This window comes from Pseudomonas sp. M47T1, assembly GCF_000263855.1.
Lineage (GTDB): Bacteria > Pseudomonadota > Gammaproteobacteria > Pseudomonadales > Pseudomonadaceae > Aquipseudomonas.
In genome coordinates this window covers 1-100745 of sequence record NZ_AJWX01000026.1, presented here as the reverse complement: position 1 = coordinate 100745, position 100745 = coordinate 1, and the positions used below count along the sequence as shown (strand labels likewise).

Below are 100745 nucleotides of genomic sequence, written 5' to 3'. Positions count from 1 at the left end.
TTCGAATGAGGGCGCCAATTGGAGGCGCAAGTGGCGCCGTTTTATAGCAACACCGCAGGCAAGCGCGGACGCCCTGCGATAGGGGTGTTGCGCATGTCGCGCATGTGCGTCGTGCAGCAGTGTTTCGGTTTCTTCGATGAAGGCTGTGAAGATGCCATCTACGACAGCCAGGCCATCTGCGGTTTTGCACAGCGTAGTAGGCACGGCTGCTAACGTGGCGGATGTCACCCAGGGTTATCAGTTGCTGCACGGTGACGAAACCTATGTTTCGGGTGACGCTGGATACACCGGAGCGGACAAGCAACCGGAGCATGCTGAAGGGACGTTATCTAGTCGATTGCAGCACGGCCAAGCAGTTACAGGGAGGTTGAAAAAAACCGGCGTGGAAATGGGGGCGGTGCGAACGGGTTAATTGTTCAGCGTCTCCCTAGGGCGCATGGCATTGGCGCAGGCTCTCAACCATCCCCGGCAGTGCCAGCGCAGCCTGTCGGCAGCCGTTACAGGCTCAACGCCGGCGCCAGCGACTCCCGGGTAATCTCCTTGATCGACTTGGCCCCCGTCAGCACCATTGCCACGCGCATTTCCTTCTCGATCAGCTCCAGCAGATGGGTCACCCCGGCGCCACCGGCTACCGCCAGCGCATAGACAAAAGCGCGCCCCAGCAGTACCGCATCGGCGCCCAGGGCAATCATGCGCACGATATCCAGCCCGGTACGAATGCCCGAGTCGGCCAGGATCGACAACTTGCCCTTCACCGCCTCGGCAATGGCCGGCAACGCCCGGGCGCTGGACAACACGCCGTCGAGCTGGCGGCCGCCGTGGTTGGACACCACGATGCCGTCGGCACCGAAGGCCACGGCGTCGCGGGCGTCCTGCGGGTCCAGGATGCCCTTGATCACCATGGGCCCCTGCCAGTATTCGCGTATCCACTCCAGGTCCTTCCAGGAAATGGACGGGTCGAAGTTGCTGCCCAGCCAGCCGATGTAGTCGGCAAGGCCGGTGGGGTTACCGCGATACGTGGAGATGTTGCCCAGGTCGTGAGGGCGGCCCAGCAGGCCCACGTCCCAGGCCCAGGCCGGGTGCGTGACGGCTTGCAGCATGCGCCGGGCGGCGGCGTTGGGGCCGCTCATGCCCGAGTGGGCGTCGCGGTAGCGCGAGCCCGGCACCGGCATGTCCACGGTGAAAATCAGCGTAGTGACGCCGGCTGCCTTGGCGCGCTCCAAGGCGTTTTTCATGAAGCCGCGGTCCTTGAGCACATACAGCTGGAACCACATGGGCCGGTTGATGGCCGGGGCCACTTCTTCAATGGGGCACACCGACACCGTGGACAAGGTGAACGCAATGCCCTTGGCGGCCGCCGCCCGCGCCGCCTGCACTTCACCCCGGCGGGCGAACATGCCGGCCAGGCCGATAGGCGCCAGGGCCGCAGGCATGGCCAGGGTTTCCCCGAACAGCTGGGTTTCAAGGCTCAACTCGGACATGTTGCGCAGCACGCGCTGGCGCAGGGCAATGTCGGCGAGGTCCGCCACGTTGCGGCGCAATGTGTGCTCGGCGTAGGCGCCGCCGTCGAGGTAGTGGAACAGGAAGGGCGGCAGTTTGCGTTGGGCGGCGGCGCGGTAATCGGTGGAAGCCGAAATAATCATGGAGGGGACTTCTCTCAACGTACAGGAACGGGCCGCCATCGCGGCCGATGGGGGAAGGGTAGTTGAAGATTGCGTTATGGCCAGCGGAGCGCGGCTGCCGGCTAAAAGGCTGTTGATTCATACAGTGGTTGGCGCTACTCTGCATGGAGAACATCTGTACTCCACCACTGGCAAGCCAATGCTCATGACCGACCCCCTCATGGATTTCACCGACCTAGCGCCGTTTCCCTCGCCGCTGGAGCTGCTGGAGCACCAGTGCCTGTTGCTGAGCAACGAACTGGACGAAACCAATGCCGAGCTGCGCGCCTGCCGGCAGCGCATCGCGGCGCTGGTTACCATGCACGGCAGCGACAGCAACGAAATCGCCCGGCTGCGGCGCGAACTGGCGGCCCGGCCCACCGGCACTTGAAATACCCGGCCTGGCTCGACACAATCGCGCCCCGATCCGGCCACCGCAGCCGGGCGTGTGCAGGCAACAGGGGCTGGGCTTGAACGAACAGACATTATCCATGCGTCTCGAACGCGTGGCCGCGCAGGTGCCGCCGGGGGCGCGCCTGGCCGACATCGGCTCCGATCACGGCTACCTGCCGGTGGCATTGCTGCGCCGTGGCGCCATCGCCGTGGCGGTGGCGGGCGAAGTGGCCGCCACGCCCTTCCAGGCAGCGCTACGCACGGTGCGCGAGAATGGCCTGGAGCCGTGGATCACGGTTCGCCTGGCCAATGGCCTGGGCGCCATCGAGCCGGGCGATGGCATCACTGCCGTCAGCCTGTGCGGCATGGGGGGCGAGACGATCCGCGACATTCTCGACAGCGGCAAGGCGCGCCTGAACGGCCGTGAACGCCTGATTCTGCAGCCCAACGGCGGCGAACAGCCGCTGCGTCAGTGGCTGATGGATCATGGCTACCGCATCCTTTTCGAAGAAGTACTGCACGAAAATCGCTTCCACTACGAAATCATCGTCGCCGAGCGTCTCGGGCCGGTGACCTACACCGCGCACGAGCTGTACTTCGGGCCTCTGCAACTGCAGGCCCGCAGCCCGGCGTTCATCAGCAAATGGCAGCGCGTGCTGCACCTCAGGCAGCAGACTCTGGCCCAGTTCGCCAGGTCGCGGCAAGGGGTGCCCGAACACAAGCGGCACGACGTAGCCCAGCAGGTTCGCTGGATCAGTGAGCTGTTGGCCTGAGTGCGTGCGGGGCAACATCCATGTGTTTCTAGACGATTCAACGACAGCGGTACAAGACTTCCAAGCGGAAAAACCGGATAATCGCGGCCATCGTTTTGCTCGTAATTATGGTATTCCCGCATGGAAATCAAGGTCAACTTTCTCGACAACCTCCGGCTTGAGGCCAAGTTTGACGACTTCACCGTGGTGGCCGATCAGCCCATTCGCTATAAAGGCGATGGCTCGGCACCGGGTCCGTTCGATTACTTCCTGGCATCGTCGGCGTTGTGTGCGGCTTACTTCGTAAAGTTGTACTGCACCACGCGCAATATCCCCACCGATAACATTCGCCTGTCGCAGAACAACATCGTTGACCCGGAAAACCGCTATAACCAGATCTTCAAGATCCAGGTAGAGCTGCCTGCGGACATCTGCGCGAAAGACCGCCAGGGCATCCTGCGGTCCATCGACCGTTGCACGGTGAAAAAGGTGGTGCAGGCCGGCCCCGAGTTTGTCATCGAAGAAGTGGACAACCTCGATGCCAATGCCGACGCCTTGCTGATGCTCAACCCGGAGGCGGGCACCCACACCTATGTGGCGGGCAAGGACCTGCCGCTGGAGCAGACCATCGCCAACATGTCGGGCATCCTCGCGGGCCTGGGCATGAAGATTGAAATCGCCTCGTGGCGCAATATCGTGCCCAACGTGTGGTCGCTGCATATTCGCGACGCGCATTCGCCCATGTGCTTCACGAACGGCAAGGGCGCTACCAAGGAAAGCGCCCTGGCGTCGGCACTGGGCGAGTTCATCGAACGGCTCAACTGCAACTTCTTCTACAACGATCAGTTCTGGGGCGAGGACATCGCCAACGCGCCATTCGTGCACTACCCCGACGAGCGCTGGTTCAAGCCGGGCGCCAAGGACGCGCTGCCGCAGGAAATCCTCGACGAGTACTGCCTGGGCATCTACAACGCCGACGGTGAACTGCGTGGCTCACACCTGTACGACACCAACTCCGGCAACACGGAGCGCGGCATCTGTTCGCTGCCGTTCGTGCGTCAGTCGGACGGGCAGGTAGTGTATTTCCCTTCCAACCTGATCGAAAACCTGTACCTGAGCAACGGCATGAGCGCCGGCAACACCCTGGCCGAAGCCCAGGTGCAGTGCCTGTCGGAGATTTTCGAGCGGGCGGTGAAGCGCGAAATCCTCGAAGGCGAACTGGCCCTGCCCGATGTACCCCAGGCAGTGCTGGCAAAATACCCTGGCATCCTGGCCGGTATTCAGGGGCTCGAAGAGCAGGGCTTCCCGGTGCTGGTGAAGGACGCATCGCTGGGCGGCGAGTTCCCGGTGATGTGCGTGACCCTGATGAACCCGCGCACGGGTGGCGTGTTTGCCTCGTTTGGTGCGCATCCACGTTTTGAAGTGGCACTGGAGCGCAGCCTCACCGAGTTGCTGCAGGGGCGCAGTTTCGAAGGCCTGAACGACTTGCCGCAGCCGACGTTTGAAAGCCATGCGGTGACCGAGCCGAACAACTTCGTGGAACACTTCATCGATTCCAGCGGCGTGGTGTCGTGGCGTTTCTTCAGTGCCACGTCCGACTTCGAGTTTGTGGAATGGGACTTCAGCGGCGAGGGCGAAAACGCCAACGCCGACGAAGCTGCGACGCTGTTCGGCCTTCTCGAAGAAATGGGCAAGGAAGTGTACATGGCGGTGTACGAGCACATCGGCGCCACCGCCTGCCGTATCCTGGTACCGGATTATTCCGAGATCTACCCGGTGGAAGACCTGATCTGGGACAACACCAACAAGGCCTTAGCGTTCCGAGCCGACATTCTCAACCTGCACAGCCTGGGCAATGTCAGCCTGAAAATGCTGCTCAAGCGCCTGGAAAACTGCGAGGTGGATGAATACACCACCATCACCACCCTGATCGGCGTCGAGTTCGACGAGAACACGGTGTGGGGCCAGTTGACCGTGCTGGAACTCAAGCTGTTGATCTGCCTGGCGTTGAAGAAGTTCGACGAAGCCAAGGAATGGGTGGAAACCTTCCTGCAGTTCAACGACAACACCGTGGAACGCGGCCTGTTCTACCAGGCCTTGAACGCGGTGCTGGAAGTGCAGTTGGACGATGACCTGGCCTTGGCCGATTACGAGGTCAACTTGCGCCGCATGTTCGGCAACCCGCGCATGGACGCGGTGCTGGGCTCGCTGGACGGCAGCGTGCGCTTCCACGGCCTGACCCCCACCAGCATGAAGCTGGAAGGCCTGGACCGCCACCAGCGGCTGGTCGACAGCTACAAAAAACTGCACGCAGCGCGCGCAGCCTTCAGCCCCCGCAGTTGACACTGAGTCACCTTGTAGCCGCTGCCGTCAGGCTGCGGCTACAGGGACCTGGCGGTTAAATCACCGGCGGCCGCTGCGGGTGCTGACGTCCACCCATACCGCCAGCACCAGGATGCTGCCCTTGACGATCATCTGCCAGTAGCTGTCGACGTCCAGCATGGACATGCCGTTGTCCAGGCTGGTGATCACCAGCGCGCCCAGCAGGGCGCCGTAGACGGTGCCCGAACCGCCGCGCATGGACGTGCCGCCAATGAAGCAGGCGGCAATGGCGTCCAGTTCGCCCATGTTGCCCGCCGACGGCGAGCCCGCCGCCAGGCGAGCGGTGTTAACCAGCCCGGCCAGGGCGCACATCACCCCCATGATGCCGAAAATCCACAGCTTCACGGCCTGCACGTTGATGCCCGACAGGCGCGTGGCTTCCATGTTGCTGCCCACCGAGTAGATGCGCCGGCCAAACACCGTCTGGCTGGTGACGTAGCTGAACACCCCCAGCAAAATCAGCAGTAGCAACACCGGCACGGGAATGCCGTCGTAGCTGTTCAGCGTGTAGACAAACCCGGCCAGCACCGCGCCAATCAGCACCACGCGCAGCGCATCACGAATCATCGGGCGCGCCGCCAGGCCATGCAGCGCACGGTTGCGCCGCTGTTTCCCGGCCAGGAACAGGGTCAGCGCAAACAGCAGCACTCCCAACACCAGCCCTACCGTGGGCGGCAGGTACCCCTGGCCCACGTACACCAACTGTGGCGACACCGGGGCGATGGTGGTGCCGCCGGTCACGCCCAGCAATATTCCGCGAAAGGCCAGCATGCCGCCCAGGCCCACAATAAAGGACGGAATGCGCAGGTAGGCGGTCATGAAGCCGTTGGCCAGGCCGATCACCAACCCGCACACCGCCACCAGGCCCAGGTTCGCCAGCAGCGGCACGTGATAAATCACGTCGAGGATCGCCGCCACGCCACCCAGCAAGCCCAGCAACGAGCCCACCGACAGGTCGATCTCGCCGCTGATGATCACCAGCACCATGCCGCAGGCCAGAATGCCGGTGATGGACATCTGCCGCAGCAGGTTGGACAGGTTGCGCGGTGTGACAAAGCCGCCCTCGGTCTGCCAACTGAAAAACAGCCAGATGATCGCCACGGCAATCACCAGTGCCAACATCTTGTAGCGGGTGAACAGCTGTTTGACCTGATTCATCTACGCGCGCTTCCACTTATTATTGTCGTGTCGTTCGGGGTGCTCAGGGCGGCGGCCAGCACTTGCTCCTGGGTCAGCCCCTGGTTGATGAAGTCGCCGCGCAACTGGCCTTCGCCGATCACCAGCACCCGGTCGGAAACGCCCAGCACTTCGGCCAGCTCCGAGGACACCATGATGATCGACACGCCTTGCACGGCCAGGGCGCTCATCAGCTTGTAGATCTCGTACTTGGCGCCCACGTCCACGCCGCGGGTGGGTTCGTCGAGGATCAGCACCCGCGGCGCGGTCAGCAGCATCTTCGCCAGCACCGCCTTCTGCTGGTTGCCGCCCGACAGGCTGGTGATCGGCAGGAACGGGCTGGCCGTCTTGAGGTGCATGCGCGCAATTTCCTTGTCGATGCTGCCCAGCTCGGCTTCGGCATCGATGCGAGTCATTTTCGAGTAGCTGTCCAGCACCGCCAGAGTGATGTTCTGGCCCACCCCCAGGTCGGGAATGATGCCCTGGCGCTTGCGGTCCTCGGGCACCATGCACAGCCCCGCGCGAATGGACTTGAGCGGTGTGCGCGTGTCGATCGGCTTGCCGTCCAGCCACACTTCGCCTTCATGGCGGCCGGGGTAGGCACCGAACAGCGCCGACACCAGCTCGGTGCGGCCGGCACCCACCAGCCCGGCAATGCCAAGGATCTCGCCGCGCTTGAGCACAAAGGAAATGTCGTCCACGCGTTTGCGCCGGGGGTTGTCGACGTCGTAGCAGGTGACGTGGCGCGCCTCGAAAATCACTTCGCCAATGGCGTGCGGGCTGGTGGGGTAGAGGTTGCTCATTTCCCGGCCGACCATTTGCGTGATGATGCGCGGGATGTCCATGTCGGCCATGGCCGTGGTGGCCACGTGCTTGCCGTCGCGAATCACCGAAATGGTGTCGCACACCGCCGCCACTTCATCCAGCTTGTGGGAGATGTACACACAGGCCACGCCTTTGGCCTTCAGGTCACGCACGATGTGCAACAGCACATCGATTTCCGAACGGGTCAGGGCCGAGGAGGGCTCATCGAGGATCAGCAGCCGCGCCTGTTTGTTCAGCGCCTTGGCGATCTCCACCAGTTGCTGGTAGCCGCCGCCGTACTGCGACACCGGCAGCGATACGTTCATGTCCGGCACCTTGAGCTCACGCATCAAGGCTTCGGCGCGGTGGATCATGGCCGGGTAGTTCATGCGCCCGCCCGGCAGTGTCAGCTCGTGGCCCATGAAGATGTTTTCAGCGACCGACAGGTCGGGCACCAGGGTCAGCTCCTGATGAATGATGACGATGCCGGCGGCCTCGGTTTCACTGATGGAATGGGCCTTGAGCGGTTGGCCGTCCCAGAGGATTTCACCCTGCCAGGTGCCCCAGGGGTAAACCGCCGACAGCACCTTCATCAGCGTTGACTTGCCGGCCCCGTTTTCACCGCACAGGCCCACGCACTCCCCCGGGCGAACCTTGATATCAATGCCGTTTAAGGCGTGCACGCCGCCAAAGCTTTTGACGATGCCGTTCATTTGCAGCAGGTATTGGGACATAACGACAGGCTCGGAAGGGATCTTTGGGTAACGCCACAGGAACCGAAAGGGGGGGCGAACCCCCGTGGCCGCTGCCGCCAGGCTGCACTGGCCCCCCGTACACCGCAGAGGTGCAGCGAGGTTCAAGGCCAGCGCAGGCTGGTGGCAGCGGCTACAGCGTCACAGGCACCACATGTTCACTGCCCGGCAATCTGCGCCTTGGTGTAGAACCCGTCCTTCTCCAGCAGGTCGATGTTGTCCTTGGTCAACGGGGTAGGGGTGAGCAGGATGGTGTCGACCTTCTTGCTGCCGTTGTCGTACTGCGAGGTGTAGGTGGGTTTCTCATTGCGGGCCAGCTCCACCGAGAGTTTGGCCGCTTGCGAGGCAATCAGTTTCAGCGGTTTGTACACGGTCATGGTCTGGGTGCCATCGAGCACGCGCTTCACCGCCGCAAGGTCGGCGTCCTGGCCCGAGATGGGCACCTTGCCGGCCAGCTTCTGCGCGGCCAGGGCCTGGATGGCGCCGCCGGCGGTGGCGTCGTTGGAGGCGACGATGCCATCGATCTTGTTGCTGTTCTTGGTCAGGGCGTTTTCAACGATGCTCAGGGCCTCGGTGGGGTTCCACTCTTTCACCCATTGCTGGCCCACAATCTTGATGTCGCCCTTGTCGATGGCCGGTTGCAGCACCTTCATCTGGCCCTCGCGCAGCACCTTGGCGTTGTTGTCGGTGGGCGCGCCACCCAGCAGGAAGTAGTTGCCCTTCGGTGCCGCCTGCAATACGCCGTTGGCCTGCATCTCGCCGACTTTCTCGTTGTCGAAGGAAATGTAGGCGTCGATGTCGGCATTGAGGATCAGCCGGTCATAGGACACCACCTTGATGCCGGCCTTTTTCGCCTCGGCGACGGCGTTGGTCAGCACCGTGGCGTTGAATGGCACGATGACGATCACGTCCACGCCGCGGGAGATCAGGTTTTCAATCTGCGAGATCTGTTTCTGCTCGTTGGCGTCGGCCGACTGCACATAGACTTTGGCGTCCATTTTTTCCGCCGCCGCCACGAAGTAGTCACGGTCGCGGGCCCAGCGCTCCAGGCGCAGGTCATCGATGGAAAAGCCGATTTTCGGGTGGGCGGCGTCCGCCATCACCGGCAGCGACAGCAAGGCCAGGGCGCTGGCGAGCAGCGTGCGTTTGAATGATTTCATGGTATGCGTCCTTTTATTGTTGTTTGAGACACTGCTGAAAACGTTGAGCTTCAATGCCCCTGCAACTGTAGAGCGTGGTGGCGGGGCGCGAGCAGAGAATTGTCGCGCGAATGTAACCGCGCCCGGCTCAGGGGTAGATAAACCTGTTCACCACGCCTTCCAGCATCTCCTGGCGGCCGCTGACCGCTTGCGGGTCAAGGTTGTTGTTGAAGGCATGCTCGGCCAGTGATGCCAGGCTGAACTCACCGGCCAGCAGCGCCTGGCCGAAGGGCTGCTGCCAGCCAGCGTAGCGCTGGTCCTTGAACTGCTGCAGGCGGTCGTTCTCCACCATGGCGGCGGCGCGCGTCAGGGCCAGGGCCAGTACGTCCATGGCGGCGACGTGGCCGTGGAACAGGTCCAGGTCGTCCACACTTTGGCGGCGCACTTTGGAATCGAAGTTGAACCCGCCGCGCTGGAAGCCGCCGGCCTTGAGGATTTCATAGGTGGCCAGGGTCATTTCCTCGACGCTGTTGGGAAACTGGTCAGTGTCCCAGCCGTTCTGCGGGTCGCCACGGTTGGCGTCGATGCTGCCGAAAATACCCAGGGACACCGCCGTGGCGATCTCGTGATGAAAGCTGTGGCCGGCCAGGGTGGCGTGGTTGGCCTCGATGTTGACCTTGATCTCCTTCTCCAGGCCGTACTGCTGCAAAAAGCCGAACACCGTGGCGCTGTCGTAATCGTATTGGTGCTTGGTGGGTTCTTGGGGCTTGGGTTCTATCAGCAGGTCACCCTTGAAGCCGATGGCGTGCTTGTGCTCCACCACCATGCGCATGAAGCGGCCCAGTTGCTCGCGCTCGCGTTTGAGGTCGGTGTTGAGCAGGGTCTCGTAGCCTTCGCGACCACCCCACAGCACGTAGTTGGACCCCTCCAGGCGTAGGGTGGCGTTCATCGCGCTGCACACCTGTGCGGCGGCCACGGCGAACACTTCCGGGTCGGGATTGCTGGCGGCGCCGGCGGCGAAGCGCGGGTTGCTGAAGCAGTTGGCGGTGCCCCACAGCAGCTTGATGCCAGTCTGTTCCTGATGGCGTTCCAGGTGGTCGACCATCTGCGCGAAGTTATGGCGGTACTCGCGCAACGAGCCGCCTTCGGGGGCCACGTCGGTGTCGTGAAAACTGTAGTAATCGATGCCCAGCTTGGAGAAGAATTCGAAGGCGGCGTCGGCCTTGCCGATGGCCAGTTCCATGGGGTCGCCAGGGTGCTGCCAGGGGCGTTTGAAGCTGCCCACGCCAAACATGTCGGCACCCGGCCAGACAAAGGTATGCCAGTAGCAGGCGGCCATGCGCAGGTGTTCGCGCATGGGCTTGCCGAGAATCAGCTTGTTGGCGTCGTAGTGACGGAAGGCCAGGGGGGAATCACTGTGGGGCCCTTCGTAGCGAATGGTGTCGACGGCGGGAAAGTACGGCATGGACGTGACCTTGTTGTTAGAGGCGGTGCGCTGATACTAGCCAGCGCGGCATGGCCACTTATCATGAAAATCACCAACTCACCGTGCGATTTTGCGTATTGAGCTTCCTGCCGCCGGGGCATAGGCTGTGCTCAGCGACCCACGTCGACCGGCCAGGGAACAACAATGAAAAACCTACCGCCCGCCCACCGCATCGCGCTGTTGTTCAACGGCAGCAAGGTCTATGACCGGGGCATCATCACCGGCATCGGCAATTACCTGAGCAGCACCCGTGCGTCCTGGGACCTGTTCCTGGAAGAGGACTTCCTGTGCCGGCTCAAGGGCATCGAGCGCTGGCAGGGCGACGGCATCATCGCCGACTTCGACGACCCGCTGATTGGTGAGGCGCTGGCCCACAGCAAGCTGCCCGTGGTGGCGGTGGGCGGTTCCTACCAGGACGAGGGCGCCTACCCCCGGCACATTCCCTACGTGGCCACCGACAATGCCGCGCTGATCAAGATGGCCTATGAGCACCTGATCGAGGCGGGGCTTACGCGTTTTGCCTGTTTCAGCCTGCCCCCGGCCCAGGCCAACCGCTGGGCCCAGGAGCGCGAAAAGGCCTTTCAACGGTTGATGCAGCGTGACGGCCTGCACGGCGCGGTATACCGCGGCCTGGGCACCAGCGCGCCGCTGTGGGACAGCGCCGTGGAGCAGTTGATTGCCTGGCTGCACAGCCTGCCCAAGCCCATCGGTATCATCGCCGTGAGTGATGCCCGCGCCCGGCAACTGCTGCAAGCGTGCCTCACCGCCGGCATCGCCGTACCTGGGCAGGTGGCGCTGATTGGCATTGATAACGACCCGCTGACCCGCACCCTGACCCGCGTGCCGTTGAGCTCCGTGATTCAGGGCACGGAAACCATGGGCCGCACCGCCGCGCACTTGCTGCATCAGATGCTGCACGGCATGCCGGCTACGGCGCAGCAGATCCTGGTGCCGCCGGACGCGGTGAACGTTCAGGCGTCCAGCCTGCACCAGCCGCTGGACAACCCCTACGTGATGCAGGCGTTGCACTTCATCCGCCAGTACGCCTGCCAGGGCATCAAGACCGCCCAGGTGGCGGGATACGTGGGGGTGTCGCGCTCATCCCTGGAGTCGCACTTTCGCAAGGTGCGGGGCTGCACGGTGCATGACGAGATCCTGCGCTTCAAACTGGCAGCGGCCGCCAGCCAATTGCAAGGCAGCGACGCGGCGATTGCCGCCGTCGCCGCCCGCTGCGGCTTTACCTCGGCGCAGTACCTGCACACGGTGTTTCGTCGTGAGTTGGGCTGCACGCCGCGCCAGTATCAACAGGGCGCGGGTGCAGTGGCGGCAACGCGTTAGCGCAAGGAAGGCCGGCGGGTGTACCAGCCGTAGAAGGCAATGGCGGCGTAGCACACCGCCGGTACGGCCAGGGAGAACGACAAGCTGCTGAAGTCGGCGACCAGGCCGGTCAGCGGTGGCACGATGGCGCCGCCGACGATGGCGCAGCAAATCAGCCCCGAGCCTTCGGCCGAACGTGGGCCCAGGCCTTCGCAGGCGAGGGCGAACAGGGTGGGGAACATCACCGAGTTGAACAGGCCCACCGCCAGGATCGCCCAGCCGGCCATGGCACCGTGGCTGTTGGCGGCCAGGGTGATCAGCAGTATCGAACAGCCTGCCGCGCAGGCCAGTACCTTGCCCGGTGCGAACTGGCGCAACAGCGCCGCACCAATGAAGCGGCCAACCATGGCGCCACCCCAGTAGTAGGCCACGTGCTTGCCGGCCAGTTCGGCGTTGTAGCCCAAGGTGCTGTCCTGCATCAGGAAGTTGGTCAGCAGGCTGCCGATCGCCACTTCCGCGCCCACGTAGAAGAACAGGCTGGCCGCGCCCAGGGCGAAGCGTGGGCGCTTGAGCAGGCTCAGCGCCGCCAGCGGGTTGCTCGGTGTGGCGTTGATGGTGGCGGGCAGCTGTTTGCGTTGCTGCCACACCACCAGGGCCACCACGATCAACGCCAGGGCGATGCCCATGTAGGTGTGGCTGATGACCTGGGCTTCCTGTGCCAGGAAAGCGGTCAGTGCCGACGGCGACAGGCTGGCCGGGTCCACGGCGTTCAGCGTGCCCAGGATCAGGATCGCGCCCAGGTACGGCGCCACGGTGGTGCCCAGGGAGTTGAAGGCGTGGGCGAAGGTCACGCGGCTATGGGCCGTGGCCGCCGGGCCCAGCAGGTTGATCAGCGGGTTGGCCACCACCTGCACGATGGTCACGCCAATCGCCAGCACGAACAGCGCACCCAGGAAGGCACCGAACAGCCCCACCAGGGTGGCCGGGATAAACAGCAGGCAACCGGCCGACATGGTCAGCAGGCCGATGACCGCTGCCTGCATGTAGCCCACGCGCGCCAGCAGCAGGCCGGCAGGTATCGAGGCAATCACGTAGGCGAGGAAGAACGACGATTGCACCAGCATGGCCTGGGCATAGGTCAGGCTGAACAGGCTCTTGAGTTTCGGGATCAGCACGTCATTGAGGCTGGTGATGCTGCCGAAAATGAAAAACAGGGAAAACACGAAAAAACTCAGTCGCTGAACCTTGCCGGAGGCAAGCGCGTTCAGTTCCGGGTTGGCAGTGGCAGTGCCGTGCATGGGGCTGCTCTCGGTATTAATTATGCTTGGAAGAAAGGACATACGCCGCAGCGAGCGTGCAGTGAACGATCAAGGGGGGATAAGTCATTGTTTCGGCGGGGGATAATACTATTGTGACGGTGAAACTCAACCGCCTTGTGGCACCCTTGGAGCGCGGCCAGCGGGTGACTCACTGGGGCGCAGGCTTGCCAGCGAGATTCGGGGGCCCGAAAAGCTCGCTGCTAAACCAGCGCCCACAAGGTTGATCGCTGCGCGACAGATCATCGGTCAGGCTTGATCTGCCGACAACGGCCCATGATCACCGTAACCAGTTGGTCTTGGCCAGGTTCACCAACTCCTTGGCCCGCCCGTCCAGCACTGCGCGCAGCATGAACAGCCCGAAGCCCTTGACGTTGGCCGCGGTGATCTCCGGCGGGATGATCAGTTCCTGGCGCTCGCTGACCACGTCCACCAGCACCGGGCCGTCGTGAGCGAAGGCCATGGCCAGCGCGCCCTCCAGGTCTTGTGGCTTCTCCACGCGAATGCCCTTGATGCCCATGCTTTGGGCGAAGGCGGCGAAGTCGGGGTTTTTCAGCTCGCAGCCCACGTCGGGGAAGCCGTTGGCCTTCATCTCCATTTCCACGAAGCCCAAGGTACCGTTGTTCAGCACAATCACCTTGACCGGCAGGTTGGCCTGGCTGAGGGTCAGGAAGTCGCCCATCATCATGCTGAAACCCCCGTCGCCGGACATCGACACCACTTGGCGCCCAGGGTAGGTGGCCTGGGCACCGATGGCCTGCAACATGGCATTGGCCATGGAGCCATGGTTGAACGAGCCCACCAGTCGGCGCTTGCCGTTCATTTTCAGGTAGCGCGCCGCCCAGGCGGTGGGCGTGCCCACGTCACAGGTGAAGATGGCGTCGTCGGCGGCCATTTCGCTGACCAGGCGGCTGACGTATTGCGGGTGAATGGTGCTGCTGCCCGGGCCGCTTTCGGCCAGGTTGTCCAGGTCGCGGCGGGCCTTGGCATAATCGGCCAGGGCCTGGTCCAGGTGGGTGTGGTCGGTGTGTTCGGCCAGGCGCGGCAAGAGCTGTTGCAGGGTGTGCTTCACGTCGCCAATCAGGCCCAGGCTCAGGGTGCAGCGGTTGCCCAGCGCCTCGGGTTGCAGGTCCACCTGGGCGATGCGCGTGTGGTCGGGAAAGAACTGGCGGTAAGGAAAGTTGCTGCCCAGTATCAGCAGGGTGTCGCATTCCTTCATGGCCTTGAAGCCCGATGCGAAGCCTATCAGCCCGGTCATGCCCACGTCGTAGGGGTTGTCGAATTCCAGGTGCTCCTTGCCGCGCAGGGCGTGCACGATCGGCGCCTTGAGCTGCCGGGCCAGGGCCACCACTTCGCTGTGGGCACCCGCGCAACCGGCTCCGCACAGCAACGTGATGCGCTTGCCGGTATCGAGGAATTCAGCCAGTTGGTCTATTTGTTGTGGCTGGGGCACTACCACTGCCGGTGCGGGCGCCAGCCAGGGGCTGACGTTGGCGTCCAGCGTTGCCAGCGCCACATCGCCGGGAATCACCACCACGGCCACGCCGCGACGGCTGACGGCCACGCGCATGGCACGCTCCAGTATCTGCGGCAACTGTTCGGGCCGCGATACCAGTTCCACGTAGTGGCTGCAATCTTTGAACAGCGATTCGGGGTGGGTGGCCTGAAAGTAATCGATGCCGATTTCGCTGCTGGGAATGTGCGCGGCGATGGCCAGCACCGGCACGCCGCTGCGGTGGCAGTCGAACAGGCCATTGATCAAGTGCAGGTTGCCCGGGCCGCAACTGCCGGCGCACACCGCCAGCTGGCCCGTCAGGTGCGCCTCGGCACCCGCCGCGAAGGCCCCGGACTCTTCGTTGCGCATGTGCACCCAGTCCAGCCCTCCCAGGCGCCGCAGCGAATCGGTGAAACCGTTGAGTGAGTCGCCAACCACGCCATAGACGCGTTTGACGCCGGCGTGCTTGAGGGTGTTGACCATGAAATCGGCAGCGGTGGGCATGGTGCGCTCCTGGAATCGAATGAAGTTCAGGCGTCTGAGTGCAGTAGCTATCAGGGCGTTCCGCAACGTTTCATTAAGAAAATATCAAGAAACGGGCGGCTGGCTGGCCTCGTCGCCCCGGCGCCGGTGCTCCCACTCGCGAACCGCTTCCATGAACAGCTTCAGCGCCAATGGCGGATGCCGGTTGGCCGGGTAGTAGAAGCACAGGCCGCCCAGGCGTGGGCTCCACTCCGGCAGCAGGTGCACCAGGTGTCCGGCTTGCACGGGCGCTTGGGTGTGGTAGTCGGGGATCCAGGCAATGCCGATCCCTGCCAGCGCGGCTTCCAGCATCAGCGTGGTGTTGCCCAGGGTCATCGGGCCGTGCACGTCCATGACCGCTGCTTCGCCATTGCGCTCCATGTTCCAGTGGTACAGGGCGCCGCTGGCAAAGCGGTAACGGATGCAGCGGTGCGCGTGCAGGTCGTGGGGGGCTTGCGGCGTGCCGTGGCGCGCCAGGTAGTCGGGGGAGGCCACGGCGGCAAAGCGGATGGGCGGGCCAAACGGTACGGCGATCATGTCCCGTGGCACGTCCTCGTGCACACGAATACCGGCGTCGAAACCATCGGCGACAATATCGACGAAGCGCGTATCCACAACAAATTCCACATGGATGTCGGGGTAGGCGGCGAGGAAGTCGGGCAGCACTTCGCGAATGATCGGCCGCGCGCCGGATTCAGCGGCGCTGATTCGCACCGAACCGGAGGGCCGAACGCTGGCGGACACCACCTCGGTGACGGCGCTGTCCAGGTCCGACAGCGCCGGCAGTATGCGCCGCAGCAACTGCTCGCCCACGGCGGTGAGGGCCACCGAGCGGGTGGTGCGGTTGAGCAGGCGCAGGCCCAGGCGTGCCTCCAGGTTGCGCATGGTATGGCTCAAGGCCGACGGCGAAACGCCCAGCCGACCGGCTGCGGCGCGGAAGCTCTTGAGCTCGGCGATGGCGGCAAACGCCGTGAGCTCGGGGAGACCGGCACGTTGCATAGTTGAAAATTCCTCACTACACCGTTCGGTGGGTGCGTAATTGTTGAATGTATAGCATCAAACTAAGCTGGGCTTAAGGCGTGGTCAACGGCTACGCACACTTCATCACCACCTTCAGAGGAAAACTCCATGAGCATCAACGTCACCGGCAAGGTCATTGTCATTACCGGCGCCAGCAGCGGCCTGGGCGATGCCACCGCCCGTCACCTGGCTGCACAGGGCGCCCGCGTGGTGCTGGGCGCGTGGCGCCTGGAGCGTATCGAAGCGGTGGCGGAGGCCATTCGCGCCGACGGCGGCGAGGCGCTGGCGCTGAAAACCGACGTCACCCGCGCCGACCAGGTCAAGGCGCTGGTCAGGTTGGCTGTGGATAGCTTCGGCCGGGTGGACGTGATGATCAACAACGCCGGGCTGATGCCGCATTCGCCACTCGTCCGCCCCACGCGCCAGGAGCTGTGAAGGTGCCGCTGGCAGACTTCCTCGTCAGTGCATCATCGCGGCCGCCGCTGGCGCCGCTACACTTGCCCCTTGAGCCGCGCGCTCAGGAGGCTGTCATGCACCTAGGTTCTCCCTGTTTCGCCGTGTTGGCTGCGGTCCTTGCGCTGGAAAGTGCAGGCGGCGCCTGCGCGGCCCAATTCACCGACGTCAACGCTGCTGCCAGCGGCATCAGCTTTACCTTCAACCAGATGGGGTCGAGGGTATATGGCACGTTCGGCACGTTTGTCGGCACCCTCGATTTCGATACCGCGCACCCCGAGTCGGCACATGCCGGCCTGACCATCGAGCTCAACAGCATCAACGCCGGCAGCGAAGACGCCAACAACGAACTGCAGAAGCCGGCCTGGTTCGACACCACGGCTTACCCACGGGCGAGCTTTGTCTCAACCCGCATCGAAGACCTGGGCAACAACCAATACCAGATCACTGGCGACCTGACCCTCAAGGGCCAGACGCGCCAAGTGGTGGTGCCCGTGCTGCTGAAGGCGGAGGGCGAGATTGGTATTTTCGATGGTGAGTTGATGATCAAGCGCAGTGATTTCGGCATCGGCAAGGGAGAGTGGTCCGACACCATGGTGTCCGATGACATCGCCATCCGCTTCCGCATGGTGGCGCCGCAGCGCTGAACCGCGTGTGCCCGAGTTGACCATGCTCCGCTCCGGATGGTGGCGTAATGCTATCTATTGGGTTATAAAGTCGCGCCTGTGTATCTGCCATGAGACACAGGCTTAACCCCCTGGAAGTTTTGTACGATGACCGGAGCTGTCATGAAATACCTGAATATCTCGGCCGTGATGTTGGCCTCGACCCTGCTGTTTGGTTGCGTGAACACCCGCTCGGTGGTGGATGTGCAAGCCCCCCAAGGCGCCGCTGTGGGCACGGGCCCGAAAGTCGCGATCACGGCGGTTGACGAGCGTTCGTTCGAGGCCAAGCCGCCGTCCGCCGACATCCCGTCCTTGAAGTATGACAAGGACATCAGCGACACCGCCATCACCCAGCGCGCCCTAGGCCGCAAGCGCAACAGCTATGGCATGGCCATGGGTGATGTGTTGCTGCCTGACGGCAAGACCGTTGCGCAACTGGTGGCTAACAGCATCGCCGAAGGCTACCGCAAGGCCGGCTACCAGGTGGTGGACCACGCCGATGCGGGCAGCGATACCCAGGCGGTGAAGGTACACGTTGTGGAGTTCTGGTCGTGGTTCTCGCCGGGCGCGTTCAGCGTGGCGGTCAACAACAAGGCGCACTTGACCCTGGATGCCCAAGGCGCGGCCAAGCCGGTGGAACTGGTGACGAAAAAGCGTGAGTCGATGCAGTTTGTCACCGAGGGGGACTGGAAAGTCATCACCGAGCAGGGCCTGCAAGCCATCACCGAAGCCACCACCCAAGAGTTGTGTGCCAGCACCCAGTGCCCGAAATAATCATCCCCCCTCTCTGTAGCAGTGGCGCAAGCCGCGTCACTGCCGCCACGCGGCAAGACGCAGCCTTCTGCTGCTACAGGCACCGCTATTTATCCCGACACCACCCACCGCGAAGTATCTGAACCACCACGGCGTCCTCTTCGCGGGCAGAGCCCGCTCCCACATGAAGACAGTTGCTGCTGCATCACCCCGATCCCACACAAGACAGTTGCTGCCATAGGTGAACGGTTGCACTTCGTCCACGGTTGCCTACGCTCATCACCACTGCGCAGTACTCACGAGCACAGGTGACTGACCCATGGACTTCAAGATGAGATGGATTTGCACGGCTTCGGTACTCACCGCTTCGCAATGCGTTCTTCCCGCCGTGCAGGCGGAGGATTCGGCGGAACTGGCGAAGAAGGCCCTCAACCCCGTCGCGGCTATGTACAGCCTGCCGGTGCAGTACAACTGGGACCAGAAGCTTGGGCCCACGAATGAGGGAATGCACAGCGTCACCAATATCCAGCCGGTGCTGCCGTTTTCATTGAACGATGACTGGAACCTGATCTCGCGAACCATCCTGCCGGTGATCGACCAACATGGCCTTGCCGACGGTGGGGCGGCCGATAAATCGGGCATTGGCGACATCACCCAGAGCTTTTTCTTTTCGCCGAAAAAACCACCGACAGCGGCTGGATCCTCGGCGTGGGCCCGGCGATCCTGATCCCCACCGCCAGCGACAAATTGCTCGGCAACGAGCAGTGGGGGCTGGGGCCGACGGCGGTGGCGTTGAAGCAGTCCAATGGCTGGACCCGCGGCATCCTCGCCAATCACATCTGGGGGCTGGAAGGCAGCCCGCGCGACGACAAGGACAAGGTCAACCAGACCTTCCTGCAGCCGTTCCTGTCGTATACCACCAGCACCCTGACCACCTATGGGGTGAACACCGAAGCCGACTACGACTGGAATTCCCACCAGTGGTCCCTGCCGATCAACTTCACCGTCACCCAGTTGCTCAAGCTCGGTGGGCAACCCCTGACGGTGCAGGTGGGCCCGCGCTACTGGCTCGACAGCCCCGACGACGGCGCCCAGGGCTGGGGCTTTCGGGCCGCCGTGACGCTGCTGTTTCCCCGTTAGGTTGACGGCCTACTCACGCGCAGAGCCCAAAAACCAGCGATAGTACGGGTTGCTGCCATCCCCGCGCGCCACGTCGCGCATGTCTTTGAACCAGGCCTCACGCTCGCCCTGATAGGCATGCAGGCTGGCCCGGTAGAACTGTTGCAGACGTTGCCGATGTTCACTGACCCGCGCGTTGAAGTCGTCGCTGCTGCCCACCAGCGGCAGCGGGCGCTGCAATGCCAGCAGGGCCGGCAGTGTGCGGGTCAGTTCGTCGGGGCTTACCCAGGGGGCGTATTCGATGCGCGGCCAGTCATCGGTGACTGCCTGCGCCTCGCCGGCAAAGGTGTTCAGGCCATTGCGGTCGGTCAGCCAGGTGGCCAGCAGTGCGGCCGGCGACGCAATGCCCACGGCTTGCAGGGCGTCGCGCACGCCGGGCTGGTTGAAGCGTTCGCTGATGCGCCCCACGTCCAGTTCGATGGGCGACAGAGAGCCGATCAACAGGGTTTCGTGCAGCTCACTGGTCCATAGCGTTGCGTAGGGAAACACGTCGAGGAAGCTGCGCACCAGCGCCCGGCTTTCCTCCAGGTTCTGCGTGGGCAACGGCAGCCACTGGGCCACCAGGCCCTGTTCATTGAGGCGCGAAGCGGCCAGTTGGTAGAAGTCGCGCGAGTACAGGTTCACCACACCGGCGGCCGAGGGCGGTGGCGGCTCAAGGGTGATCAGGTCGTACTGTTGGGCGTTGCCCAGCAGTTCCCGGCGGCCATCGCGCAGACGGATCTCCAGGCCTGGGTCGGTACCGGCATTGAAGTTGCCGGTGAACAGGTGCGCCGCTTGCACCACTGCGGGCAGCAGTTCGGCCACCACCCGGTGTTCCAGCCCCGGGTACTGCGACAGGGCGCCGGCGGTGATGCCGGTGCCCAGGCCGATCACCAGCGCCGAGCGTGGTTCGCCGTTATGGATCAGCAACGGCAGCAGGGCCTGCAAGCGCATGTAGCGCAGCGACGGCATGGCGTCACCGGTGTTCGATACCCCCTGAATATAAAGGCGGTTGAAGCGCCGGCCGCTCTGTCCCTGGGTGACCACGGCCACCGTGCCGCCGCGGCCTTCCTGGTAAAACACCAGGCTGCCTTGCTGGGCGCCGGGCAGCAGTTGCGCCAGCTTGTCGGCGGGCGTCACCGCCGCCAGCACCAGGGCGGCCAGTGCCAGGGTCACCACGCCACGCCAGTGCGCACGGCTGACGCCGGGGCGCTTCCACACGGCGGCCAGGCCGATCAGCCCGGCAGCCACGGCCAGCACCCCAAGGCTGTGCACCAGGCCCAGCCACGGCACCAGCACCAGGCCGCTGAGCAGTACGCCCACGATGCCACCCAGGGTATTGAACGCCAATACCGCGCCTACGCCGTGACCCACCCGGCCGGGCACCACGCACAAGCGCAACGCCAGTGGGAACGCCGCCCCCAGCAACAGCGTGGGCAGCAATACCACCCCCACCGCAGCCACCGCGAAGCGCGCCAGCATGACTTCGGTCATGCTGCCGCCCAAGGCGCGCACCAGGCCCTGGGCGTGGCCTTGCAACGCCACCAGCCAATGCCCCAGCAGGGCGATTTCCAGCAGCGCCAGCAGGCCGGCCGCGGCGATCAGCACGGCGAACAGGCCCCAGGGGTCGCGCACCCGCGCGGCCCGCCGGGCGATCAGGGCGCTGCCCAGTACCAGGCCGGCCAGGTAAGTGCTCAGCACCACGGCAAAGGCAAAGGTGCGGGTGCTCATGAACGGCACGATCGACTGGGTCCAGATCAATTCATAACCCAGCGCCACGCCGCCAGCCAAGGCATACAGCACCAGCGGCAGGCGAGGGCCGCGTGTGGTGCTGGGCGCTGCGGCTGCGGCCGGCTCGCGGCCCGGTGCGCGCACCAGCCCCAGCGCGAGCACCGCCGCCACCAGGTTCAGGGTGGCGGCTGCGGCGGCGCTGCCGCGCATGCCGAACGCGGGAATCAACACGAAAGCACTCACCAGGGTGCCGACGATGGCGCCGGCGGTATTGGCGGCGTATAGGCGGCCGCCGTAATGGGCGGTGTGTTCGGCGCTGGGCGTCAGGGCGTGAATCAGCACCGGCAGGGTACCGCCCATCAGGGTCGCCGGTATCAGTACCAGTGCGAAGGGCAGGGCCCAGGCCAGCAAGCCGACGTTCGCTTGCCAGGCCACGAACCAGGCGGCGGCCGGGGTCAGCAGCCAGGTGGTGGCTATGCCCAGCAAGGCCACCGCCAGCTCCAGCAGCGCATACAACAGCACCGGCCGCAGTTGGCGGTCGGCGAAGCGGCCAAACACATAACTGCCCAGGCCCAGCCCGGCGAAAAAGGCGCTGATACCCGTGGTGATCGCATACACCTCCACGCCCACCACCAGGGATAATTGCTTGATCCACAGCACCTGGTAAATCAGCGCGGCGCAGCCAGACAACAGCAACACCAGGGTGGCGCTGTGAATGCTGTTGAGCGGTACGGCAGTGGCGTGGGGGCGAGCGATAGAGTCGGTTTTCAATGGCGCTTCCTTGTCATCAACAATCGGGCGTCACAGCGGCAACGATAGCGACTAATGCTAGCGCAAAATTTATCGACTACGCTGCGATCTGTGTCCGTCCCCGTGACGTCAAGGAGTCACCCAAATGCGTAGCTCACTGCTCGCTCGCCTGTTGCTCGTGGCCACCCTGGCCTGGCCGTTTCTGGCCTGGAGCGCCGACGTCGCAGAGCCGGTGGATGCGCCGGGCGAACTGAAGGTGGCGAACCGCGTGGTCATGGTCTTTCGTGGCACGTTGCTGGGCGAAGCGCCAGCCACTCGGGCCAAACGCGCCCAGGCGGTAATCAGCGAAGCGTTGGACGAGACGGATGAGCTGGCCGTGACCATCGACCCCATTCAGGACAGTTACCTGGTGCTGCTGGGTGCGCGACGTGCGTTCATCGTATCGCCCAAAGACCTTGACGGTGTGGAGTATGCGTCGGTGCAGCAGGCCGCCGAAGACGCTGCGGCGCGCCTGCGCCAGGTGGTGGATGAAACCGGTGAGGCGCGCAGCGTTAAGGTGATGGTGCACGCCCTGGGCGTCGCCGCTCTGGCCACCCTGGTGTACGTGGCCGCGCTGTGGGCCATGACGCGCGTGCGGCGTTGGCTGCTGGCGCGTTTGCCGGCAGTGATGCACCGCCATACCCAGGCGCTGAAGGTGGGGCGTGTGCAACTGGTGGACGCCAACTTTCTGTACCCCTTGGTCACCCGCGTGTTCGCCCTGTTGCGCTGGGGTATCGTGCTGCTGCTGACCTATGAATGGCTCGGCTTCGTGCTGTCCCGTTTTCCCTACACCCGGCCTTGGGGCGAAAGCCTGAACAAGTACCTGTTCGAGCTTGCCGACTACCTGTTGCAAGGCATGGTGGGGGCGGTGCCGGGCCTGGGCGTGGCGCTGGCGATCTTTTTCATCGCCCGCGGTGTCACGGCCTTCAGCCGTCGGGTGCTGCGGCGCATGTCCACGCCCGGCACCTTCAACTGGCTCAACCATGAAACCCTCAAACCCACCCAGCGCCTGACCTCCCTGGCCATCTGGCTGTTCGCCCTGGCCATGGCCTACCCGTACCTGCCGGGGGCAGGTACCGATGCCTTCAAGGGCCTGTCGGTGCTGATTGGCCTGATGATTTCCCTGGGCGCTACCAGCGTGGTGGGCCAGGCTGCGGCCGGGCTGATCCTGACCTACACGCGCACCCTGCGCCCTGGCGAGTTCGTGCGCATTGGCGAATACGAGGGCACCGTGACCGAGCTGGGCATGTTCACCACGCGTATCCGCACCGGGCTGGGGGAAGTGCTGACACTGCCTAACTCGATGATCACCGGCACGGTGACGAAAAACTATTCGCGGGCGGTGAAGGGCCCCGGCTACGTGGTCGACACCGTGGTCACCATCGGCTACGACACGCCCTGGCGCCAGGTGGAAGGCATGTTGCTGGAAGCGGCCCGGCGCACCCCCGGCGTGCTCGAGGACCCACCGGCGCAGGTGTTCCAGACTGCCCTGTCGGACTTCTACCCCGAGTACCGCCTGGTGGCCCAGGCCATCCCCAGCGAGCCGCGGCCACGCGCCGTGCTGCTGAGCATGTTGCACGCCAACATTCAGGATGTATTCAACGAATACGGCGTGCAGATCATGTCGCCGCATTACCTGGGCGATCCCGAGGCGCAGAAGTGGGTACCGCCGGAGCAATGGTTCACCGCCCCGGCGCAGGCCCCGAAAGACGTCGCCCCCCCTCAATAGAAGGCCGCCCCATGGTTGAGTTTGTGCTTCATGCCCTGCGCACCGACCCCGAAATCGCCGTGTTCCTGGCCATTGCACTGGGCGTGTTCATCGGCCGCATACGCCTGGGCAGCTTTCACCTGGGCTCGGTGGCGGGGGCCCTGCTCATGGGGCTGGTGATTGGCCAGATCGGACTGGAGGTGCCGACGGGGCTCAAGTCGGTGTTTTTCGTGATGTTTATCTATGCGGTGGGGTTCAAGAGCGGCCCGGAGTTTTTTGGCAGCCTTAACCGCGGCACGCTGAAACTGGTGGTGCTCAGTGTGGTGCTGTGCGCCACGGCGCTGGGCTCGATCCTGCTGATGAACGCGCTGTTCCATTTCGACGCAGGCTTCACCGCCGGGCTGGGCGCTGGCGCGCTGACCGACACGGCAATCATGGGCACCGCCACCAGCGCCATCAACCAGTTGGCCGTGGATGCCGCAGCCAAGGCGCAACTCAACAGCCACATGGCGATCGCCTACGCCATCACCTACCTGTTCGGCACCATCGGCCTCATCGTGTTTGTCGGCAGCGTGGCGCCCAAGTTGCTGGGCGTGGACCTGAAGGCCTCGGCCCGGGAGCTGGAACTGGAACTGGGCATTGCCAAGGAAGAAGACGCCTTCACGGTGCCCTATACCCGCATCGTGGTTCGGGCCCATCAGGTGGCAGCCCATGGCCAGGCCGACGGCTTGCGCATCGCTGACTTCGAGGCGCGCCACCCGTCGCTGACGGTGGAGCGCGTGGTGCGTGCCGGGCAGGTCATCGACCGAGACGAGGGGTTGACCCTGCTGGCCGGTGACGTGGTGGGGGTGTACGCCCTGCGCGAGGCGGTGGGCACGTTGACCCAGTGGCTAGGGGCGGAAATCGATCACTCCCAGGCCTTGTCGTTCGCCACCCGCCAGGCCGACATCGTGCTGACGGCGCCAGCGCTGGCCGGCAAGACCCTGGACCAGGTCAAGGCCAGCGTGCAGGGGCAGCAGCGCCTGGGTTGTTTTATCAACGCCATCACTCGCCAGGGCTATGAACTGCCGCTGTTGCCGCACACCGTGTTGCGCCGTGGCGACGTGATCACCCTGACCGGGCGTACTGCCAGCATCGAGGCCCTGGCACACCGGCTGGGGCGCATCCGCGAGCACAGCTACAAAAGCGACATCGCCGTGCACACCCTGGGCATGGTGCTGGGTTCGTTGCTGGGTTTGCTGTCCACCCACATCGGCATGATCCCCGTGGAACTGGGTATTGGCGGCGGCGTGCTGGTCGCCGCCCTGGTGATTGGCTGGTACAACTCTCGCCACCCGGAGATCGGCACCTTGCCGCCGGCCGCGCAATGGGCGTTCTCCGAGTTCGGGCTCACCGCCTTCGGCGCCGTGGTGGGCCTGCTGGCCGGCCCGGCGGCCTTTGCCGCCATGAAAGAGCAAGGCCTGCAATTGCTGGTGTCCGGGGCGGTGGTCACCGTGCTGCCGTCATTGGTGGCGCTGTACGTGGGGCGCTACGTGCTGCGCCTGCACCCGATGATCCTGTTCGGTGCCTTGGCCGGCGCACAGACCGAGGCCGCATCGATGAACAAGATCATCGAACAGTCGGGCAGCAATACCCCGGTGATCGGCTTTACCGTGTGCTACGCGATTTCCAACGTGCTGCTGGCCGTGTGCGGCCCGGTGATTATCTTTGTGGTGGCGGGGTAGGCCATCCCACGCAGGGGCGAGACCTTTTTGGTAACTTTTTGCTGGGTCGGCACACCGCTCAGCCATGTGTCCGGTCTATGCCGGGTGCCGGCCTGATGTTGGGCAAACAGGGAGTCCGGTGGGTTGCGCACCTGTGTAGTCGCAGCCGGTCAGAATCCGCTTTCGCGCATCAGCACCGCCAGCAAATGGGTGGCGCCGTCGGCCAGCAGGCTGCGCTGTTCGCCTTCGATCTTCAAATGGCCGCGGGTTTCGCGCCAGGAAGGCAAGGGTTCGTCGAGCTGGATGCGCACCTGAAACAGTGCCGCGCCCGGCACCAGGGGGTGCTCGGCCGAGGGTGCCGGCACGGGGCCGCCGTAGTGCGAGGAGAGCATGCGGTGGGACAGCTGGCCGGCACGGGTGCTGCTGATCTGCAGCACATGGCCGGTCACGGCGCTGGCCTGGCCGTCGGGGTAGAAACGCACGGCGGCCCCGGCGGTAATGAGGTGCACCCGGTCCTGGGCCACGTAGGCGTCCACTTGCCAGCTGCGCGGGTCTATGAGGGGGCTGGCGCGCCACTGCTCCAGGGTGCTGGACAACTGGTCGACGTTGTCGGCGCTGACGGTGCGGTTGCCAAGGGTGAACTGGCCCGCCGCGCCGTGGGAAATCACCTGGATCGAATCGACCTTGCCCAGTTGTGCCAAGGCGGCGGAAATCACCGCCAAACCGTCTTCGCTGGTGTTCACCACGATGGCCTTGACGTCGCTGGGCAGCTGCGCCAACAGCTGGTCGCGGTTTTCCACGCGGCTGTCGATCACCAGCAGGGCGCGGGTGGCCGAGGGGGCAGGGCTGTGGTCAGTGGCGGCCTTGGCGGGGTCGGTGGTGGTGGCATGGGCCGCATCCGTTGTAGGGGCGTCGACATGATGCTGATCAGTGGCCGCCGTGGCCGCCGCGCCGTCGAACAGAATGCGCGGTTCCAGCGCCAGCGCCTGGCGGTGCGGGCGCAGGTGAGCGGTGGTCGACAAGCGGCCGGTAATGGACATGGTGGCTCCGTCACGACACGTTCAACAGTCGGCTGTGTGTCTGAAAAATTACATATCTAATGTAGAAGCTTTCAAGGAAGTTGCCAGTGATCGCAGGCATCCCGACATCGCAGAGTGGCCGGCAGTGCTAACGGCAGCAGGGCGCGATAGTGCTTATGAAGAAAGCGTCTAGTGGCGGCACGACAAAAAGCTAGTTCGACGGCTAAACCCTTCTACGACCCGCTGGAATATGCTTGGCAATACCAGCATTGGTTCGTTGAAGATGAGGGATGATGATGAAATGCCATCTTTGTTATTCATGGCTGTTAGTCGCCGGCCTGACAGTAACCGCGCAGGCGCAGGAAGACAGCGATGCGCCCGTGCTCAACCCGCAGGTCATCAACAAAGTGATCGACATGGGCACTTACTTGCGCAGTTTGCCAGCGTTCGAAGTACAGGCCCTGGTGACCCGCGACACGGTGCTGGACACCGGGCAAAAGATACAGATTCAAGTACTCGCGCGCCTGCTGGTGGACAGCAAGAAAAGGCTCTACGCCAAGGCTGACGGCGATACCCGCAGCCTTGAATATTATTACAACGGCAAACAGCTCACTCAGTATTCACCGCGCCTGCAGTACTACACCACGGTGGCGGCGCCCAATAACCTGGCCGACACCCTGCATGAGGTGGAACACTATTATGACATTCAGGTGCCGATGGAAGACTTGTTCCTGTTCGGCAGCGACCAGGCACAAATCGATGCGCTGAAAAGTGCGGTCTATGTGGGGCCCTCGAACATCAATGGCCAACGCTGTGATCATCTGGCTTTTCGCCAGGAAAATACCGACTGGCAGTTATGGATCACCCGCAGTGACAAACCGCTGCCGTGCAAGCTGGTGATTACCACCACCGATGACCCCAGCTTTCCGGAATCCAGTGCCACCTATCGCTGGAACCTGCACCCGGTCATCACCCCAAGCATGTTCACCTTTGTACCGCGCAAGGGCGATGTCGCCATTGCGTTGAAAAAAACCAACGAAGGGGCGCAATGATTATGGCCAGGACAGTCGCGCAGATCTCATTGCTTACCGTGCTTAGCGCAACCATGATGGTATTGATACCCGCAGGCCCCGCCGAAGCCTGGTCCCATGCCCGCGGTAACGCCCGGGCGTCCATCAACCGTGCGCCACCGGCCCACGCGCAACGCGCCAGTCATATGGGCGGTGGAGGTTTCGGTGGCCAGGGCGGGGGGGCTCACTTCAATGGCGGTAACCGCGTGAACGCCCCTCACGGCAGCAACAGTAACAACCGCATGGGCAATCACGCGTCCTTCAACAACAGCCACAACACCGTCAACGTCGACAATCACCGCGATGTGCACCTGGACAGCGACGATCATGGCCACGGTCATGATGACCACCACGACAGTCATCACAACGACCACCACGATGATCATTATGACGACCACCACGATCACTACGACTACGACCACTACTACCACCCGGTTGCCACCGCCGCCGCCGTCACGGCAACCGCCGTGGTGACCGCCGCAGTAGTCGGGGCCATTGTGCGGCCGGCGCAATTGCCCAGTAACTGCGTGCAGATCGTGCGCAGTAACATCGCCTACCTGCAATGCGGATCGGCGTGGTACCAGCCACAGTACCAAGGCAGCGAGATCACTTACATCGTGGTCAACGCGCCCTAGGGCTACCACCCAAGAAGCTGCCGTCAGGCTGCGAAGGCGCGCACAGCGTGCCTGCGATCGACATGACACCGATGAAGGTCCTGCGGACCTTATCGCAGCCTGGCGGCAGCGGCGGTGGTTAGCGGTTTACGGCAACGCCTGTTTGGTCTCGTTGCCAGCGTCGCTCAGCCAGCACGAGAACCTGGCTACCGTCCTCGATCAATCGATAGGCTGCGTCGCACACGCTGTTCAGGTCTTGGGTGTCGGCATCCGCCAATCGCATGCACGTCATGCTGTTGAGCAACTCTTTCCCAGTGTTTATGCGCCTCAAGGCGCACGCGATCAGGTCTGGCAGCGAAGCACCAGCATCTAGGTGAAGAACAGGGTCGGCAGGGTCCAACTGAATAAAGTCAGTCATGGTGAATCTCTTTGCAGGATGGATGTTGATCCACCACCCATCGTCGCCAAACGATAGGGTGGCAGCTGTACGCGGGTTGGCGAACCGGTCCATCCCAACCCCGGCAGATCCGAAGATCTCCCGCGCACAGCTGCCATAGCAATACGCCACGGCCCGGTGGGCGTGGTGCAGTCTAGGCGCGCAAGCGCTGGGTGGATGAGGGTCGCCAAACCCTGTCGCCATGTGGGCAACGGCGCGAAGGGTAGCGTTGGGAGGGGGGCTGTGCAAGTCCTGTGTGTCATCATGCTGTACTGTTCATGCCTGAGCGAATGTATTGTCTGAAACGTTGCGGCGCGCGCCTCACGAGCAAGTCTTGGAATGGTTGTCGCGACAGCCGCGCGCTGCCGTTTTACTACCACGGTGACGAAAGCTGAATTGCTGTACGGTGCTACTGCCTTGCCGGATGGGCAACGCAAGCTTTCCCTCTTGGCAGCCATCTCGGGAATCTTCAATGAGGATTTTGCTGGTCGAGTGATGTGTTTTGATGGTGATGCGGCAGACGCTTATGCGCAGATTTGTGCCAATCGAAAGGCTCAGGGCAAACCTATCAGCCAATTTGACGCAATGACCGCTGCGATCGCCAAGTCTCGTGGTGCAAGTCTTGCCACGCGCAATGTGAAAGACTTCGTCGGTTGCGGTATTGAGGTCATTGATCCCTGGGGTATTTAAGCGTTTTCGTCACACCCGTCCAACGCCGTGTTCTGTCGCCAGAGCATGGCGGTCGCTTAGATGGCTGGGGGACCGGGCGGAGCTCGGGACGGGGTTATAGCGGTCATAGTCCCGTTCGAGTCCTTGGCCCTCAAAGCCCATACAACTCGCGATACTCATCCCAGCTCATGCCCGCCATCTCGGCCACTTCCTTGTGCACTTCGATACGCTGTGCCTGAAATTCCTCAGGCGTGGCCGCTGTCAGTTGCAAGGTTAGCTCCCAGGCAAATAACCCCAGGTTCTCGGCCTCCAACTCGAACGCCTCGTGCAGGCGCTCGGCGCGGTATTGGGCGGCGGTCATGCCGGCCGCCTGGGCCAGCAGCGGGTTGAGGTGGTCCAGTTGCTGGCGTACCTCGTCGTGTTCGGCGAGGAAGCGTTCCAGGGCGGCGGGGTGGCGCTGTTCGGGGTCGATCATCTTTTACCTGTCGCTGGGCTGTGGTGGCTTTAGTCTATCAGTGTCGTTACGGGCCAGCGCAGCCTGGCGGCAGCGGGAATCGCGTATTGCTGGTTTTTTTTGCATATTAGGTTATGCATTAAATGAATTTAAATTATTAAAAATCCAGTGTTATGGTTCTAAGAAATACCCTCGGCGACCGTGCGTGCGGACCCGAACACCCCCGTCTTGCCCAGGGAATCTCCATGTCAACGAACACCTTGTCTCGCCGCCATCTGCTGGGCTTGGGCGCTTTTGCCCTGGCCAGCCCGCTGTTGCTGTCGCTACCCCGAAAGGTCTGGGCCGATGAGCACGACCACATGAACATGAGCAGCGTCGAGCCCGGGGGCACCGGTGATTTCATCAAGCTGGACGCGCCACGCAAGCTCAAGCTGGCCATCAACCTCAACGCCGTGTGCCTGGCACCGGTGGTCATCGCCCATGGCGAAGGTTTTTTTACCAAGCACAACCTGGACGTGGAGTTCGTCAACTTCGGCAACTCCACCGAGGTGTTGCTCGAAGCCATCGCCACCGGCAAGGCTGACGCCGGCATCGGCATGGCACTGCGCTGGCTCAAGGCGCTTGAGCAGGGCTTTGACGTCAAGCTCACCGCCGGTACCCATGGCGGTTGCCTGCGTTTGCTGAGCGCCACCAACGGCCCGATCAACAACCTGGCCGACCTCAAGGGCAAGGCCATTGGCGTGACCGACATGGCGGCCCCGGACCGCAACTTCTTCTCCATCCTGCTGAAGAAGCACGGCGTGGACCCGGTGCGCGACGTGGAGTGGAAACTGTACCCGGCCGACCTGTTGAGCACCGCCCTGGACAAGGGCGAAGTGCAGGCCATCAGCGGCAGCGACCCGTTCATGTACCGCCTGATCAAGGGCGGCCAGGCGCGCGAGCTGTCCACCAACCTGGTGGAGGAATACGCCAACCTGTCCTGCTGCGTGGTGGGGGTGACCGGCAAGCTGGTGCGCGAAGACAGGCGCGTGGCAGCGGCCCTGACCCAGGCCATCCTTGAAGCCCACGACTATGCCGTGCAGCACCCGGAGGCTGTGGCCAAGGGCTTCCAGAAGTTTGCGCTCAATACCAGCGAGGCCGAGGTGCAGGCCATCCTGCACGACCACACCCACGGGCACCACGCGGTAGGCGCGGCGCTGGCTACCGAGATCGTCACTTACGTGGACGACCTGAAGACAGTGGAGGTGTTCGATGCCAGCACCAATGCCGTCGAATTTTCCAAGGAGATCACGGCCAATGTCTTCGGTTGAACTGACTCATGTTGCTGAACCCAGCCGAGTGGGTCGCGTGCGTGTCGGCGTGTGGCCTGTGCTGGCGGTGGGCGCTGGGGTGCTCGCGGCGCTGGTCACCCGTTTTTACCCCGACGCCACGCGCCATTGGCCGTTGACCGAGGGCCTGGCCAATGTCGAGTTGGCGCTGGCGGTGATCATGGGCGCGTTGGCGCTGCTGGCCTCACGCTCGCCGGCCCTGGCGCGCCGGGTACGAGAGCTGGCGCCGTGGCTGATCGCCCTGGCGCTGCTGCTGACAGCCTGGGAGCTGTTGACCGCCAAGTTGGCGCTGCTGCCGGTGCCATTCTTCGCACCGCCCCAGGCCTTGCTGAATGTCTACTTCACCGATTGGCCACGGCTGCTGGACAGCCTTTGGCACTCGGCCTTCCTGTTGGGCAGTGGCGTGGGCCTGGGCGCGGTGTTCGGCTTCATCGCCGGGGTGTCGATCGGTTGGTCGCGGGCCATCGGTTATTGGTTGCACCCGGTGCTGCGCATACTGGGGCCGGTGCCGTCGACGGCGCTGTTGCCGCTGTGTTTCTTTCTGTTCCCCAGCAGCTGGAGCGCCAGTGTGTTCCTGATTGCCCTGGCCACCTGGTTCCCGGTCACGGTGTTGACCTGGTCGGGGGTGGCCAGCGTCGACAAGGCCTACTACGACGTGGCGCGCACCTTGGGTGCCAAGCCCGGCTTTCTGATTTTCAAGGTGGCGATCCCGGCGGCCTTGCCCCATGTGTTCGTGGGTCTGTTCATGGGCCTGGGCGCGTCATTCTCGACCCTGGTGGTGGCCGAGATGATGGGCGTCAAATCCGGAATTGGCTGGTACTTGCAATGGGCCCAGGGCTGGGCGGCGTACGCCAATATGTACGCGGCATTGCTGGTGATGGCGCTGGCCTGTTCGGGGCTGATCAGTGCGCTGTTTTATGTTCGTGATCACTTGTTGGCCTGGCAGAAAGGAGCGGTCAAATGGTAGCCCTGCACAAACCCCAGGACGCGGGCCTGGCCTTGCATATCGAAGGGCTCAGCCATGCCTTCCATCTGGACGGCGAGCCGTTGCCAGTATTGGACAACGTCAGCCTGGACGTAGCGCCAGGCGAATTCGTGGCCTTGCTGGGGCCGTCCGGCTGTGGCAAGTCGACGTTGCTGCGGCTGGTGGCGGGGCTGGAGCCGGCCGATCGAGGCACGCTTGAGGGCGACGGCCAGGCCATCACGGCGCCGGACCCGAGCCGCGTAGTGGTGTTCCAGGACCCCACCCTGTATCCCTGGCGGCGGGTGTGGGACAACGTGGCGGTGGGCCTCGAGGCCCAGGGGGTGCTGAAGACCCAGCGGGGCAGGGTGGACGCGGCCTTGGCCAAGGTGCACCTGAGCGAGTTCGCCCGCGCCTGGCCGCGACAGCTATCGGGCGGCATGGCCCAGCGCGTGGCGTTGGCGCGGGCGCTGGTCAATGAGCCGCGGTTGCTGATCCTGGATGAGCCGTTGGGCAAGCTGGATTCGTTGACGCGCATTGCCATGCAGAAGGAGTTGATCGAGTTGTGGCAACGGCAGGGGTATACGGCGTTGCTGGTGACGCACGATGTGGAAGAGGCGCTGCTGCTGGCCAACCGCATCATTGTGTTCAGCGAACGGCCGGCGCGGGTGAAGTCCGAGATTGTGGTGGATCGGGCGTATCCGAGGCGGCGTGATGACCCGTACCTGGTCAACCTGCGTACGCAGATTCTGCAGTCCCTAGGCCTGTAGCCGCTGCCGAAGGCTGCGCTGGCCTGTATGTACGCTGCAGATTTGCGGCGGGGCGCAGGGCCAGCGCCGCCTGGCGGCAGCGCCGGACGTGGATGCTTTGCATACAATGCCTAATCCCCGGGTAGCAGTTCGGGCACGATCTGCGCCTCGCCAGCCGGCTGGCCGGTCACCACCGGGGGCTGGTGCACCCAGCCCATGAACAGTTCATAGCCCACGGCCAGAATCACCGGGCCGATGAACAACCCGATGATGCCGTTGCTGACCATGCCGCCCAGCGCGCCCACCAGCACCACCGGCATGGGCACGGCCACGCCACGGCCCAGCAACAGCGGTTTCAGCACGTTGTCGGCCAGCCCGGCCAGCAGGGTCCAGACCGCGAAAATAATGGTTTCCACACCGCTGCCAAAATGGGCGAACGCGTAGATCACGATGGGGATGGTCAGGATCAACTGCGGCAACTGGATGATGCCCAGCAGCAGGGCGATCAAGGCCAGCACCCCGGCCAGCGGTATGCCCATCACCACGAAACCGATGCCCAGCAACAGCATCTGGATAAAGGCGATGCCCACTACGCCCTGGGCCACTGCGCGGATGGTGGCGGTGCACAGGGTGGCCACCTGGGGGCCGCGCGCGGGGGTGAAGATGCGCGCGGCGATGGCGTTGGCGGTACGCTGGCCGGCGGCGCCGTGGGTCATCACTACCCCGGCGATGAGCAACGCCACGATGAACATCAGGATACCGGCGCCGATGCCGGCGGCCTGGTGCAGGGCAATGGCACTCCAGCCCTTGAGGTGGGGCATGACCTGTTGAATGGCCCAGGTCACGTCCTGGGAGGCGTGCAGCCACACGGTGTAGATCGGCGTGCCGATCAGCGGCCAGTTCTCCACGCTGGCGGGGGGCGCGGGGATGTCCAGTTGGCCGGCCTCGAACGCGGTTACGCCTGACTCCACCGAATGGGCAATGGAGGCCCCCAGCAGGCTCAGGGGGCCGATCAGGCACGCCAGGCCAATGATCACCAGGATGATCGCCGCCGGGCCCTGGCGGTTGCCCAGGCGTGCGGCCAGCCGTTGGTTGAGCGGGTACAGGGTGATCGCCAGAATCAGCGCCCATAGCACCAGGCTCAGGAATGGTTGGAAGATATCAAAGCAAAACAGCGCCAGCAGGGTGATCAGGCCGGCACGAATCAGCACGTCCAGCATTAGTCGTGACACGGTGGCGGGCCCGGTGGGCAAGGTATTCATGGAAGAGCTCCTGCGGATGGCCGATCAGCAAAACGCCCACCCCGGAGGGTGGGCGGTCTAGTGCATCACTGCTTGGACTGGGTCTTCATTTTCTCTTCGATCTGCTTGTCCACGGCTTCGCGCACCTGGTCGATGCTGAAGCTTGCCGGACGCTGGCTAGGCGGGTAATCGACGAAGGTTTGCAGGAACTGCGCCGACTTCATGACCGCCACCTCGGTGAGGTAGACGTTCTTGGTGGTCCAGTCGTAATACTGGTCGGAGACCACGTCGGCACGCTCGTAGGGGTCCATGCGCAGGTTGAAAATTTTCGGTACGCGCAGCACGGTGAAGGGGTTGCTCCACACCGCGAAGCCGCCGGGTGCACGCTGCTCGGCAAACACTGCTTTCCAGTTGCCGTAGCGCATGGCAACCAGTGCGCCGTCATCGTTGAAGTAGTAGAACTCCTTGCGTTCGCTTTTGGGCTGCTGGCCTTCCAGGTAGGGCAGTTGGTTGTAGCCGTCCAGGTGTACCTTGAACGAGGTGCCGCCGGCGGTGGGCGCCCAGCCTTTGAGCAGCTTGTTCGTCACGTCGCCATCACCGGCTGCGGCCAGCAGGGTAGGGAACCAGTCAAGCCCGGAGAATAGCTCGTTGGAGACCTCGCCCGGCTTGATCTTGCCCGGCCAGCGGATCATTGCCGGCACCCGGTACGCGCCTTCCCAGTTGGAGTTTTTCTCATTGCGGAACGGCGTGGTCGCCGCGTCCGGCCAGGAGAACTGGTTCGGCCCGTTGTCGGTGGTGTAGATAACAATGGTGTTATCGGCGATTTTCAGGTCGTCGAGGGTCTTGAGCAGCTTGCCCACGTCGCCGTCATGTTCAACCATGCCGTCGGCGTATTCATTGCCAGCCATGCCGCTCTGGCCGCGCATCGAATCGCGCACGTGAGTGAACAGGTGCATGCGGGTGGTGTTCATCCAGACAAAGAACGGCTTGTCCGCCTTGGCCTGTTTCTCGATGTACGCCTGGGCTGCCGCGGTGGTTTCGTCGTCGATGGTTTCCATGCGCTTGGTGGTCAGCGCGCCGGTGTCTTCGATCTTGCCATCGGCGAAGCTGTGTATCACCCCACGCGGGGTAAAAGTCTTGGTGAAGTCGGTTTCATCCTTGGGCCAGTTTTCCCGTTCCGGTTCTTCTTCGGCGTTCAAGTGGTAGAGGTTACCAAAGAACTCGTCGAAACCATGGTTGGTGGGCAGGTACTCGTCCCGGTCGCCCAAGTGGTTCTTGCCGAATTGGGCCGTGACGTAACCCTGGGACTTGAGCGCCTGGGCAATGGTGATGTCGCGTTTTTGCAGCCCCACCGTGGCGCCTGGCAGGCCTACCTTGGACAGGCCCGTGCGCAATACGGTCTGTCCGGTAATGAACGTGGAGCGCCCGGCGGTGCAGCTGTTCTCCGCGTAGTAGTCGGTGAACATCATGCCTTCCTTGGCGATGCGGTCAATGTTGGGTGTGCGGTAGCCGACCACCCCCTGACCATAGGCGCTGACGTTGGTCTGGCCGATGTCGTCTCCGAATATCACCAGAATGTTGGGCTTTTCGGCTGCTGTGGCGGTTGCCGACAGCGCCATCACAGAGGTCGCCACCAGGGCGAGGCTCGGTAACCACTTGCGTATGCGAGTCATCTGACTTGCTCCTTTTGCTCGGGGTCGTGTGTTTGCGACAAACGTTTACTGCGGTCCTGCATTACGCTTTTGTTATTGCACGAGCTCGGGTTCGGGCGCGTCACCGGGGTAGACGCGCCGCCATTGGGTTGCCATGTCCACCACGGTCCAGCCGCGCTGGTTTGCCTCGTCCAGGGCCTTGTCCAGCTTGCCGATGGAGGAGCTGCGGTCGTAGGCCCACTCGCGCTTGGCGTCGGTGTGGTGGACCAGCCCCATGAATCGCTGGCCAGTACCTGCGGCGGTCCACTGCAGCATCTGCAGGTCACCGTCGGAGTTGCCGAAAGCCAGGATCGGCCGGCGACCTATGATGGCGTCGATGCTCTCCGGCTTGCCGGGGCCATCATCGTTGTGCGCCAGTTTGGCCGTGCGCTGGATCAGCGCATGGCCGTCCTGGTACTGGAAAGCGGTGACAAAGGTGGTGCCGATCACCTGTTCGGGCGGGATGCCGTAGACCCGGTCGGCGAAGGCCCGCATGAACGCGGTGTCGCCGCCGGAGACGATGTAGGTCTTGAAGTCCTGGCTGCGCAGGTAGTCCAGCAACTCCAGCATGGGCTGGTAGATCATCTCGGTGTACGGCTTGCCGGTCTTGGGGTGGCGTGCCTGGCTGAGCCAGGTTTTGGCGGCGTCATCAAAGGCTTCGGTGGTCATGCCGGTGTGGGTGGCGCCGACAATTTTCAGGAGGCCGTTCATGCCTGCGGCGCTCAGGGCCTTGTGGTCGTTTTCCAGCACGGCCTTGAACGGCTGGGTGGTTTTCCATTCCGGGTGCCGGGGGGCGTTGCGCTTGATTTCGTCGAAGGCGAACATCAGCTCGAAATAGGCAGGCTGCTCGCTCCACAGGGTGCCGTCGTTGTCGAACACGGCAATGCGCTCGGGTGGGGGCACGAAGTGCTTGCTGCCGGGGTCGGTCACGGCGTGCACAAACGCCACGATGCTGCTTTTTGCCGGGCCATCGTTCCACGAGGCCAGGGGGGCGTCGGCCAGGGCCATAGCAGGTAGCAGCAGGCCCAACAGCAGGGTCAGCACGAAGCGTTGGCGAGTGGGGGGCATGCGATAGGTCATGGCAGGTCCTTCTCATGAACAGGGTTGAGCGGGCGTAGCGCCGGGGCAGGGGCGCTGCGCTGCTGACGGGTGTCGTTGCGCAGTGCCGTCAAGCCCAGGCGCAGCGCTGGCAACGCCGCCTGGGTGGCGGCGGCGCGGCCGTAGCAAGCGCGCAGCACGGGACGCAGGTCCGGGCTGGCCGCGCCCAGGGCCAGGCCCAGCCGGCTGCGGCGCAGCCACAGGTACAGCGCGCTTAACTGTGGCGGCCGGGCGCTCAGTTGCGCGCCGATGTGCTGCCAGGCGTATTCGGGTGATTGCTGCCAGGCTTGCTGGCGAGCCTGGCGCCGGCGGTGCCAGGCCTGGTATAGCCGACGTGGCAAGGAATGCCCGGCATACGCCAGTAGCATCAGCGCCAGCAACACCCCCAATGCCCACAGCCAGCCACGCGACACATGCACCAGGTTGCCGCGCCCCAGGCGCTTGAGGTCCTCGCGCAGGGAGAACACCGGTTGCCCGGCGCTGCCCGCAGCGGCTTCGAAGGTCACGGCGGGTACCTGCGCGGTGCGCATCTGTTGAGTGCCGGTGTCCCACCAATTGACCCGCACGGCCGGCAATACATGGGTGCCGGCGCGGTCGATGCGGTAGGTCACGGTGTCCACGCGCTGGCCGCCCAGGAAGTCGCCGCGGCCATCGTCCAGGCTAGTCACCTGGGGTGCCTTGGGGTAGCGGCTCAGGCCGGCGACGTCGCCCAGCGCGGGGGCGGGCAGGGTCATGGCCAGCGCGCCGTCGGCCTGCAGGGTCAGCTGACGGGTAATGCTGTCACCCACTTTCAGCGGCGTGATGGAGTTCACCACCTGTTGGCTCAGGCGCATGGCGCTGGCCACCACGGGCGCCACGGCGGGCTGCTGACCGGGAAGCGCCTGGGCGCTGAAGTGCAGGGGTTCGCTTTGCGCGCTCATTGCCTGCACGGCCTGGGCCGGGCTGGCGTGTATGGTCAGCGCGGGCACCTCGAAGGCCTGGGCGCGTTGGGGCGCAATGCGGTAGCGGTAACGCATGCCATTGAAGGACTGGCCGTCGATACGCTCATTCAAGTGTTCGGCCTGCCCGGCCGGCGGCAGCACCAGCGCATTGTCGAGCAAAAGCTGGGGCAGGCTGGGGGCGTCGGTGAACCAGGTGTCGGTGAGGATATCCAGTTGCAGCTCCACCAGGCCGCCGACCATTACCCCGTTGGGCGGCTGCAATCGGGCGTGCACACGCAGTTGCGGCGGTGCAGCCACGGCTGCGGCGCTCAGCAGCCAGGCCAGCAGGGCAAGGGGCGCCAGGCGGGTCATGGCCGGTCCCCCGCCTGGTCCTGCAAGCTGAATTTCTGCTTGAGGAATTTCGCCGGCGAGGTGCTCAGGTTTTGCAGCCACAGGTCGTCGGAGGCCGCCTGCTGGGTCTTGACCTTCTTGCTCTGGCCCTTGCCGGCGGCCTTGTCCATCTTCACTTCGTCGGGCTTGATCTCGGGGGCGTTTTGCTCGGCGCTTTCGGTGTCTTTCTTCAACGCCAGGGCCAGGGCCAGGTTGGCGGATGCCTCGGCAAAGTTCGGCTGGCGTTTCAGTGCTTCGTGGTAGGCGGCAATGGCGGCGTCGAACTTGAAGCGCCGCACGTGGATGTTGCCCACGTAGAACCAGGCCTGGGCGCTGTCGAGCCGGGCGAAGGTGGCCAGCGCCAGGTCGAAGTCGGCGGCCTGGTAGGCGGCAATGCCTTTCCAGTAGGGGTCGACGAACAGCGCGGCGGCCTGGGGGTAGTGCTCATGCTCGAAGGCCCAGCGGCCCTGCTGGTCAGGCGTGAAGAACGCATCCACCAGGGCGTTGGCCTGGGCGGGCGCGGCGGGCCAGCCGATGCCGGTGGCCAGCAGCAGGGCGGCCATCCAGTTCACGCTCCAGCCTTTGCGTACCCCCAGCAGCACCAGGGCCAGCAGAGGCAGGCACCACCAGTAGCCGGTGTCTTTCCAGTGCAGCGCCTGTTGCTGGGCGTTGACCTGGTCGAAGTGCTGCTGGGCATGCAGTTGTACCCAGTCCAGGTCGTCGTTGTTCTGGGTGAGGCTGCCCAGGGGCGCGTCCAGGGCCGAGGCCAGTTGCTTGAGGGCCGCGGGGTCGAAATGGCCCAGGGCTGGCAGGCCGCTGGCGGTCATGCGCGGCTGGCCGCTGGCGTCGCGGATGACACCGTCGTCGCTGCTGCCCACTGCCAGTACCAGCACTTGCAGATCACTGCCTTGCAGGTGCGCGGCCAGGCCAGCATTGGCTCCCGGCTCGGCACCGTCAGTCACCAGCAGCAGGCTGCCTGGTGTCTGGTCAGCGTCAAGCAGGCGCTTGGCCAGGTCAATGACGGCACCGATGTTCTTGCCGGGCTTGTCGATCAGCTCCGTGCCCAGGGCCTGGATGAAGGTGTCCAGCAAGGCCGCGTCACCGGTGGGTGGTAGTACCAGGTGGGCGCTGCCGGCGTAGGCGATCAAGCCGGTACGGGCGCCAGCGCGGCGCTCCACCAGGTCATGCAGGGTGTGCTTGGCAGCTTCCAGGCGCGTGGGCTGGATGTCGCTGGCGTCCATGGACGGTGACAGGTCTACGGCAATGATCAGCGGCGCGCGGTTTTCCACGAAGTCGGGGCGGTCCTGCTCCCAGGTGGGGCCGGCGGCGGCGATAGCGCCGAGGATCAGCGTGGCACTGAGCAGGTGCACCGGGCGCAGGCGCTGGTTGTCCGTGGGGGTGATGAGCAGATGCGCCAGCAGGTGCTCGGCGATGTTGCCGTACAACAGCCGGCGCTGCAGGGCCCGGGTGCGCTGCCACAGCAACGGCAGCAGGGCGCCGAACACGATCACCAGCAGCCACAATGGGCGCAGGAAGTGGACGTCACTGAGGTTGATGTCCATCGTGGCCCTCCTGTCGCTGGCGGGCCACGGCCAGCCGGGGGCGCAGCAGGGCACACAGGTGGTACACCAGCAGCAGCGCCAGGGCCACGCCCAGCGGCCAGTAGAACAGTTCGCGCTGGGGCTGGTGGCTGAGGGTTTTCACCCGGTGCGGGGTCAACTGGTCGAGGGTGCTGTACACCTGGTCCAGGGCGGTGCGGTCTTCGGCGCGGAAAAAGCGCCCGCCGGTGATCTGCGAGATCTGCTCCAGCCCCGGCAGGTTGACCTTGGCTTCACCCGAGGCGTGCGGGTCGCCAATGCCGATGGTATGGATGACCACGCCCTTGCTGGCGGCCATGCGGGCCGCGTGTTCGGGGGTGATGGCACTGCTGGTGTCATTGCCGTCGGTGAGCAGTATCAGCACCTTTTCCGGTTCGTGGGCCTGGTCCAGCAGCTTCAGGCTCACGCCAATGGCATCGCCGATGGCGGTGTTGGGCCCGGCCATGCCGATGCCGGTGTCGTCCAGCAGCAGCGACAGGCTGCGGTGGTCCAGGGTCAGGGGCGCCTGGGGGTAGGCGCCGCTGCCGAACACCACCAGGCCCAGGCGGTCGTCCTTGCGCTTGTCGATGAAGCTGTGCACCACCTGCTTCACGGCACTGAGGCGGTCGGTCTGCTGGCCGCTGGCGTCGGTGAAGTCTTCGGTTTGCATCGACTGGGAGATGTCGATGGCCAGCATCAGGTCGCGTACCGGTTGTTGATGTTCGATGGGCTTTTCCACGAACACCGGGCGTGCCACCGCCAGCAGCACCAATGCCCACACCAGCGCGTTGAGCAGCAGTTGCCAGTGGTTGTGGCGGCTGCCGGTGCCCATGGGCCGGGCACCCACGGCCTTGCTCATGGCCTGGAAGAACGGCACGCGCACCGCGCTGCGGGCTTCGCGGTAGGCGGGCAGGTAGCGGTAGCCCAGCCACGCCAGCGGTAGCAGCACCAGCAACCAGGGGTAGTCAAGCCGCCACATGATGACCCTCCACCCATTGCTGGCAGGTATCGAACAGGGCCAGTCGGCGTTGCGCAGGCAGGGCCTGCAAGGCGGCGTCCGGGGCATAGGCCAGTTGCGCCAGTTGCTGGCTGAAATCGGCGGGCAACGCCTGGGGGCTGTGGTGCTGCAAAAAGCCCTGCCAGGCAGCGGCGCCCAGCCCGGCCACCTGGGCGTTGCCCGAGGGCATGGACAGCGCCACGCGCTTGAGCAGCTCGGGCAGTTCGCGCAGCGCGGCCAGGTCGCTGCTGCGCTGGCGCAGCAGCGCCAGGCGTTGCAGGGCTTCTCGACGATAACGGTCGCGCCGCCAACGGCGGTATTTACGCGCGCTCAGGATCGCCGCGATCATCACCAGGCCGCCCAGCAAGGCCCACCAGCCCCAGGTGTGCGGGGTATAGGGCAGGGGCGCAGGCAAGCCCAGCTCCTGCAATTGGTCGATGCTCGGGATGTTCGGGTTCATGGCCGGGCCCTGGCGGTTTTGCCAAGTTCGGCGCGCAGTTGCGCGGCCGCGTCCATGGCGGTGCTGAAGCTCAGCAAGGGCACCTGGCTGCGGCGCAGCAGCGTGCTGACGTCGTCCAGCCGCCCGCTGAGGAAGTCGCCCAGGGGCTGGTGCACGCGGCGCTGGTTGATCGCCAGTTCCACTTGCAGGTCGCCCTGGGTCACCAGCACCTTGCCGTTGCGGGGCAGGTTGAGGGCCAGTGGGTCGTAGGCCAGCAGGGCAATCACGTCGTTGTGGGCGGTCAGGCGCCGCAGCAGTTGCAGGGTCAACTCGCTGGCACCGGCGAAGTCGCTGACGATGCAGATCAGATGGTCGTGGCCGGCCAGGGCCAGGCAGCGCTGTAGCGCCTTGTCCAGTTGGTTGTCGTTCTGCGCGTCGGGGTTGCTGGCCTGCAACGCCTGGTTCTGTTCCACCATACGGCTGAACAGGGCTTCCACCCGCGCACGGCTGCGCAGCGGCGTCACGCTGTCGATGCGCTGGTCGTTGAACACCAGCCCGCCCACCCGGTCGCCGGCGTGGAACACCATCCACGCCGCCAGCGCGCCCAGCTCTGCGGCCAGTGCGGATTTGAAGCTGCGGTGCGAGCCGAAGAACATCGACATGCGCTGGTCCACCAGGATCAGCGCCGGGCGGTCACGCTCTTCGGTAAAGGTGCGCACCACCGGTTTGCCGGTGCGCATCGAGGCGCGCCAGTCCAGATGGCGCAGGTCGTCACCAGGCTGGTAGCGGCGCAGCTCGTCGAAATTCAGGCCACGGCCGCGCAGGCGTGAGGCATGCGCACCGGCCAGCAGGCTGGCACGTGGCTGGCGCGCCAGGAAACTCAGGCCACGGGCCTTGAATTCCAGCGCCATCAGTTGCGCCAGCGACACGTAGACCAGGCCGTCGGTATTCATGCCGCAATCGCCACGCTGTCCAGCAACCGGTCCAGCACGCGGTCTGCGGTCATGCCGTCGGCCACCGCGTCATAGCTCAGTTGCAGGCGATGGCGCAGCACCGGGTGCACCACCGCGCGCACGTTGTCGGGCGATACGAAGTCCTGGCCCTGCATCCAGGCATGGGCCCGGGCGCAGCGGTCCAGGCCGATGCCCCCGCGCGGGCTGGCGCCCAGGGCGATCCAGCGGCCCAGGTCGGGGTCATAGTCGGCGGGGAGACGGGTAGCGTTGACCAGGTCAATCACGTAGCGGTCGATGGCCGGGGCCACGTGCACGTTGCTGACTTCGCGGCGCGCGGCAAAAATGACCTCCTGGGCCAGCGGCGCCGGGGCGGATGAAGGGTTGCCCTGGGCGATCTCCTCGGCACGCAGCAAGCGCAGCACCTGGCTTTCGTGGTCGGCGCTGGGGTAATCGAGCAGTACCTTCATCAGGAAACGGTCCATCTGCGCTTCGGGCAGGGGGTAGGTGCCTTCCTGTTCGATGGGGTTCTGGGTGGCCACCACGATGAATAACGGCGGCAACGGGTGGCTTTGCCCGGCCACGGTGATTTGCCGTTCTTCCATGGCCTCCAGCAAGGCCGCCTGGACCTTGGCCGGGGCGCGGTTAATCTCGTCGGCCAGGATCAGGTTGCCGAACAGCGGCCCTGGCTGAAAGCGGATTTCGTTCTGGCCCTGCACCTGGTGCAGTACCTCGGCGCCGGTGATGTCGGATGGCAGCAGGTCCGGGGTGAACTGGATACGGCTCATTTTAGCGTCCAGGTGCGTGGCCAGGGCCTTGACCGTGCGGGTCTTGGCCAGGCCCGGCAGGCTTTCGAGCAACAGGTGCCCGTTGGCCAACAGGCCCAGCAGAATCTGGCGAATCACCTGGTCCTGGCCCAGCACGGCTTGGGCAATGCTGGCCTGCAGTGCGTTGAGGTCGTCGAGCGCTGTCATGAAAACTCCTTGTTCAAAAGGGCCCGGCCGGCTAGAAACGCCATACCGCGCCGCCGCCGATCACGTGCAGCATGGCGTTGCGGTATTCGCCGGACACGCTGTCGCCGGAGCGGGTCTTGGTCTGCACATCGTCCATGTCACCCATCCAGATCAGGGTGTAGTTGAGGTGCAGGTCGGTGTTCTCGTCCAGGGCGTAGTTGAGCCCGGTTGCGAAGCGCCACGCCTGGTTCATCGGGTTGTCGACGGTGCGGTCCTTGTCGTCCACGGCCGATGAGTCGTAGGCCACGCCGACGTTCCAGCGCCACTTGGCGTTGATCTGGTTCTGCGCGCCCACGGAGGCGTGGTAGGTGTCGCGGTATTTGCGGTCGACCGTGGTGGAGGTGCCGGCGGCGTTGCTGTCGACTTCCACGCCGATCTTTCCGAACTGGCTCCAGTCCTGCCAGTTGAGGCTGCCCAGCAACGTCCACTGGTCATCGATTTTGTACGAGGCACTGGCCAACACCGTCTGCGGCACGGTCATGTCGACCTTCAACTGATCCACGTCCAGGCGATTGAGCGCCACGTTGAGCAGCGGGTTGGTGATGTGCTTGAGCGTGGGGCTGTCGCGAAACTTGAGGTCGATCTTGCTGGTGTAGGCCAGGCCCAGTTGCACGCGTTCGTTGAGCCGATACAGCAGGCCCAGGTTGTAGCCCACGCCCCAGTCGCCGTCCTTGTACACCAGTTGTCCGTCCGGGGCGTTGCCCAGGCCGAGCACGTTGTTGTTCACCGCCACTTCGGTGCGGTAGTAGCCGTACATGAAGCGCGGCCCGACGCCGATGGACAGGTCATCGGTGAGCTTGTAGGCGTAGGTGGGCTGGAATGACACGCCGACAATGGCCGATTCCTGGGTGAAGTAGCGCCCGGCCCAGTCATCGTCGTAGTCCAGCGCCAGGCCGAAGTTGCCGTACATGCCGAAGGCTATGCTGTTGCGATCGTCCAGTTCGTGGCTGATGAACAGGCTGGTGCCGGGAAAGTAGGGCAGCGGGTTGCCGCCGTTGCCGCCGGAAAACGTGTTGCCGCTGTCGCGTGAATAGGTTATGTCGCCGAGGATAACCTGGGCGTCCATGTTCAGTTGGGTGCCCTTGAGCTGGCTGATGCCTGCGGGGTTGTTCATCAGGATGCTGGGGTCGGTGGCCAGCACCGCGGCGCCGGCGTTGGCCAGCCCGGCCCCTTCCTGGCCCGCTTCATACACCAGAATGCCGCCAGCCCAGGCGGGGCTGGCCAGCAAGGTGGAGCCCAGCAGCGTGCAGCCCAGCACGCCCGGCAGGCCCAGGAGGCGGAAAACAGGAGTCTTGTGGTGGTGTTTGACGGTCATTGGGCATCATCCTTGTGGGTTCGCGTCAGGAAGGGCACTTGCCCGACCCCGAGGCGCTGATCATCAAGGCGATTTTTTCTACGTTGCCCTGCTGGGCCTGCACCAGCTCTTCCACCGAGTCACCCGATGGCGTCTGCAGCACACTTTGGCAACTGACTTGCATACGGGTGTCGTCATCGGCTCGGCCTGTGCGCAGGCGCCACTTGACGTCGATCAGGGCGTAGCGCCCCGGCACCAGGTCAAAGCGCTGAACGTCCACGCGCAATGACGCCCGCCCGGCATTGATGGGGTGCTGGTTCAACTGATCAACCAGCGCGCTTTGCAGCTCATCGGCCAGGCTTGCACCCCACCATTCGGTTTCCAGAATGGCCAGGCCATTGTTGCCCTGGCGCACCACGATCTGCGCGCGGTCGACCTGGGGCGGTACGGTGAACCGTTCAATCACCAGGTTGGCCCCGGGCTGCACAGAGCGGGCCGTGCCACCCAACAGCGGTGTCAGCGTGTGGTAATGCACCGGCGCGCTGCGACAGCCCGCCAACACGGCGCACAGGCACAGCAACGCGGGAGCAAGGGTGGTGCGCAGGCGTTGACTCATGGCTGCTGGTCCTCGTACGGAGCGTTTTTCGGCCGGCCGCGGATCAAGGATTCAGGGTGGCGGCCCAGGTAGTCGGAGAGTTCGCGCAACGAGCGCGAAGTGCGCCCCAGTTCCTTGATGGCCTCGCCCAACTGTTCGCGCTGCGGTGAGTCCTCGGACAGCGCCGAGTTGGCGGTCTTCAGGGTTTTGCTCACGTCCGCCAGGGAGCTCTGGATAGAGGGCAAGGTCTGGGTGCTGAACTGGCCGATGCTGCGCCGCAATTCACTCAGGCTGCCGTCCAGGTTGTTGGCGATGCGGTCCAGGGGCAGCTTGGAGATTTTCTCCACCATGGTTTGCAACTGGGCCTGCAATTGGTCGAGGCTGCCGGGAATGGTCGGCAGCATGATGGGCCGGGCATCGGCGTCGAAGGTGACCTTGTCGGCCTTGGGGTAGAAGTCCAGCGAGATGTACAACTGCCCGGTCAAGACATTGCCGCTGCGGGCCTGGGCGCGCAGGCCGTGCTCGACGAAGCTCTGGAGGATGGCGATGGTGCCGCGCTCGTCGTTGGGGTCGTGCTTGAGCAACTCCAGCATGCGCGTGTGCGCCTGGCCCAGGCTTTGTGGGTAAATGACGATGCCGACGATGATCGGGAAACTCTCGGTCTTCAGGTCGAAATCGAGGTTGACTGACACCACCTTGCCGATTTCCACGCCCTGGAACTCCACTGGGGCATCAACCTTGAGGCCACGCAGCGACTGGTTGAAACGCAGGTTCATGTACTGCGCCTTGCCCGGGGGTGGGGCCAGGGCGGTCTGTTCATCGCCCATCAGTGTGAAACCCTGGCCAGCCTCGGCCGGCGCACTGTCCTGGCCAAACTCCGGTGTGCCGAAGGCAATGCCGCCCACCAGCACCGAGGACAGCGATTCTGTCTTGACCGTGAAGCCGTTGGCGCCAATGCCGATGTCGATGCCGCTGGCGTTCCAGAAGCGCGTGTTGGCGGTGACGAAGGCGTCGTTGGGCGCCTTGACGAACACCTCGATGTCCACGCCCTTGCCGTTGCCCTCCAGGGTGTACGCCACCACCTGGCCCACCGGGATCTTGCGGAAGTACACCGGCGAGCCGATGTCCAGCGAGCCCAGGTCGCGGGTGTGCAGGGTAAAGCGCTTGCCCGGCTCGCCGTAGGTGATGGGCGGCGGCACTTCCAGGCCGATGAAGTCATGGGTCGTTTCGTTCGCGGTGCCGGAGTCGGCGCCGATGAAATCACCTGACAGCAGGGTGTCTACGCCGGAAATGCCGCCCGCGCCGATACGCGGCCGCACCACCCAGAACTTGGCGTCCTTGCGGGTGAAGTTGACCGCGCGCTTGACCAGTTTCACCGTGGCCGTGACGCTTTTTTCGTCCTCGCTCAGCTCCACTGCCGCCACATGGCCGATGACCACATTGCGGTAGCGCACCTCGGTCTTGTCGGCGGTCAGGCCTTCGCCGGTCTTGAAGGTGATGGTGATCACCGGGCCGGCCTGCATGCGGTCGTGGATGACCAGAGAAATGCCTACCAGCAAGGCAATGATCGGCACGATCCATACCAGTGATACGCTCCAGCGTCGCGACGTCTTGACCTCGCCCGAACGTGGGCGGTCCTGCGTGGGCTCAGGGTTCATCCAGGATCTCCGGTGCCGGGGTGTTCTGCCAGATAAGGCGTGGGTCGAAACTCATGGCCGCCAGCATGGTGAAGACCACCACCATGCCGAAGAACAGGATGCCGGCGCGGGGCTCGATGGTGCCCAGCGCCTGGAACTTCACCAGCGAGGCCACCAGCGCCACCACCATCACGTCCAGCATCGACCAGTAGCCAACCAGCTCGACGAAACGGAACAGTTTTGAGCGTTGGCGGCAGGCCCACTGGCTGCGGCGCTGGGCGGTCACCAGCAGCAAAATCAGGGCGCAGAACTTGATGGCGGGCACGCCGATGCTGGCGATGAAAATGATGGAGGCGATGTCCCAGGCGCCGGCGTCCCAGAACTCCAGCACACCGGTGATGATGGTGCTGTCTTCGCCCTGGCCCAGCAGGCTGGTGTTCATCACCGGCAGCAGGTTGGCCGGCACGTAGAAGATCAGCGCCGCGGCCAGGTATGCCCAGGTGCGCGCCAGTGACTCGGGCTTGAGCCGGTGCAGCGCCGCGCCGCAGCGCGGGCAGTGGTGCGGCTGCTCGTGCATGGCGCAGGCCTGCCCACAACCGTGGCACAGGCACAGGTCCAGGTCGGCGGCCTTGGGCTGGCGGCTCACGTCAGTTCCCACAGCAGGCGAATATCCTTGCCCGCGATCTTGATCATCAGCACGCTCAGCGCCGCCAGGGCAGCCAGGCCCATGCCGGGCACCACGTCCAGCAGGCCGGCCAGTTTGATCACCGCCACCAGACTGCCCAACAGGCACACCTCAAGCATGCTCCAGGGGCGCAACGCCTCCAGCGCCCGCATGCACCCGGCAAACGCCGGGCAGCGCATGCCGGCCAGGGCGAAGGAGATCACCCACAGCAGTAAGGCTACTTGCAGCACAGGCGCAATAATGATCGCTACACCGGCCACTAGTGCAATGAAAGTTATAGGCCCTTCGCTCAGTGCGCGCACCGAATCCCACAGAGTTGCGGAGTTGTGCAGGCCTTTCAAGTTGATGCTCATTACCGGGTAGAAGTTGGCGAATGCCAACAGTACGGCCGCCGTCATGCACAGCGCCAAGCGCTGTTGCAGGGTCATGGAAACATGGCGTTGAATAACCGCGCCACAACAGTGGCATATAGCCTTCTGATGCCGGCGTAATAACGCACTGTCGTGAACCGAATCACAATATTCGCAGATAATGAGCGGGCGCGTTCCATCCATGAGATTTCTCGGCTCGGCGGTCATTTAGTTCATGTTGTCGACTGTGAATATAGAAGCGCTTTCGGAATCGGCAAGTGCACGGGCCCGAAATCGGGGGGGCGAACGGCTGCAAAGACTTGGTTATAAATATTATTCCAACTCGCGATACCAGTGGCAAACAAGTGCCTGCAGCCGAGCCCGCGCAGGCTGTCCCGTTGGCTAAATGATCACGGGCAGTGAAAACCGCTCAAATGCTTTTTTTGATAATTCGAAAGTTAGGCTATACCTACCGTGGCTCGCAGGAGCAGCAGTGGAGTGCAGGCAGTAATTATCATCACGTCGGCAAGCCGTCGGGCTTCTTCGGCCCAGGCAGTCGCCAAGGAACACCAAAGGAGCTGCAGAATGAAGTTTTCACTATTGGTTAGCTCGCTATGTATCACCACGGTCGTACTCGCCGGCTGCGCCAGCACGGTAACGCCGCCAGAGGAATATTCAGGCTTTTTAAAAGATTACAGCCGACTGAAAGAAGACAAGACCCCCAGCGGGGCGACGGTGATGCGCTGGATTGATCCGAAGATAAAAGCGTCGAACTACACCAGCATTTATGTGGAGCCGAGCCAGCTTTATCCCGCACCCAAACCCACCGCGCAAATTCCGTTGAGCACGTTGCAGGGCATTACTCACTACTACGACCAGGCCTTGCAGCGCGAACTTGGCAAATCATTGCCATTGGCGAGCGGCCCTGGCCCGGGCGTGCTGGTTGTGCGGCCGGCCATTACCGCGGTCAGCAGCAAAAACGAAGGCTTCCAGCCCTATGAAGTGCTGCCCATTGCCTTGGTAGCCTCGGCGGTAAACACCGCAGCGGGCGGCCGTGACCAGACCACCACCATTGCCACCGAAGTGGCCGTGCTCGATGGCGGCACCAACCAGGTAGTGGCTCAGGTGGTGCGCAAGGGGACTGGCGAAAACCTGGAGAACAGCAAGACCGTGATGACCGCAGCAGACGCCAAGGCGGTGCTCGATGGCTGGGCCGATGATATTCACAAGTCGTTTGACAAGGTGAAGTCGGGGGGGTGATCGATATCGCCCTTGGGCCCGACGCAGCGATCATAAAAAACCCGGCTTTCGCCGGGTTTTTTCATCAGGGGCGTGGGCCGCCTTCGCCTTCGTGATGGTAGTGCTCCGGGCCGTGGCCTGGGCCAGGGCCGCCGTGCATGGGCATCGGGGCCGGGCCGCCGTGGTCGTGGTGATGACCGCCGTGGTCGTGATCCAGCAGGCTGGAAACGGCCACGCCCAACACGCCACCGGCCACGCCGCCGATGACTGCACCCTGGGTGCCGCCTACCTGGTTGCCGACCACTGCGCCGCCAGCGGCGCCGACGACAGCGCCGACCACGTCATTGGCCAGGGCGGCGGTGCTGCACAGGCTCAGGGAAAGTACCAGGGCGGAAAGAATGCGCATTTCATTAACTCATTGAAAAGGGGCGTAATTCTGCGAAGGGGCTGAATGGATAGCAAGCTAATCAAGGTATCCAAATCATTACAAATGCTGGCAACGGCTCAAGCGTGCGCGCTGCCGCGGGTACCGTTCGACGTATCGAGCAAATGGGCGACGAGGATGTTGTTGAGAAAGCGGAACTGATCGTTCAGCCCTACCACTTCATTGCTGAAATGCTGGGTGGCCTGGGGCATCAGCACCGAGTCGAAGCCGTTGTTGGAAATAAGCTGCAGCGGTGCCTTGCGCGACACCACGTCTTGTACGTAATAGTTTTTGCCGAAGCGGGGAAAACTGACATGCAGGGTGACAGGACGGATCATCGGGCAGGCTCCGGGGCAGTGGCAATCATCGACACGGTCGATATCGGCTTGGGCTGAGCTTCGAGCCCGCGCGGGTGAAACTCAAGTGAACGATTTTGCATGTGCGCGCTGATGGCTAGTTGCTAGTGGTGGCGGCGCGCGCCATGTCCACCACGCGAAGCACGAACAGATGCAGGGTGACGGCGGTCAATGCCAGGCAGGTTAGCAGGTGAATGAACATGGTCAGGTCCTCCCGATACGTGGTGTATGGGAGTGATGGTACGCCGCTGGTGGTTGAGCGGAAGACGATGCGTGCGATGGTGGTTATCGATGCAATTGATACATCGCCCATCCTGCCTCCGGAGCTGCCGCAGGCTGCGAAGGCCTGCACTGCGGGCCCGCGATGGACATGACACGGCTGAAGATCCTGCTGACCTTTTCGCAGCCTGGCGGCGGATGGCCGCCCCGAAGCGCCGGCCTAGGGGCAGCTCCGGGGGGGTGGCAGCGGCCGTGAGGCTGCGCCGGTTACTGGGCTACACGGTAGCAGGGCACGTAGGCCGCGCCGCCGGGCAGTTTCATCCGGTGCTGTTCCACGAAGGCGTTCAGCAGGCGGTCCAGGGGTTGCATGATCTCGGCGTCGCCGTGGATCTCGTACGGCCCATGTTTCTCGATCAGGCGGATACCCTTGTCCTTGACGTTGCCGGCGACGATGCCGGAGAACGCACGGCGCAGGTTGGCGGCCAGTTCGTGGGGCGGCAGGCTGCGGCTCAGTTGCAGGCTGGCCATGTTGGCGTGGGTAGGGTCGAAGGGGCGCTGGAAGCCTTCCTCGATCTTCAGCAGCCAGTTGAAGTGAAAGGCGTCGTTGCGCTCGCGACGGAACAGCTTCACGTCCTTCAGGCCCTGGGTCATGTGCCGGGCCACTTCCACCGGGTCATCGATGATGATCTGGTAGTGACGCTGCGCCGCTTCGCCCAGGGTGGCGCCGACGAAGGCGTGCAGTTGCTCCAGGTACGGCGCTGCGCTGCGTGGCCCGGTCAGTACCACCGGGAACGGCAGGCCGGCGTTGTCCGGGTGCATCAGAATGCCCAGCAGGTACAGGAACTCTTCGGCCGTGCCAGCGCCACCGGGGAAAATGATGATGCCGTGGCCCACACGCACGAAGGCTTCCAGGCGCTTTTCGATGTCGGGCAGGATTACCAGTTCGTTGACAATCGGGTTGGGCGCTTCGGCGGCAATGATGCCGGGCTCGGTCAGGCCCAGGTAGCGGCCACCGCTCATGCGTTGCTTGGCGTGGGCAATGGTGGCGCCCTTCATCGGCCCCTTCATCACGCCAGGGCCGCAACCGGTGCAAATGTCCAGTTTACGCAGGCCCAGTTCGTGGCCCACTTTCTTGGTGTACTTGTATTCGTCGCTGTTGATGGAGTGGCCACCCCAGCACACCACCATCTTCGGCTCGACGCCGGCACGCAGGGTGCGGGCGTTGCGCAGCAGGTGGAAGACATAGTCGGTGATGCCTTGCGAGGTACTGAGGTCGATGCGCGAACTGTCCAGCTCGTTCTCGGTGTAGACGATGTCGCGCAGGGCGCTGAAGAGCATTTCGCGGGTACTGGCAATCATCTCGCCGTCGACGAAGGCGTCGGCGGGGGCATTGAGCAGTTCCAGGCGAACGCCGCGGTCCTGCTGGTGGATGCGCACTTCAAAGTCCTGGTAGGCGTCCAGGATGGTCTTGGCATTGTCGATGTGGGCGCCGGTATTGAGGATAGCCAGCGCGCACTGGCGGAAGAGGGTGTAGATGCTGCCCGAACCCGCTTCGCTCAGTTGCTGCACTTCGCGTTGTGACAGGGTTTCCAGGCTGCCCTTGGGGCTGACGGATGCATTGATTACGTGGCGTTGTTGAGTCATTGCACATTCCTTGAGAGCAATGGAGCCAAGCCGCGGCTGGCTTCATTCAAACGGTCTGAATCCGGCCTGGCATGGGCCGGTACTGCTGCACGACAGAAGAAAAGCCTCCCTTTTAGCCGGATGACGATGAGTGAAAAAACCGGATAACCCGAGAGTGGCATCAATGCCGGGGTTTATCAAATTTGTCCTTCGCCGCTTGAATCGTCAGGGCTTGCGACGTGGGCGCGAGACCACCGATTCGATGTTCTTGCGGCCAATCAGCATCGGCTGCGGGGCTTCGACGGCCAGCCACTTGTACATCACCAGGCAGTCCACCAGGCCCAGGCGGGCGTGCCGGTAGGCCTTGGGCAGGCGCCCCACGGTGTCGAAGCCAAGCTTGGTCCACAGCGCCACAGCCACCTCGTTGGTGGCCACTACCGAGTTGAACTGCATGGCCTGGAAGCCGCTGTCCCGTGCCAATTGCTGCGAGTGTTCGCACATCAGCCGCGCCACGCCACGGCCGCGGGCGGCCTCGGTCACCATGTAGCCACAGTTGCACACGTGGCTGCCGGGGCCGGCGGCGTTGGCCTTCAGGTAATAACTGCCCAGCAGCACGCCGTCTTCCTCGGCCACCAGCGTGTGCAGGGGCAGGCCCATCCACAACTGGCGAGCCTGCTCAGTCGTGACGGCCGGGTCATAGGCATAGGTTTCGCGGGCGGCAACCACGGCCTGGAAGGTGGGCCAGAACGCTTCGAAGTCAGCGTCGGTCATGGGGCGGAAGTGGATCATGGCAGTCCTTGGGCAAAAGCGATGAGGCAGTGTACCAGCCCGCTTCGCGGCCGCCGACCACATAGCGGGCGATCAGCGAACAGTTAATGTTATTAATGGTTAATAATGTTAATCGGTTGTTCATACTCCGTGGGTGTCGAGCGTGCTCGACCGTGTTCCGACAAAAACAATAAACGGAGTCAGATCCCCCATGGCAAAGCCTTTCATGCCGCGCAGGCCGCAGTGCGTCTGCACCCTGGCCGTCACCTTCAGTGTGGGCTGCCTTGCACCCGGCGGGTGGGTGCACGCCGAGGGTTTGCTCGACGATGCCACCGCTACCCTCAATACCCGCAACGCGTTTTACCAGGGTAATTTCAAGAACAGCGATGCCAGCCAGAACAAGCGCCAGGAGTGGGCCGAAGGCTTCATCCTGCAAGGCAGTTCGGGCTTTACCCCAGGCGTTGTCGGCGTGGCCGTGGAGGTCGTCGGCAAGTGGGGCGTGCGCCTGGACAGCGGCCCGGGTACCGCCGGTTCCGGGTTGTTGCCCAAGACGGCCAGTGGCGCACCCGCCGAATACGGGCGGCTGGGCGGGGCGGTCAAGTTCAAGGGTTTCCATACGCTGGTGAAGGTGGGCGAACAGATGCCCAGCACACCGGTGGTACGCACCAATGACGCACGGCTGTTGCCGCAGACCTACGTGGGCACCACGGCGGTGTCAGACCCGGTTAAGTGGGCCACCTTGTATGGCGGGCACCTGGACACCTTCAGCAACCGGGACTCCACCCATCAGGAAAAGCTGCACATGCACGGCAGCAGCATCGACGGCGATTATTTCGAATACCTGGGCAGCGAGTTCCACCTGGTGGACGGGCGCCTGCAACTGGCTTACTGGCACGCCGAATTGAAGGACATCTACGCCCAGGACCTGTACCGCTTCACCTACGACCAGCCCATGGGCAATGGTATGCTGCGCCTGGACTGGGGTTGGTACGTGAGCACCGAACAGGGGGCGGCCAAGGCCGGCCACCTTGACAACCGTGCCGGTTACACCGGGCTCAGTTGGCGGCAGTCGGGGCACACGTTCCTGCTGGGCTACCAGCGGTTGTTCGGCAAGGACGATTTTGTCGGGCTGCAGGACAGCCCCACGGTGATGACCAACCACGTCAACAACCTCTTCGGCTATGCCCACGAGCGTTCCTGGCAGGTGCGCTACGACTACGATTTTGCCGCCAGCGGCGTGCCCGGCCTGGTGGCCAGTGCCAAGTACATCCATGGTTGGGATGTGCAGCGCAGCAACGCCCTGAACGGTCACGAATGGGAGCGTGACTTCAACATGCGCTACGTGGTGCAGTCCGGCCGCTGGCGCGACCTGAGCGTGTCGGTGAGCCTGTACAGCCTGCGCTCAACGTTCCAGAGCAGCCTGGACGAGACGCGGTTGACCGTAGGCTACCCGATCAAGCTGTTCTGATGGCGCAGTGCACGGGGTAGCCGCTGCCGCAGGCTGTGCTGGCCCTGATGGGCGCTGGAGATCTCCAGCGTGGCCAGTGGCCCGCGCCGCCTGGCGGCAGCGGCTGCATCTGAAGGTGCAAACCTTGTGGGCGCTACAGAGCCTAGGGCTCCTGGCAGGCAAACACGTCATCATGGCCCTGATAATGGGCTTCCTGCGGGTAGGCGCACAGCGGCCGCACACGCCCCGGGAACGCGCTGCCACGGGCCATCAGCCGGGCGGGCGGTTGCTGTTTGTCCTGCCAGGTTTCCATCGCGGTCAAAGGGTCGAAATCATCCAGCGCCGGGCCGTCGCCGCAATGGGTCATGCCGGGCACCATGAACAGCCGGGCCCATTGCTCGGTCTGCGGGCGGCCGCCGTTATCGGACGTCAATTGCGCCCAGTAGCGGCGCAGGTCATTGGCGGAGAACACCGGGTCGCTGTTGCCCTGTACCACCAGCAACTTGCCACCGCCCCGGGTGAAGGTGCTGTACTGAGTAGCCACGGCATCGTTGATGGCGCCGGTCTGCGCGGTGGTTTCGACCGCCTGGTCGAAATTGAACTGGCTCATGTCCAGGTGGGGCTGCGCCGGTGTCATGAAATAATACCCCAGGGAACCTGGCGTCAGCGTGGCATTGCGCGCGTTGGCCTTGGCGGTGGCGCTGGTGCCCAGTTTCCACACGCGCCAGCCATCGGAGGCAATGCCGGCGTCCCAGGGCCAGTCGCTGTACAACGCCTGGCCGTGACTGTCATGGGCGCCATTGAACACGGCGTGCAGGGCGTCGACCTTGGCCTGGCTCAGGCAGCCCGAGGCCTGGCCCGCCGCACAGGCCAGCACGGCAGGGTCGAAACGGCAGTGGCTCATGGCGTCGATACTGCCGTCCTTGAGCCCGTCCAGCCCGTCGCAGCGCGCCAGCACGGCCTTGGCAATCAGGTCCTGGTCGGCCTGGGTCAAGGCCTGGGCCAGGATCGGCTGGCCCTCGGCGGTGCGCGGTGCCACGCGGCTGAAGGCCTGGGTGTCCCAGGCCTGTGCCACGGCGGCTCGGCTCAGGCGCAGGCCAGGGTTGCCGGCGATGATGCCGTCGAACTGGGTGGGGTAGCGTTGCGCAGCCATCAGCGCCGAGCGTCCACCGTTGGAGCAGCCCATGAACACGCTGTGCCGGGGCGCCTTGCCGTAATACGCCAGGATCAACGCCTTGGCCTGAGTCGTGACGCTGCCGATGGCGGCGTAGGCATAGTCCAGGCGCGCTTGCTGATCGAGGCCGAAACGCGCGTCGCTGTTGTCCTTGCCGGTGTGCCCGGAATCGGTGACCACCACCGCATAACCGCGGTCCAGCGCGGGCAGGGCGCTGGCACCGCGAAACGGAATGGCGCCCAGCGCCTGGCCCACCACGCCATCCATGCCGCCGCCGCCCTGGAACAGGAACCGGCCGTTCCACGGGCTGGGCAGGCGCAATTCGAAATGGCTGCCGTAGGCCTGGCCGTCAGCGCCGGTACGCGCCCCGATCACGCCTTGCACCAGGCAATGCGCGGGCATGGCCGCCTTGCTCAGGGCGGCGCCGGTCAATGCCGCGCGCCCAGGGTTGGCCTGGGGCAACTGGCCGGCCGCTACCCACTGGTGCAGGCTGAGGCTGACGGCCGGGTCGTTGCTGCTCAGGGCGGTGCAGCGTTGGGCGTCATCGGCCAGCACGGGCAGGCTCGCGCACAGGCTGAGCAACGCCAGTGTCGAAACGGGAGCGAGCGATCGCTTCACGGGAAATTCCTTTTGTTGTTGTCGTAGGGTCAGCAATATGGTTAATACTATTAACTAGTTTGCTGGTCAACCTGCTTTCCTGCAACAACATCAAAGGATGATCCCATGCGCCGTTACCCTCTGTTGCTCGCCGTAAGCCTTTTGCTGCCTGTTGCCCTGGCGCGCGCCGCCGACCCTGCGCCCGCACTGGAACCTGTGTATGAAGCGGTGATCGACATCGCCCCCCGCGAAACCCTGGGCAAAGGGCCCTTGGGCGAGCGCTTCCGGGTACCCATCACCGGCGGTGAATTCCACGGCGCAGGCTTGAAGGGCAAGGTACTGGGGGGCGGGGCAGATCGGCAGTTATTGCGCGCCGATGGCGTCAAGCAGCTGGATGCCGTGTACGAGATGCAGACTGACGACGGCGCCGTGCTGACCGTGCGCAACCAGGTGCTGGTGCATGGGACGGGCAGTGATCGCTACGCGTTTTCCACTCTCAATATCCAGGCGCCGCAGGGGCCGTACGCCTGGTTGAACCAGGCGGTGTACGTGGGCAGCCTCACCAGCCTCAAGCCTCAGAGGGAGGCGGTGTTGGTCAAGGTCTACCGGGTGCGCTGAACCCCGCCTGAGGGGGGGGCAGTCGCGCAGGTAGCGGCCAACGGCGGCGCCCGGGCATCACTTCACACCAGCACCAGCGCCGCCAACAACGCGGGCGGCATCACCAGCGCGCCTACGCGCAGGAACCCCGGCGCACTGATATGCCCGCCTTCGCGGCGTACCGCAATCAGCCACAACAAGGTCGCCAGGGAACCGGTGACCGACAGGTTGGGCCCCAGGTCAACGCCGATCAGCAGCGCGGCAGTGGTCTGGGTGGGCAGTGCGGCGATGTGGTTCATGGAACCTGCAATCAGGCCTGCGGGCAAGTTATTGATCAGGTTGCTGGCCACGCCAATCACCACGCCGCCCAGCCAACCGGCCTGGGTCGGTGACTGGCGGGCAAGGGTAGCCAGCTCTTGCGCCAGCCAGGTGGTCAGCCCGGTCAGCGTCAAGCCTTCCACCAGCACGAACAAACCCGCCACCAGCGGCAACACGCCCCACGCCACATGGCGCAGTACCGGCCAAGGGCTGGTGCGTTCCAGCCACTGCACGCCCAACAGCGTGGCCATGCCCGCGCAGAAGGTGGGCAGGCCCAATTGCCAACCCAGTGCCGATGCCGTCAGCAACAGCACGGCGGTGAGGCCAATGCCCCAGGCGCACAACCGTGCGCTGCGGTTCAGCGGTTGCAAGTTGAAGTGCTGGGTCAGCGGTGTGCGCAAGTGCTGCCGTTGGGTGAAACGCAGCACCCCGTAGGTCAGTACGATGGCGGCCAGCGAGGGCAGGCCGAAGTGCTTGAGCCATTCCAGGAGCGGTGGCATATGACTGCCGAACACCACCAGGTTGGCCGGGTTGGAAATGGGCAACACGAAGCTGGCGGCATTGGCGATGAAAGCGCACACGAACAGATACGGCAACGGCTCGGCGTCGGCCGCCCTGGCCGCAGCGTACACCGCAGGCGTCAGGACCACGGCCGTGGCGTCGTTGGAGAGCAGCACCGTCACCAGCGTGCCTACCCCGAACACAAGGTCGAACAAGCGCGGCGCCGATCCCTTGGCGTGGCCGGCGGCAACCATGGCCAGCCAGTCGAACAAGCCCTTCTGCCGGGCCAGTTCGGCCAGCACCATCATGCCGATCAGAAACAGGTAAACGTCAGTGCCCTTGGCCACCGCCGCCCACGCGGCCGGCCAGGGCACCAGCCCGGTCACGCCCAGCAGCAGGGCAGCGCCGGCGGCCCAGGCGTATTCAGGCAGGCGCCAGGGCCTGAACAGAATGCCCAGGGTGGCGAGCAATGCGACACCCCAGGTGATCCAGTGAGGGAAGGGCAGCGCCATTCAGGGCTGCAGCCGCGCGGTGTACTCGGCCACGCGCTTGCCCAGCAACTTGGCGGTTTCCAGGTCACCGCTGCGGGGCGCCTCGTCCGGGGAGGCGTCGGACGGGGATACCGCCAGGGCACCGGCGAAGCCGGCAGTCCAGTTGATGTCATCCGGGCCGTGAGCTTTGGTATTGGCGGGCATCAGGCCGGTGCCGATCCACACCTGGCCGTGCTGCTGGGACAGGGTCCAGAAGTAGGTGATGGTGGAGAATTTGTCGCCATTCACCGATGCCGAGTTGGTGAAGCCTGCGGCTACCTTGTTTTTCCATGCCTGGGTAAACCAGGGTTTGGACGAGGTGTCGGCAAACTTCTTGAACTGCCAGGCAGGGCCGCCCATGTAGGTGGGGCTGCCGTAGATGATCGCGTCCGCGGCGCTGATGGCCTCCCAGGCCGCTTCGCTGAGGTCGCCGTTGGCGTCGATCTGATACAGCGTGGCCTGCGTTCCCGGTGCCGAGGCCGCGCCGGCGTGCACGGCTTCGGCTTGTTTGGCGGTGTGGCCGTAGCCGCTGAAGTAGACAATGGCGATAGAGGTCATGGGGCTGCTCCACAGTGGTCAAGAGAACAAGACACTATAGGCCACGCAAAAAATCTCGCCCGTAGCGGCAACTGGCTTGTATGAGGTTGATACGTGGCTGCCGAAGGCTGCTAAAAGGTCCGCAGGAACTTCGGCGTCACCGGCTGCGCAGCGTGACTGGCACACTGGGTTGCAAGACGCAGTTTGCCACAGGTGGGTGGTGACCCCGATTAAAGGTATCGGGCCAGTTGCGGCAGGTATTCGTCGCAGCGCACCGGCACTTTCAGCGTGAGCAGGTCGTCACCACGGGTCTTGCCCAGGTTGATGGCCAGCACCGGCTTGCCGCGTTCGGCCACCGTGCGGCACAGTCGGAACGCCGAGTAGGCCATCAGCGACGAGCCCACCACCAACAGGCCGGATGCTTCGGTGGCCAAGGCCATGGCCCGTTCGGCGGTGGGCGGTGCCACGTTTTCGCCAAAGAACACCACGTCCGGCTTCAGCCGGTCACCGTGGCAGTGGGGGCAGGGCGGCACCTTGAACCGCGCTTCGAAACGCGGGTCCAGCAAGGTGTCGCCATCCGGTGCCTGGGTGGCATCGACGCCAGCCAGGTAGGGGTTCTGGGTTTCCATCACCGCTTGCACGTCATCGCGCGACAGGCGTTGGCCACAGTCCAGGCACAGCACCCGGTGCAGGTTGCCGTGCAGTTCCACCACATCGTGGCTGCCAGCCTGCTGATGCAGATTGTCGACGTTTTGGGTGATCAGGCCGCTGATCAGCCCGCGCGCCTGCAGGTCGGTCAATGCCTGATGCGCCACGTTGGCCCGGGCCTGGCGCACCTTTGGCCAGCCGAGCATGGCCCGCGCCCAGTAGCGCTGGCGCAGGGCCGCGCCACTGAGGAACTCCTGGTACATCATGGGCGCGCGGCCGCGGCGCACGCCGTTGCTGTCGCGGTAGTCGGGGATGCCCGACGGTGTGCTGATGCCGGCGCCGGTCAGCACCACGAACGGCGCTTGGCTCATCAGCGCACACAGGCGCTCGAAATCACTCATGGGCAGGCTCCGAAAAACTCAGCATAGCGCTTACCCGGCACGGTAGCGCAAGGCGTCCACCAAGGCGGCCAGGGCCGGTGGTGTCTCGGCGCAGGCAATGCCCAGGCCATCCACCGACTCGCCAAAACGGATGCCGGCGTCGAAACCCTGGTTGACGATGTCGGTGAAGCACTCGTCCACGTTGATTCCACGCGGACGTCCGGGTATTGCGCGAGGAAGGCCGGCAGTGCCGGGCCCAGGATGGGCACGGCGGCGCTGGCGTGGGTGCATCATCGTGCGCAGGTTCATGGGCTGACGGTGGTGCCGATTCCCGGCACCGGGCGCGGCTGGAGGACAACCTGGCGGCGTTGGCGGTGAGGCTGGATGACACGGCATTGGCCAGCCTGGACGCGCTGGCCGCTGATGTGCAAGGCCAGCGCCTGGTGTGACACTGGCTTGCAAGGTTAATGGTGGGAGCGGGCTCTGCCCGCGAACAGAACACCGCGATTCATCAGCCATTGTGCGGTGCAGCCTTCGCGGGCAGAGCCCGCTCCCACAAAAGCCTCGGATCAGCGGCGGGGCTTCTTGACTGTGGGCCGGAACAGCAGGCTCACCAGGAACACCACCGTCTTGAAATCCAGCAATTTCAACGCCGCACGGGCTTCTTCCGGGCGCACCTTGGCGATCATCGGCATGGCGCCGAAGATCTTGCCCTTGAGCACCAGTTCATTGCCGCTGCGCTCAATGGTGCTCACGGCCATCAGTTCACTGTTGTCGCTGCCAAAAATCTTCATCATCCATTCCTCGTCACGCGTTCGAAATCCATCCCCAGGTCATCAAATATCTTGATGGCCGTGCCGCGCCCGGCACCAAACACACCGCCACCGGGGTGCATGAACGGCCCCACCAGGTACAGGTTGTCCAGCCCCGGCACGCTCAGGCGGCCCAGGTCGGGCGTGGGGCGGTGGGCGAAGTTCTGGTAGAAGTAAGGCGCCACGCCATGCACGTCGCCCTTGACCATGGAATTGGGCGAACTGCGCTCCAGGTCCAGCGGCGAGCACAGGGTGCGGGCGATGATGTTGTCGGGCGTCAGGTTCTTCACGAACGTGCGGTAGGCCTGCAGGCTCAGGTCGCCGAATTCTTCCTTGTACTCATCCCAGCGCGCCGCGCCGCCTTCGGCCAGGGTGTAGGGTGCGAAGGTCATGCCATGGAACATGCCCTTGCCGGCCGGCACGCAGGTGGGGTCTTTGATGCTCTCGTCGCCACCGGCCACCAGCCTGCGTTTGGACACACGGCCACGGCGCAGTTCGTCGAAGTCGTCGAGCATGTCGCTCAGGCGGTCGCAGCTCATCATGGTCAGCATGGTGGCCCGGCCCACGTCGGGCCCGGCGTGGAATTGGGCCTTGTTGCGCAAGTCGTAGTGGCTGACAAACAGGCTGAAGGGCGCCAGGCTGGCGCGTTCGGCTCGCTGCACCACGCCTGGGTCCAGGCCTTCCACGAAGCGGCTGATGACATGGGGGGGCAGGGCGCCGATCACTGCGTCGCGGGCCAGGATGCGCTCGCCGTCGCTCAACTCCACACCGGCGGCGCGGCCGTCGCTGACCATCACCTTGCGCACCTCGCTGTTGCAGCGAATCTCGCCACCGTAGTGCTCGACGCAGCGTGCCAGGGATTCGGACAGCTTGCCGCTGCCGCCCACCGGCTGCGACACGCCGTGGCTGTGCATGATGCCGACAAAGGCATACACGCCCATGCCGGTGCCATGGCGCCCATGGGCAGCGGCGGCGAGTAGAAGCCGGAGAGGAACATGGGCAACAGGCCCATGGCCTTCAGCGCCAGGCGCCGGTAGGTCTCGGCGTCGCGCGGCGACACGCTGGCGATGGACTCGCAGGCCTTGTCCAGGTCGCGGTAGGTGATCAGCGCGCTGCCGTCTTCGAAGACCGTGGCGTGGGGGATGTCGGAGTAGTTGTATTTGAGGCCGAAATGCTTGAACAGGCCCAGTTCGTCCTGGGTGATCATGGGGTTGCCCTGGATCATGATGTGCACGCTTGAGTGCTCGTCATGCCAGAAACCGGGCGTGTTAAGCTGGCGCGTCGTCACGCCACCGCCCACGTAGTCCTTGCGCTCCAGCACCAGGACTTTCTTGCCGGCCTTGGCCAGGTAGGCCGCGGCCACCAGGCCATTGTGCCCGCCGCCGATGGCGACGACATCGTAGTGATTCATGGGGATCGCACTTTTATGTGGGTGGGTTACCTGAATGTGCGTACCCCAGGCCCATAACAAGGAACTTCGTGTGAACGACGATGCACAACGCCAGGCCCTGGACCAATTGCGCGCTCGGGTGCAACACAACGGCAACGACCCCCAGGGGCCGATTCGCGAAACCCTGGCGCGCCTGGGCGACCGCTGGAGTCCGTTGCTGTTGCTGATACTGCGGCACGGCATGCTGCGTTTCACCGAGCTGCAGCGCGAGGTCAACGCCATGGCCGACAGCGAACTGTCACAGCGCATCCTCACGTTGAAACTGCGGGCGTTCGAGCGTGACGGCATGGTGCAGCGCACGGTGATACCGACCATACCGCCGCAGGTGGAGTACCGGTTGACGGCGTTGGGGATTGAGTTGGTGGCGCGGCTTTAGGGGCTGGTGGTGTGGCTGGAGCAGCAGGCGCCCGACATCCAGGCAGCTAGAGCTGCCTATGATGCCGCAGGTTGATTGCCTGAAGGTTTCATCCTGGCTGGTGGTGATACTGTTGAAGGTCTGAATCAAGCGACCAGATGAACACTTCCGTCATCGGCGTGCGGGCCACGCATCGTTCGAAATCCTTGATGATGCACAGGTCGCCAAAGCTGGTTCCTTCGCCAGTCTTGGTGGCGGACTTAAAACACGGGTGTCAATAATGCAAATGGCCGTCATTGCCTTGCAGTTCCTTGCATTTCCAGTCATCGTCAGCTTCGGTTTGGCAGCCCAGTTTGATGATGGTGCTGCCCAGAAAACCGAAGCTGGAGACCTGGCCGCGCAGCACTTCTTCCGAGTCATCGACGCGATGTTTCAATACTGACAGTTTTTGCCCTTGTGCCAGCCAGCTGAGAAAGCGGAAGGCACTCCAGTGCATTACTTTTACCAGCGGCATTGGCGCCGATCATCAACGTCAAGGGGGCCAGGGGTAACGTCTGGTTTTTATAGCTCTTGAAGTTTTCTATGTGGATGCTTTTTATCATGCGAGCTCCGATGCCTCACTCTGCTTTTCGCGGTTTGGCATGCCGTTCCCCTCTGGCCGTGGTGCTGAACTGAAATCAGTGGCCTTTCTACCATACAAATGCACTGAGGCAGCCCGGGCGCTGCCTGCGACAACGGCTACGCTTGTCTCTGGACTCCCGCGCGTCGAGGCGCCGTCATGAAACAGCCATCTGCCGACCACCCCATTAGCGTCAGCCCGCTTGCCGGCGGGCTGCTGGTGCAATTCCACGGCGTCACCATCGCCCGCACTCAGCGCGCCTTGGCGCTCAAGGAAGCGCATTACCCTGAGGTGTATTACATACCGCATACGGATATCATCCCGGCCCATTTCCGCCGCACGGCCCATTCCAGCTACTGTCCGTACAAAGGCCAGGCCAGCTATTTCAGCTTGGTAGCGGGCGAGCAGGTCAGTGAAAACGCGGTGTGGAGCTATGAAAAACCCTACCCGGCAGTGGCCGGTATTGAAGGCCATGTAGCCTTTTACCCTGACCGGGTGACGCTCACCGTAACCCCCGCCTAAAAGCGACAAACCCGCCAACATTTGCCCTCTATACCAGGGGCTTTTGTAGGACGCTTCTGAAATAATGCCCCCCGGTGTTTCCGCGCTTGTTCGGTTTCCATGGTGGGTATTACCCTCCGTTCGCCGCTGCCACTGCAGCGGTCGGGTTTTAGCAGACTCGGTGGAAACTAACGAAACAGCGCCGGTTCACGGCCAGCTGACGCACCCTGTGTGTCTGATGGCCCGCCACTATGGCGGCTTTACGTGGGGCATCCCTGGATGCGCCGGGTTCGTTGGTTTCCTCGGTCTGCTAACCCGCGTACAGCCGCCACCCACCGTCGTTTAGCAGCGGCAGGTGAGGGGCCCTTAGAGGAAACCACAAATGAACGACCTGACACCCGATTCCCCGCAAGACTACCCGCGCACCCACCACAACCCCTTCGGCATCCGCGACGCCGACGACCACCCCCTGTTCTGCATCACCGAAGGCATCCGCGCCGAAGACGCCCTGGCCCACGCCTCGTTGCTGCTCAAGGGCGCCTACGAAACCACCTACGAACTGACCGACATCGGCCTGGGCCATTCCGGCCTGCTGTGGTCGGCACTGCACCTGGTGGAAAGCGCCAAGGCGCTGGTGGACGCCGTAGCCGCCAACCCGCAACCGGCGGCGCACGCGTAACCGCTGCCGCCAGACTGTGCTGGTCCTATGTCCCGCTGAAAATTCCAGCGTTCTGACCGGCCCGCGCAGCCTTTGGCAGCGGCAAGATTGGTGCCTGGCTCGTATATCCCGTTGACATATCCCGCCGCAGCGCTAGAGTGGGATATACACATGACATATCCCTGGAGGTCGCTCATGGACCAAGGTGCTGTTTTCCAAAGTAATCGTAGCCAGGCCATACGTCTGCCCAAGGCGGTTGCGCTGCCCGACGACGTAAAACGAGTTGACGTGGTGGCCGTTGGTCGTGCCCGCATCATCACGCCTGCGGGTGAGTCGTGGGATAGCTGGTTCGATGGTGAAGGCGTCACGGACGATTTTATGGTTGAGCGCGATCAACCTGCTCAACAGGAGCGGGAAAGTTTTTGATGCTCAAATACATGCTCGATACCAATATCTGCATCTTTACCCTGAAAAATCGCCCAGCCCATATGCGCGATACCTTCAAGCGGCACAGCGGCCAAATGTGCATCAGTACAGTGGTGTTGACGGAGTTGATCTACGGTGCGGAGCGATCAGCGAACCCGCAGCGTAATTTGGCGGAAGTAGAAAGCTTTACCGCTCGACTGGAAGTACTCAATTACGATTGCGCCGCCGCTGCCCATTCCGGACAGCTGCGTGCCGAACTGGCCGGTGCGGGCACCCCGATCGGCCCTTACGATCTGTTGATTGCGGGTCATGCCCGGTCGCTGGGACTGATCCTGGTCACCAATAACCGGCGAGAGTTCGATCGCGCTCCTGGGTTGAGGGTCGAGGACTGGGTAGCCGCGACCACGAGCATTGGACCTGCACTTTAGCGACGGTTGCGGCAGCTCCCACAAGGAAGTGCCTGACAGGCCATCACCCCCGCTTCGGCAACTTCCAGCTCGGCCGAATAAAGTGGCACGTATACCCATTCGGTATCCGCTCCAGATAATCCTGATGCTCAGGCTCCGCCTCCCAAAAAGGCCCCGCCGGCTCAATCTCGGTCACCACGCGCCCCGGCCACAAGCCTGAAGCGTTTACATCCGCCTCGGTATCTTCGGCAATATCGCGCTGCTGCTCGTTGAGGTAATAGATCGCCGACCGATAGCTCGGCCCCCGGTCGTTACCCTGACGGTTGGGCGTGGTGGGGTCGTGGATCTGGAAGAAGAATTCCAGGATCTGCCGATAGCTGATGCGCGCCGGGTCAAAGGTAATCTCGATGGCCTCGGCATGGTCGCCGTGGTTACGGTACGTGGCGTTGGGCACGTTGCCGCCGGTGTAGCCGACGCGGGTGGCCAGTACGCCCGGGTAGCGGCGCAGCAGGTCCTGCATGCCCCAGAAGCAGCCGCCGGCGAGGATCGCGGTTTCGGTTTGGGTGTTCATGGTCTGTGCTTCCCCTGTTCAGGTAGGTGATGGTTGTAATGCGGGCGGTCGAGGTGGATTGCAAGCCAGCTCCCACTCAGTCAGACCTTTAGGGAAGGCCGGTGGCGGTTTCGATGATCAGGTTGCGCAGCCACGCCAGGCCCGGGTCATGCTGTTGGTATTTGTTCCACTGCAGGCTGATGGTCATCTGCGGCGCCGCCCACGGCGTGGGCAGGATGCGCAGGGGCAAATAGCGCGCCCAGCGCTCGGCCAGGCGCCGGTGCATGGTGGCGATGCGCTGGGTGCCGATCAGCTAGGGCGGCACGCTGTTGAAGGTGTTGGTGGTGACCTCCATCTTGCGCTCGAAATCGAAGCTGCGCAGGAACCAGTCGTCGACCGTGGGCGCGCGATGCTCGGTGCCGAAGCGTACCAGCACGTGGCCGTTGTGTTTGTAGTCGTCGAAGGACAGCGTCTGTGGCCCGGCGTCGCGGCACACCACGCAAACAAACTCGTCCGTGAACAACGCCGAAGAAGGGTGCTGTTCAAGGATATGGGTATCGGGCAGCAGCAGGAAATCCACATGCCCGCGCTCGATCTCCAGCGCCGCCTCATCGGTGGGCGAAAACAGTTCGATGGCGCACTGCGGGGCAATGTCGTTGAGGCGGCGGCTGACCTCGGGCATCAGCACCATGCCCACGTAATCCGAGGCCATCAGCGTGAACGTGCGGCTGGACAGGTGCGGCTGGAACTGCGCGCGGTTTTCCAGGGTGGCGCGCATCTGGATCAGCAGGTCGCGCACCGGCTGGGCCAGGGTTTCGCCCATGGGCGTGCGCACCATTTTGCGGCCGATCTGCACCAGCAAATCGTCGTCGAAGTAGCTGCGCAGGCGGGCGAGGGCGGCGCTGGTGGCGGGCTGGCTGAGGTGCAGGCGCTCGCCGGCGCGGGTGATGTTCTGTTCAGCCAGCAGGATGTCGAGGACGACCAGCAGGTTGAGGTCCAAACCATGAAAACGCATGGTAGTTGCTCCGTTTTTCTTATAAGAGGACAAGGCCGCCGGGCGGCTGTTCAGCGCCGGTGACAAGCTCAACCGCGCGGCCGTGTATTTCATGACTGCCGAGCGCATGCAGGCCCACGGCTATGCACCGCGCAAGGCGCTGTACGCCAAGTTCCTGAAGACCTTCACCGAGGGCGCGCGCCTGTCGGGCGAGCCTCTTCAACGCATGGAAATCCCCTACGCCGGTGCCCACCTGGCCGGTGTCTTCACCCCGGCCGAAGGCGTGCAAGGCGCGGCGCCCTGCCTGGTGATCATCAACGGCCTGGACAGCACCAAAGAGATGGTTTACCGCGCCGGGCTGTTCCCGCAACTGCTGGCCAAGCGCGGTATTTCCAGCCTGTTCCTCGACCAGCCCGGCACCGGCGAGGCCCTGCGCCTGCACGGCATGACGGCGGTTGCCAATACCGAAGCCTGGGCAAGCAAGGTGATGGACTACCTGCAGACGCGGCCCGAGATCGACCCTGCGCGCATCGGCTTGCTGGGCGTGTCTCTGGGCGGCTATTACTGCCCGCGCGCGGTAGCGTTCGAGCCCCGTTTTGCCTTGGGCGTGGTGTGGGGCGCCAACCATGACTGGGGCGAGATGCAGAAGCGTCGCCTGGCCCGTGAAGGCGAGCGGCCGGTGCCCCATTACTGGGAGCACGTGCGTTGGGTGTGGGGCGCCAGTGACATGGACGAGTTCATGGCCATTGCCCAACAGGTGCACCTCAATGGCGTGATGGCGCGCATCAAGGTGCCATTCCTGGTGACCCATGGCGAAGCTGACCGGCAGATCCCGCTGGAGTACGCGCACCAGTCCTTCGACCAACTGACCGCCAGCCCCGACCGCGCGCTGAAAATCTTCACCCCCCGCGAGGGCGGCATCCACCACAGCAGCCTGGACAACACCGCCAACGCCGGCGCCTGGATCGCCGACTGGGTAGCCCAACGCCTGGGCGGCCGCGTGGCCTGAACCGGCCACACGGAGCTGGCGAAGACTGCGACAAGGTCCGCAGGACCTTCGGCGTTACCCTGTCGAACGCGGGCCCGCTGTGCGGGCCTTCGCAGCCTTGCGGCAGCTGCGGTACAGCGGCGCACGCTGCGTCAGTGGGCGGGCACGCCGTGCTGCCATTGGTCCCAGTGGCTGACGATGTCTTGCACCAGTGGGTTGCCCGTGCGGTACAGGTTGTCCAGCGCCGGCACGAACCCACCCTGGTCGGCGTATTTGAGCAGGTTGTCCACCTCGCTGTAGCCGGGGTACGGGCGGTCGAAGTCGGAGCCGGCGCGCAGCACCGCCAGGCGCTTGATGTCCACGCGTCCCAGGCGGCTGGCGCGCAGCAGGGCTTCGTAGGTGGAGTTGTCTTCCTGTTGCGTGGTGCAGTAGGTGCCCTTGTTGTCGGTGAGCAGTTTGGTCCAGGTTTGCGCCCGCTCGCTCAGGCGGGTGCCCGAATACCAGGTGTTGCCCGCCAGCGTGTCGCAACGGGTCACCACCGGCGGCTGGTTGGCCGGCGCATAGGGATAATGCTGGCGCCAGGCGGCCGATTCCTTGCTTTCGCTCAGGGCCACTTTCTGTGACAAGGCGTAGGCCTTGGCCTGCAACGCCGGGTTCAGCTCGAACACCTCGGTCTTGTAGTCCAGCGGCGGTTTCTCGTTGGGGCCCTTGGTGTTGATGCCCAGGTATCCGGTGGGCCAATCCTTGGGCGCGTCACGAGAATCCAACTCCCACTGGGTGCCGAATTCCACCAGGTAGTGCGCCCAGGCCGCAGTACCCAGGGTACCTTCATGAGGGTTGATGCCGGCGATGCCCGCCACCACGAAGTAGGTTTTGCGCAGGTCCAGTTGGCTGGACAGGCTCAACGCCAGGGTGGACGCGGCGGCGTTGGTCTGGCCCATGCCCGTGGTCATCAGGCAGACCTGGTGGGTGTTGCACAGCACATCCGGGTAGTCGGCAGACAGGCCCGGCACCGCCACTTTTTGCGTCAGTTGCAGACGTTCGATCCAGTGCTGCGCCTCGGGGCCGAACAGGGTGATCAGCATCACCTTGGGTTGCAGCGGCGCTGCCCAGGCGCCACTGCTCATGGCCGCCCCCAGGGCGAAGGTCAGGCCGGCGAGGGGGCGAAGAAGGTTACGCATGAAAGGTCCTTTTTCTCGTTATCAATCAGGGTAGGGGGAAGGTGCAACGAGCCTCATCATGCCGTCAGCCAGTGTGCTCGGCCAGGTAGTCGAGCAGTACGCGGTTAAAGGTGGCGCTGTCGCTGACGCTGGAGGCATGGCCGCCATAGTCCAGCAGGCACAGCCGGCCGTTGGGCAGCGCCTGGGCCAGGTGCTGCGAGCGCTGCCAGGGCACCAGCATGTCGTCGCGGTTGGCGATCAACAGCGTGGGCGTGTGGACCTGCCCCAGGTGCGCTTCCACGTTGAACGCCTGCAAGGCGGCGATGCGCTTGAGCAGGTTGGCGGGTGTGGGGAAGTGCGCCAGCGCATGGGCATCGTCCTCGGCCAGTTGCGCGCTGTTGGCGGCGATCCAGTCGGCGGGGTAGAGGAACAGCGCCTGGGCCTGCACGTAGGCGGCCGGGCCGCTGTCGTTGAGCAGGTGTTTGCGCACCGCAAAACAGCGCGCACTGTGGGGGTTGGGGCTGCTCCAGGCGTTGACCAGCACCTGGCTGAGCAACAGTGCGGGCCGTTGCAGGGCCAGTTCCAGGCCCACCAGCCCGCCCAGGGCATGGCCGATGAAGTGGCACCGGTTGACTTCAAGGCTGTCGAGCAAGGCCAGCAGTTCGGCCGCCATGGTGGCAATGCTGTAGCCCTCGGCCAAGGTCGCCGGGCTACGGCCGCTGCCGCTGTGGTCGTAGACCAGCACCCGGTAACGTTCACCGAGCAGCGGCAGTTGCGGGCCCCAGAAGCGTGCCGAGCCACCCAGCCCTGAACTCAGTACCAGGGTCGGCGCCTGCGGGTCGGTGTTGCCGTGCCATTCGTGGTACATGGGGACGTCCTCAGCCAACGTGGGCAATGCTGGCGATTTCAATCAGCGCGTCGGGCTTCACCAGGCCGCACTGGATGCAGTAGCGCGCCGGTTTTTCGCCGGCAAAATACTCGGCGTATACCGCGTTGATGGCCGCGTAGTCGGCCCAGTCGCGCAGCATGATCATGTTGAAGGTCACGTCGTCGAGGCTGCCGCCGGCGGTCTCCACCACGCCCTTGATGGTCTCCAGCACGTGGCGGGTCTGGGCGGCGGCGTCGCCCACGTGTACCACGTTGTTGTCTTTGTCGAAGGGCAGCGTGCCGGACACGTAGAGAATGCCGTCGGCCAACGAGCCGGGCACGAAGGGAGCGATGGGCACGCCGCTGCCGGCGGGGATGATGGCTTTCTTGCTCATGGTTGATCCTCAGGCCGTCACGAAGGTGGTGCAGAAATCTTCGACCGTGGACACCCAGCCGAAAAATGTCTCGATGTTGAACAGCGCCGCCTGCTGAGCAAACGCAGGGCCAGCCTGGTGGGTGGCGTCTGCCAGGACCACGCCGAAGTATTCAAGAAAGAAGCCGTCGCGCAGCGAGGACTCCACGCACACGTTGGTGGCAATGCCGGTGAACACCAGGTTGCGGATGCCGCGGCTGCGCATCAGGCTGTCGAAGTTGGTGTTGAAGAAGCCGCTGTAGCGGGTCTTGGGCACCAGGATATCCCCGGGCTGTGGTTTGAGTTCGTCCACCAGCTGGTAGTCCCAGCCGCCCTTGGCCAGCAGCGTGCCGTGCAGTTCCGGGCGCTGGCGCATGGTTTTCAGCGCGTTGGACTTGTGCCAGTTGGGCGAGCCCGGGCCGCCGGCCTCCACGTAGTCGGCGTCCCAGCCGTTCTGGAAAAATACCACGGGCATGCCGGCCGCGCGGGCGGTCACCAAGGCTTTCTGAATATTGGCGATCACCGGCCCGGTGCTGCTCACGTCAAAGCCGGCCAGGTCCAGGTAGCCACCGATGCTTGCGTAGGCGTTTTGCATGTCCACCACCACCAGCGCCGTTTCACTGGCCTTCAGGCTCAGGGCTTCGGGGCGCGCGGGCAGGGTGCGCGCAGGGGCGGTGTCGGCGGGCAGGGCATAGCCGCTGAGCGGCGCAGGGGCATTCATCAGGCAGATTCCTTCAGCAGGTTGATGTGTTGGCGGCTGCTCATCAGTGGCTGGATCTTTTCACCGAAGTCTTCCACGCCCTGGACGAAGTCATCGAAGGTCAGCATCACGCCTTGGGTGCCCGGCACGCTGGCCACTTCGTCGAGCATGCGTGCCACGCTGGCCCACGAGCCCACCAGGGTGCCCATGTTGATGTTTACCGCCGAGGTGGGGTCGGCCATCTGCCGCATGTTGGAACCAGGGCTCTTGTCGGCGGCGCCTTTTTCCGCCAGCCAGGCAATGGCTTCCTCGTCGGCGCCGGCCTTGTACAGTTCCCAGCGTTCGCGGGCGGCTTCATCAGTGTCGGCGGCGATGATCATGAACAGCACGCAGGAGGTCACGTCGCGGCCAGTGACGGCATTGGCCTGGATCAGCCGTTCAGCCGTGGGGGCGAACGCGGTAGGAGTGTTCACGCCCTTGCCGAAGCAGAAGTTGTAGTCGGCGTACTGGGAGGAGAACGCCATGCCGGCGTCGCTTTGCCCGGCGCAGATCACCTTCATGTCGGCCTGGGGTTTGGGGCTGACGCGGCAGTCGTCCATCTGGAAGTAACTGCCCTTGAAATCGCTGCTGCCGGTGGCCCACAGTTCGCGCAGCACCTGGGCGTATTCACCCAGGTAGTCGTAGCGGGTGTGGAAGAACTCGTCGCCGGGCCACAGGCCCATTTGCTCGTATTCGGGCTTCTGCCAGCCGGTGACCAGGTTCACGCCGAAACGGCCGCCGGAGATGGAGTCGATGGTGCTGGCCATGCGCGCGACAATGGCGGGCGGCAGGGTCAGGGTGGCGGCGGTGGCGAACAGTTGGATACGGCTGGTAACTGCGGCCAGGCCCGCCATCAGCGTGAAGGATTCCAGGTTGTGTTCCCAGAACTCGGTCTTGCCGCCAAAACCGCGCAATTTGATCATCGACAGGGCGAAATCGAAGCCGTAGTGCTCGGCCTTCTGCACGATGGTCTTGTTCAGTTCGAAAGTGGGCTTGTACTGCGGCGCGGTGGTGGAGATGAGCCAGCCGTTGTTGCCGATGGGAATGAAGATGCCTACGTCCATGGTGTGAGCCTCTATGCACAGGAGGGCGGGTAGCCCGAAACGGTCCAGAGCAGCGTTCACCAAGGTTTTTGCATGAAGCGGGCCAGCTTTGTTTTTTGTGTTTAAACAATGGCTTGTATTTTAATGCGGACCAAATGGTCTGGAACGGAGCACCCGGTTTGTGCACGCTGCACGCTCGTGGGGCGCAAGGCCGGGATTGCCTTGCGGCGTTTGCGCGGTAAAGTGCAGGGGTCTTTCGGTTGGTATCAGGTCGTTCACGTGAAGCAAGAGCCCCCCGTTACGCCTTCGCCCAGCAAGCCTGCGCGCACACCCAGCGCCTCCACGCTCAAGCGCCGCCATCGGTTGGTGGAAAGCAAGCGCACGGTCATTCTCGACGCCGCCTTGCAGCTGTTCTCGCGCTTTGGCGTGCACGGCACCAGCCTGGACCAGGTGGCGAACATGGCCGATGTCTCCAAGACCAACCTGCTGTATTACTTCAGCAGCAAGGACGAGCTGTACCTCAGCGTGCTGCGCCAGTTGCTGGAGGTGTGGTTGCGGCCGCTGCGCGGCTTCAGCGTCGAGCAGGACCCGTTGCAGGCCATTGCCGACTACATTCGCATCAAACTGGAATTGTCCCGCGATCATCCGGCGCAGTCGCGGCTGTTCTGCCTGGAGATCGTTCAGGGTGCGCCATTGCTGTTGGGCGAACTGCAGGCGCCGTTGCGTGAACTGGTAGACAGCAAGGTGCAGGTTATCCAGGCCTGGATCGACGCCGGACGCCTGGCGCCGGTGGAGCCGCATCACCTGATTTTCTCGCTGTGGGCCACCACCCAGCATTACGCCGACTTCGCCAGCCAGATCAACGCCGTGACCGGCAAGACCCTGGCCGACCCGGCGTTCTTCCAGCAAGTGCTGGAAAACGTGCGCAGCCTGATCCTGAACGGCCTGCGGCCCAGGTAACCCGCAGGCTGCGCAAGGCTATGGATTAGTCCAGATCCGCCGCGTCGTGGCGCTCGGGCACTTGGCTGGCTTCGTCGCCCCAGGTGCGGTTCACGCGCTGGCCGCGGATGACGGCCGGGCGGTCGGCGACGACTTGGGCCCAGCGTTGTACGTGAGGGTATTGGTCCACGGCGAGGAATTGGGCGGCGCCGTACAGGTCGCCGCGCACCAGTTTGCCGTACCACGACCACACGGCGATGTCGGCGATGGTGTAGGCGTCACCGGCCAGGTAGGCGCTTTCGGCCAGGCGGCGGTCCAGTACGTCCAGTTGGCGCTTGGCTTCCATGGTGAAGCGGTTGATGGGGTATTCATATTTTTCCGGGGCGTAGGCGTAGAAGTGCCCGAAGCCACCGCCCAGGTAAGGCGCGGCACCCATTTGCCAGAACAGCCAGTTCAGCGTTTCGGTACGGCCAGCGGGATCGGTGGGCAGGAATTCGCCGAATTTTTCCGCCAGGTACAGCAGGATCGAACCGGACTCGAACACGCGAATGGGCGGGGTTGCACTGTGGTCCAGCAAGGCCGGGATTTTCGAGTTGGGGTTAATCTCGACAAAGCCGCTGGAAAATTGGTCGCCATCGCCAATGCGGATCAGCCAGGCGTCGTACTCGGCGCCGCTGTGCCCCAGGGCCAGCAGCTCTTCAAGCAAAATGGTGACCTTGATGCCGTTGGGTGTGGCCAGTGAATACAACTGCAAGGGGTGTTTGCCCACCGGCAGGGTCTTGTCATGGGTGGGGCCGGCAATGGGGCGATTGATGCTGGCGAACTGGCCGCCCGACTGGGTGTTCTTCCAGACCTTGGGCGGAACGTATTCTGCTTTGCTCATGAAACAAGCCTCCTGATTGATAGACCTACAATGGCTTCGACCTTACCAGACCTGGCTAGGTGCCCGCAGCGTCATGGGCCCGGACAAAATCGATGAACGCCTTGAGCGCCGCCGGCAGATGACGGCGCCCCGGATAATACAGGAAGGGGCCGCTAAAGCTTTGCCACCAGGGCTCCAGCACCGGCTCCAGGGCGCCACTGTCCAGTAACGGCCGCAGCCAGTCTTCGAACAGGTGCACCACGCCCAGGCCTTGCACGGCGGCATCCACTGCCAGGTCCACGGCGCCGCCGATGCGCACTTTCAATGGGCCGCTGGGGTCCACGCGCACCGTTTCACCGTCGCGCTCGAACTCCCAGGCTGGCATCCAGCCGCTGCTGAACTGGCCGCGCATGCACGCATGTTCCAGCAGGTCGCGCGGGTGCTCGGGGCGGCCATGGGCATTCAGGTAAGCCGGCGAGGCAGCGGTGGCGAAACGCTGCTGGCGCGGTCCGATGGGCACGGCAATCATGTCCTGTTCCAGGCGCTCGTCGTAGCGGATACCCGCGTCGCAACCGGCCGCCAGCACATCGACGAAGCTTTCGTCCACGATCACTTCCACGCGAATGTCAGGATAGGCCTTGAGAAAGGGGGTGATGAGGGCCGGCAGCACCAGCCGCGCAGCACTGAGCGGCACGTTGAGCTTGAGGGTGCCGCTGGGGCGCTCGCGGAAGCCGTTCACCACGTCCAGTGCCGCTTCCACCTCGGCCAGGGCCGGCACCAGGCGCTCCAGCAGGCGCGCCCCTGCCTCGGTGGGGGCCACGCTGCGGGTGGTGCGGTTGAGCAGGCGCACGCCCAGGCGCGCCTCGGCGCGGCGCACGGCGTCGCTCAGGCTGGAGGCAGACTTGCCGCTGGCACGCGCGCCTTCGCGAAAGCCGCCGGCTTGCACCACGGCGTGAAAGGCAAACAGGTCTTGCAGGTGATGGTTCATTGTGCGGATTTCCGTACGGGCCGTGCCGATTTCACTGTATTAACACACAGTGGGTCAAGGCCTATAGTCAATCACCGATTACCGCACTTCAGGAGCGCCGTCATGACTGCAACACAGCCAACCACCTCGATCACGCTGGGCGAGCGCCTGGTCAAGCGCATGGGCTACGGCGCCATGCAGCTGGCGGGCCCCGGGGTGTTCGGCCCGCCCAAGGACCACGACGGCGCGCTGGCCGTACTGCGCGCAGCCATTGCCGCTGGCGTGAACCACATCGACACCAGCGACTTCTACGGCCCCTTTGTCACCAACCATTTGATCCGCGAAGCCCTGGCGCCTTACCCGCAGGACTTGGTGATTGTCACCAAGGTTGGCGCCCGCCGCGGTGACGATGCGTCCTGGCTGCGCGCCGACAGCCCCGAGGAGCTGACGGACGCGGTGCACAGCAATCTTCGCAACCTGGGCGTGGACGTGCTGGACGTGGTGAACATGCGCGCCTGGGGCAACATGCATTCGCCGGATGAGTCGTCAATCGAGGCGCCGTTTTCCACGCTGGCCAAATTGCAGCAGCAGGGGCTGATTCGCCACTTGGGTGTCAGCAATGTGTCGGCAGCCCAGGTGGCCGAGGCGCAGGGCATTGCGCCGGTGGTGTGCGTGCAGAACCATTACAACTTGGTGCACCGGGCGGACGATGCCTTGATTGATCAGTTGGCGGGGCAGGGCATTGCCTACGTGCCGTTCTTTCCGCTGGGTGGCTTCTCGCCGGTGCAGTCGCAAACCTTGAACGACGTGGCCAGTGAGCTGGCGGCCACGCCCATGCAGGTGGCGTTGGCGTGGTTGCTGCAGCGGGCGCCGAACATCCTGCTGATTCCGGGGACTTCTTCGGTGGCGCATTTGCAGCAGAACCTGGCCGCGCAGGATGTGGTGCTTTCCCCGGAGCAGGTCAGCCGCCTCAATAGCCTCTGATAGTTCGCACGCTTGTAGCCCACTCTTGGCGGTGCCCTTAAACTGCGCGAAGCAGTGTTACCAAATGCTCCGAATCGGAGCATTTGGTCCGCCTTAAATGTTGTCCCTTCTCCCAACCTGCTGAATCCAAACCGCTAACCTTTCCTTGGCACGCAACATGCTCGCGCCGCTTGCGCTCGATAATCTTACACATTTGCGCTGCATGCTGGCCCACCGGCACCGCCGGCCCATTTCCGAGGAAAGGCTTACCCATGAATGATGATGCTTTGCTGGCCCAGGCCAAGCTTGCCGCAGAACGTAGCTGGTCGCCGTATTCCAGCTTTCCGGTAGGGGCGGCGCTGTTGGGTGAGTACGATGAACTGGTGCTGGGCACCAACGTCGAAAATGTCTCCTATGGGCTGACCAACTGCGCCGAGCGCAGTGCCCTGTTTGCCGCCATCAGCCAGGGCCTGGCACCACGCCGGTTCAAGGCCATGGCCATTTACGCGCCCAAGGTGGCGCTGATCAGCCCCTGTGGTGCCTGCCGCCAGGTGCTGGTGGAATTGATGGCGCCCCACGCGCGCATTATCTGCCAGGGCAGCGACCCCCAGGCCACGCGGGTGTGGACCCTTGCGCAACTGCTGCCAGGCGCCTTCGAGTCGTTTTGACCCACCACCCCACGCGTGCCCGGAGTCAACTGCATGATCAGTCTTGTCGGAATGGCGGTGCTGTTAACGATCGCCTTGGTACTTTCGTCCCAGCGCCGTGCGATCAACGGGCGGACGGTGCTCGGCGCCTTCGCCATCCAGGTGTCCATCGGTGCCTTCGCCTTGTACGTGCCCTGGGGCCAGGCGGTGCTGGGTGACCTGGCCAGCGGCGTATCGGCGTTGCAGGTATACGCCAACAAAGGCATTGAGTTTCTCTACGGTGGCCTGAGTTCACCACACATGTTCGAAGTGTTCGGCAGTGGTGGTTTTGTGTTCGCCATTCGTGTGCTGCCGATGATCGTGTTCTTCGGCAGCTTGATCGCCGTGCTGTACCACGTGGGCATCATGGGCTGGATCATCCGCCTGGTGGGCGGCGCCTTGCGTGTGTTGCTGCGCACCAGCCGCGTGGAGTCCATGGTGGTGACTTCGGCGGTGTTCATTGGCCAGTCGGAGGTGCCCCTGGTGGTGCGCCCGTTCCTGGCACGGCTGACCCGTTCGGAACTGTTCGCCATTATGGTCGGCGGTTTTGCCGCGGTGGCCGGGTCGGTATTGCTGGGCTATGCCGGCCTGGGCGTGGAGCTCAAGTATCTGATCGCCGCGTGCTTCATGGCGGCGCCCGGGGCATTGCTGATGGCCAAGCTGATGGAACCCGAGACCGAGCAGGCCCATGACCACCAGGCCCTGGAGGCCCTGCATGCCAAGGAGAACCGCGCGGCCAATATCGTCGATGCGGCCGCCGAGGGCGCTCAGGTGGGGTTGCGCCTGGCCCTGGCGGTAGGGGCGATGCTGCTGGCGTTCGTGGCGTTGATCGCCATGCTCAATGGCGTGCTGGGCTGGGCGGGCGCGCTGCTGGGGTACCCGCAGCTGACCTTGCAACTGATACTGGGTTACCTGCTGTCGCCCATCGCGTTTGTGCTGGGGGTGCCGTGGAACGAGGCAGTGTTGGCCGGCGGGTTTATTGGCGAGAAAATGATCCTCAATGAATTTGTCGCCTACGCCGACCTGTCCAACCACCTCACGGCCAGCAAGGCGGCCGAGGCCGGGGTGCCGTTGCTGTCGGTGCACACCCAGGTAATCGTCACCTTTGCCCTGTGCGGGTTTGCCAACCTGTCGTCCATCGCCATCCAGCTGGCGGGGCTGAGCAGCATCGCGCCCGAGCGGCGCAAGGAGCTGGCACAACTGGGTTTGCGGGCAATGATCGCAGGCACCTTGTCGAATTTGATGAGCGCTGCCATCGTGGGCTTCTTTATTTCCCTGTAACGATGCCATTAAGGAGCCAAGGATGTGGTTGCCTCAGGAAGTGATCCGGCGCAAGCGCGACGGTGAGAGGTTGAGTGGGCAGGACATAGGCCGGTTCGTCGCCGGTATTGCCGATGGCAGTATCAGTGATGCCCAGGTGGCCGCCTTTGCCATGGCGGTGCTGCTCAAGGGCATGGCGCTGGAAGAACGGGTGGCGTTGACCTGCGCCATGCGCGATTCGGGCCAGGTGTTGCGCTGGGATTTGCCGGGGCCGGTGGTGGACAAGCATTCCACCGGCGGCGTGGGCGACCTCACCAGCCTGGTGCTGGCGCCGCTGCTGGCCGCGTGTGGTTGTTACCTGCCGATGATTTCCGGGCGCGGCCTGGGGCATACCGGCGGCACCCTGGACAAGTTGGAGAGTATTCCCGGTTATCAGGTGGAGCCTGGCATCGAGCGCCTGCGCGTGGTGGTGGCCGAGGTGGGCTGTGCCATTGTCGGCGCCGGTGGCGGGCTGGCGCCGGCGGACAAGCGCCTGTACGCCATCCGCGACGTGACCGCGACGGTGGAATCGGTGGATTTGATAACCGCCTCCATCCTGGCCAAGAAGCTGGCAGCCGGGCCGGATGTGCTGGTGATGGACGTCAAGACCGGTAACGGTGCCTTCATGGCGCAGCCGGGCCAGGCCCGGGAGCTGGCTGACAGCATCGTTGCGGTGGCCCAAGGCGCGGGTGTGCGTACGCAGGCGTTGGTCACCGACATGAGCCAGCCGCTGGCACGCAGTGCCGGCAACGCGCTGGAGGTGCTGGAGGCTATTGAATTGCTGGGTGGCCAGGTGCGTAGCCAGCGGCTGTGGGACACCACGCTGGCATTGGCCGGCGCAGTGCTGGAATTGACCGGGGCCAGTGTCGACGAAGCGCGCTCGCGGCTGTTGTCGGCGTGGCACAACGGCACGGCGTTGCAGCGCTTTCAGGCGATGGTGACCGCGCTGGGTGGGCCGCCCGGGCTGGCGGCCGAACCGCTTCGCTGGTTGCCCCAGGCGCCGGTTCAGCGCCCGGTATGGCCTGCCCAGGGTGGAACCGTCACGGCTATCGACACCCGCGCGGTGGGCCTGGCCGTGGTGGCGTTGGGCGGCGGGCGCTGCCGACCGGGCGATGCCCTGGACCTGAGCGTGGGGTTCAGCAGGCTGGTGTTCGTGGGCGAAGCGGTGGGTGCCGAGCGGCCGTTGGGCTGGGTGCATGCGGCCAGTGACAGCGCCGCCGACGAGGCCGCCCACGCGCTGCGCGCCGCTTATCGGGTGTAGCCGCAGCCGGACGGCAGTGGCTAAACGGTTGTGGAACAACCGCGGTACGGGCAGAAATGTAACGACACTGAATCAAAATTGAATTTCTGTCGGGCTTGCCGCTCCTACGTTGTACGAGCGGTGCACGCTGTAGCCCAGATCAGGAAACGATAGTCATGAATTCAGTATCGACGGAACGTAACGAACTCGCCCATCCCTTGGTTGTGGTGGTGGAGGATGAACTGATCATTCGCGAGTTTGTCTGCGAGATTCTCAAGGAAGAAGGCTATGAAACCGTCGAGTTCGAGACGGCCGATGCGGCCGTTCCGTTTCTTGAGCAACGTGCGCCCGAGGTGGGTTTGCTACTCACCGACATCCTGATGCCGGGGCGCATCAACGGCGCCGACTTGTCGAACCTGGTGCATCGCCGTTGGCCGCAGGTGCCTATCCTGATCATGTCCGGCCACGAGACGCCGGAGTCGTCCGGGGTGATGTGCGACGTGGCGTTTCTGCGCAAGCCCTGGACCATCGGCCAGATGCTGCAAGGCGTGGAAGACGCCCTGCAGCAGGCTCACGCCCGCGCGCATTAAGCCGCGGTCAGGGCGGCCAGTTCAGCCGCACTGAGCTTCAACTGCGCGGCCCGACCAAAGCTTTGCGCCTGGGCAACGCTGGTGGCGCTGGCAATGGGTGCGGTCACGCCTTCACGGGCCATCAACCAGGCCAGGGCCACTTCGCCCAGCTGTGCCTGATGGGCCTGGGCCACGGTCTCCAGTTGCTTGAGCATTGCCAGGCCCCGGACGTCCAGGTACTTGTCGATCTTGCCGCCGCGCACGCTTTTGCCCAGGTCGTCCTTGCTGCGGTATTTGCCGGTCAGAAAGCCCGAGGCCAGGCTGTAGTAGGTCACCACCCCGATGTTTTCCTTGAGGCACAGGCTGTGCAAGTCGCCTTCCAAGCTGCTGCGGTCGTAGAGGTTGTACTCCGGTTGCAGCACCTGGTAGCTCGGCAAACCGTGTTTGCGCGCGGTGGCCAGGCTGTTGGCCAGTTGCACGGCGTCGAAATTGGACGCGCCAATGGCGCGGATCTTCCCGGCATCCAGCAGCTTGGCGTAGGCGCCCAGGGTTTCCTGCTCGGGGGTGCCGGCGTCGGGGCGGTGAGAGAAGTACAGGTCGATGCGATCGGTGCCCAGGCGGCGCAATGAGTCTTCCACGGCCTGCACAATCCATTTTTCCTTCAGGCCCTGCTTGTCGTCAGCGCCCATGTTCATGCCCACCTTGGTGAACAGCGCGACCTTGTCACGCACCCCCGGGCGGCCCTTGAACCACTTGCCCAGCAGGCTTTCCGACTCACCGCCGTGGTGGCCCGGGGCCCAGGCCGAGTAGACGTCGGCAGTGTCGATGGCGTTGAAGCCCTGGTCGATGAAGGCGTCGAGAATCGCCAGGCTGGTCTTTTCGTCGGCGGTCCAGCCCAGCACGTTGCCACCAAACACCAGGGGTGCGATCGCGATGCCCGTAGTACCCAACTGTCGCAGTTGCATGTCATTGCTCCCAGCATTGAAATGAACGAAACCCTTGAATCTAAGCACACAATGGCGCGGTGCAGGATGAAAGTCAGGGCATACGGTCGGCGGTGAAGTCGGCCTCGCTGCGCGCCAGCAGGCGGCCCGAGCGGCAGGCCTGCTGGAAGCATTCATAGTCTTTTTCGTTCTGCGCGGCATAGGCCTGGGCATACGCGTACAGGGCATCGGCCATGCGCTCGCCGCTGCCGATGTAGCCGCTGATCAGCGCCGCTTCGCCACTGGCCTTGGCGTGGGCACGGCCCAGCGCCCGGCCGCAGATGCGCGCGTAGGCCACCAGGGTTTCATCGTCAAAGGTTTCCAGCTCCGCCGAGACCTTCATGTCGCGTAACTGGCGCACATAAAAGTGACGGCCGCCGGGGCCGCTGGTCCAGCCCAGGAACAGGTCGCTGGCGGGTTGCATCAGGCGTTGGCCTTCCACCACCCGCTGGCCGTTGTGTTTGTACGGCGAGCGCGGCTTCACGTAATCGGCCAGCACCGAGCGCCGTGCCTCCTTGAACTGCAGGAACAACGGCTGCTGCAACTCATCGGTCAGCAGTGCCACCATGCAGCGAGTGCCGACGCTGCCCACGCCCACCACCTTGAACGCCAGGTCATGCACCTCGAAGCGCGACAGCAGTTCACGGCGGTCGGCCTGCAGGGTCAGGCGGTAGTCGGCCATCAGGCCCTTGTACAAGGGTTGCCAGCGGCGTACGGCCAGCCAGTCGTCGTTGCTGTCCAGCAGTGAGCTGTCCTTGTGCAGGTGGAAGATCTCCGGCAGGTCGTCGCGAATGGTCATGCGGCCCTGGTCGTCGCGGTCGACGATCTTGGGCAGCAGCTCGGCATGGGTGCGGCGCGCGGCTTTTTCCATGGCCTGGCGCACGTGTTCCAGGGTGCGGCTGGTCTGCGCCTGGCCCAGCAGGTCCTTGTAGCTGATTTGCCCGTACCAGGTGTTGAGCGCGCCTTGCTGGGCACACAGGGTGAGGGTGGCCTGGTAGGCATTGACCACTTCGCGGCACACCTGTTCTTCCACGCTGGCACCGTGTCGCAGGTCGCGCGCGGCAATCAGGAAGCTGGCCACCAGGCGCTTGAGGTCCCACTCCCAAGGGCCGGGGTGGGCTTCATCGAAGTCGTTCACGCCGAACACCAGGTTGCGCTCCGGCGTGGCGAACCCGCCGAAATTCATCAGATGGGCATCACCGCACAGCGGCACGGCAAGCCCCATGTCGGGCGTGCCGGCCAGGTCGTGGGCCTGCAACAGCGCGCTGCCACGGTAGAAGGTGAAGGGCGATACCAGCATGCGCCCATAGCGCAGGGCGACCAGCGACTTGACCCGGCCCTTGCTGGACGCCTCTATGAGCGCCAGCGGGTCGCGGTCGACGTTGCCGGGGTGGCTGTGGCTGCCACGGGGGCATTGCTTGCGGGCAGCCTTGCCTTGGGCCTGGCTGTCGGTGAGGGAGGGCATGGGGAACGGCTTCCTTGGCGGGTACCCACAGCAGTGTAGGTGATCGTGTAGCCGCTGGCGCCAGGCTACAAGGCTGCATTCACGGCCGCGACGGGCTCACGCCGGCCACTCGAACCCCGGTATCTCCCGCCCCAGCGCCCGCGCCTGGTCCAGCAGCACCTGCATCATGCGCCGCGCGGCCTCGGGCAGCGGGTCGAAGCGCGAATAGACGAAGCTGATGTCAAAACCGATCTCACTGGCCAGCGGCTTGACGACCAACCCGCTGTCCTGGGCCACGAACTCGTCGATGATGGTCACGCCCATGCCTTGCTTCACCAGCGCCACTGCCTCGGGGGCATTGGTGAAGTCCAGGAAGGAGTTGAGCACCACGCCGCTGCGCTCGATGGCTTCATTGATCAAGCGGCCGAAGGGAATGTCCGGGCGGAACAGCAGCAGCGGCTCGCGGGCCAGGTGCGCCATGTCGATCACCGGCTGGTTTTCCAGGGCGTGCCCCGGGGGCATCACGCACACCATGCGGCCACGCATGAAGGGCCGCGAATGCAGGTGGTCATGCACCACGGGCAGGGCCGAGATCGACAGGTCGACCTTTTTGCCGAGGATCTGCACCGGCATCTCGCTCATCAGCGTGGTGTGCCATTCGATGTGCATGGCCGGCACCTGGCGCTTCAATTCGGCCAGGGCATGGGGCAGCACCACGGTGGACAGCGAGGCGCTGCAGCACACCCGCAGTTGCCGATTGGGGGTGGTGGCCAGCGATTGCGCGCATTCGTTGACCCACAGCGCCGCCTGGTACACGCGCTCCACTTCACGGTACAGCGCCTGGGCCTCGGAAGTGGGCACCAGGCGGTTGTTGACGCGGTCGAACAGGCGCAGCGCCAGGCGGCTTTCCACGTACGCGATCAACTTGCTCACCGCCGGTTGTGACACGTACAGCATCTTCGCCGCGCCGCTGATGGAGCCGGTGAGCATCACCGCGCGGAACACTTCCATGTGGCGCAGCTTGAAGGCCATGTTGTCGGGTGCGGGGGCATCGGCGAGGGGCATGAGGGGTCATTAACCTTTGGTTATGGTTTGCGCCATCTGAGTATGAGCCATGCGCAGGGGTTTTTTGTAGTCTGGCGGCATTCATAACAACAAGGGTGACCGGCCATGGCCAGGACTATCCAATGGGGCGTGCTCGGCGCCGCCAATATCGCCACCCAACGCACCATGCCCGCCATGCTGCTGGCCCCCAGCGCCCGCCTGGTGGCGCTGGCCAGCCGCGATGCAGGCAAAGGTCGCCAGGTGGCCGAACGCTTCGACATCCCGCACCTGCACACCACTTACGACGCCTTGCTGGCCGACCCGGCGGTGGACGCGGTGTATGTGCCGCTGCCCAACCAGTTGCACTTCGAGTGGGCCATCAAGGCCCTGGAAGCGGGCAAGCACGTGCTGTGTGAAAAGCCCTTGTGCCTGACGGCCGCCCAGGTTGAACAACTGTGCGAGGTGCGCGACCGCACCGGCCTGCACATCGAGGAAGGCCTGGCCTTCCGCAACCACCCGCAATGGGCGGCGCTGGAGCAGGCCCGTGTGCAAGGCACCCTGGGCGCTGTGCGCGCCGCGCACATCACCCTGGCCAAGCAATTCCTGGACCCGGCCGACATTCGCAACGACCCCAAGGCCGGTGGCGGCGCGCTCTATGACCTGGGCGTGTACGCCATCAGCGCCTGCAACCTGGTGTTCAAGCGCTCGCCCAAGCGGGTGATCGCCGCGCTGGAATATGACCCGGTATTGGGCATCGATCGCCTGTCCAGCGCCTTGCTCGACTACGGTGATTGCCACGCGGCCCTGACCGTGGCCACCCAGGCCGGGCCAGACGGCTGGGGCACCCACCAGCGGCTGGCGCTGCTGGGCGCTACTGGCTGGGTCAATTTCGATTTTCCGTGCGCACACGCGCGGCCCCACGAATGCCACCTGCAGGTGGGCGACCACCTCAGCGTCGGCGCTTTCCCCAGCGACGTGTTGACGTTTGAGCCGGTCAACCACTATGAGCTGCAGGTAGAGCGCTTCTCGCGCAAGCTGCTGGGCGATGACGTGCCCAGCTGGCCCATCGAAGACGCCCTGGCGACCCTGCGTACCCTTGAAGCGCTGTTTGCCTCGCAGCGCAGCGGCGGCTGGGAGGCCGTGCAATGAGCATCTACGACGAACCCAAGATCGACTGCCACAATCACCTGTTCGACCCGGCCAACTTCCCTTATTTGGCCAACACCCTCTACCGCCCGGCCGGCCAGGAAGTCGGCACGCTCAACCAGTTCAACCGCGTGCTGGACGCCTACGGTGTGCAGCATGCACTGCTGGTACAACCCACCAGCGGCTACCGCGCCGACAACCGCTTGTTGCTGTCGGCCCTGGCCAGTGGCGAGGGGCGCTACAAAGGCATCGTGGTGGTGGACCACGACGTCAGCCTGAACGCTTTGGCGGCCTACAAGGACAAGGGTGTGGTGGGCGTGGCCTTCAACCCGGCCACCGAAGGCCTGACCGTGATGGCCGGCGCCGAGGCGTTGCTGCCCAAGCTGGCGGAACTGGGCCTGTTCGCGCAGATCCAGACCGTGGGCGACCAGTTGGTTCAATTGCTGGAGCTGATCGACCAGAGCGACGTGCGCCTGTTGATTGACCACTGCGGCCGCCCCGACATTGCCCATGGCCTATACCAGCCCGGCTTCCAAGCCCTGTTGCGGCTGGCCGAGCGCGGGCGGGCGACGGTGAAGATTTCCGGCATGCAGAAGTTCGCACCCATGGACTCGGTGTTCGAGGACACCCTGGCCTACGTGCAGGCGCTGCTCGACGCCTTTGGCCCGGACGCCTGCGTGTGGGGTTCGGACTGGCCGTTCCTGCGCATGCAGCAACGCGTCGACTATGGCCCGCTGCTGAAGCTGGCCGAGCAGTTCATGCCCGACGCCGAGGTGCGGCGACGGGTGATGTGGGACACACCGCGGCGCCTGTTCGGGTTCTGCTGAAACACGTGATGCAAGGATGCCTGTGCACTAACAATAACAAGAGGTATACCTCATGACAGCCAAACTCGATATTCGCGCTTGCGCCGCCCCGTCGGTACAGGTGCGCAGCCGCACCCGCTTCATGATTTTGGGCCTGATCGCCGGTGGCACCCTGATCAACTACCTGGACCGCAGCGTCATGGGCATTGCTGCGCCCAGCATCAGCGCTGACCTGGGCTTGAACGCGGCCATGATGGGCCTGATTTTCTCGGCGTTTTCCTGGACCTACGCCGCCGCGCAGATTCCCGGCGGCATCCTCCTGGATCGCCTGGGCACCAAGCTCACCTATTGGCTGGCGCTGACCCTGTGGTCGCTGTTCACCGGCTTGCAGGGGCTGGCCACCGGCTTTGCCTCGCTGCTGGGCATCCGCCTGCTGATCGGCGCCACCGAGGCGCCGTGCTTCCCGGCCAACAGCCGGGTGGTCGCCATCTGGTTCCCGCAGAGCGAGCGGGCGCGGGCCACCAGCATCTATACCCTGGCCGAGTACTGCGGCCTGGCGTTTCTCACGCCGCTGCTGTTTTGGGTGCTGCATGCCTACGGCTGGCGTTTTCTGCTGATGTCGGTGGGCGCGGTGGGGGTGTTGTACGGGCTGGTGTGGTGGCGCAAATTTCACGAGCCTCACGAGTCGACCCAGACCAATCAGGCTGAACTGGACTACATCGCCCAGGGTGGCGGCGTGGTGGACGGCAGCCAGAAGGCCACGCGCTTTGCCTGGTCGCAGATTCCAGCCCTGCTCAAGCAGCGCAACATGCTCGGTATCTGCCTGGGCCAGTTTGCCTGTAACTCCACCAACGTGTTCTTCCTCACCTGGTTCCCTACCTACCTGGTGACCGAGCGCCACATGCCCTGGCTCAAAGTGGGCTGGGTGGCGGTGCTGCCGTTCATTGCCGCGTCGGCCGGCACCCTGTTCGGCGGCTGGCTGTCAGACGCCATGCTGCGCCGTGGCATCTCCCTGAACGTAGCCCGCAAGCTGCCGGTGATCACCGGCCTGCTGACGGCCTCGGTGATTGTGCTGGCCAACTACGTGAACTCCGACGCGCTGGTGATAGCCATTCTGTGCGTGGCCTATTTCGCCCAAGGCATGTCGTCGCTGGCCTGGATGATTGTCTCTGACATCGCGCCAAAAGGCCTGATCGGCCTGAGTGGCGGCCTGTTCAACCTGTTCGCCAATGCCGCCGGCATCGTCATCCCGCTGGTGATCGGCATCATCGTTACCCTGACCGGCTCGTTTGTATGGGCCCTGGGCTTTATCTCGCTGGTGACGCTGTTCGGCGCCGCCAGCTACCTGTTCATCGTGCAAGACCTCAAGCGTCTGCCTGATATCGCGAACCCTTGAAAAGGAGCATTTACATGAGTCAACACCTGGAAGGCCAGACGGCCATTATCACCGGCGGCATGCGCGGCATCGGCCTGGGCATTGCCAAGCGCCTGCGTCAGGCGGGTGCCAACATCGTGATCTGGGACCTCAACGTCGACAACTGGGACAGCGGCGCCAACGGCTTCACGCCAGCCTTGCGCCAGCCGGTGAACGTCGCGTCGCTGGAGTCGGTGGAGGCTGCGTTCGCGCAGGTGGTCGAGCAACTGGGCCGCGTGGACATTCTGGTCAACAACGCCGGCATCAACGGCCCGGTGGTGGAGTCGTGGAACTACCCGGTGGAGGCCTGGGACCAGGTGCTGGCCATCGACCTGACCGGCGTGTTCTATTGCTGCCGCACCGCCATCGTGCACATGCGTGAACGCAAGTACGGACGCATCGTCAACGTGGCGTCCATGGCCGGCAAGGACGGCGTACAGTACATCTCTGCCTACTCGGCCGCCAAGGCGGGCGTGATTGCCTTCACCAAGTCCGCCGCCAAGGAGCTGGCCCAGGACGGCGTGCTGCTGAACTGCATCGCCCCGGCCATGGTGGAAACCGGCCTGATGGCCGAAATGACCCCAGAGCACATCGCCGCCAGCAAGGCCAAGATTCCCATGGGCCGGTTCCTGCAGATCGAGGAAATCGCCAACATGGTGACCTGGATAGCCGGCCCCGAGTGCAGCTTCACCACCGGCTTTGTGTTCGACCTCAGCGGCGGCAGGGCCACCTATTGAAAGCCCTTGGCGTGGCGCATCTGACCGCGCTGCAACTGGCCCCCGCCGACCTGGTTCGTCAGGCGGCGGGGGCTGGCTTTTCAGCAGTGGGCTTGCGCTTGCATCCGGCCATGGCGGGCGGCCTGTGTTACCCGTTGGACGCTGCGGCGCGGCAGGCGCTCAAGGCCGTGCTGAACAGTGAAGGCGTGCGCGTCAGCGATATCGAGTTCGTCGAACTGACGCCCCAGGTCGACCTTCTTGCCCTGGTGCCATTGTTGGAAGCCGGGGCAGACCTGGGCGCCAGCAGCCTGACGGTGTCGGGTGATGATGGGGAGTTTTCGCGGCTGACCGATCACTACGCGCACCTGTGCGAACTGGCGGCCGATTTTGGTGTGAGGGTGGATTTGGAATTCATGCGCTGGCGCGAAGTGGGCAACCTGCAACAGGCGCGGCAGATCGTTGAAGGGGCGGGTCAGGCCAATGGCGGTATTCTGCTGGACGCGCTGCACCTGTTCCGCAGTGGCGGCAAGGTAGCTATGGTGAGGGAGGTGAACCCACGCTGGTTGCGCGCGGTGCAGCTGTGCGACGCGCCGTTGCAGGCACCGCCGCCGCAGCACATCATCCAGGAAGCCCGCGAAGGCCGCTTGCCGCCGGGGCGTGGGCAGTTGCCGCTGGCCGAGTTGCTGGCAGCGTTGCCGAAGGACGTGCAGGTGAGTGTCGAGATGCCGTATGGGGCGCTGGGCAGTGTGGAGCGGTTGGCGTTGGCCTGCCAAACTACCCATGCACTCGTCGCACCATAAGCACATTGCTACTCATGTGGGAGCGGGCAGAGCCCGCTCCCACGGCTAATGAATGTTCAATGGGCGTGTTACAGCGCCGCATCGCTCCACTCGCCGTTGACCAGGCGCTTGAGGCCCAGCGGGTTACTGTTGCGCAGGGCTTCAGGCAGCAAGGCTTCGGGATAGTTCTGGTAACACACCGGGCGCAGGAAACGGTCGATGGCCAAAGTACCCACCGAAGTGCCGCGCGAGTCGGAGGTGGCCGGGTAGGGGCCACCGTGCACCATGGCTTCGCACACTTCCACGCCGGTTGGGTAGCCGTTCACCAGGATGCGGCCGACTTTCTGTTCCAGCAACGGCACCAGCCACTGGTAGGCAACCAGGTCCGACTGCTCACCGATCAGGGTGGCGGTCAGTTGCCCGCGAAGGCCGTGCAGCGCTGCTTTCAACTGAGCATCGTCAGCCGCTTCGATGACAATGGTGGCCGGGCCGAACACTTCTTCCTGCAGCAGCTCATCACCTTCCAGCAACAGCGCCACATCAGCTTTGAACAGCTGTGGACGGGCCTGGTTGCCCGACTGCGGCTCACCGGCCAGGTGGCTGACGCCAGGGTGAGCCAGCAGGTGCTCAAGGCCCTGGGCGTAGCTGCGCAGGCCGCCGGCGTTGAGCATGGTTTGCGGCGCCTGGGCGGCCATCTGCTCTTGCAGTTGCGCCTGGAAAGCGGTGAAGGCAGGCGAGCGTACGCCAATCACCAGGCCAGGGTTGGTGCAGAACTGGCCACAACCCATCACCACCGAAGCGGCCAATTCCTTGGCCACGGTGTCGCCACGGCTGGCCAGGGCTTCTGGCAGCAACACCACCGGGTTGATGCTCGACATTTCGGCAAACACCGGGATCGGTTGCGCACGCTCGGCGGCCATTTTGCACAGGGCGTTGCCGCCGCTCAGCGAGCCGGTGAAGCCCACGGCCTGGATGGCCGGGTGCTTGACCAGCCACTCGCCCACGCCACCGCCGAAGATCATGTTGAACACGCCCTTGGGCATGGCGGTTTTTTCCGCCGCACGAATGATCGCGCAGCCCACTTGGTCGGCGGTGGCCATGTGGCCGCTGTGGGCCTTGAACACCACCGGGCAGCCGGCGGCCAGGGCCGCGGCAGTGTCACCACCGGCGGTGGAGAAGGCCAGCGGGAAGTTGCTGGCGCCGAACACGGCCACAGCGCCCACGCCCACGCGGTATTGACGCAGGTCTACGCGTGGCAGCGGCTTGCGCTCGGGCAGGGCCAGGTCAATGCGCGCGCCGAGGAAGTCGCCACGGCGCAGCACTTTGGCGAACAGGCGCATCTGGCCGCTGGTGCGGCCACGTTCGCCCTGAATGCGCGCGGCAGGCAGCGCGGTCTCGCGGCACACAATGGCGACGAAGTCATCGCCCAAGGCGTCGATTTCGTCAGCAATGGCGTCGAGGAACTCGGCACGGCGGGCCGGGCTCAGGTGGCGGAATTCGCCAAAAGCGGTTTCGGCGGCGCGGCAGGCGGCGTCGACTTCGGCTTCGGTAGCCTGGGTGAATTCGAACGGCAGCGCCTCGCCGGTGGTGGCGTCCAGGCTCTGCAGGCGCTTGCTGCCCTGGGCACTGCGGGCGCCGGCGATGAAGTTGTGGCCGAGAAGGGTGGACATCGTGATCTCCTGGTTCTTCAGATTGTTCTGAGAAAGCACTAATGGCTTGATGTTGACGGACATCGTACAACTAGGTGGAGGGTTGTGCAATCGCCACTCGACCGGGCCATTAGCCAGTGTGTAGGACAATATTTTGCCGCGGGGCTACAGAAACGTTCGCGAGGTACGATAACCAAGCAACATTGCGCCAACGCTACCCCACTGCTGCCTCGGGACATTCACATGCTAATAAGAAACATCGGCGTCGCCCCTCGTGCCTTGACCGGCTTCTCCCTGATTGCCGCCCTGGTGGCGCTGCTGGGTTTCTTTGCCTTGGCGCAGATGGCAGATATCCGCCAGGGCCAGGTGGCTACCGAGAATGACTGGGTGCCCAGCCTGCGGGCGGTTAGCGACATTCGCGAGATCATGCTGCGCATCCGTACCATTTCCCTGCGCATGGCGCTGGACACCGACCCTGCCAGTATTACCAGCTACCGCAGCCAGATGGACACGCGCCTGAATGATTTGCAAGGCAAGCTGCAAGCCTTTCGCCCGCGGGTGAACACGCCCAAGGAGCAGGAAATATTCCAGCGCTTCGAACAGTCGCTCAAGGGCTACAACGATGCCTTGCAGCGCTCCTTCGTGCTGGCCGGGCAGGCTGACAAGGGCGCGTTGCTCAAGCTGCTGCTGGTGGAAATGAAGCCGCTGGTGGACGACTCCGGCAGCCAGCTCAATGAATTGGCCGATTACTACGGCGCCGGCATCGGCACCGAAACCCAGCGCTCGGCCGAGCAATACAGCCGCTCGCGCACCGTCATCCTGGTGTTCATCGGCCTGGCTGCGTTGGCCACCATCGTGCTTGCCCTGGTGTTGACCCGCAGCATCGTCACGCCGCTGATGGCCGCGCTGGGCGCTGCCGAGCGCATTGCCGGCGGCGACCTCAGCCAGCCGATCAAGGCCGATGGCAGCGACGAAGCCGGGCGTCTGCTGACTGCCCTGGCGGCCATGCAGCAGCAACTGCGCCAGACCCTGAGCGAAATCTCCACCAGTTCCAAGGCTTTGTCCTCGTCGTTGTTGGCCCTGCGCCAGGCGTCGGAGGCGGGCAGCGACGGCATGCACCGGCAAAGCGAAGAGGTGAACATGGCCGCCACTGCCGTCACTGAGCTCAGCGCGGCGGTGGATGAGGTGGCCAGCCACGCGGTGTCCACCTCCGATTCCACCCGCGACTGCAACGAAGTGGCGCGTCAGGGCCAGGGCAAGGTGGCCGACACCCGCGCCAGCATCGAGCAGTTGCGCGCCGACCTGCACGCCACGGCCGCCCAGGTCAGCGCACTGGCCGAACGCTCCCAGGCCATTGGCTCAGTGCTGGACGTGATTGGTGCCATTGCCGGGCAGACCAACCTGCTGGCCCTGAACGCGGCCATCGAGGCAGCGCGCGCGGGCGAGTCCGGGCGTGGCTTCGCGGTGGTGGCGGACGAAGTACGGGCACTGGCCCACCGCACCCAGCAATCCACCCTGGAAATCGAAACCATGGTGCAGGGCATGCGCAGCGGTTCCGACCTGGCGCTGCAAGCCATGCACACCAGCGCCCAGCGCGCCGACGCCACCCTGGGCATTGCCGACGGCGCGGCCCAGGCGCTGCAGGGCATTACCCAGGCCATGGAGCAGATCATGGAGCGCAACCTGGTGATCGCCAGCGCCACCGAAGAACAGGCCCAGGTGGCCCGCGAAGTGGACAGCAACCTGCTCAACATCCGCGACTTCGCCAGCCGCGCCGCCGACGGCGCGCAACAGTCCCGCGAAGCCACCCGCGACCTGGCACAACTGGCGGGCAACCTCGATAACCTGGTGTCGCGGTTCAGATTCTGAACCGCTAGCAGTGGCCGCCCATTGCCTGGCATACCGCGTCGCAAGACACAGCCTGTCGGCAGCTACGGGTTGACGAGGTTCTGCGGCCGGTCGCCGCGCAGTGCGGCCAGCAGGTTGTCTACCGCGCAGCGGGCCATGGCTTCGCGGGTTTCGTGGGTGGCGGAGCCGATGTGCGGGGTGGCCACCACGTTGTCGAGCGTGAGCAGCGGCGATGTCGGTTCCAACGGCTCGCGCTCGAACACGTCGAGGCCGGCGGCGCGGATCTGGCCGGTTTGCAGGGCGTGGATCAATGCCTTTTCATCGACGACCTTGCCGCGCGAAATGTTGATGAAAATGCTGTCGGGCCCCATCAATTCCAGCTCTCGGGCGCCAATCAGGCCGGTGGTTTCGGCGGTCAATGGCAAGGTCAGGCAGATGAAATCGGCTTCCTGCAGAAACTCGTCCAGCCCGCAGTGGCGGGCGCCGAAGCGCTGGTCCACGGCGGGCTTGGGCGAGTGGCTGTGGTAGATCACCGGCATGCCAAAGCCGAAGTGCCCACGCTGTGCCAGGGCTTCACCAATACGGCCCATGCCGATGATGCCCAGGGTTTTGCCATGCACATCCGTGCCGAAGTGCGTGGGCCCGACGCTGGCGGTCCAGTGCCCGTCGCGCACCAGGTTGGCCAGCTCCACCACGCGCCTGGCCGTGGCCAGTATCAGCGCAAAGCCGGTGTCGGCGGTGGTCTCGGTGAGCACGTCAGGGGTGTTGGTCAGTTGCACGCCGCGGCGAGTGAGGTCGGCGATGTCGTAGTTGTCCACCCCCACCGAGACGCTGGACACCGCCTCAAGGTGCGGCGCCAGGTCCAGCAGCGCGGCGTCCAGTTTCAGGCTGGCGCCCAGCAGGCCATGGGCCTGGGGCAGGGCTTCGCGCAGGCGCGCCAGGCCGTCGCTGGCCGGGTCTTCGATGTAGGTGACATCCACCTGGTCGCCCAGGCGGGCCAGCAAGGCAGGAGACAGTTTCTTGTACAGCACCACGTGCTTTTTCATCACAGGTTCTCAAGGTCAGGAATGGTGGGCGGTGAGGGGGCGAGCGTCGGCCTTGGGCCGCACTGTGTCGCAGCCGCCAGGGGCCAGCAGAATCGTCAGCACGGCGGACAGCACCAGTGCGCCGCTCATCAACAGGTAGGAAGCGCCGGGGTTGCCGGTGGTGCTGTTGAGGTAGCCCACCCAGTACGAGCCGGCGAATGAGCCCAGTGCGCCCATGCTGTTGATCAGCGCCATGGCGCCACCGGCCACGTTGGCTGGCAGTACCTCGGGCACGATGGCGAAGAACGGCCCGTACGGCGCGTACATGCATGCACCGGCCAGCACCAGCAAGCCGTAGGACCACCAGAAATGCTCGGTGCCCAGGGCATACGAGCCATAGAACGCCAGCGCCGCCAGCAGTAACGGCGGCCACACAAAGCGTTTGCGCCGCTGAATACGGTCCGATCCCCAACTGACGGCCAGCATGGCGATCACCGCGGCCAGGTAAGGCAGTGCCGACAGCCAGCCGGCCTCGACCATGTCCATTTCCTGGCCCTGCTTGAGGATGGACGGCAGCCACAGCACAAAGCCGTACACGCCGATGCTCCAGCAGAAAAACTGTATCGACAGGATGATGACCTTGGGCGAACGGAACGCCTCGGCGTAGTTCTTCACCGGCTTGATGCCTTCCTGCTCGGCGGCCAGGGTGGCTTGCAAAGCCTTTTTCTGCTGGTCGCTCAGCCAGCCAGCATCCGCCGGCTTTTCATCAGCCAGGCGCCACCAGATAAACGCCCAGACAATCGCCGGAATCCCTTCGACAATGAACATCCAGCGCCAGCTGAAATGCTGCACCAGGTACCCCGACACCACCGACATCCACAGCATGGTCACCGGGTTGCCCAGGATCAGGAAGGTGTTGGCGCGCGAGCGCTCGGCGCGGGTGAACCAGTAGCACAGGTACACCAGCATGGCCGGCATCACCACGGCCTCCACCACGCCCAGCATGAAGCGGATACCAATGAGCCAATAGGCGTTCGCCACCACGCCGGTCAGGCTGGCCAGGGCGCCCCAGGCGATCAGGCTGGCGAAGATCAGTTTCTTCACGCTGCGCTTTTCCGCGTAGAGGGCACCTGGCACCTGGAAGAAGAAATAGCCCAGGAAAAACAGCGCCCCCAGCAACGAGGACAGGCCGGGTGTCATGGCCAGGTCCTTGGCCATGCCGGAAGCGGCGGCGAAGCCGTAGTTGGCGCGGTCCAGGTAGGCCAGGCTGTAGGTGATGAAAACAATGGGCATGACCACCCACCAGCGGCGGGTCGCCAGTTTCGGCGTGTTCATGGGCGTGCTCCTGAGCATTTTGTTGTTGTCGCAACAGGTGGGTTCACGGGGTTCAGGCGCGGCGCAGGGCCGCGGCGTCCAACAGTTGATCGCGGCTGGGCAGGCCCTCCATGTCACCCTGGCTTTGCACGGCGCGGCTGCCGATCCAGTTACCGCGGTCGACTGCCTGTTCGATGGTCTGGCCTTCCAGCAGCGCACTGATCACGCCCACCGCAAAGCCGTCACCGGCGCCCACGGTGTCCACCACCTTGTCCACCTTATGGGCGGCCACATAGCCTTCGCCCAAGGCGGTGCGGTAGTAGGCCCCTTCGGCGCCCAACTTGATGGCCACAGCTTCCGCGCCGTGGTCCAGGTAAAAGGCGGCAATGTCGGGCGCGGTGTCATAACCGGTCAGCAAACGACCCTCGGCCAGGCCCGGCAGCACCCAGTCGGCGTGGCTGGCCAGGGCGTTGACCTCGCTGATCATGCGCGTCTGGCTGGGCCACAGCGATGGGCGCAAATTGGGGTCGAATGATACGCTACGCCCGGCTCCGCGCATGGTTTGCATCAGGTGGCTGGACAGCTCCTGGGCACTGGCCGACAGCGCCGGCGGGATACCGGTGGCGTGCAGGTGGCGGGCACTGAGCAGGTCATCGTTCAGGTCGTCGACGCTCAAGTGGCTGGCGGCCGAACCGCGACGGAAATACTCCACCACCGGGTCGGCGCCGTCGTCCTCGCGGGACTTGAACTGAAAACCGGTGGGGTGTGCGCTGTCCACCGTCACGTGGCGGCAGTCCAGGCCTTCGCGCTTGAGGGTGTCGACCACAAAGCGCCCCAGCGAGTCATTGCCCACCCGGCTCAGCCAGGCCACCTTGAAGCCCAGCCGCGACAGGCCGATGGCGACGTTGCTGTCGGCACCGGCAATGCGCTTGTGGAAGTGGCTGACGGCGGCCAGGTCACCGGTTTGTTCGGCCACCAGCATGGCCATGGTTTCACCAAAACACAGGACATCAGCCATGGGCGACACTCTCCGAATGCGGTTGGCCCAAGCGGGCGAGGGTGGCCACATGGCCACGGGTCACTTGCAATAGATCATCGCCTTGCAGCGGAAATTCCGCAGCGCGCATCACCCCGGGTGTCATGCGTCGCAGCAATTGCTCCCACACCTCCAGGTCACGGGCATGGGGCGGTATGGCCACCAGCTTGCCACAGCTGGTGCGCTCCACGGCCTTGCAGTGCACGTACTCCACGTACTGGGCCAGTTGCACGGCGGCGCTAAACACCGACTGTTCCTGCCACTGCCAATTGCCGATGTCAAAGGTCATGCCCAACGGCACGCTGTGTTCGCGGGCGCGGGCAAAGAAACGCGCCAGGGGGTCGATGCGCCCGCCCTGGGTGGTTTGGTCGTTTTCCACCAGCAGGCGCACCGGCTGGTTGGCCAGCAGTTGCTTGAGGGCAGCAAAGTCGTTGTGCGGGGCAAAAAAACCGAGGGATACTTTCAGCCACTTCGAGCCGCAGGCTGCGGCATTGGCCAGCGCGGCCACCAGCGCCGGGTCTGGCTCGGCACGGCCTTCCTGCCACAGCTCCATGGGGCAGGAATACACGCTGTGCAGGCCCTGGGCCTCGGCAGCCTGGCGCAATTGTTCGGCGTCCAGGGTGGTGAACAGCTCTTCGCGCCATTCAATGATGTGGGCGCCGGCCTGGGCCAGCAGGGCAGCGAAGGGCGCCTGGCCTTGCTCGCGAATCAGGGTGGCGCCATAACTGGACAGGCTGATGGACACGGGGTAGAGATTCATTGTTATTGGCCTCTGAAACCGGTTTCAAATTAAGCTAAGCAGAAGACCCCGAAACGGGGTGCGGGGTTCAGTTTTTCACCAGGGTGCGGGCGAGCCGGGATGGTTGGGGCAAGGCGCGGGTGGGGAGGAGAGCGGTCATGGGCCTGATTTCCTTTTTGGAATTGTTTTGCCAGGCGGCGTTGAGTGTGGCTGAAATCGGTTTCAGCCATGGAGATAGGAAACACCTTGGTGGGGGTGGGAGTCAAGGGGGCGTACGCCACAACGGGGCCGGGGCGCGCGGAGCCAAGCCGCTGCCGTCAGGCTGCGCTGGCCTTTAAGCCCGCTACAGATTTAGAGGGGCTTGCGATCCAGCGCAGCCTGGCGGCAGCGACTACAGGTGTAGGAAATACCCTAGGAATTTTCACTAAAAATCTGCAATAATCTCCCTACAGCGCTAAAAAATAACGAAATGTTTCTAAAGTCGTGGTTGTGCGAGAGCGCTTGCACTGGCGTTTTTCCGGGGTTAGTCTGCGGCCGCCGCTGCGAAATCAGCGGTCGGGTTTAGCAGTCCGAGATTCGTCAGACGCATAGCGTTGTCATCGCGAGTGTGGGTATCTGTGCCTCCACTAGCGTTTATGGCGGCTGTGCGTGGGGCACCTTCGGGTGCGCCGGGTACCTGACGGTCCGGTCTGCTAACCCGCGTACAACCGCCACCTCCTCGTTTAGCAGCGGGGCTTGGCGGTTTCAATTAACCGTCAGGAGTAATGCTCCATGGTTAAGCTGACCCCCGATCCACCCGATTTTCCCCTGCCTGAAACCTCATCACCCATCCGCCTCGACGCCCAGTGCAGGAGCACCCCCGTCATGGCCGAATATGTTACCGCCCACCATCCTTTCGGCCCGTGTGAAGGCGACATGCCGATCCTGGCCGTGCGCAATGGCATGCCGTTGGAGGAGGCACTGACTCAAGCCTGCGCCTACCTGAAAAGCACCAGCGCCGGCGCTGCCGAACTGGTGGGGAATTGCCCGCCACAGTGGCGTGCCATGGCGCGAAATGTGGAGCACCTGAGCGAGATTGCGCGGGCGTTGGTGGAGGCGTCGTTGGCGGGGTTGCCTGTTACGGATTGAAGCCCGACTGCTATAGCAGCGTCCGTCAAGCCGCGCCTTTGACGCTGCGGTCAATCAGGTATACCGCGGCAAGCCGGACGCAGCCTTCGGTAGCGGCGGGGCGGTGTCGCCTGCATCGCGAGCAAGCTTTGCTCCCACAGTGGCAAGGCCCACATCGTTGGTTGCATTGGCATTGTGGGAGTGGGCTCTGCCCGCGAAGAACGCACTGCGGTATTTCAGATACGTCGCGGTGTACTTTTCGCGGGCAGAACCCGCTCCCACAGATTGCTCAACACCATAGAATCTCCCACAGCGTAGGACCCCAGATCGGTGTTTGCATTCACACTGCGGGAGCTGGCGAGCCTGCTCCCACAAGCAGTCGCTGCTATGCGGGCACGTTCGCTTCCCGAGCTTCGCCCGGTCCCACGTGCGGCCGTCAGTCAGTTGTGTTTGGGGGGCGTTGAGCCGCGCACGATCAGCTCGGCGGCAAAATCAAACCGCTGCGCCGCCCCCGCATCCCCGCGCAAGCGCTCCAGCAAACACTCGAACGCCCGCACGCCAATGGCGTGGGTAGGCTGTGCCAGCGCGGTGATGCCGCTGCCCACCAGCGGGTACCAGTCAAGGTCATCCAGGGCAATCAGCCCCACGTCATCGAACAGGTTGCAGCCCAGCCCGCGCAACGCCTGGGTAGCCGCCAGCGCCGCCAGGCCGTTGGCGCAGAACAGCGCCTTGGGGCCTGGGCCGGGCGCGGCCAGGAACTCGCGCAGGCGGGTTTCAAGTTCGGCGCCGGTTTGCAGCATGCAGCCACTCAGCTCACGGTCCTGGGCCACCAGCGCATCGAAGGCGCTGATGCGCTCGTTGCGCGAGCTGGTACCGTCCTGGGGTTCGCTGACCAGTGCCAGGTCGCGATAGCCGCGCGCCTTCAAATGCACCAGGCCCATGCGCATGGCGCCCGCGTTGTCCAGCCCGGCGATGTCGCTGTGAAAGTCTTCCAGCTTGCGGTCCACCAGCACCATGGGGCGTTCGCTTTGCAGTTCGCGCAGCGCGTCCATGTGCTTGCCCAGGGTGTTCACGATCAACCCTTCGATGTTGTACGAGCGCAGGGCGTCGAGTTGCTGCAGTTCCTGTTCGCCGTCGCGGTCGGTGTTGCACACCACCAGGCTGTAGCCATGACGGCGGCAGGCGGTTTCCACGCCGTGCATCACGGCAATGGAATAGGGGTTGCGGATATCGGCCATGAGCATGCCGATCAGCCGTGTGCGCCCGCGTTTCAGGCCGCGGGCCATCTGGTTGGGCCGGTAGCCCAGCTCGCTGATGGCTTTTTCGATGCGCAGGGCGATGGCGTCCGAGAGCAGGGCTTTGTCGTCACCGATGAAGCGCGACACGCTGGCTTTCGACACGCCGGCACGGCGGGCGACGTCGAGCATGGTGACGCGGTGACGGGGCGGGGCGGTGGGGCTGCTCACGGGGCCTGTGGTCCTTGTTGGAGTTGTAGTCGTCATACGGAGGCGGGGTTGGCTGAAAGCGGTTTCAGTGTGGGTAGGAGACACTGGCGGAGTAGGGGGCGTCAAGTTTGGCGTTTTTCGTAGTGGGTATGAAATGAGGCGCAGGGCTGGTCTGCCATCCCTAAATCTACGGTCACCTGATTTTTTATAGGAGCCATGCCTGTATAAAAGTTGCGGGTGCGCGTGAGTGTAACTGTTGGATGTCGTTTGCCGCGCTTAAGCTCTACGAAAGAAATTTTTCATGCGGACGTTATTTTTTGTACCTGTCACTTCTACCAGTTACCGATTTGATCGGTATTGGTTACAGTGGAGTCGCCGAATTGATTGGGTTCAATGCCGGTAAACTATTGTTTAATTAAACTGTGGGTGGTGTCATCATGAAATCGCACTCTGGAAAAGAAGAGAATTTTGATTCCCTTAATCCTGGCCCTGTAGAAAACGTTACAACCGAGAGTTTTGTGTTGCGTGGCCAGGGCGTAAGTTTGGAGGTGGTAGCTGCGCCCGCGGAGTTTTCCAGCATGTCTGGCAACGTACTCAAAGCAACAGTCCCCCCTGTTGTTGAGCCTGCGCTGCAGTACGCCTTCCTTTTTGAATTCACGGGTAGGTCCGCTGTCCAGAAAATCACCCTGGACTTCGGTGCGAAAAGTCGTATTAAAACATTTGCCTATTGGCAATTTGAGGAAGGAGGATTTGGCCAAAAGGATATAGGTAATGGTCGGCATACGTTCCCTGTCGACGATGACAGTGGTCGTGATTTGAAATTGCTGTTATTGCAAGTTTACACTGCGGCGGGTGAGCAGGCGTTCCTCGATAATATTACGTGGTAAGGCCAGGTAGTGGTTGGCAGTAAATGACTGTCGCCGCACCGCCACTCGACAGGTTGTCGAGCCTGGCGATGTCGGCGGCCAGGGGCTGTCTGAAAAATATGGCCCAGGCCAATAACCCAGGTGTTGCCATTGACCACCTTCGGTTTTTCGTACAGAACTTAAGCCGGCCCCTCTTTCCCCTCTCACGCACAGCCGGGCCGCCTGAAAACGGCGGCCCTACCTGCCCATCAAGTATTTTTAATCCCCATGCCGAACGCCGTGTTACCACCAAAGCCTAAATCCACCAGTTTCTGAGTATGGCCGGTCTGAGACTCTATCGCCCAGCGCAGCCCTACGCCGGCGACGTCGGTTGTCCAGAACACTCCGTTATTCTGTGGCACACCGTTGTAAGTCGCCAGGTAACTTCTGAATTCGGCCAGCGACATCAACCTAGCGCCTGCCTGAGTGGTGTAGCTCTCAACATATTTGTACGTTTGATAACCCGAGGTGAAGATCACCCGATAGACGTTGGACGTGGTAACGGCATAAGACACTGTCTGGCCGATGGCGTCCTGCGCGGTTATCCTCGTGCTGCCATTACCCACTGAATAGACCTGCCCGGTCTGGGCATTGACCTGGGCGATGTTGACGTTGGCAGAGCTGTAGGTGTAAGGCGGCTTGCCGCCGGTTGCCGTGCGAGTGGCAGAACTGTTGGCGGGGGGCGCCGTGGGTATGCGCGTGTCACGTAGCACGCGCCCTGACAGCGTCATGGTGGTGGTGTCGATCTGCAGCAGCGCCACAACGTTGATGGCCCACACGGCAGACTCCAACCTGTCGCCGAATGCATCCCTGGCCTTGAAAGTGTGCGCCCCCACTATCAGTCCCGTCACTTGCGCCGTCCATTGCCCCTGAGCATTGACGACGGTGGTGCCTACCACCGTTACCCCATCGATAATGTCCAGCGGCTGGCCGGGCGTGCCTGTGCCTGCCAAGGTGACGGCAGTGCTGGAGGTATAGCCATTGTGTACAACGGGGCCGGTGGCCGAGGTCACTGCCGTGATGGTTGGCCGTGCCTCGACCAGCGTATGCACGGTATACGCGTGTTGTGCAAAGGTAACCGTGTTCTCTGAATCGGTGCCAAACGCGACACGCATCACCAGGGTCAACGTACTGCCGTCCAGCAGTGCCTGCAACTCAGCCAGTGGCACAGGTTCGGTGACCGCACCACTGACCAGGGCATTGGTAGCCAAGGTGATGACCGTGCTCGAACCGTTAGCCAGCGTGCCCAGGGCCTGAAACCAATAGTGTTGCCCAGGCATCAGCCATACCCAGGCGTCGACCTTCGCTGTGGCGTCACTGGGCAGCCTGGTAACATCAAGTGCGCCGCCAGTTGCCTCGACAATGTACGGTATGGGTAACGCCGACTCCGGAATATCCAGGAACGGCAGGTACAACTCGGCCCATGTGGCTATTACTTCACCATTTCGCCAGACCACGTATTCGAACATCACCTGCTTGCCCAGGCTTGCGACAATCAGCTCACGCCTGAGGGCGGCGCTGGCAAGCCCGGCCGAGACCGTGGCAAATTCAGCGTCAGGCTCGCGTCCGGGAATAACCAGTACCACCGCCACTGTGTCGCCAGGCAGGAGCCGGTCATCGTTGATGAGCACGGTGACACCGTTCTCTTCAGCGACCGTTCCAGGCCTCACCGGGTGGAACTCGGCGATGGCAGTGCCCGTGGCATCGTGGACAATCGGCGCAGGCCAAGGGTGTTCAGTGACCTCGCCAATGTGCAGCACCAGCGAGCCAGAGGTACCCAGGTCGGTGCTACCACTGCGGGCCGTGTACCACACCTCTACGTCCCCCAGGGCATTGCCGGTAATGAACGGCGACGTGTCAATTGTGACGTCCAGGTTGCCCGATGCGGGGAACACGAACTCATGGCTATAGCTGGCATCGGCCCGACCATGCCAATACAGATTGATGATGTCGCCCGGCGACAGCGGCGCGCGAGCCTGGATGATCACGCTGACGCTATCACCTACCAGGTTGGGGTCTACCTGCCCATCAGCGAACTCCGGATAGGTTTGCGGCACTGGCAAGGTGCTGGTTTGCCCCACAACATTCAACTCAAGCTCGGGCGAGGGATATTCCTGCCCGCCAGCCGCCACTTTGTAACTGACCTTCAATGACCCGCCGGCCAACGCCGCAGCCAGGTTTTTGTCGACCTGGAAGCTGATATCGCGCCCCACCTGCGATTGCGATTGAATGTCCCGTTCGAAGGTTTCATACACATTGCCGCCGCTGGCGCTGGTGCCGTCCCACACCAGCGTCACGCGTTGCCCCACCGCCATGAAGGCATACGCCGGAACGATCACTTCCTGGGTGCTGCCAGGGATCAGGTCGGGGTTGTAGTCCGGTGGTGTCACGTTGGTGAGGTGCGGCAACGCCAGGGTGACGGGTTGGCCAATGAGGCTGACCGAAGCACGTGAGGAGCGGCGGCCATTGACGTCGTAATACACCGAGGCTGTGCTGCCCACCAAGGCGGCGGCCTGACCGTTGGGCACGTACAGGGTCAGGCGGGTGGCGGCCTGGGCAATCACAAACGGCTGGGTGTAATGCACCTGGGAGCCCAGCACCGGCTGGCCCACCCAGGTCAGCACGCCTTGCTCGCCCACGGCAAGGTTATCGCGCACGGGCACCCAGATGGCTACATCGCCGCCGTTTAGGTCGTCGACGTCCAACACGTCATAATCATCGGCATCCCTTACTGAGGGTGTCAGCAAGCCGCCGGGGGCCTCGACATCGGTGTGAGTGGAAAGGCTGAACAACGACCAGTTTTTCACCACATCGCGAATGTCGTAATTCACCACCAGGGCAAGCCCCGGGTTGGCACGAATGATGTCGGCGCTCACCACTATGCTCAGCGGTAAGGTTGGCGTGCTGGCCTCGGCGGCGGTGACGGTATGGGTCACGGAAATGCCGGTCCAATACAGCGTGATGACATCCCCCGCGTGGAGGTTTTCATAGCGCGGAATGCCGAGCGTCAGGTCCACGGCACTCGCCGCATCGATGACGGCGGGAATGCCGGTGGGTGGCAACAGGTCTTCATTGATGTAGGGCGTGGAAGGGTCCGGGTCGGGGTTGCCTGGCACGCTCACCTTGATC

Annotated in this window: 94 protein-coding genes and 7 pseudogenes; 42 read left to right on the top strand and 59 right to left on the bottom strand. The window is 63.9% G+C overall.

Going from position 1 to position 100745, the window contains the following annotated elements:
• Positions 1-15: 15 nt before the first annotated feature.
• A pseudogene (locus PMM47T1_RS30715) lies at positions 16-363 on the top strand (transposase); the annotation flags it as partial.
• 134 nt (positions 364-497) lie between these two features.
• Here PMM47T1_RS30715 and lldD read toward each other — a convergent pair.
• The gene (gene lldD / locus PMM47T1_RS22830) at positions 498-1643 is read right to left on the bottom strand and encodes an FMN-dependent L-lactate dehydrogenase LldD (RefSeq protein ID WP_008373517.1); all 1146 of its coding nucleotides are present in this window, start codon (positions 1641-1643) and stop codon (positions 498-500) included.
• Positions 1644-1827: 184 nt separating this feature from the next.
• Here lldD and PMM47T1_RS30150 point away from each other — a divergent pair, with 184 nt between their 5' ends.
• The 3 genes from PMM47T1_RS30150 (at position 1828) to PMM47T1_RS22815 (ending at position 5149) form a co-directional block, all read left to right on the top strand.
• On the top strand, positions 1828-2052 hold the full coding sequence (locus tag PMM47T1_RS30150) for a hypothetical protein (protein ID WP_177323401.1): 225 nt from the start codon (positions 1828-1830) through the stop codon (positions 2050-2052).
• Between the two features lie 79 nt (positions 2053-2131).
• Entirely contained in the window at positions 2132-2827 is a 696-nt protein-coding gene (locus PMM47T1_RS22820) for a tRNA (adenine(22)-N(1))-methyltransferase (protein ID WP_008373512.1), read from the top strand.
• Positions 2828-2947: 120 nt separating this feature from the next.
• Positions 2948-5149 (top strand): OsmC domain/YcaO domain-containing protein, encoded by a 2202-nt coding sequence (locus PMM47T1_RS22815; RefSeq protein WP_008373510.1) that lies wholly within the window; start codon positions 2948-2950, stop codon positions 5147-5149.
• A 60-nt stretch (positions 5150-5209) separates the two neighbouring features.
• On the opposite strand, the gene PMM47T1_RS22810 is transcribed toward PMM47T1_RS22815, so the two are convergent.
• The 4 genes from PMM47T1_RS22810 to xylA form a co-directional block, all read right to left on the bottom strand.
• Positions 5210-6346, bottom strand: a complete 1137-nt coding sequence (locus PMM47T1_RS22810) for a sugar ABC transporter permease (RefSeq protein WP_008373508.1) — start codon at positions 6344-6346, stop codon at positions 5210-5212.
• Positions 6343-7902 carry a D-xylose ABC transporter ATP-binding protein gene (xylG, locus tag PMM47T1_RS22805; RefSeq protein WP_008373507.1) on the bottom strand — a complete coding sequence of 520 codons (1560 nt, stop codon included), beginning with the start codon at positions 7900-7902 and terminating at the stop codon, positions 6343-6345. Before xylG ends, PMM47T1_RS22810 begins: the two co-directional genes overlap by 4 nt.
• A 176-nt stretch (positions 7903-8078) precedes the next feature.
• Complete coding sequence (xylF, locus tag PMM47T1_RS22800) at positions 8079-9080, bottom strand: D-xylose ABC transporter substrate-binding protein (RefSeq protein ID WP_008373504.1); 1002 nt, start codon at positions 9078-9080, stop codon at positions 8079-8081.
• Between the two features lie 127 nt (positions 9081-9207).
• Positions 9208-10524, bottom strand: a complete 1317-nt coding sequence (xylA, locus tag PMM47T1_RS22795) for a xylose isomerase (RefSeq protein ID WP_008373501.1) — start codon at positions 10522-10524, stop codon at positions 9208-9210.
• A gap of 165 nt (positions 10525-10689) precedes the next feature.
• Between xylA and PMM47T1_RS22790 the strand changes: the two genes are divergently transcribed.
• Complete coding sequence (locus PMM47T1_RS22790; protein ID WP_008373498.1) at positions 10690-11883, top strand: XylR family transcriptional regulator; 1194 nt, start codon at positions 10690-10692, stop codon at positions 11881-11883.
• Here the strand turns inward: PMM47T1_RS22790 and PMM47T1_RS22785 are convergent.
• From PMM47T1_RS22785 to PMM47T1_RS22775, 3 genes are all read right to left on the bottom strand, one after another.
• Entirely contained in the window at positions 11880-13160 is a 1281-nt protein-coding gene (locus tag PMM47T1_RS22785) for a sugar MFS transporter (protein WP_008373497.1), read from the bottom strand. The two genes, PMM47T1_RS22790 and PMM47T1_RS22785, sit on opposite strands and share 4 nt — an antisense overlap.
• Before the next feature lie 298 nt (positions 13161-13458).
• Positions 13459-15177 (bottom strand): ubiquinone-dependent pyruvate dehydrogenase, encoded by a 1719-nt coding sequence (poxB, locus tag PMM47T1_RS22780; RefSeq protein WP_008373496.1) that lies wholly within the window; start codon positions 15175-15177, stop codon positions 13459-13461.
• Positions 15178-15261: 84 nt separating this feature from the next.
• Positions 15262-16194, bottom strand: a complete 933-nt coding sequence (locus tag PMM47T1_RS22775; protein ID WP_008373493.1) for a LysR family transcriptional regulator — start codon at positions 16192-16194, stop codon at positions 15262-15264.
• Positions 16195-16323: 129 nt separating this feature from the next.
• Between PMM47T1_RS22775 and PMM47T1_RS22770 the strand changes: the two are divergent.
• From PMM47T1_RS22770 to PMM47T1_RS22755, 4 genes and pseudogenes are all read left to right on the top strand, one after another.
• Positions 16324-16629, top strand: a pseudogene (locus tag PMM47T1_RS22770) (SDR family oxidoreductase); the annotation flags it as partial.
• 116 nt (positions 16630-16745) lie between these two features.
• Positions 16746-17315: a YceI family protein gene (locus tag PMM47T1_RS22765; RefSeq protein ID WP_008373489.1), complete on the top strand. Its 570-nt coding sequence runs from the start codon at positions 16746-16748 to the stop codon at positions 17313-17315.
• A 141-nt stretch (positions 17316-17456) separates the two neighbouring features.
• A complete protein-coding gene (locus PMM47T1_RS22760; protein ID WP_008373487.1) occupies positions 17457-18107 on the top strand; it encodes a hypothetical protein in 651 nt (216 codons plus the stop codon).
• Positions 18108-18417: 310 nt separating this feature from the next.
• A pseudogene (locus PMM47T1_RS22755) lies at positions 18418-19226 on the top strand (transporter).
• A 9-nt stretch (positions 19227-19235) separates the two neighbouring features.
• Here the strand turns inward: PMM47T1_RS22755 and PMM47T1_RS22750 are convergent.
• On the bottom strand, positions 19236-21746 hold the full coding sequence (locus PMM47T1_RS22750; protein WP_008373485.1) for a fused MFS/spermidine synthase: 2511 nt from the start codon (positions 21744-21746) through the stop codon (positions 19236-19238).
• A 124-nt stretch (positions 21747-21870) separates the two neighbouring features.
• Here PMM47T1_RS22750 and PMM47T1_RS22745 point away from each other — a divergent pair, with 124 nt between their 5' ends.
• Both PMM47T1_RS22745 and aspT read left to right on the top strand, forming a co-directional pair.
• The gene (locus PMM47T1_RS22745; RefSeq protein WP_008373483.1) at positions 21871-23493 is read left to right on the top strand and encodes a mechanosensitive ion channel family protein; all 1623 of its coding nucleotides are present in this window, start codon (positions 21871-21873) and stop codon (positions 23491-23493) included.
• A gap of 11 nt (positions 23494-23504) precedes the next feature.
• Entirely contained in the window at positions 23505-25196 is a 1692-nt protein-coding gene (aspT, locus tag PMM47T1_RS22740) for an aspartate-alanine antiporter (RefSeq protein ID WP_008373481.1), read from the top strand.
• A gap of 149 nt (positions 25197-25345) precedes the next feature.
• On the opposite strand, the gene PMM47T1_RS22735 is transcribed toward aspT, so the two are convergent.
• The gene (locus PMM47T1_RS22735; RefSeq protein WP_008373479.1) at positions 25346-26215 is read right to left on the bottom strand and encodes a DUF4347 domain-containing protein; all 870 of its coding nucleotides are present in this window, start codon (positions 26213-26215) and stop codon (positions 25346-25348) included.
• A 275-nt stretch (positions 26216-26490) separates the two neighbouring features.
• Between PMM47T1_RS22735 and PMM47T1_RS22730 the strand changes: the two genes are divergently transcribed.
• Both PMM47T1_RS22730 and PMM47T1_RS29950 read left to right on the top strand, forming a co-directional pair.
• The gene (locus PMM47T1_RS22730; protein WP_238536649.1) at positions 26491-27246 is read left to right on the top strand and encodes a DUF2092 domain-containing protein; all 756 of its coding nucleotides are present in this window, start codon (positions 26491-26493) and stop codon (positions 27244-27246) included.
• 53 nt (positions 27247-27299) lie between these two features.
• Positions 27300-27899 carry a hypothetical protein gene (locus PMM47T1_RS29950; protein ID WP_157213070.1) on the top strand — a complete coding sequence of 200 codons (600 nt, stop codon included), beginning with the start codon at positions 27300-27302 and terminating at the stop codon, positions 27897-27899.
• A gap of 118 nt (positions 27900-28017) precedes the next feature.
• Here the strand turns inward: PMM47T1_RS29950 and PMM47T1_RS22720 are convergent, their stop codons facing one another.
• Entirely contained in the window at positions 28018-28296 is a 279-nt protein-coding gene (locus PMM47T1_RS22720; protein WP_008373472.1) for a hypothetical protein, read from the bottom strand.
• 357 nt (positions 28297-28653) lie between these two features.
• On the opposite strand from PMM47T1_RS22720, the gene PMM47T1_RS22715 reads away from it, so the two are divergent.
• Positions 28654-29004 carry a type II toxin-antitoxin system VapC family toxin gene (locus PMM47T1_RS22715; protein WP_008373470.1) on the top strand — a complete coding sequence of 117 codons (351 nt, stop codon included), beginning with the start codon at positions 28654-28656 and terminating at the stop codon, positions 29002-29004.
• Positions 29005-29134: 130 nt separating this feature from the next.
• Here the strand turns inward: PMM47T1_RS22715 and PMM47T1_RS22710 are convergent, their stop codons facing one another.
• Positions 29135-29458 carry a DUF6388 family protein gene (locus tag PMM47T1_RS22710; RefSeq protein ID WP_008373469.1) on the bottom strand — a complete coding sequence of 108 codons (324 nt, stop codon included), beginning with the start codon at positions 29456-29458 and terminating at the stop codon, positions 29135-29137.
• Between the two features lie 224 nt (positions 29459-29682).
• On the opposite strand from PMM47T1_RS22710, the gene PMM47T1_RS22705 reads away from it, so the two are divergent.
• The 3 genes from PMM47T1_RS22705 to PMM47T1_RS22695 are packed head-to-tail and all read left to right on the top strand — an operon-like array spanning position 29683 to position 32496.
• Positions 29683-30747, top strand: coding sequence for an ABC transporter substrate-binding protein (locus PMM47T1_RS22705; protein WP_008373467.1), 1065 nt, complete (start codon positions 29683-29685; stop codon positions 30745-30747).
• Positions 30734-31732, top strand: a complete 999-nt coding sequence (locus tag PMM47T1_RS22700) for an ABC transporter permease (RefSeq protein WP_008373465.1) — start codon at positions 30734-30736, stop codon at positions 31730-31732. Before PMM47T1_RS22705 ends, PMM47T1_RS22700 begins: the two co-directional genes overlap by 14 nt.
• Positions 31726-32496, top strand: a complete 771-nt coding sequence (locus tag PMM47T1_RS22695) for an ABC transporter ATP-binding protein (RefSeq protein ID WP_008373463.1) — start codon at positions 31726-31728, stop codon at positions 32494-32496. Before PMM47T1_RS22700 ends, PMM47T1_RS22695 begins: the two co-directional genes overlap by 7 nt.
• A 110-nt stretch (positions 32497-32606) precedes the next feature.
• Here PMM47T1_RS22695 and PMM47T1_RS22690 read toward each other — a convergent pair whose 3' ends face one another.
• The 14 genes from PMM47T1_RS22690 to PMM47T1_RS22625 all read right to left on the bottom strand — a co-directional run bounded on the left by PMM47T1_RS22690 (position 32607) and on the right by PMM47T1_RS22625 (position 47556).
• Entirely contained in the window at positions 32607-33737 is a 1131-nt protein-coding gene (locus tag PMM47T1_RS22690) for an AI-2E family transporter (RefSeq protein ID WP_008373461.1), read from the bottom strand.
• Positions 33738-33802: 65 nt separating this feature from the next.
• Positions 33803-35389 (bottom strand): arylsulfatase, encoded by a 1587-nt coding sequence (locus PMM47T1_RS22685; protein WP_008373459.1) that lies wholly within the window; start codon positions 35387-35389, stop codon positions 33803-33805.
• A gap of 72 nt (positions 35390-35461) precedes the next feature.
• Positions 35462-36487 (bottom strand): HAD family hydrolase, encoded by a 1026-nt coding sequence (locus PMM47T1_RS22680; RefSeq protein ID WP_008373457.1) that lies wholly within the window; start codon positions 36485-36487, stop codon positions 35462-35464.
• Positions 36484-37797, bottom strand: a complete 1314-nt coding sequence (locus PMM47T1_RS22675; RefSeq protein WP_008373455.1) for a BatD family protein — start codon at positions 37795-37797, stop codon at positions 36484-36486. The genes PMM47T1_RS22680 and PMM47T1_RS22675 overlap by 4 nt, the downstream gene beginning before the upstream one ends.
• On the bottom strand, positions 37794-39377 hold the full coding sequence (locus PMM47T1_RS22670) for a VWA domain-containing protein (RefSeq protein WP_008373453.1): 1584 nt from the start codon (positions 39375-39377) through the stop codon (positions 37794-37796). The genes PMM47T1_RS22675 and PMM47T1_RS22670 overlap by 4 nt, the downstream gene beginning before the upstream one ends.
• Positions 39358-40371: a vWA domain-containing protein gene (locus PMM47T1_RS22665; protein ID WP_008373451.1), complete on the bottom strand. Its 1014-nt coding sequence runs from the start codon at positions 40369-40371 to the stop codon at positions 39358-39360. The genes PMM47T1_RS22670 and PMM47T1_RS22665 overlap by 20 nt, the downstream gene beginning before the upstream one ends.
• Positions 40358-40849 (bottom strand): DUF4381 domain-containing protein, encoded by a 492-nt coding sequence (locus PMM47T1_RS22660; RefSeq protein ID WP_008373448.1) that lies wholly within the window; start codon positions 40847-40849, stop codon positions 40358-40360. Before PMM47T1_RS22660 ends, PMM47T1_RS22665 begins: the two co-directional genes overlap by 14 nt.
• Positions 40846-41781, bottom strand: coding sequence for a DUF58 domain-containing protein (locus tag PMM47T1_RS22655; RefSeq protein WP_008373442.1), 936 nt, complete (start codon positions 41779-41781; stop codon positions 40846-40848). The genes PMM47T1_RS22660 and PMM47T1_RS22655 overlap by 4 nt, the downstream gene beginning before the upstream one ends.
• Positions 41778-42752: an AAA family ATPase gene (locus PMM47T1_RS22650; protein WP_008373439.1), complete on the bottom strand. Its 975-nt coding sequence runs from the start codon at positions 42750-42752 to the stop codon at positions 41778-41780. The genes PMM47T1_RS22655 and PMM47T1_RS22650 overlap by 4 nt, the downstream gene beginning before the upstream one ends.
• A 31-nt stretch (positions 42753-42783) precedes the next feature.
• Entirely contained in the window at positions 42784-44106 is a 1323-nt protein-coding gene (locus PMM47T1_RS22645) for an OmpP1/FadL family transporter (RefSeq protein ID WP_008373437.1), read from the bottom strand.
• Between the two features lie 25 nt (positions 44107-44131).
• A complete protein-coding gene (locus PMM47T1_RS22640; RefSeq protein ID WP_008373435.1) occupies positions 44132-44701 on the bottom strand; it encodes a PqiC family protein in 570 nt (189 codons plus the stop codon).
• A complete protein-coding gene (locus PMM47T1_RS22635; protein WP_008373433.1) occupies positions 44698-46338 on the bottom strand; it encodes a PqiB family protein in 1641 nt (546 codons plus the stop codon). The genes PMM47T1_RS22640 and PMM47T1_RS22635 overlap by 4 nt, the downstream gene beginning before the upstream one ends.
• Positions 46328-46963, bottom strand: a complete 636-nt coding sequence (locus PMM47T1_RS22630) for a paraquat-inducible protein A (protein ID WP_008373431.1) — start codon at positions 46961-46963, stop codon at positions 46328-46330. The genes PMM47T1_RS22635 and PMM47T1_RS22630 overlap by 11 nt, the downstream gene beginning before the upstream one ends.
• A complete protein-coding gene (locus PMM47T1_RS22625) occupies positions 46960-47556 on the bottom strand; it encodes a paraquat-inducible protein A (RefSeq protein ID WP_008373425.1) in 597 nt (198 codons plus the stop codon). The genes PMM47T1_RS22630 and PMM47T1_RS22625 overlap by 4 nt, the downstream gene beginning before the upstream one ends.
• 381 nt (positions 47557-47937) lie before the next feature.
• Between PMM47T1_RS22625 and PMM47T1_RS22620 the strand changes: the two genes are divergently transcribed.
• On the top strand, positions 47938-48612 hold the full coding sequence (locus PMM47T1_RS22620; RefSeq protein WP_008373423.1) for a DUF3313 domain-containing protein: 675 nt from the start codon (positions 47938-47940) through the stop codon (positions 48610-48612).
• 64 nt (positions 48613-48676) lie between these two features.
• Here PMM47T1_RS22620 and PMM47T1_RS29945 read toward each other — a convergent pair whose 3' ends face one another.
• From PMM47T1_RS29945 to PMM47T1_RS22600, 4 genes are all read right to left on the bottom strand, one after another.
• Positions 48677-48997, bottom strand: a complete 321-nt coding sequence (locus PMM47T1_RS29945) for a YMGG-like glycine zipper-containing protein (RefSeq protein WP_008373416.1) — start codon at positions 48995-48997, stop codon at positions 48677-48679.
• Between the two features lie 98 nt (positions 48998-49095).
• Positions 49096-49353: a hypothetical protein gene (locus tag PMM47T1_RS22610; protein ID WP_008373415.1), complete on the bottom strand. Its 258-nt coding sequence runs from the start codon at positions 49351-49353 to the stop codon at positions 49096-49098.
• Positions 49354-49857: 504 nt separating this feature from the next.
• Positions 49858-51234 carry a nucleotide 5'-monophosphate nucleosidase PpnN gene (gene ppnN / locus PMM47T1_RS22605; protein WP_008373414.1) on the bottom strand — a complete coding sequence of 459 codons (1377 nt, stop codon included), beginning with the start codon at positions 51232-51234 and terminating at the stop codon, positions 49858-49860.
• Positions 51235-51438: 204 nt separating this feature from the next.
• Positions 51439-52002: a GNAT family N-acetyltransferase gene (locus tag PMM47T1_RS22600; protein ID WP_008373412.1), complete on the bottom strand. Its 564-nt coding sequence runs from the start codon at positions 52000-52002 to the stop codon at positions 51439-51441.
• Between the two features lie 190 nt (positions 52003-52192).
• Between PMM47T1_RS22600 and PMM47T1_RS22595 the strand changes: the two genes are divergently transcribed.
• Positions 52193-53449, top strand: a complete 1257-nt coding sequence (locus tag PMM47T1_RS22595; RefSeq protein WP_008373410.1) for an OprD family outer membrane porin — start codon at positions 52193-52195, stop codon at positions 53447-53449.
• Between the two features lie 142 nt (positions 53450-53591).
• Here PMM47T1_RS22595 and PMM47T1_RS22590 read toward each other — a convergent pair whose 3' ends face one another.
• Positions 53592-55220 carry a tannase/feruloyl esterase family alpha/beta hydrolase gene (locus PMM47T1_RS22590; RefSeq protein WP_157213069.1) on the bottom strand — a complete coding sequence of 543 codons (1629 nt, stop codon included), beginning with the start codon at positions 55218-55220 and terminating at the stop codon, positions 53592-53594.
• A 105-nt stretch (positions 55221-55325) separates the two neighbouring features.
• On the opposite strand from PMM47T1_RS22590, the gene PMM47T1_RS22585 reads away from it, so the two are divergent.
• On the top strand, positions 55326-55817 hold the full coding sequence (locus tag PMM47T1_RS22585; RefSeq protein ID WP_008373408.1) for a DUF3237 domain-containing protein: 492 nt from the start codon (positions 55326-55328) through the stop codon (positions 55815-55817).
• A gap of 62 nt (positions 55818-55879) precedes the next feature.
• Here PMM47T1_RS22585 and PMM47T1_RS22580 read toward each other — a convergent pair whose 3' ends face one another.
• From PMM47T1_RS22580 to PMM47T1_RS29940, 4 genes are all read right to left on the bottom strand, one after another.
• A complete protein-coding gene (locus PMM47T1_RS22580; RefSeq protein WP_008373407.1) occupies positions 55880-57127 on the bottom strand; it encodes an SLC13 family permease in 1248 nt (415 codons plus the stop codon).
• The gene (locus tag PMM47T1_RS22575; protein ID WP_008373406.1) at positions 57128-57703 is read right to left on the bottom strand and encodes a flavodoxin family protein; all 576 of its coding nucleotides are present in this window, start codon (positions 57701-57703) and stop codon (positions 57128-57130) included.
• A gap of 209 nt (positions 57704-57912) precedes the next feature.
• A complete protein-coding gene (locus PMM47T1_RS22570; protein ID WP_008373405.1) occupies positions 57913-58731 on the bottom strand; it encodes an NAD-dependent protein deacetylase in 819 nt (272 codons plus the stop codon).
• 30 nt (positions 58732-58761) lie between these two features.
• Positions 58762-58911 (bottom strand): hypothetical protein, encoded by a 150-nt coding sequence (locus PMM47T1_RS29940; RefSeq protein WP_008373404.1) that lies wholly within the window; start codon positions 58909-58911, stop codon positions 58762-58764.
• Positions 58912-58991: 80 nt separating this feature from the next.
• Here PMM47T1_RS29940 and PMM47T1_RS30145 point away from each other — a divergent pair, with 80 nt between their 5' ends.
• Positions 58992-59159: a hypothetical protein gene (locus PMM47T1_RS30145; RefSeq protein WP_177323400.1), complete on the top strand. Its 168-nt coding sequence runs from the start codon at positions 58992-58994 to the stop codon at positions 59157-59159.
• Positions 59160-59279: 120 nt separating this feature from the next.
• On the opposite strand, the gene PMM47T1_RS30140 is transcribed toward PMM47T1_RS30145, so the two are convergent.
• Complete coding sequence (locus PMM47T1_RS30140) at positions 59280-59507, bottom strand: hypothetical protein (RefSeq protein WP_202947838.1); 228 nt, start codon at positions 59505-59507, stop codon at positions 59280-59282.
• An 808-nt stretch (positions 59508-60315) separates the two neighbouring features.
• The gene (locus PMM47T1_RS30215) at positions 60316-60933 is read right to left on the bottom strand and encodes a phytoene desaturase family protein (RefSeq protein WP_202947837.1); all 618 of its coding nucleotides are present in this window, start codon (positions 60931-60933) and stop codon (positions 60316-60318) included.
• 70 nt (positions 60934-61003) lie between these two features.
• On the opposite strand from PMM47T1_RS30215, the gene PMM47T1_RS22555 reads away from it, so the two are divergent.
• Complete coding sequence (locus PMM47T1_RS22555) at positions 61004-61348, top strand: winged helix-turn-helix transcriptional regulator (protein ID WP_008373400.1); 345 nt, start codon at positions 61004-61006, stop codon at positions 61346-61348.
• Positions 61349-61601: 253 nt separating this feature from the next.
• Here the strand turns inward: PMM47T1_RS22555 and PMM47T1_RS29565 are convergent, their stop codons facing one another.
• Complete coding sequence (locus PMM47T1_RS29565) at positions 61602-61841, bottom strand: hypothetical protein (RefSeq protein WP_008373398.1); 240 nt, start codon at positions 61839-61841, stop codon at positions 61602-61604.
• Positions 61842-61860: 19 nt separating this feature from the next.
• Positions 61861-61929, bottom strand: a pseudogene (locus tag PMM47T1_RS30450) (AAA family ATPase); the annotation flags it as partial.
• 176 nt (positions 61930-62105) lie between these two features.
• Here PMM47T1_RS30450 and PMM47T1_RS22545 point away from each other — a divergent pair.
• The 4 genes from PMM47T1_RS22545 (at position 62106) to vapC (ending at position 63959) form a co-directional block, all read left to right on the top strand.
• Entirely contained in the window at positions 62106-62468 is a 363-nt protein-coding gene (locus PMM47T1_RS22545) for a DUF427 domain-containing protein (RefSeq protein ID WP_008373394.1), read from the top strand.
• Between the two features lie 361 nt (positions 62469-62829).
• Complete coding sequence (locus PMM47T1_RS22540; protein WP_008373392.1) at positions 62830-63126, top strand: DUF3077 domain-containing protein; 297 nt, start codon at positions 62830-62832, stop codon at positions 63124-63126.
• Between the two features lie 174 nt (positions 63127-63300).
• Positions 63301-63531, top strand: coding sequence for a type II toxin-antitoxin system VapB family antitoxin (vapB, locus tag PMM47T1_RS22535; RefSeq protein ID WP_008373390.1), 231 nt, complete (start codon positions 63301-63303; stop codon positions 63529-63531).
• Positions 63531-63959, top strand: a complete 429-nt coding sequence (gene vapC, locus PMM47T1_RS22530) for a type II toxin-antitoxin system tRNA(fMet)-specific endonuclease VapC (RefSeq protein WP_008373387.1) — start codon at positions 63531-63533, stop codon at positions 63957-63959. Before vapB ends, vapC begins: the two co-directional genes overlap by 1 nt.
• A 43-nt stretch (positions 63960-64002) precedes the next feature.
• Here the strand turns inward: vapC and msrA are convergent, their stop codons facing one another.
• The 3 genes from msrA to PMM47T1_RS22520 all read right to left on the bottom strand — a co-directional run bounded on the left by msrA (position 64003) and on the right by PMM47T1_RS22520 (position 65503).
• On the bottom strand, positions 64003-64509 hold the full coding sequence (msrA, locus tag PMM47T1_RS22525) for a peptide-methionine (S)-S-oxide reductase MsrA (RefSeq protein WP_008373385.1): 507 nt from the start codon (positions 64507-64509) through the stop codon (positions 64003-64005).
• 88 nt (positions 64510-64597) lie between these two features.
• Positions 64598-64774, bottom strand: a complete 177-nt coding sequence (locus tag PMM47T1_RS30445; RefSeq protein ID WP_238536648.1) for a hypothetical protein — start codon at positions 64772-64774, stop codon at positions 64598-64600.
• Positions 64775-64801: 27 nt separating this feature from the next.
• Positions 64802-65503 carry a LysR family transcriptional regulator gene (locus PMM47T1_RS22520; RefSeq protein ID WP_238536647.1) on the bottom strand — a complete coding sequence of 234 codons (702 nt, stop codon included), beginning with the start codon at positions 65501-65503 and terminating at the stop codon, positions 64802-64804.
• A 25-nt stretch (positions 65504-65528) separates the two neighbouring features.
• Here PMM47T1_RS22520 and PMM47T1_RS22515 point away from each other — a divergent pair.
• A pseudogene (locus tag PMM47T1_RS22515) lies at positions 65529-66491 on the top strand (alpha/beta hydrolase family protein); the annotation flags it as partial.
• A gap of 131 nt (positions 66492-66622) precedes the next feature.
• Here the strand turns inward: PMM47T1_RS22515 and PMM47T1_RS22510 are convergent.
• The 5 genes from PMM47T1_RS22510 to rutA all read right to left on the bottom strand — a co-directional run bounded on the left by PMM47T1_RS22510 (position 66623) and on the right by rutA (position 70712).
• Entirely contained in the window at positions 66623-67651 is a 1029-nt protein-coding gene (locus PMM47T1_RS22510) for a purine-nucleoside phosphorylase (protein ID WP_008373380.1), read from the bottom strand.
• 64 nt (positions 67652-67715) lie between these two features.
• Positions 67716-68498 (bottom strand): pyrimidine utilization protein D, encoded by a 783-nt coding sequence (gene rutD / locus PMM47T1_RS22505; protein ID WP_008373377.1) that lies wholly within the window; start codon positions 68496-68498, stop codon positions 67716-67718.
• A 10-nt stretch (positions 68499-68508) separates the two neighbouring features.
• Positions 68509-68892, bottom strand: a complete 384-nt coding sequence (rutC, locus tag PMM47T1_RS22500) for a pyrimidine utilization protein C (RefSeq protein ID WP_008373375.1) — start codon at positions 68890-68892, stop codon at positions 68509-68511.
• Between the two features lie 9 nt (positions 68893-68901).
• Complete coding sequence (gene rutB / locus PMM47T1_RS22495) at positions 68902-69630, bottom strand: pyrimidine utilization protein B (protein ID WP_008373373.1); 729 nt, start codon at positions 69628-69630, stop codon at positions 68902-68904.
• Complete coding sequence (gene rutA, locus PMM47T1_RS22490) at positions 69630-70712, bottom strand: pyrimidine utilization protein A (RefSeq protein ID WP_008373371.1); 1083 nt, start codon at positions 70710-70712, stop codon at positions 69630-69632. The genes rutB and rutA overlap by 1 nt, the downstream gene beginning before the upstream one ends.
• Positions 70713-70970: 258 nt before the next feature.
• Here rutA and rutR point away from each other — a divergent pair, with 258 nt between their 5' ends.
• Entirely contained in the window at positions 70971-71651 is a 681-nt protein-coding gene (rutR, locus tag PMM47T1_RS22485; RefSeq protein WP_238536646.1) for an HTH-type transcriptional regulator RutR, read from the top strand.
• A gap of 25 nt (positions 71652-71676) precedes the next feature.
• On the opposite strand, the gene yghU is transcribed toward rutR, so the two are convergent.
• Both yghU and PMM47T1_RS22475 read right to left on the bottom strand, forming a co-directional pair.
• Complete coding sequence (gene yghU, locus PMM47T1_RS22480) at positions 71677-72513, bottom strand: glutathione-dependent disulfide-bond oxidoreductase (protein ID WP_008373366.1); 837 nt, start codon at positions 72511-72513, stop codon at positions 71677-71679.
• A 55-nt stretch (positions 72514-72568) separates the two neighbouring features.
• Positions 72569-73480, bottom strand: a complete 912-nt coding sequence (locus tag PMM47T1_RS22475) for a LysR family transcriptional regulator (protein WP_008373364.1) — start codon at positions 73478-73480, stop codon at positions 72569-72571.
• A 102-nt stretch (positions 73481-73582) separates the two neighbouring features.
• Between PMM47T1_RS22475 and PMM47T1_RS22470 the strand changes: the two genes are divergently transcribed.
• From PMM47T1_RS22470 to PMM47T1_RS22450, 5 genes are all read left to right on the top strand, one after another.
• A complete protein-coding gene (locus PMM47T1_RS22470) occupies positions 73583-74443 on the top strand; it encodes an aldo/keto reductase family oxidoreductase (RefSeq protein WP_008373361.1) in 861 nt (286 codons plus the stop codon).
• A 251-nt stretch (positions 74444-74694) separates the two neighbouring features.
• Positions 74695-75090: a cytidine deaminase gene (locus PMM47T1_RS22465; protein ID WP_008373359.1), complete on the top strand. Its 396-nt coding sequence runs from the start codon at positions 74695-74697 to the stop codon at positions 75088-75090.
• A 33-nt stretch (positions 75091-75123) separates the two neighbouring features.
• Positions 75124-76389 carry a NupC/NupG family nucleoside CNT transporter gene (locus PMM47T1_RS22460; protein ID WP_081492698.1) on the top strand — a complete coding sequence of 422 codons (1266 nt, stop codon included), beginning with the start codon at positions 75124-75126 and terminating at the stop codon, positions 76387-76389.
• 22 nt (positions 76390-76411) lie between these two features.
• The gene (gene deoA, locus PMM47T1_RS22455; RefSeq protein ID WP_008373356.1) at positions 76412-77668 is read left to right on the top strand and encodes a thymidine phosphorylase; all 1257 of its coding nucleotides are present in this window, start codon (positions 76412-76414) and stop codon (positions 77666-77668) included.
• Positions 77669-77823: 155 nt separating this feature from the next.
• On the top strand, positions 77824-78237 hold the full coding sequence (locus PMM47T1_RS22450) for a response regulator (RefSeq protein WP_008373354.1): 414 nt from the start codon (positions 77824-77826) through the stop codon (positions 78235-78237).
• Here PMM47T1_RS22450 and PMM47T1_RS22445 read toward each other — a convergent pair.
• The 3 genes from PMM47T1_RS22445 to PMM47T1_RS22435 all read right to left on the bottom strand — a co-directional run bounded on the left by PMM47T1_RS22445 (position 78234) and on the right by PMM47T1_RS22435 (position 81708).
• Positions 78234-79181, bottom strand: a complete 948-nt coding sequence (locus PMM47T1_RS22445; RefSeq protein ID WP_008373352.1) for an aldo/keto reductase — start codon at positions 79179-79181, stop codon at positions 78234-78236. The two genes, PMM47T1_RS22450 and PMM47T1_RS22445, sit on opposite strands and share 4 nt — an antisense overlap.
• A gap of 73 nt (positions 79182-79254) precedes the next feature.
• The gene (locus PMM47T1_RS22440; RefSeq protein ID WP_008373350.1) at positions 79255-80664 is read right to left on the bottom strand and encodes a DUF2252 domain-containing protein; all 1410 of its coding nucleotides are present in this window, start codon (positions 80662-80664) and stop codon (positions 79255-79257) included.
• 96 nt (positions 80665-80760) lie between these two features.
• Positions 80761-81708, bottom strand: coding sequence for a LysR family transcriptional regulator (locus PMM47T1_RS22435; protein ID WP_008373348.1), 948 nt, complete (start codon positions 81706-81708; stop codon positions 80761-80763).
• A gap of 105 nt (positions 81709-81813) precedes the next feature.
• Between PMM47T1_RS22435 and PMM47T1_RS22430 the strand changes: the two genes are divergently transcribed.
• The 5 genes from PMM47T1_RS22430 to PMM47T1_RS22410 are packed head-to-tail and all read left to right on the top strand — an operon-like array spanning position 81814 to position 86569.
• Positions 81814-82836 carry a Gfo/Idh/MocA family protein gene (locus PMM47T1_RS22430; protein ID WP_008373346.1) on the top strand — a complete coding sequence of 341 codons (1023 nt, stop codon included), beginning with the start codon at positions 81814-81816 and terminating at the stop codon, positions 82834-82836.
• The gene (locus tag PMM47T1_RS22425; protein ID WP_008373343.1) at positions 82833-83660 is read left to right on the top strand and encodes an amidohydrolase family protein; all 828 of its coding nucleotides are present in this window, start codon (positions 82833-82835) and stop codon (positions 83658-83660) included. Before PMM47T1_RS22430 ends, PMM47T1_RS22425 begins: the two co-directional genes overlap by 4 nt.
• A gap of 52 nt (positions 83661-83712) precedes the next feature.
• Positions 83713-85035 (top strand): MFS transporter, encoded by a 1323-nt coding sequence (locus PMM47T1_RS22420; protein WP_008373341.1) that lies wholly within the window; start codon positions 83713-83715, stop codon positions 85033-85035.
• Positions 85036-85049: 14 nt separating this feature from the next.
• Positions 85050-85790, top strand: coding sequence for an SDR family NAD(P)-dependent oxidoreductase (locus PMM47T1_RS22415; protein WP_008373339.1), 741 nt, complete (start codon positions 85050-85052; stop codon positions 85788-85790).
• Complete coding sequence (locus tag PMM47T1_RS22410) at positions 85787-86569, top strand: sugar phosphate isomerase/epimerase family protein (RefSeq protein ID WP_008373336.1); 783 nt, start codon at positions 85787-85789, stop codon at positions 86567-86569. The genes PMM47T1_RS22415 and PMM47T1_RS22410 overlap by 4 nt, the downstream gene beginning before the upstream one ends.
• A 68-nt stretch (positions 86570-86637) precedes the next feature.
• Here the strand turns inward: PMM47T1_RS22410 and PMM47T1_RS22405 are convergent, their stop codons facing one another.
• Positions 86638-88218 (bottom strand): aldehyde dehydrogenase (NADP(+)), encoded by a 1581-nt coding sequence (locus PMM47T1_RS22405; RefSeq protein ID WP_008373333.1) that lies wholly within the window; start codon positions 88216-88218, stop codon positions 86638-86640.
• A gap of 222 nt (positions 88219-88440) precedes the next feature.
• On the opposite strand from PMM47T1_RS22405, the pseudogene PMM47T1_RS30980 reads away from it, so the two are divergent.
• Together PMM47T1_RS30980 and PMM47T1_RS30975 are read left to right on the top strand one after the other, a co-directional pair.
• Positions 88441-89211, top strand: a pseudogene (locus tag PMM47T1_RS30980) (MCP four helix bundle domain-containing protein); the annotation flags it as partial.
• Positions 89203-90066, top strand: coding sequence for a methyl-accepting chemotaxis protein (locus PMM47T1_RS30975; RefSeq protein WP_443216105.1), 864 nt, complete (start codon positions 89203-89205; stop codon positions 90064-90066). The pseudogene PMM47T1_RS30980 and the gene PMM47T1_RS30975, both read left to right, overlap by 9 nt.
• A gap of 62 nt (positions 90067-90128) precedes the next feature.
• On the opposite strand, the gene PMM47T1_RS22395 is transcribed toward PMM47T1_RS30975, so the two are convergent.
• The 4 genes from PMM47T1_RS22395 to PMM47T1_RS22380 are packed head-to-tail and all read right to left on the bottom strand — an operon-like array spanning position 90129 to position 94180.
• Positions 90129-91091, bottom strand: coding sequence for a 2-hydroxyacid dehydrogenase (locus tag PMM47T1_RS22395; RefSeq protein ID WP_008373329.1), 963 nt, complete (start codon positions 91089-91091; stop codon positions 90129-90131).
• 15 nt (positions 91092-91106) lie between these two features.
• On the bottom strand, positions 91107-92405 hold the full coding sequence (locus tag PMM47T1_RS22390; protein ID WP_008373327.1) for an MFS transporter: 1299 nt from the start codon (positions 92403-92405) through the stop codon (positions 91107-91109).
• A 52-nt stretch (positions 92406-92457) separates the two neighbouring features.
• Positions 92458-93402, bottom strand: a complete 945-nt coding sequence (locus PMM47T1_RS22385; RefSeq protein WP_008373325.1) for a sugar kinase — start codon at positions 93400-93402, stop codon at positions 92458-92460.
• Positions 93395-94180: a sugar phosphate isomerase/epimerase family protein gene (locus PMM47T1_RS22380; protein WP_043301411.1), complete on the bottom strand. Its 786-nt coding sequence runs from the start codon at positions 94178-94180 to the stop codon at positions 93395-93397. Before PMM47T1_RS22380 ends, PMM47T1_RS22385 begins: the two co-directional genes overlap by 8 nt.
• An 843-nt stretch (positions 94181-95023) precedes the next feature.
• Between PMM47T1_RS22380 and PMM47T1_RS22375 the strand changes: the two genes are divergently transcribed.
• Positions 95024-95287, top strand: coding sequence for a hypothetical protein (locus PMM47T1_RS22375; protein ID WP_008373321.1), 264 nt, complete (start codon positions 95024-95026; stop codon positions 95285-95287).
• Between the two features lie 419 nt (positions 95288-95706).
• Here PMM47T1_RS22375 and PMM47T1_RS22370 read toward each other — a convergent pair whose 3' ends face one another.
• Entirely contained in the window at positions 95707-96768 is a 1062-nt protein-coding gene (locus PMM47T1_RS22370) for a LacI family DNA-binding transcriptional regulator (protein WP_202947836.1), read from the bottom strand.
• Between the two features lie 380 nt (positions 96769-97148).
• Here PMM47T1_RS22370 and PMM47T1_RS22365 point away from each other — a divergent pair, with 380 nt between their 5' ends.
• Entirely contained in the window at positions 97149-97598 is a 450-nt protein-coding gene (locus tag PMM47T1_RS22365; protein WP_157213068.1) for a hypothetical protein, read from the top strand.
• 227 nt (positions 97599-97825) lie between these two features.
• Here PMM47T1_RS22365 and PMM47T1_RS22360 read toward each other — a convergent pair.
• Positions 97826-100745 (bottom strand): annotated as a pseudogene (locus PMM47T1_RS22360) (hypothetical protein); the annotation flags it as partial.

What these genes read in the sequence shown, in the direction of transcription:
- deoA (WP_008373356.1), top strand. Translation starts at nt 76,412, where the DNA reads ATGTGGTTGCCTCAGGAAGTGATCCGGCGCAAGCGCGACGGTGAGAGG.
- lldD (WP_008373517.1), bottom strand. Translation starts at nt 1,643, where the DNA reads ATGATTATTTCGGCTTCCACCGATTACCGCGCCGCCGCCCAACGCAAA.
- PMM47T1_RS22595 (WP_008373410.1), top strand. Translation starts at nt 52,193, where the DNA reads ATGGCAAAGCCTTTCATGCCGCGCAGGCCGCAGTGCGTCTGCACCCTG.
- PMM47T1_RS22380 (WP_043301411.1), bottom strand. Translation starts at nt 94,180, where the DNA reads ATGAATCTCTACCCCGTGTCCATCAGCCTGTCCAGTTATGGCGCCACC.
- PMM47T1_RS30150 (WP_177323401.1), top strand. Translation starts at nt 1,828, where the DNA reads ATGACCGACCCCCTCATGGATTTCACCGACCTAGCGCCGTTTCCCTCG.
- PMM47T1_RS22775 (WP_008373493.1), bottom strand. Translation starts at nt 16,194, where the DNA reads ATGCAACGTGCCGGTCTCCCCGAGCTCACGGCGTTTGCCGCCATCGCC.
- PMM47T1_RS22760 (WP_008373487.1), top strand. Translation starts at nt 17,457, where the DNA reads ATGAAATACCTGAATATCTCGGCCGTGATGTTGGCCTCGACCCTGCTG.
- PMM47T1_RS22735 (WP_008373479.1), bottom strand. Translation starts at nt 26,215, where the DNA reads ATGTCCATTACCGGCCGCTTGTCGACCACCGCTCACCTGCGCCCGCAC.
- PMM47T1_RS22790 (WP_008373498.1), top strand. Translation starts at nt 10,690, where the DNA reads ATGAAAAACCTACCGCCCGCCCACCGCATCGCGCTGTTGTTCAACGGC.
- PMM47T1_RS22545 (WP_008373394.1), top strand. Translation starts at nt 62,106, where the DNA reads ATGAAACAGCCATCTGCCGACCACCCCATTAGCGTCAGCCCGCTTGCC.
- PMM47T1_RS22665 (WP_008373451.1), bottom strand. Translation starts at nt 40,371, where the DNA reads ATGTGGCGGCTTGACTACCCCTGGTTGCTGGTGCTGCTACCGCTGGCG.
- PMM47T1_RS22395 (WP_008373329.1), bottom strand. Translation starts at nt 91,091, where the DNA reads ATGAAAAAGCACGTGGTGCTGTACAAGAAACTGTCTCCTGCCTTGCTG.
- PMM47T1_RS22650 (WP_008373439.1), bottom strand. Translation starts at nt 42,752, where the DNA reads ATGACAGCGCTCGACGACCTCAACGCACTGCAGGCCAGCATTGCCCAA.
- PMM47T1_RS22785 (WP_008373497.1), bottom strand. Translation starts at nt 13,160, where the DNA reads ATGCACGGCACTGCCACTGCCAACCCGGAACTGAACGCGCTTGCCTCC.
- PMM47T1_RS22610 (WP_008373415.1), bottom strand. Translation starts at nt 49,353, where the DNA reads ATGATCCGTCCTGTCACCCTGCATGTCAGTTTTCCCCGCTTCGGCAAA.
- PMM47T1_RS22510 (WP_008373380.1), bottom strand. Translation starts at nt 67,651, where the DNA reads ATGCGTAACCTTCTTCGCCCCCTCGCCGGCCTGACCTTCGCCCTGGGG.
- rutB (WP_008373373.1), bottom strand. Translation starts at nt 69,630, where the DNA reads ATGAATGCCCCTGCGCCGCTCAGCGGCTATGCCCTGCCCGCCGACACC.
- yghU (WP_008373366.1), bottom strand. Translation starts at nt 72,513, where the DNA reads ATGAGCAAAGCAGAATACGTTCCGCCCAAGGTCTGGAAGAACACCCAG.
- xylG (WP_008373507.1), bottom strand. Translation starts at nt 7,902, where the DNA reads ATGTCCCAATACCTGCTGCAAATGAACGGCATCGTCAAAAGCTTTGGC.
- PMM47T1_RS22520 (WP_238536647.1), bottom strand. Translation starts at nt 65,503, where the DNA reads ATGCGTTTTCATGGTTTGGACCTCAACCTGCTGGTCGTCCTCGACATC.
- PMM47T1_RS22430 (WP_008373346.1), top strand. Translation starts at nt 81,814, where the DNA reads ATGGCCAGGACTATCCAATGGGGCGTGCTCGGCGCCGCCAATATCGCC.
- PMM47T1_RS22695 (WP_008373463.1), top strand. Translation starts at nt 31,726, where the DNA reads ATGGTAGCCCTGCACAAACCCCAGGACGCGGGCCTGGCCTTGCATATC.
- PMM47T1_RS22465 (WP_008373359.1), top strand. Translation starts at nt 74,695, where the DNA reads ATGAATGATGATGCTTTGCTGGCCCAGGCCAAGCTTGCCGCAGAACGT.
- PMM47T1_RS22730 (WP_238536649.1), top strand. Translation starts at nt 26,491, where the DNA reads ATGAAATGCCATCTTTGTTATTCATGGCTGTTAGTCGCCGGCCTGACA.
- aspT (WP_008373481.1), top strand. Translation starts at nt 23,505, where the DNA reads ATGGTTGAGTTTGTGCTTCATGCCCTGCGCACCGACCCCGAAATCGCC.
- PMM47T1_RS22440 (WP_008373350.1), bottom strand. Translation starts at nt 80,664, where the DNA reads ATGCCCTCCCTCACCGACAGCCAGGCCCAAGGCAAGGCTGCCCGCAAG.
- PMM47T1_RS22540 (WP_008373392.1), top strand. Translation starts at nt 62,830, where the DNA reads ATGAACGACCTGACACCCGATTCCCCGCAAGACTACCCGCGCACCCAC.
- PMM47T1_RS22575 (WP_008373406.1), bottom strand. Translation starts at nt 57,703, where the DNA reads ATGACCTCTATCGCCATTGTCTACTTCAGCGGCTACGGCCACACCGCC.
- PMM47T1_RS29565 (WP_008373398.1), bottom strand. Translation starts at nt 61,841, where the DNA reads ATGCCGCTGGTAAAAGTAATGCACTGGAGTGCCTTCCGCTTTCTCAGC.
- PMM47T1_RS22570 (WP_008373405.1), bottom strand. Translation starts at nt 58,731, where the DNA reads ATGAGTGATTTCGAGCGCCTGTGTGCGCTGATGAGCCAAGCGCCGTTC.
- PMM47T1_RS22810 (WP_008373508.1), bottom strand. Translation starts at nt 6,346, where the DNA reads ATGAATCAGGTCAAACAGCTGTTCACCCGCTACAAGATGTTGGCACTG.
- PMM47T1_RS22670 (WP_008373453.1), bottom strand. Translation starts at nt 39,377, where the DNA reads ATGGACATCAACCTCAGTGACGTCCACTTCCTGCGCCCATTGTGGCTG.
- PMM47T1_RS29945 (WP_008373416.1), bottom strand. Translation starts at nt 48,997, where the DNA reads ATGCGCATTCTTTCCGCCCTGGTACTTTCCCTGAGCCTGTGCAGCACC.
- PMM47T1_RS22640 (WP_008373435.1), bottom strand. Translation starts at nt 44,701, where the DNA reads ATGAGTCAACGCCTGCGCACCACCCTTGCTCCCGCGTTGCTGTGCCTG.
- PMM47T1_RS22445 (WP_008373352.1), bottom strand. Translation starts at nt 79,181, where the DNA reads ATGCAACTGCGACAGTTGGGTACTACGGGCATCGCGATCGCACCCCTG.
- PMM47T1_RS22405 (WP_008373333.1), bottom strand. Translation starts at nt 88,218, where the DNA reads ATGTCCACCCTTCTCGGCCACAACTTCATCGCCGGCGCCCGCAGTGCC.
- PMM47T1_RS22475 (WP_008373364.1), bottom strand. Translation starts at nt 73,480, where the DNA reads ATGAACCATCACCTGCAAGACCTGTTTGCCTTTCACGCCGTGGTGCAA.
- PMM47T1_RS22365 (WP_157213068.1), top strand. Translation starts at nt 97,149, where the DNA reads ATGAAATCGCACTCTGGAAAAGAAGAGAATTTTGATTCCCTTAATCCT.
- PMM47T1_RS22660 (WP_008373448.1), bottom strand. Translation starts at nt 40,849, where the DNA reads ATGAACCCGAACATCCCGAGCATCGACCAATTGCAGGAGCTGGGCTTG.
- PMM47T1_RS22705 (WP_008373467.1), top strand. Translation starts at nt 29,683, where the DNA reads ATGTCAACGAACACCTTGTCTCGCCGCCATCTGCTGGGCTTGGGCGCT.
- PMM47T1_RS30975 (WP_443216105.1), top strand. Translation starts at nt 89,203, where the DNA reads ATGCAGCAGCAACTGCGCCAGACCCTGAGCGAAATCTCCACCAGTTCC.
- PMM47T1_RS22675 (WP_008373455.1), bottom strand. Translation starts at nt 37,797, where the DNA reads ATGACCCGCCTGGCGCCCCTTGCCCTGCTGGCCTGGCTGCTGAGCGCC.
- PMM47T1_RS22435 (WP_008373348.1), bottom strand. Translation starts at nt 81,708, where the DNA reads ATGCCCCTCGCCGATGCCCCCGCACCCGACAACATGGCCTTCAAGCTG.
- rutA (WP_008373371.1), bottom strand. Translation starts at nt 70,712, where the DNA reads ATGGACGTAGGCATCTTCATTCCCATCGGCAACAACGGCTGGCTCATC.
- PMM47T1_RS22635 (WP_008373433.1), bottom strand. Translation starts at nt 46,338, where the DNA reads ATGAACCCTGAGCCCACGCAGGACCGCCCACGTTCGGGCGAGGTCAAG.
- vapC (WP_008373387.1), top strand. Translation starts at nt 63,531, where the DNA reads ATGCTCAAATACATGCTCGATACCAATATCTGCATCTTTACCCTGAAA.
- PMM47T1_RS22600 (WP_008373412.1), bottom strand. Translation starts at nt 52,002, where the DNA reads ATGATCCACTTCCGCCCCATGACCGACGCTGACTTCGAAGCGTTCTGG.
- PMM47T1_RS22685 (WP_008373459.1), bottom strand. Translation starts at nt 35,389, where the DNA reads ATGACTCGCATACGCAAGTGGTTACCGAGCCTCGCCCTGGTGGCGACC.
- poxB (WP_008373496.1), bottom strand. Translation starts at nt 15,177, where the DNA reads ATGCCCACCGCTGCCGATTTCATGGTCAACACCCTCAAGCACGCCGGC.
- PMM47T1_RS30140 (WP_202947838.1), bottom strand. Translation starts at nt 59,507, where the DNA reads ATGATGAAGATTTTTGGCAGCGACAACAGTGAACTGATGGCCGTGAGC.
- PMM47T1_RS22390 (WP_008373327.1), bottom strand. Translation starts at nt 92,405, where the DNA reads ATGAACACGCCGAAACTGGCGACCCGCCGCTGGTGGGTGGTCATGCCC.
- xylF (WP_008373504.1), bottom strand. Translation starts at nt 9,080, where the DNA reads ATGAAATCATTCAAACGCACGCTGCTCGCCAGCGCCCTGGCCTTGCTG.
- PMM47T1_RS22585 (WP_008373408.1), top strand. Translation starts at nt 55,326, where the DNA reads ATGCGCCGTTACCCTCTGTTGCTCGCCGTAAGCCTTTTGCTGCCTGTT.
- PMM47T1_RS22715 (WP_008373470.1), top strand. Translation starts at nt 28,654, where the DNA reads ATGGTTGTCGCGACAGCCGCGCGCTGCCGTTTTACTACCACGGTGACG.
- PMM47T1_RS22690 (WP_008373461.1), bottom strand. Translation starts at nt 33,737, where the DNA reads ATGAATACCTTGCCCACCGGGCCCGCCACCGTGTCACGACTAATGCTG.
- PMM47T1_RS22425 (WP_008373343.1), top strand. Translation starts at nt 82,833, where the DNA reads ATGAGCATCTACGACGAACCCAAGATCGACTGCCACAATCACCTGTTC.
- PMM47T1_RS22700 (WP_008373465.1), top strand. Translation starts at nt 30,734, where the DNA reads ATGTCTTCGGTTGAACTGACTCATGTTGCTGAACCCAGCCGAGTGGGT.
- PMM47T1_RS22620 (WP_008373423.1), top strand. Translation starts at nt 47,938, where the DNA reads ATGAAGTTTTCACTATTGGTTAGCTCGCTATGTATCACCACGGTCGTA.
- vapB (WP_008373390.1), top strand. Translation starts at nt 63,301, where the DNA reads ATGGACCAAGGTGCTGTTTTCCAAAGTAATCGTAGCCAGGCCATACGT.
- ppnN (WP_008373414.1), bottom strand. Translation starts at nt 51,234, where the DNA reads ATGACTCAACAACGCCACGTAATCAATGCATCCGTCAGCCCCAAGGGC.
- PMM47T1_RS22370 (WP_202947836.1), bottom strand. Translation starts at nt 96,768, where the DNA reads ATGACGACTACAACTCCAACAAGGACCACAGGCCCCGTGAGCAGCCCC.
- PMM47T1_RS22420 (WP_008373341.1), top strand. Translation starts at nt 83,713, where the DNA reads ATGACAGCCAAACTCGATATTCGCGCTTGCGCCGCCCCGTCGGTACAG.
- PMM47T1_RS22470 (WP_008373361.1), top strand. Translation starts at nt 73,583, where the DNA reads ATGACTGCAACACAGCCAACCACCTCGATCACGCTGGGCGAGCGCCTG.
- PMM47T1_RS22415 (WP_008373339.1), top strand. Translation starts at nt 85,050, where the DNA reads ATGAGTCAACACCTGGAAGGCCAGACGGCCATTATCACCGGCGGCATG.
- PMM47T1_RS22580 (WP_008373407.1), bottom strand. Translation starts at nt 57,127, where the DNA reads ATGGCGCTGCCCTTCCCTCACTGGATCACCTGGGGTGTCGCATTGCTC.
- msrA (WP_008373385.1), bottom strand. Translation starts at nt 64,509, where the DNA reads ATGAACACCCAAACCGAAACCGCGATCCTCGCCGGCGGCTGCTTCTGG.
- PMM47T1_RS22375 (WP_008373321.1), top strand. Translation starts at nt 95,024, where the DNA reads ATGGCCGAATATGTTACCGCCCACCATCCTTTCGGCCCGTGTGAAGGC.
- PMM47T1_RS22720 (WP_008373472.1), bottom strand. Translation starts at nt 28,296, where the DNA reads ATGACTGACTTTATTCAGTTGGACCCTGCCGACCCTGTTCTTCACCTA.
- PMM47T1_RS22450 (WP_008373354.1), top strand. Translation starts at nt 77,824, where the DNA reads ATGAATTCAGTATCGACGGAACGTAACGAACTCGCCCATCCCTTGGTT.
- xylA (WP_008373501.1), bottom strand. Translation starts at nt 10,524, where the DNA reads ATGCCGTACTTTCCCGCCGTCGACACCATTCGCTACGAAGGGCCCCAC.
- PMM47T1_RS29950 (WP_157213070.1), top strand. Translation starts at nt 27,300, where the DNA reads ATGATGGTATTGATACCCGCAGGCCCCGCCGAAGCCTGGTCCCATGCC.
- PMM47T1_RS30215 (WP_202947837.1), bottom strand. Translation starts at nt 60,933, where the DNA reads ATGAATCACTACGATGTCGTCGCCATCGGCGGCGGGCACAATGGCCTG.
- PMM47T1_RS22745 (WP_008373483.1), top strand. Translation starts at nt 21,871, where the DNA reads ATGCGTAGCTCACTGCTCGCTCGCCTGTTGCTCGTGGCCACCCTGGCC.
- PMM47T1_RS22655 (WP_008373442.1), bottom strand. Translation starts at nt 41,781, where the DNA reads ATGAATACCGACGGCCTGGTCTACGTGTCGCTGGCGCAACTGATGGCG.
- rutC (WP_008373375.1), bottom strand. Translation starts at nt 68,892, where the DNA reads ATGAGCAAGAAAGCCATCATCCCCGCCGGCAGCGGCGTGCCCATCGCT.
- PMM47T1_RS22815 (WP_008373510.1), top strand. Translation starts at nt 2,948, where the DNA reads ATGGAAATCAAGGTCAACTTTCTCGACAACCTCCGGCTTGAGGCCAAG.
- PMM47T1_RS22680 (WP_008373457.1), bottom strand. Translation starts at nt 36,487, where the DNA reads ATGACCTATCGCATGCCCCCCACTCGCCAACGCTTCGTGCTGACCCTG.
- PMM47T1_RS22625 (WP_008373425.1), bottom strand. Translation starts at nt 47,556, where the DNA reads ATGGATGGAACGCGCCCGCTCATTATCTGCGAATATTGTGATTCGGTT.
- PMM47T1_RS22460 (WP_081492698.1), top strand. Translation starts at nt 75,124, where the DNA reads ATGATCAGTCTTGTCGGAATGGCGGTGCTGTTAACGATCGCCTTGGTA.
- rutD (WP_008373377.1), bottom strand. Translation starts at nt 68,498, where the DNA reads ATGTACCACGAATGGCACGGCAACACCGACCCGCAGGCGCCGACCCTG.
- PMM47T1_RS22765 (WP_008373489.1), top strand. Translation starts at nt 16,746, where the DNA reads ATGCACCTAGGTTCTCCCTGTTTCGCCGTGTTGGCTGCGGTCCTTGCG.
- PMM47T1_RS22710 (WP_008373469.1), bottom strand. Translation starts at nt 29,458, where the DNA reads ATGATCGACCCCGAACAGCGCCACCCCGCCGCCCTGGAACGCTTCCTC.
- PMM47T1_RS22385 (WP_008373325.1), bottom strand. Translation starts at nt 93,402, where the DNA reads ATGGCTGATGTCCTGTGTTTTGGTGAAACCATGGCCATGCTGGTGGCC.
- PMM47T1_RS22645 (WP_008373437.1), bottom strand. Translation starts at nt 44,106, where the DNA reads ATGACCGTCAAACACCACCACAAGACTCCTGTTTTCCGCCTCCTGGGC.
- PMM47T1_RS30445 (WP_238536648.1), bottom strand. Translation starts at nt 64,774, where the DNA reads ATGCACCGGCGCCTGGCCGAGCGCTGGGCGCGCTATTTGCCCCTGCGC.